This is a genomic window from Corynebacterium appendicis CIP 107643, from assembly GCF_030408415.1.
GTDB classification, from domain to species: domain Bacteria; phylum Actinomycetota; class Actinomycetes; order Mycobacteriales; family Mycobacteriaceae; genus Corynebacterium; species Corynebacterium appendicis.
The window spans coordinates 1,302,987-1,418,329 of record NZ_CP046976.1; the positions used below are offsets into that span (position 1 = coordinate 1,302,987).

At 63.7% G+C, this 115,343-nt stretch carries 103 protein-coding genes, 7 tRNA genes and 4 pseudogenes (2 of these 114 cut by a window edge); 45 read left to right on the forward strand and 69 right to left on the reverse strand.

What is annotated here, in order from left to right; all coding sequences use genetic code 11:
- From pyrF to pyrR, 6 genes are all read right to left on the reverse strand, one after another.
- Window positions 1–534, reverse strand: partial view of an orotidine-5'-phosphate decarboxylase gene (gene pyrF / locus CAPP_RS06390; protein ID WP_076599408.1) — the 5' portion only. Its footprint begins 339 nt before the window's first position; 534 of the gene's 873 nt are visible here — the first part of the coding sequence; its start codon is at window positions 532–534; its stop codon lies off the left edge, out of view.
- Window positions 535–3,891, reverse strand: coding sequence for a carbamoyl-phosphate synthase large subunit (carB, locus tag CAPP_RS06395; protein WP_076599407.1), 3,357 nt, complete (start codon window positions 3,889–3,891; stop codon window positions 535–537).
- A gap of 15 nt (window positions 3,892–3,906) precedes the next feature.
- A complete protein-coding gene (gene carA / locus CAPP_RS06400) occupies window positions 3,907–5,100 on the reverse strand; it encodes a glutamine-hydrolyzing carbamoyl-phosphate synthase small subunit (RefSeq protein WP_076599406.1) in 1,194 nt (397 codons plus the stop codon).
- Window positions 5,101–5,177: 77 nt separating this feature from the next.
- A complete protein-coding gene (locus CAPP_RS06405; protein ID WP_076599405.1) occupies window positions 5,178–6,470 on the reverse strand; it encodes a dihydroorotase in 1,293 nt (430 codons plus the stop codon).
- 4 nt (window positions 6,471–6,474) lie between these two features.
- The gene (locus CAPP_RS06410; RefSeq protein WP_076599404.1) at window positions 6,475–7,437 is read right to left on the reverse strand and encodes an aspartate carbamoyltransferase catalytic subunit; all 963 of its coding nucleotides are present in this window, start codon (window positions 7,435–7,437) and stop codon (window positions 6,475–6,477) included.
- Window positions 7,434–7,988 carry a bifunctional pyr operon transcriptional regulator/uracil phosphoribosyltransferase PyrR gene (pyrR, locus tag CAPP_RS06415; RefSeq protein WP_076599403.1) on the reverse strand — a complete coding sequence of 185 codons (555 nt, stop codon included), beginning with the start codon at window positions 7,986–7,988 and terminating at the stop codon, window positions 7,434–7,436. The genes CAPP_RS06410 and pyrR overlap by 4 nt, the downstream gene beginning before the upstream one ends.
- A gap of 130 nt (window positions 7,989–8,118) precedes the next feature.
- On the opposite strand from pyrR, the gene CAPP_RS06420 reads away from it, so the two are divergent.
- The 4 genes from CAPP_RS06420 (at window position 8,119) to CAPP_RS06435 (ending at window position 11,057) form a co-directional block, all read left to right on the forward strand.
- On the forward strand, window positions 8,119–9,501 hold the full coding sequence (locus tag CAPP_RS06420; protein WP_076599402.1) for a TIGR01777 family oxidoreductase: 1,383 nt from the start codon (window positions 8,119–8,121) through the stop codon (window positions 9,499–9,501).
- 80 nt (window positions 9,502–9,581) lie between these two features.
- On the forward strand, window positions 9,582–10,073 hold the full coding sequence (locus CAPP_RS06425; protein WP_084560601.1) for a YbjN domain-containing protein: 492 nt from the start codon (window positions 9,582–9,584) through the stop codon (window positions 10,071–10,073).
- A 1-nt stretch (window position 10,074) separates the two neighbouring features.
- Window positions 10,075–10,545 carry a hypothetical protein gene (locus CAPP_RS06430; protein ID WP_076599401.1) on the forward strand — a complete coding sequence of 157 codons (471 nt, stop codon included), beginning with the start codon at window positions 10,075–10,077 and terminating at the stop codon, window positions 10,543–10,545.
- Window positions 10,546–10,628: 83 nt separating this feature from the next.
- Window positions 10,629–11,057, forward strand: a complete 429-nt coding sequence (locus CAPP_RS06435; RefSeq protein WP_076599400.1) for a hypothetical protein — start codon at window positions 10,629–10,631, stop codon at window positions 11,055–11,057.
- Here the strand turns inward: CAPP_RS06435 and CAPP_RS06440 are convergent.
- The 19 genes and pseudogenes from CAPP_RS06440 to aspS form a co-directional block, all read right to left on the reverse strand.
- Window positions 11,054–11,812: an ATP-binding cassette domain-containing protein gene (locus CAPP_RS06440; protein WP_076599399.1), complete on the reverse strand. Its 759-nt coding sequence runs from the start codon at window positions 11,810–11,812 to the stop codon at window positions 11,054–11,056. The genes CAPP_RS06435 and CAPP_RS06440 overlap by 4 nt on opposite strands.
- Window positions 11,813–11,815: 3 nt before the next feature.
- Complete coding sequence (locus CAPP_RS06445; protein WP_076599398.1) at window positions 11,816–12,862, reverse strand: ABC transporter permease; 1,047 nt, start codon at window positions 12,860–12,862, stop codon at window positions 11,816–11,818.
- 29 nt (window positions 12,863–12,891) lie between these two features.
- Window positions 12,892–13,890 carry a substrate-binding domain-containing protein gene (locus tag CAPP_RS06450; protein ID WP_076599397.1) on the reverse strand — a complete coding sequence of 333 codons (999 nt, stop codon included), beginning with the start codon at window positions 13,888–13,890 and terminating at the stop codon, window positions 12,892–12,894.
- A gap of 142 nt (window positions 13,891–14,032) precedes the next feature.
- Window positions 14,033–14,881, reverse strand: coding sequence for a PPK2 family polyphosphate kinase (locus CAPP_RS06455; protein WP_076599396.1), 849 nt, complete (start codon window positions 14,879–14,881; stop codon window positions 14,033–14,035).
- A gap of 146 nt (window positions 14,882–15,027) precedes the next feature.
- Window positions 15,028–15,540, reverse strand: a pseudogene (gene nusB, locus CAPP_RS06460) (transcription antitermination factor NusB); the annotation flags it as partial.
- 117 nt (window positions 15,541–15,657) lie between these two features.
- Window positions 15,658–16,221: an elongation factor P gene (gene efp / locus CAPP_RS06465; protein ID WP_076599394.1), complete on the reverse strand. Its 564-nt coding sequence runs from the start codon at window positions 16,219–16,221 to the stop codon at window positions 15,658–15,660.
- 96 nt (window positions 16,222–16,317) lie between these two features.
- On the reverse strand, window positions 16,318–17,409 hold the full coding sequence (locus CAPP_RS06470) for a M24 family metallopeptidase (protein ID WP_076599393.1): 1,092 nt from the start codon (window positions 17,407–17,409) through the stop codon (window positions 16,318–16,320).
- 2 nt (window positions 17,410–17,411) lie between these two features.
- Window positions 17,412–17,849, reverse strand: coding sequence for a type II 3-dehydroquinate dehydratase (aroQ, locus tag CAPP_RS06475; protein ID WP_076599392.1), 438 nt, complete (start codon window positions 17,847–17,849; stop codon window positions 17,412–17,414).
- A gap of 34 nt (window positions 17,850–17,883) precedes the next feature.
- Complete coding sequence (gene aroB, locus CAPP_RS06480) at window positions 17,884–18,945, reverse strand: 3-dehydroquinate synthase (RefSeq protein WP_076599391.1); 1,062 nt, start codon at window positions 18,943–18,945, stop codon at window positions 17,884–17,886.
- 85 nt (window positions 18,946–19,030) lie between these two features.
- Entirely contained in the window at window positions 19,031–19,708 is a 678-nt protein-coding gene (locus CAPP_RS06485; RefSeq protein ID WP_084560600.1) for a shikimate kinase, read from the reverse strand.
- Window positions 19,701–20,921, reverse strand: coding sequence for a chorismate synthase (aroC, locus tag CAPP_RS06490; RefSeq protein WP_076599390.1), 1,221 nt, complete (start codon window positions 20,919–20,921; stop codon window positions 19,701–19,703). The genes CAPP_RS06485 and aroC overlap by 8 nt, the downstream gene beginning before the upstream one ends.
- Window positions 20,922–20,933: 12 nt before the next feature.
- Entirely contained in the window at window positions 20,934–21,398 is a 465-nt protein-coding gene (locus CAPP_RS06495) for a prepilin peptidase (RefSeq protein WP_234958873.1), read from the reverse strand.
- 115 nt (window positions 21,399–21,513) lie between these two features.
- Window positions 21,514–22,392: a shikimate dehydrogenase gene (locus tag CAPP_RS06500; RefSeq protein WP_084560599.1), complete on the reverse strand. Its 879-nt coding sequence runs from the start codon at window positions 22,390–22,392 to the stop codon at window positions 21,514–21,516.
- A gap of 31 nt (window positions 22,393–22,423) precedes the next feature.
- Entirely contained in the window at window positions 22,424–23,578 is a 1,155-nt protein-coding gene (gene mltG, locus CAPP_RS06505) for an endolytic transglycosylase MltG (RefSeq protein WP_076599389.1), read from the reverse strand.
- Between the two features lie 2 nt (window positions 23,579–23,580).
- Complete coding sequence (ruvX, locus tag CAPP_RS06510) at window positions 23,581–24,135, reverse strand: Holliday junction resolvase RuvX (protein ID WP_076599388.1); 555 nt, start codon at window positions 24,133–24,135, stop codon at window positions 23,581–23,583.
- Between the two features lie 126 nt (window positions 24,136–24,261).
- Entirely contained in the window at window positions 24,262–26,934 is a 2,673-nt protein-coding gene (gene alaS, locus CAPP_RS06515; RefSeq protein ID WP_076599387.1) for an alanine--tRNA ligase, read from the reverse strand.
- A gap of 115 nt (window positions 26,935–27,049) precedes the next feature.
- On the reverse strand, window positions 27,050–28,450 hold the full coding sequence (locus tag CAPP_RS06520) for a replication-associated recombination protein A (protein ID WP_076599386.1): 1,401 nt from the start codon (window positions 28,448–28,450) through the stop codon (window positions 27,050–27,052).
- A complete protein-coding gene (locus tag CAPP_RS06525; RefSeq protein WP_076599385.1) occupies window positions 28,447–29,580 on the reverse strand; it encodes a protein kinase family protein in 1,134 nt (377 codons plus the stop codon). The genes CAPP_RS06520 and CAPP_RS06525 overlap by 4 nt, the downstream gene beginning before the upstream one ends.
- Before the next feature lie 53 nt (window positions 29,581–29,633).
- Window positions 29,634–31,472 carry an aspartate--tRNA ligase gene (aspS, locus tag CAPP_RS06530; protein ID WP_076599440.1) on the reverse strand — a complete coding sequence of 613 codons (1,839 nt, stop codon included), beginning with the start codon at window positions 31,470–31,472 and terminating at the stop codon, window positions 29,634–29,636.
- 133 nt (window positions 31,473–31,605) lie between these two features.
- Between aspS and ypfJ the strand changes: the two genes are divergently transcribed.
- Both ypfJ and CAPP_RS06540 read left to right on the forward strand, forming a co-directional pair.
- Window positions 31,606–32,505 carry a KPN_02809 family neutral zinc metallopeptidase gene (gene ypfJ / locus CAPP_RS06535; protein ID WP_076599439.1) on the forward strand — a complete coding sequence of 300 codons (900 nt, stop codon included), beginning with the start codon at window positions 31,606–31,608 and terminating at the stop codon, window positions 32,503–32,505.
- A gap of 16 nt (window positions 32,506–32,521) precedes the next feature.
- Window positions 32,522–33,289: a CBS domain-containing protein gene (locus CAPP_RS06540; RefSeq protein ID WP_084560598.1), complete on the forward strand. Its 768-nt coding sequence runs from the start codon at window positions 32,522–32,524 to the stop codon at window positions 33,287–33,289.
- Between the two features lie 162 nt (window positions 33,290–33,451).
- On the opposite strand, the gene CAPP_RS06545 is transcribed toward CAPP_RS06540, so the two are convergent.
- Genes CAPP_RS06545 through CAPP_RS06570 form a run of 6 tightly spaced genes read right to left on the reverse strand, consistent with a single transcriptional unit; the run spans window position 33,452 to window position 39,798 of the window.
- Entirely contained in the window at window positions 33,452–34,123 is a 672-nt protein-coding gene (locus CAPP_RS06545; protein ID WP_076599383.1) for a MusI family membrane protein, read from the reverse strand.
- Window positions 34,124–34,151: 28 nt separating this feature from the next.
- Window positions 34,152–35,072 carry a carbohydrate ABC transporter permease gene (locus CAPP_RS06550; protein WP_076599382.1) on the reverse strand — a complete coding sequence of 307 codons (921 nt, stop codon included), beginning with the start codon at window positions 35,070–35,072 and terminating at the stop codon, window positions 34,152–34,154.
- A gap of 3 nt (window positions 35,073–35,075) precedes the next feature.
- Window positions 35,076–35,921 carry a carbohydrate ABC transporter permease gene (locus tag CAPP_RS06555; RefSeq protein ID WP_076599381.1) on the reverse strand — a complete coding sequence of 282 codons (846 nt, stop codon included), beginning with the start codon at window positions 35,919–35,921 and terminating at the stop codon, window positions 35,076–35,078.
- Window positions 35,922–35,952: 31 nt separating this feature from the next.
- Complete coding sequence (locus CAPP_RS06560) at window positions 35,953–37,296, reverse strand: ABC transporter substrate-binding protein (protein ID WP_076599380.1); 1,344 nt, start codon at window positions 37,294–37,296, stop codon at window positions 35,953–35,955.
- An 11-nt stretch (window positions 37,297–37,307) separates the two neighbouring features.
- Window positions 37,308–38,645 (reverse strand): DUF4032 domain-containing protein, encoded by a 1,338-nt coding sequence (locus tag CAPP_RS06565; RefSeq protein WP_076599379.1) that lies wholly within the window; start codon window positions 38,643–38,645, stop codon window positions 37,308–37,310.
- A 34-nt stretch (window positions 38,646–38,679) separates the two neighbouring features.
- Window positions 38,680–39,798 carry an ABC transporter ATP-binding protein gene (locus CAPP_RS06570; protein WP_076599438.1) on the reverse strand — a complete coding sequence of 373 codons (1,119 nt, stop codon included), beginning with the start codon at window positions 39,796–39,798 and terminating at the stop codon, window positions 38,680–38,682.
- Window positions 39,799–39,963: 165 nt separating this feature from the next.
- Between CAPP_RS06570 and CAPP_RS06575 the strand changes: the two genes are divergently transcribed.
- Window positions 39,964–41,391, forward strand: a complete 1,428-nt coding sequence (locus CAPP_RS06575; protein ID WP_076599378.1) for an L-serine ammonia-lyase — start codon at window positions 39,964–39,966, stop codon at window positions 41,389–41,391.
- 9 nt (window positions 41,392–41,400) lie between these two features.
- Here CAPP_RS06575 and hisS read toward each other — a convergent pair whose 3' ends face one another.
- The 3 genes from hisS to tpx are packed head-to-tail and all read right to left on the reverse strand — an operon-like array spanning window position 41,401 to window position 43,918.
- Window positions 41,401–42,711 (reverse strand): histidine--tRNA ligase, encoded by a 1,311-nt coding sequence (gene hisS / locus CAPP_RS06580; RefSeq protein ID WP_076599377.1) that lies wholly within the window; start codon window positions 42,709–42,711, stop codon window positions 41,401–41,403.
- 11 nt (window positions 42,712–42,722) lie between these two features.
- A complete protein-coding gene (locus CAPP_RS06585) occupies window positions 42,723–43,373 on the reverse strand; it encodes an MBL fold metallo-hydrolase (RefSeq protein ID WP_200803281.1) in 651 nt (216 codons plus the stop codon).
- 44 nt (window positions 43,374–43,417) lie between these two features.
- Window positions 43,418–43,918 (reverse strand): thiol peroxidase, encoded by a 501-nt coding sequence (tpx, locus tag CAPP_RS06590; protein ID WP_076599436.1) that lies wholly within the window; start codon window positions 43,916–43,918, stop codon window positions 43,418–43,420.
- A gap of 111 nt (window positions 43,919–44,029) precedes the next feature.
- On the opposite strand from tpx, the gene CAPP_RS06595 reads away from it, so the two are divergent.
- Window positions 44,030–44,920 (forward strand): peptidylprolyl isomerase, encoded by an 891-nt coding sequence (locus tag CAPP_RS06595; protein ID WP_076599376.1) that lies wholly within the window; start codon window positions 44,030–44,032, stop codon window positions 44,918–44,920.
- Window positions 44,921–45,294: 374 nt separating this feature from the next.
- On the forward strand, window positions 45,295–45,618 hold the full coding sequence (locus CAPP_RS06600) for a hypothetical protein (RefSeq protein ID WP_076599375.1): 324 nt from the start codon (window positions 45,295–45,297) through the stop codon (window positions 45,616–45,618).
- A 198-nt stretch (window positions 45,619–45,816) separates the two neighbouring features.
- On the opposite strand, the gene CAPP_RS06605 is transcribed toward CAPP_RS06600, so the two are convergent.
- The 18 genes from CAPP_RS06605 to CAPP_RS06690 form a co-directional block, all read right to left on the reverse strand.
- Window positions 45,817–48,090, reverse strand: a complete 2,274-nt coding sequence (locus CAPP_RS06605) for a RelA/SpoT family protein (RefSeq protein ID WP_076599374.1) — start codon at window positions 48,088–48,090, stop codon at window positions 45,817–45,819.
- A 28-nt stretch (window positions 48,091–48,118) separates the two neighbouring features.
- The gene (locus CAPP_RS06610; protein WP_076599373.1) at window positions 48,119–48,697 is read right to left on the reverse strand and encodes an adenine phosphoribosyltransferase; all 579 of its coding nucleotides are present in this window, start codon (window positions 48,695–48,697) and stop codon (window positions 48,119–48,121) included.
- Between the two features lie 3 nt (window positions 48,698–48,700).
- Window positions 48,701–50,497, reverse strand: a complete 1,797-nt coding sequence (locus CAPP_RS06615; RefSeq protein WP_234958870.1) for an ABC transporter substrate-binding protein — start codon at window positions 50,495–50,497, stop codon at window positions 48,701–48,703.
- Window positions 50,498–50,523: 26 nt separating this feature from the next.
- The gene (secF, locus tag CAPP_RS06620; RefSeq protein WP_076599371.1) at window positions 50,524–51,795 is read right to left on the reverse strand and encodes a protein translocase subunit SecF; all 1,272 of its coding nucleotides are present in this window, start codon (window positions 51,793–51,795) and stop codon (window positions 50,524–50,526) included.
- A 2-nt stretch (window positions 51,796–51,797) separates the two neighbouring features.
- Entirely contained in the window at window positions 51,798–53,864 is a 2,067-nt protein-coding gene (gene secD / locus CAPP_RS06625; protein WP_084560603.1) for a protein translocase subunit SecD, read from the reverse strand.
- 269 nt (window positions 53,865–54,133) lie between these two features.
- Window positions 54,134–54,499 carry a preprotein translocase subunit YajC gene (gene yajC, locus CAPP_RS06630; protein ID WP_076599369.1) on the reverse strand — a complete coding sequence of 122 codons (366 nt, stop codon included), beginning with the start codon at window positions 54,497–54,499 and terminating at the stop codon, window positions 54,134–54,136.
- A gap of 39 nt (window positions 54,500–54,538) precedes the next feature.
- On the reverse strand, window positions 54,539–55,615 hold the full coding sequence (ruvB, locus tag CAPP_RS06635; protein WP_076599368.1) for a Holliday junction branch migration DNA helicase RuvB: 1,077 nt from the start codon (window positions 55,613–55,615) through the stop codon (window positions 54,539–54,541).
- A gap of 71 nt (window positions 55,616–55,686) precedes the next feature.
- The gene (gene ruvA, locus CAPP_RS06640; RefSeq protein WP_076599367.1) at window positions 55,687–56,307 is read right to left on the reverse strand and encodes a Holliday junction branch migration protein RuvA; all 621 of its coding nucleotides are present in this window, start codon (window positions 56,305–56,307) and stop codon (window positions 55,687–55,689) included.
- On the reverse strand, window positions 56,307–56,837 hold the full coding sequence (gene ruvC, locus CAPP_RS06645; RefSeq protein WP_076599366.1) for a crossover junction endodeoxyribonuclease RuvC: 531 nt from the start codon (window positions 56,835–56,837) through the stop codon (window positions 56,307–56,309). The genes ruvA and ruvC overlap by 1 nt, the downstream gene beginning before the upstream one ends.
- A gap of 133 nt (window positions 56,838–56,970) precedes the next feature.
- On the reverse strand, window positions 56,971–57,726 hold the full coding sequence (locus CAPP_RS06650; protein WP_076599365.1) for a YebC/PmpR family DNA-binding transcriptional regulator: 756 nt from the start codon (window positions 57,724–57,726) through the stop codon (window positions 56,971–56,973).
- Between the two features lie 90 nt (window positions 57,727–57,816).
- Complete coding sequence (locus tag CAPP_RS06655) at window positions 57,817–58,665, reverse strand: acyl-CoA thioesterase (protein WP_076599364.1); 849 nt, start codon at window positions 58,663–58,665, stop codon at window positions 57,817–57,819.
- Window positions 58,666–58,668: 3 nt separating this feature from the next.
- Window positions 58,669–59,046 carry a hypothetical protein gene (locus tag CAPP_RS06660; protein ID WP_084560597.1) on the reverse strand — a complete coding sequence of 126 codons (378 nt, stop codon included), beginning with the start codon at window positions 59,044–59,046 and terminating at the stop codon, window positions 58,669–58,671.
- Window positions 59,043–60,179 carry a glycosyltransferase family 4 protein gene (locus CAPP_RS06665; protein WP_076599363.1) on the reverse strand — a complete coding sequence of 379 codons (1,137 nt, stop codon included), beginning with the start codon at window positions 60,177–60,179 and terminating at the stop codon, window positions 59,043–59,045. Before CAPP_RS06665 ends, CAPP_RS06660 begins: the two co-directional genes overlap by 4 nt.
- Window positions 60,180–60,185: 6 nt before the next feature.
- The gene (locus CAPP_RS06670; RefSeq protein WP_076599362.1) at window positions 60,186–61,097 is read right to left on the reverse strand and encodes a phosphatidylinositol mannoside acyltransferase; all 912 of its coding nucleotides are present in this window, start codon (window positions 61,095–61,097) and stop codon (window positions 60,186–60,188) included.
- Window positions 61,097–61,753 (reverse strand): phosphatidylinositol phosphate synthase, encoded by a 657-nt coding sequence (gene pgsA / locus CAPP_RS06675; protein ID WP_076599361.1) that lies wholly within the window; start codon window positions 61,751–61,753, stop codon window positions 61,097–61,099. The genes CAPP_RS06670 and pgsA overlap by 1 nt, the downstream gene beginning before the upstream one ends.
- A 1-nt stretch (window position 61,754) precedes the next feature.
- The gene (locus CAPP_RS06680) at window positions 61,755–62,339 is read right to left on the reverse strand and encodes an HIT family protein (RefSeq protein ID WP_076599360.1); all 585 of its coding nucleotides are present in this window, start codon (window positions 62,337–62,339) and stop codon (window positions 61,755–61,757) included.
- A gap of 28 nt (window positions 62,340–62,367) precedes the next feature.
- The gene (thrS, locus tag CAPP_RS06685) at window positions 62,368–64,434 is read right to left on the reverse strand and encodes a threonine--tRNA ligase (RefSeq protein ID WP_076599359.1); all 2,067 of its coding nucleotides are present in this window, start codon (window positions 64,432–64,434) and stop codon (window positions 62,368–62,370) included.
- Between the two features lie 170 nt (window positions 64,435–64,604).
- A complete protein-coding gene (locus tag CAPP_RS06690) occupies window positions 64,605–65,306 on the reverse strand; it encodes a copper resistance CopC family protein (RefSeq protein ID WP_076599358.1) in 702 nt (233 codons plus the stop codon).
- Between the two features lie 201 nt (window positions 65,307–65,507).
- Here CAPP_RS06690 and CAPP_RS06695 point away from each other — a divergent pair, with 201 nt between their 5' ends.
- Together CAPP_RS06695 and CAPP_RS06700 are read left to right on the forward strand one after the other, a co-directional pair.
- The gene (locus tag CAPP_RS06695; RefSeq protein ID WP_412459497.1) at window positions 65,508–66,992 is read left to right on the forward strand and encodes an MFS transporter; all 1,485 of its coding nucleotides are present in this window, start codon (window positions 65,508–65,510) and stop codon (window positions 66,990–66,992) included.
- A gap of 142 nt (window positions 66,993–67,134) precedes the next feature.
- On the forward strand, window positions 67,135–68,256 hold the full coding sequence (locus tag CAPP_RS06700; RefSeq protein ID WP_076599356.1) for a glutathione S-transferase C-terminal domain-containing protein: 1,122 nt from the start codon (window positions 67,135–67,137) through the stop codon (window positions 68,254–68,256).
- A 68-nt stretch (window positions 68,257–68,324) separates the two neighbouring features.
- Here the strand turns inward: CAPP_RS06700 and CAPP_RS06705 are convergent, their stop codons facing one another.
- Window positions 68,325–68,600, reverse strand: coding sequence for a hypothetical protein (locus CAPP_RS06705; protein ID WP_234958867.1), 276 nt, complete (start codon window positions 68,598–68,600; stop codon window positions 68,325–68,327).
- A 52-nt stretch (window positions 68,601–68,652) separates the two neighbouring features.
- Here CAPP_RS06705 and CAPP_RS06710 point away from each other — a divergent pair.
- Both CAPP_RS06710 and CAPP_RS06715 read left to right on the forward strand, forming a co-directional pair.
- Window positions 68,653–68,805 (forward strand): annotated as a pseudogene (locus tag CAPP_RS06710) (IS256 family transposase); the annotation flags it as partial.
- A gap of 70 nt (window positions 68,806–68,875) precedes the next feature.
- Window positions 68,876–70,125 (forward strand): IS3 family transposase gene (locus CAPP_RS06715; protein ID WP_143313948.1). Its coding sequence is split into 2 segments (ribosomal slippage): window positions 68,876–69,203 and window positions 69,203–70,125, totalling 1,251 coding nucleotides; the frame shifts between segments, so codons are not numbered across the junction.
- Window positions 70,126–70,150: 25 nt separating this feature from the next.
- Here CAPP_RS06715 and CAPP_RS06720 read toward each other — a convergent pair.
- A pseudogene (locus CAPP_RS06720) lies at window positions 70,151–71,175 on the reverse strand (IS3 family transposase); the annotation flags it as partial.
- A gap of 72 nt (window positions 71,176–71,247) precedes the next feature.
- On the opposite strand from CAPP_RS06720, the pseudogene CAPP_RS06725 reads away from it, so the two are divergent.
- A pseudogene (locus tag CAPP_RS06725) lies at window positions 71,248–71,475 on the forward strand (transposase); the annotation flags it as partial.
- A gap of 157 nt (window positions 71,476–71,632) precedes the next feature.
- Here CAPP_RS06725 and CAPP_RS06730 read toward each other — a convergent pair.
- Window positions 71,633–72,307, reverse strand: a complete 675-nt coding sequence (locus CAPP_RS06730; protein ID WP_143313946.1) for a hypothetical protein — start codon at window positions 72,305–72,307, stop codon at window positions 71,633–71,635.
- Here CAPP_RS06730 and CAPP_RS06735 point away from each other — a divergent pair.
- The 3 genes from CAPP_RS06735 (at window position 72,294) to CAPP_RS06745 (ending at window position 75,001) form a co-directional block, all read left to right on the forward strand.
- Window positions 72,294–73,091 (forward strand): hypothetical protein, encoded by a 798-nt coding sequence (locus CAPP_RS06735; protein ID WP_076600040.1) that lies wholly within the window; start codon window positions 72,294–72,296, stop codon window positions 73,089–73,091. The two genes, CAPP_RS06730 and CAPP_RS06735, sit on opposite strands and share 14 nt — an antisense overlap.
- Before the next feature lie 255 nt (window positions 73,092–73,346).
- A complete protein-coding gene (locus CAPP_RS06740; RefSeq protein ID WP_076600041.1) occupies window positions 73,347–73,952 on the forward strand; it encodes a hypothetical protein in 606 nt (201 codons plus the stop codon).
- Window positions 73,949–75,001, forward strand: coding sequence for a helix-turn-helix domain-containing protein (locus CAPP_RS06745; RefSeq protein WP_076600042.1), 1,053 nt, complete (start codon window positions 73,949–73,951; stop codon window positions 74,999–75,001). The genes CAPP_RS06740 and CAPP_RS06745 overlap by 4 nt, the downstream gene beginning before the upstream one ends.
- Before the next feature lie 122 nt (window positions 75,002–75,123).
- Here the strand turns inward: CAPP_RS06745 and CAPP_RS06750 are convergent, their stop codons facing one another.
- Both CAPP_RS06750 and CAPP_RS06755 read right to left on the reverse strand, forming a co-directional pair.
- A complete protein-coding gene (locus CAPP_RS06750; protein ID WP_290172749.1) occupies window positions 75,124–76,467 on the reverse strand; it encodes an IS3 family transposase in 1,344 nt (447 codons plus the stop codon).
- 88 nt (window positions 76,468–76,555) lie between these two features.
- Window positions 76,556–76,627 (reverse strand) — tRNA-Val (locus CAPP_RS06755).
- Between the two features lie 301 nt (window positions 76,628–76,928).
- Between CAPP_RS06755 and CAPP_RS06760 the strand changes: the two genes are divergently transcribed.
- The 9 genes from CAPP_RS06760 (at window position 76,929) to msrB (ending at window position 79,899) form a co-directional block, all read left to right on the forward strand.
- Window positions 76,929–77,004 (forward strand) — tRNA-Gly (locus CAPP_RS06760).
- A gap of 21 nt (window positions 77,005–77,025) precedes the next feature.
- Window positions 77,026–77,100, forward strand: a tRNA-Val gene (locus CAPP_RS06765).
- 16 nt (window positions 77,101–77,116) lie between these two features.
- Window positions 77,117–77,192 (forward strand) — tRNA-Gly (locus CAPP_RS06770).
- Window positions 77,193–77,232: 40 nt separating this feature from the next.
- Window positions 77,233–77,306 (forward strand) — tRNA-Cys (locus CAPP_RS06775).
- Between the two features lie 29 nt (window positions 77,307–77,335).
- Window positions 77,336–77,410: transfer RNA gene (locus CAPP_RS06780), tRNA-Val, on the forward strand.
- A 16-nt stretch (window positions 77,411–77,426) separates the two neighbouring features.
- Window positions 77,427–77,502, forward strand: a tRNA-Gly gene (locus CAPP_RS06785).
- A gap of 52 nt (window positions 77,503–77,554) precedes the next feature.
- Window positions 77,555–78,232, forward strand: coding sequence for a dihydrofolate reductase family protein (locus tag CAPP_RS06790; RefSeq protein ID WP_084560532.1), 678 nt, complete (start codon window positions 77,555–77,557; stop codon window positions 78,230–78,232).
- 25 nt (window positions 78,233–78,257) lie between these two features.
- Window positions 78,258–79,514 (forward strand): glycosyltransferase family 87 protein, encoded by a 1,257-nt coding sequence (locus CAPP_RS06795; protein ID WP_076598882.1) that lies wholly within the window; start codon window positions 78,258–78,260, stop codon window positions 79,512–79,514.
- Window positions 79,480–79,899 carry a peptide-methionine (R)-S-oxide reductase MsrB gene (msrB, locus tag CAPP_RS06800; RefSeq protein ID WP_076598881.1) on the forward strand — a complete coding sequence of 140 codons (420 nt, stop codon included), beginning with the start codon at window positions 79,480–79,482 and terminating at the stop codon, window positions 79,897–79,899. Before CAPP_RS06795 ends, msrB begins: the two co-directional genes overlap by 35 nt.
- Before the next feature lie 115 nt (window positions 79,900–80,014).
- Here msrB and hemQ read toward each other — a convergent pair whose 3' ends face one another.
- On the reverse strand, window positions 80,015–80,716 hold the full coding sequence (gene hemQ, locus CAPP_RS06805; protein WP_076598880.1) for a hydrogen peroxide-dependent heme synthase: 702 nt from the start codon (window positions 80,714–80,716) through the stop codon (window positions 80,015–80,017).
- A gap of 115 nt (window positions 80,717–80,831) precedes the next feature.
- On the opposite strand from hemQ, the gene CAPP_RS06810 reads away from it, so the two are divergent.
- Window positions 80,832–81,509 carry a DUF3000 domain-containing protein gene (locus tag CAPP_RS06810; protein WP_084560531.1) on the forward strand — a complete coding sequence of 226 codons (678 nt, stop codon included), beginning with the start codon at window positions 80,832–80,834 and terminating at the stop codon, window positions 81,507–81,509.
- 15 nt (window positions 81,510–81,524) lie between these two features.
- A complete protein-coding gene (locus tag CAPP_RS06815) occupies window positions 81,525–82,739 on the forward strand; it encodes an HRDC domain-containing protein (RefSeq protein WP_076598879.1) in 1,215 nt (404 codons plus the stop codon).
- A 25-nt stretch (window positions 82,740–82,764) separates the two neighbouring features.
- Here the strand turns inward: CAPP_RS06815 and dxs are convergent, their stop codons facing one another.
- The 4 genes from dxs to dut form a co-directional block, all read right to left on the reverse strand.
- A complete protein-coding gene (dxs, locus tag CAPP_RS06820) occupies window positions 82,765–84,687 on the reverse strand; it encodes a 1-deoxy-D-xylulose-5-phosphate synthase (protein WP_076598878.1) in 1,923 nt (640 codons plus the stop codon).
- Window positions 84,688–84,804: 117 nt separating this feature from the next.
- Window positions 84,805–86,109 (reverse strand): class I SAM-dependent RNA methyltransferase, encoded by a 1,305-nt coding sequence (locus CAPP_RS06825; RefSeq protein ID WP_076598877.1) that lies wholly within the window; start codon window positions 86,107–86,109, stop codon window positions 84,805–84,807.
- 78 nt (window positions 86,110–86,187) lie between these two features.
- Window positions 86,188–87,123 carry a DUF3710 domain-containing protein gene (locus CAPP_RS06830; RefSeq protein WP_234958773.1) on the reverse strand — a complete coding sequence of 312 codons (936 nt, stop codon included), beginning with the start codon at window positions 87,121–87,123 and terminating at the stop codon, window positions 86,188–86,190.
- A gap of 66 nt (window positions 87,124–87,189) precedes the next feature.
- Window positions 87,190–87,627, reverse strand: coding sequence for a dUTP diphosphatase (gene dut / locus CAPP_RS06835; RefSeq protein ID WP_200803267.1), 438 nt, complete (start codon window positions 87,625–87,627; stop codon window positions 87,190–87,192).
- A 138-nt stretch (window positions 87,628–87,765) separates the two neighbouring features.
- Here dut and CAPP_RS06840 point away from each other — a divergent pair, with 138 nt between their 5' ends.
- Entirely contained in the window at window positions 87,766–88,338 is a 573-nt protein-coding gene (locus CAPP_RS06840) for a DUF3093 domain-containing protein (protein WP_084560529.1), read from the forward strand.
- A gap of 3 nt (window positions 88,339–88,341) precedes the next feature.
- On the opposite strand, the gene CAPP_RS06845 is transcribed toward CAPP_RS06840, so the two are convergent.
- On the reverse strand, window positions 88,342–88,635 hold the full coding sequence (locus tag CAPP_RS06845; RefSeq protein WP_076598875.1) for a DUF4193 domain-containing protein: 294 nt from the start codon (window positions 88,633–88,635) through the stop codon (window positions 88,342–88,344).
- 223 nt (window positions 88,636–88,858) lie between these two features.
- On the opposite strand from CAPP_RS06845, the gene ppgK reads away from it, so the two are divergent.
- Window positions 88,859–89,668, forward strand: a complete 810-nt coding sequence (gene ppgK, locus CAPP_RS06850) for a polyphosphate--glucose phosphotransferase (protein WP_084560528.1) — start codon at window positions 88,859–88,861, stop codon at window positions 89,666–89,668.
- Between the two features lie 292 nt (window positions 89,669–89,960).
- A complete protein-coding gene (locus CAPP_RS06855; protein WP_076598874.1) occupies window positions 89,961–91,550 on the forward strand; it encodes an RNA polymerase sigma factor in 1,590 nt (529 codons plus the stop codon).
- 226 nt (window positions 91,551–91,776) lie between these two features.
- On the opposite strand, the gene CAPP_RS06860 is transcribed toward CAPP_RS06855, so the two are convergent.
- Genes CAPP_RS06860 through CAPP_RS06870 form a run of 3 tightly spaced genes read right to left on the reverse strand, consistent with a single transcriptional unit; the run spans window position 91,777 to window position 94,371 of the window.
- Complete coding sequence (locus CAPP_RS06860) at window positions 91,777–92,355, reverse strand: DUF4190 domain-containing protein (RefSeq protein ID WP_143313848.1); 579 nt, start codon at window positions 92,353–92,355, stop codon at window positions 91,777–91,779.
- A 13-nt stretch (window positions 92,356–92,368) separates the two neighbouring features.
- The gene (locus tag CAPP_RS06865; RefSeq protein ID WP_076598872.1) at window positions 92,369–94,123 is read right to left on the reverse strand and encodes a DEAD/DEAH box helicase; all 1,755 of its coding nucleotides are present in this window, start codon (window positions 94,121–94,123) and stop codon (window positions 92,369–92,371) included.
- Complete coding sequence (locus tag CAPP_RS06870) at window positions 94,120–94,371, reverse strand: DUF3039 domain-containing protein (protein WP_076598924.1); 252 nt, start codon at window positions 94,369–94,371, stop codon at window positions 94,120–94,122. The genes CAPP_RS06865 and CAPP_RS06870 overlap by 4 nt, the downstream gene beginning before the upstream one ends.
- Window positions 94,372–94,460: 89 nt before the next feature.
- Here CAPP_RS06870 and CAPP_RS06875 point away from each other — a divergent pair, with 89 nt between their 5' ends.
- The 6 genes from CAPP_RS06875 (at window position 94,461) to galE (ending at window position 99,927) form a co-directional block, all read left to right on the forward strand.
- Complete coding sequence (locus CAPP_RS06875; RefSeq protein ID WP_076598871.1) at window positions 94,461–94,901, forward strand: DUF3099 domain-containing protein; 441 nt, start codon at window positions 94,461–94,463, stop codon at window positions 94,899–94,901.
- Window positions 94,902–94,911: 10 nt separating this feature from the next.
- On the forward strand, window positions 94,912–96,435 hold the full coding sequence (locus CAPP_RS06880) for a N5-glutamine methyltransferase family protein (RefSeq protein WP_084560527.1): 1,524 nt from the start codon (window positions 94,912–94,914) through the stop codon (window positions 96,433–96,435).
- Between the two features lie 26 nt (window positions 96,436–96,461).
- Window positions 96,462–96,896: a D-aminoacyl-tRNA deacylase gene (dtd, locus tag CAPP_RS06885; RefSeq protein WP_076598869.1), complete on the forward strand. Its 435-nt coding sequence runs from the start codon at window positions 96,462–96,464 to the stop codon at window positions 96,894–96,896.
- Between the two features lie 171 nt (window positions 96,897–97,067).
- Complete coding sequence (locus tag CAPP_RS06890) at window positions 97,068–98,063, forward strand: sigma-70 family RNA polymerase sigma factor (protein ID WP_076598868.1); 996 nt, start codon at window positions 97,068–97,070, stop codon at window positions 98,061–98,063.
- 160 nt (window positions 98,064–98,223) lie between these two features.
- Window positions 98,224–98,916, forward strand: a complete 693-nt coding sequence (locus tag CAPP_RS06895) for an iron-dependent transcriptional repressor DtxR (protein ID WP_076598867.1) — start codon at window positions 98,224–98,226, stop codon at window positions 98,914–98,916.
- A 51-nt stretch (window positions 98,917–98,967) separates the two neighbouring features.
- Window positions 98,968–99,927: a UDP-glucose 4-epimerase GalE gene (gene galE, locus CAPP_RS06900; RefSeq protein ID WP_076598866.1), complete on the forward strand. Its 960-nt coding sequence runs from the start codon at window positions 98,968–98,970 to the stop codon at window positions 99,925–99,927.
- Between the two features lie 24 nt (window positions 99,928–99,951).
- Here the strand turns inward: galE and CAPP_RS06905 are convergent, their stop codons facing one another.
- Window positions 99,952–101,304: a DUF4192 domain-containing protein gene (locus CAPP_RS06905; RefSeq protein WP_076598865.1), complete on the reverse strand. Its 1,353-nt coding sequence runs from the start codon at window positions 101,302–101,304 to the stop codon at window positions 99,952–99,954.
- A 238-nt stretch (window positions 101,305–101,542) separates the two neighbouring features.
- Between CAPP_RS06905 and CAPP_RS06910 the strand changes: the two genes are divergently transcribed.
- From CAPP_RS06910 to hrpA, 4 genes are all read left to right on the forward strand, one after another.
- Entirely contained in the window at window positions 101,543–102,553 is a 1,011-nt protein-coding gene (locus tag CAPP_RS06910; protein WP_076598864.1) for a PAC2 family protein, read from the forward strand.
- Between the two features lie 27 nt (window positions 102,554–102,580).
- Window positions 102,581–105,157, forward strand: coding sequence for a DEAD/DEAH box helicase (locus CAPP_RS06915; protein ID WP_076598863.1), 2,577 nt, complete (start codon window positions 102,581–102,583; stop codon window positions 105,155–105,157).
- 52 nt (window positions 105,158–105,209) lie between these two features.
- On the forward strand, window positions 105,210–106,151 hold the full coding sequence (locus CAPP_RS06920; RefSeq protein WP_076598862.1) for a hydrogen peroxide-inducible genes activator: 942 nt from the start codon (window positions 105,210–105,212) through the stop codon (window positions 106,149–106,151).
- A gap of 64 nt (window positions 106,152–106,215) precedes the next feature.
- Window positions 106,216–110,130 carry an ATP-dependent RNA helicase HrpA gene (gene hrpA / locus CAPP_RS06925; RefSeq protein ID WP_076598861.1) on the forward strand — a complete coding sequence of 1,305 codons (3,915 nt, stop codon included), beginning with the start codon at window positions 106,216–106,218 and terminating at the stop codon, window positions 110,128–110,130.
- Between the two features lie 52 nt (window positions 110,131–110,182).
- On the opposite strand, the gene nrdR is transcribed toward hrpA, so the two are convergent.
- Together nrdR and CAPP_RS06935 are read right to left on the reverse strand one after the other, a co-directional pair.
- A complete protein-coding gene (gene nrdR, locus CAPP_RS06930; protein ID WP_076598860.1) occupies window positions 110,183–110,647 on the reverse strand; it encodes a transcriptional regulator NrdR in 465 nt (154 codons plus the stop codon).
- 35 nt (window positions 110,648–110,682) lie between these two features.
- Entirely contained in the window at window positions 110,683–111,054 is a 372-nt protein-coding gene (locus CAPP_RS06935; RefSeq protein ID WP_143313847.1) for a hypothetical protein, read from the reverse strand.
- Window positions 111,055–111,334: 280 nt separating this feature from the next.
- Here CAPP_RS06935 and lexA point away from each other — a divergent pair, with 280 nt between their 5' ends.
- The 4 genes from lexA to CAPP_RS06955 form a co-directional block, all read left to right on the forward strand.
- Window positions 111,335–112,009: a transcriptional repressor LexA gene (gene lexA / locus CAPP_RS06940; protein ID WP_234958772.1), complete on the forward strand. Its 675-nt coding sequence runs from the start codon at window positions 111,335–111,337 to the stop codon at window positions 112,007–112,009.
- A gap of 132 nt (window positions 112,010–112,141) precedes the next feature.
- Window positions 112,142–112,921 (forward strand): transcriptional regulator SugR, encoded by a 780-nt coding sequence (gene sugR, locus CAPP_RS06945; protein WP_076598858.1) that lies wholly within the window; start codon window positions 112,142–112,144, stop codon window positions 112,919–112,921.
- A 206-nt stretch (window positions 112,922–113,127) separates the two neighbouring features.
- Window positions 113,128–114,093, forward strand: coding sequence for a 1-phosphofructokinase family hexose kinase (locus tag CAPP_RS06950; RefSeq protein WP_076598857.1), 966 nt, complete (start codon window positions 113,128–113,130; stop codon window positions 114,091–114,093).
- Window positions 114,094–114,106: 13 nt separating this feature from the next.
- A protein-coding gene (locus tag CAPP_RS06955; protein WP_076598923.1) for a PTS fructose transporter subunit IIABC crosses the window boundary here: on the forward strand, window positions 114,107–115,343 show its 5' portion. It continues 881 nt past the right edge of the window; the window shows 1,237 of its 2,118 coding nt (coding positions 1–1,237); the start codon lies at window positions 114,107–114,109; its stop codon lies off the right edge, out of view.

Consider the following 115,343-nt stretch of genomic DNA (forward strand, 5'->3'; position numbering starts at 1 on the left):
ACCGCTTCCGCTGAGTGTCTGCGCCTGGAAGCCTTCGGCCTCCGGGTTGGAATTGGCGGACATGACGAACACGCCGCGCCCTTCCCTACCGGCCAGCTCGATGGCGGGAGCCAAGGATCCGACTCCGAGGTACGGCGTGAGCGTGACCGCATCGCAGCACAGCGGTGAATTCTGGTCCAGCCAAGCCAGGGCGTAGCCCTCCATCGTGGAGCCGATATCGCCGCGTTTCGCGTCGGCGACGACCAGAGAGTCGCTTTCCCGCAGCTGATCGAGTGTTTCTTCCAGCACGGCGAATCCAGCAGACCCGAAGCGCTCATAGAAAGCGACCTGCGGTTTGATCAGCGCTACATGCCCCGCAAATGCCTCGACGCAGCGGAGGGAGAATTCGCGCAGGCCGTCGACATTGGTGCTGAGACCCCAGGCCTCGAGAAGCGCCTCGTGAGGGTCGATGCCAACGCACAAACGGCCGTGAGTCTCCCCTACTTCGACGAGACGGTTGCCGAAGTTACGGCGTGTGTTCTCCTGCGCACTCATCTACTCGGCCGCCTGAACTACGTTGTGCTCGAGTTCCTGCAGGCTGGTCACCGTGATCTCGTTGACACGCAGTGATTCGATGCCTTGCACTGCGGCGGTGACACCCTGAACCGTGGTCATGATCGGCACGCTGGACACCACCGCCGCTGCACGAATGTCGTAGCCGTCGTGGCGTGAGCCAGCGGAACCAGCCGGGGTATTGAGCACCAAGTCGACTTCGCCTTCCAGGATACGGTCAACGATAGATGTGCCGTCGGCGCCCCCGCGGACCTCGGAAGCCTTGAGGGCAACTTCGCACTCGATGCCGTTACGACGCAGCATCTGAGCCGTGCCCGCCGTAGCCAGGACCTTGAAGCCCATGGTGGACAGTCGCTGGATCGGGAAGATCAGCGTGCGCTTGTCACGATTAGCCAAGGACACGAACACGGTTCCTTCGGTGGGCAGCTCGCCAAACGCGGCAGCCTCTGCCTTGGCGAAGGCGACGCCAAAGGACGGAGCGAGACCCATGACTTCGCCGGTGGACTTCATCTCTGGGCCGAGAATCGTGTCCAGCACGGCCCCGTCTGGGCGGCGGAAGCGGGTGAACGGCAGAACTGCTTCCTTTACTGCGATCGGGTGCTCGAGTGGCAGGGAGCCACCGTCGTAATTGGACGGAATCAGACCTTCACCGCGCAGCTCCTCGATGGTCGCACCGAGCATGATGCGTGCAGCAGCCTTGGCCAGGTGTACACCGGTGGCCTTGGACACGAACGGCACCGTACGGGAAGCACGCGGATTGGCCTCGATGACATAGAGGATGTCGTCCTTCAAAGCGAACTGGACATTCATCAGCCCCTTGACACCAATACCGTGCGCGAGTGCCTCAGAGGAACGGCGGACCTTCTCAATATCATCCGGCCCCAACGTCATCGGCGGAAGTGCACAAGCCGAGTCACCGGAGTGAATTCCGGCTTCCTCGATGTGCTCCATTACGCCGCCCAAGTAGACGTCCTTACCGTCGCAAAGCACGTCCACATCGATCTCGATGGCGCTGTCCAGGAACCGGTCCACCAGCACCGGATGGTCCGGGGACAACTCTGTTGCGCGGTCAATGTAATCGCGCAGGTTCTCCTCGTCGTAGACGATCTCCATGCCACGACCACCAAGCACGTATGACGGTCGGACCAGCACCGGGTAGCCGATACGGTCAGCCACTTCGCGTGCGCCGTCGAAGGAGGTCGCAGTGCCGTACGACGGTGCAGGCAGGTTGGCTGCATCGAGCACCTTGCCGAATTCGCCACGGTCTTCGGCCATGTCGATCGCCTCGGGCGTGGTGCCCACGACAGGAACGCCAGCATCAGCGAGCTTTTGAGCAAGCCCCAGCGGAGTCTGGCCACCAAGCTGGACGATCACGCCGGCAACGGTGCCGGTGGCTGCCTCAGAGCGGTAAATCTCCATGACATCTTCGAAAGTCAGCGGTTCGAAGTAAAGACGATCTGCGGTGTCGTAGTCGGTGGAGACGGTCTCTGGGTTGCAGTTGACCATCACGGTCTCATAGCCAACGCGGGACAGCTCGAGTGCCGCGTGGACACAGGAGTAGTCAAACTCGATGCCCTGGCCAATGCGGTTCGGGCCAGAGCCGAGGATGATTAACTTTTGTCGGTCACCGGAACCCGCGACAGAAGACACTTCCGATTCTGCATTCGGGTCGTACTCATACGCCGAGTAGTGGTACGGGGTCTGTGCCTCGAATTCGCCAGCGCAAGTATCCACGGTCTTGTACACCGGGTGAATATCCAGCGACCAGCGCAACGCCCGAACACCGTCTTCACCGGCGAGTTCCGGGCGAAGCGCAGCAATCTGGGCGTCGGAAAGCCCGAAGACCTTTGCCTCGCGGAGGAGGTCGGCGTCGAGCACCGGGGCGTCGATAAGCTGCTGCCTGAAATCAATCAATGCCTGAAGCTCGGCGAGGAACCACGGGTCGATACCACTTGCCTCGTATACCTGCTCGATGGTGGCGCCGAGGCGCAGAGCAAGCTCAACGTCGTAGAGGCGCTTGTCCGTAGGAACCTTGAGGTCCTCGAGCACAGCGGCGACATCCGTTGCGCGGTCACCAGCGAAGTACTCGTCCGGCTTGGTCCAGAATCCGTTCGGCTTATCCTCCATGGAGCGCATGACCTTGTTCAGGCCCTGGATGTAGTTGCGGCCAATGCCCATGGCCTCGCCCACTGCCTTCATGGAGGTACCCAGGGTCTCGTCGGAGCCCGGGAATTTCTCGAATGCGAAGCGCGGCATCTTCACAATGACGTAGTCGAGCGTCGGCTCGAAAGCAGCCGGGGTGACACCAGTGATGTCGTTCGTGATCTCGTCGAGGGTATAGCCAATAGCCAGCTTGGATGCGATCTTGGCGATCGGGAAGCCCGTTGCCTTCGACGCGAGCGCGGACGAGCGCGACACGCGCGGGTTCATCTCAATGGTGATGATGCGGCCGTCAACAGGATTCACTGCGAACTGGATATTGCAGCCACCGGTGTCCACGCCAACTTCGCGGATAATCGCGATGCCCTGGTCGCGCATCGTCTGGAATTCCCGGTCCGTCAAGGTCAGCGCCGGTGCAACGGTGACGGAATCGCCAGTGTGCACGCCGAGTGCGTCGACGTTTTCGATGGAGGCGATCACAACAACGTTATCGTCCCCGTCACGCATGAGCTCGAGCTCGAATTCCTTCCAGCCGAGAATGGACTCCTCGATCAGCACATTCGCTTCCGGGCTGGCCTCAAGACCGTCGCCGGCGATGCGCTCAAGGTCCTCCATAGTGAACGCAAGACCAGAGCCAAGGCCACCCATGGTGAACGACGGACGCACAACCACAGGTAGGCCAAGCTCGGCCACCGTTTGTTTGACCTCGTCCATGTTGAAGCACACGCGGGAGCGAGCCGACTCGCCGCCGATCTTGGCCACGATGTCCTTGAACTTCTGGCGGTCCTCACCACGCTCAATCGCGTCGATATTCGCGCCGATGAGTTCGACATCGTGCTTGGCCAGAATGCCCTGGCGGTCCAGCTGGATCGCGGCGTTGAGCGCAGTCTGTCCACCGAGCGTGGCCAGGATTGCGTCCACTTTGTGGCCCTGCTCCGCCTCGCGGGCAAGAATCCTGTCGATGTATTCCGGCTGGATCGGTTCCACGTAGGTATGGTCCGCGAACTCCGGGTCGGTCATGATCGTCGCCGGGTTGGAGTTGATCAGCGTGACACGCAGTCCTTCTTCTTTGAGGACGCGGCACGCCTGGGTGCCCGAGTAGTCGAACTCGCAGGCCTGCCCGATGACGATCGGGCCGGAGCCAATGACCAGGACGTGGTTGATGTCTTCGCGTTTCATTGTTTCCCTTCCTGGTTAGTTCTGCTCGGAGGAGTTCTTCGCTGTTTTGTGGTCGTCCATAAGCGCCACAAACTGGTCAAAGAGCGGGTTGGCATCGTGGGGCCCCGCCGCGGATTCTGGGTGGTACTGGACGGAGTAGGCCTTGCCGGATTTCAGCGCCACGCCCTCGACAACGCCGTCGTTGAGACACGTGTGTGTCACCAGAGCTGGGCCGAAGTCCGTGTCAAAGGTGGTGCCGTCCTTCACGTCCTGGGAGGTGAACCCATCTGGGAGTTTGACTGCGAACCCGTGGTTCTGCGAAGTGATGTCAATCTTGCTGGTCACGTGGTTCTTGACCGGGATATTCACACCGCGGTGACCGAATTTGAGCTTGTACGTCTCAAGACCGAGAGCGCGACCCAGGATCTGGTTACCGAAGCAGATGCCGAACAGCGGGGTGCCGCTGGCAATCACGTCGCGGGTGACAGCGACCATGTCATCAGCGGTTTCCGGGTCGCCCGGGCCGTTGGAGATGAACACGCCGTCCGGATTGTGTTTTTGAACCTCAGCAAAGGAGGTCCCAGCCGGGACAACGATTGTCTCAATGCCGCGCTGCGCGAAGTGACGCGGCGTTGCGGACTTGATGCCCATGTCGTACGCGATGACGGTGTACTTCTTTTCGTCCTCAGCCTCAATCACATACGGCTGGTCAGTGGAGACTTCCGCAGACAGATCTGCGCCCGACATCGCTGGCTGTTCCTTGACGCGGGCAACGAGCTTATCGACGTCCCCCTTTGCCTCCTCACCCACGAAGATCCCAGCTGCGATGGAGCCGTAATTGCGCAGGTGGCGGACCAAGGAGCGCGTGTCTACGCCATGGATGCCGACGATGCCTTGGGCGGTCATTTCGTCTTCGAGGCTGCGCTCTGCGCGCCAGTTCGACACTCGCTTGGACAGGTCACGGATGACCAGGCCGGCAACCCAAATGCGGCTGTCGCGGGACTCATTGTCTTCGTCGTTCCAGCCGGTGTTGCCGATCTGCGGTGCCGCAGCGACGACGATCTGGCGGTGGTACGACGGGTCAGTCATCGTTTCCTGATAACCGGTCATGGCGGTAGTGAAGACTGCTTCGCCGAAGATGGGTTCAGCGCTGGCTGCTCCGAAGGCGAAGCCGGGGAATGTCGTGCCGTCGGCGAGGACCAGCACGGCGGGAATGCGGTCAGTACTCATGTGCGTTTCCTTTTTCTCGTTGTATTCTCGCGTTTTTAGGCAGCGCCGGCGCTAATGCGGAACGGCGCTTGTGCTGGTCAGCTCTTTCGGCGTTCCGTCGCGTCGTAGGTCTGCTTCCCGCGCAGCCACGTGGCGGCGATACGGGTGTTGAATTCAGAGCCCTCATAAGGGGTGTTCTTCGATTTAGAGGCCATCTCTTCGCCGTGTGCGGTCCAGGGCGCCTGCGTATCAACGAGCGTGAGGTTGGCCGGCTCGCCGACGGCAATAGAACGGCCCTGGTCCGACAGTTGGAGAATCTCAGCTGGACGCTCACTCATGACCTTGGCCACGAAGCGCCAGTCAGCCAGCCCGGACTCAACGAAGACCTGGGCAACGATGGCCAGAGAGGTCTCCAGGCCGATCATGCCGGGCTTGGCGTTTTCAAATTCCACGCACTTGTCTTCGGACCCGTGCGGGGCATGGTCGGTGGCGACGACATCGATGGTGCCATCGAGCAGGGCATCGCGCAGCGCGATCGTGTCGCGGTCCTCGCGCAGCGGCGGGTTGACGCGGTAGACACCGTCGTAGGATTCCAATTTCGCGTCGGTGAGCAGCAAGTGGTGCGGGGTCACTTCGGCGGAAACGTCGATGCCCTGTTCTTTCGCCCAGCGCAACAAGGACACGGTGCCCTCGGTTGATGCGTGGCAGAGGTGGTATCGGCCGCCGTAATCGCGGGTCATGATGAGGTCGCGCGCCACGACGGACTCCTCGGCGACACGCGGCCAGCCGCGAAGGCCGAGCCGTGCGGCGTTCTCACCTTCGTGGGCGACAGCGCCTTCTGTCATGCGGTGGTCTTCCGCGTGCTGGGCCAGCACCACGTCGTAGGCTTTCGCGTACTCTATGGCGCGGCGCATCAGCTGCGGATCGTTCACGCACTTGCCGTCGTCGGAGAACATCTTGACGTGCCCGCGGGACATCAGGCCGATCTCGGTGAGCGATTCGCCCTTCAGCCCATTGGTGATGGAGCCGACCGGGTAAACGTCGCACTTTCCGTATGCCTGTCCTTTGTCCCACACTGCGTCGGCGAGGAAAGGCTGGTCGATGACCGGCTGGGTATTCGCCATGGTGAACACGGCGGTGAAGCCGCCGGCCGCCGCGGCGTCGGAACCGGTCGCGATCGTCTCAGTGTCTTCGCGGCCGGGCTCGCGCAGGTGGACGTGCATGTCCACCAGACCGGGAAGCAGGACCTTGCCGCCGCAGTCCATGACCTCGTCGGCATCGTCGAAGGGGTTCTCGCCGATGGAGTCGATCACGCCGTCGGCGACGTCGATGAGAATGCTGATTTCGTCCTCGCCGTAGGGGCGGACGTTATTCAATGCGAGTGTCGTCACTTCCCTACTCCTTTCCTTCCAGCGCGTCCGCGCCGCTCGCCAACAGTGTGAACAGGACCGCCATGCGGGTGTACACGCCGTTGGTGACCTGGTCGAGGACCACCGTGTTGTCGCGGTCGGCGACGTCGAAATTGATTTCCATGCCGCGCAGCATCGGGCCCGGGTGCATGATCAGGGTCTCGTCGCCGAGCATGTTCGCGCGCTCCTTGCTCAGCCCATACAGAGTCGCGTATTCGCGGTGCGACGGGAAGAACCCGCCGTTCATGCGCTCAGCCTGCACGCGCAGCATCATGACTGCGGCGATCGGGGCTTCATTTTCCCTGCGCGCGCTCCCGAGAGCCGCATCAAAGTCGCATTCGACCGAGCACGGCCAGTACTCCACGCCCGTGGGCAAAAGCGTCGGCGGCGCGACGAGCACGACGTCCGCACCCAGCGTGTGGAGCAGGTCCACATTGGACCGCGCAACGCGGGAGTGCAGGATATCGCCGACAATGAGGATCTTCTTTCCGGCGACGTCGCCGATGTGCTGGCGCATTGTCACAGCGTCGAGAAGCGCTTGCGTCGGGTGCTGGTGTGAACCGTCGCCGGCGTTGATGATGGCGGCGCCGGGCACCCACTCGCGGAGCAGGTTCGGCGCGCCCGACGACGGGTGGCGCATGATGATCGCGTCGGCGCCAACGGAGCGCAACGTATTCGCCGTGTCCTTGAGGGACTCGCCCTTCTTCACGCTGGAACTGGACGCGGAGACGTTGATGACGTCCGCGCTCATCCACTTGCCCGCGGTCTCGAACGAGGACCGTGTGCGGGTGGAGTTCTCGTAAAACAGCGTGAAAATCGTCCGTCCACGCAACGTGGGCAGCTTCTTCATTTCACGTCCGTCGAGCGCCTCGCGGAAACGGTCGGCCTCATCCATCAAGCCGATGATCTCGTCGCGGCTCAGATCCGCGATGCTGATCAGGTGTTTCATTCTTCGCCCCCTTCTTTGACCAGGAGGACGGCATCGGTCTCGTCGAGCGGGGTGAGCGTCACGCGGACGTCCTCCGTGATCGCCGTCGGAATATTCTTGCCCACATAGTCCGCGCGGATCGGAAGTGCGCGGTGCCCGCGGTCGACGAGGACCGCGAGCTGAATGGCTTCCGGGCGACCGATATCGCTCAGCGAGTCGAGCGCGGCGCGGATGGTTCGGCCGGAGAACAGCACGTCGTCGACGAGGACGATCGTCGCGCCGTTGATATTGCCCGGGATGTCGGTCGGGGCCAACGCCCGGTGCGGGCGGCCGCGGAGGTCATCGCGGTAAAGCGTCACATCGAGGCTGCCAACGGGAACGCTCACCCCCGAAAACTCTTCGATCGCGGCTGCGATGCGCTGGGCCAAGGGCACTCCGCCTGAGGGAATGCCCAGAATGATCAGTGGTGGAGCACCGTCGGAATCGAGCGCAGTTTTCTCGATGATCTGGTGCGCGATGCGTGCAATGGTGCGCGAGACGTCACTAGCGTCAAGCAACTCTGTGGCACTCATCGAACCTCCTTCCCCGCCTCTCTGTGCGGAATTTAAAGGATGCTTCTTTCAGAGCCTGCCTATGCTTGGTAGACGACTGCCACAGTAGCACTTCATCTCTGCTCAATTTCCATCGAACAGGTAACCAGCTTTGTCTCATTCCACGACCCACACCATCGACGCACCGCTTGCCGACGTTTGGCGCTGGCACACTCTTCCCGGTGCCGTGCACCGCCTGACCCCGCCGTTCTTACCGATGAAGGTCATCTCCGGCGCTGAATCTCTCAAAGACGGCACCACCGTCTTCTCCCTGCCCGCCGGCCAGAAATGGGTGGCCCGCCACCAGCCGAAAGATTTCATCGACCAGGAACAGTTCGTCGACGAAGCGGCCAACACTCCGGTCAAGCAGCTGACCAAGTGGCGGCATGAGCACCGCTTTGAGGACACCAACGGGAAGACTCGCATCACCGACACAGTGCACACGACGGCACCGGAGCGAGTTCTCGCTCCCGCCTTCGCCTACCGCCAGCACCAGCTCGCCGAGGACATTGCGTTCCTCAAACGCATGAACCACATGGGTACGACCGGCAATGACCACGACCCGACACGCACATTCACCGTCGCCATGACCGGTTCACGCGGGCTCGTCGGCACCGCGCTCACCGCCCAGCTGACCACCGCGGGCCACACAGTCATCCAACTTGTGCGCGGCACCCCGCAAGACAGCGGCACGCATCCCCAGCGCCACTGGGACATGGAGAACCCCGACGCGAAACTTTTCGACGGAATCGACGCAGTCGTGCACCTGGCCGGCGAGTCGATCATGGGGCGTTTCACAGACGCGCACAAGGCTGACATCTATTCCTCCCGCATCGGCCCGACTCGTCAGCTCGCACGTCTCGCCGCTGATTCCGGAATCCAGGCTTTCGTCAGCGCCTCAGCGGTCGGCTTCTATGGCACCAATGCCGGCGACCGCCTCCACACGGAAACAGACAGCCGCGGCGATGGCTTCTTGGCCGATGTCGTCGACGAGTGGGAACGCGCCACAAACCCGGCGAGGGACGCCGGAGTCCGCACCGTGAATATCCGCACAGGGCTCGCAATGTCCGGTGCAGGCGGCCTTCTCCCCTTGCTGAAGCTGTCTGCGCGGACGGCGATGAGCGCGCGTTTCGGCGACGGCGATTTCTGGATGTCGTGGGTGGCGCTCGACGACCTCACCGACATCTACTTCCGCGCGCTTATCGACGATTCACTGTCCGGTCCCGTCAACGCCACTTCCCCGAATCCGGTGACCAACGCGGAATTGTCGTCGACCCTCACGTCGCTGCTGCACCGCCCGGAACTTATCGGCATCCCCGAACTCGGACCGAAGCTGCTCCTCGGTGACGAAGGCGCGCGTGAGCTCGCACTCGCCGACCAGCGCGCCGAGCCGGCCGTGCTGAACAGCCTTAGCCACCACTTCCGGTACCCGAACCTCATCGACGCACTGCGCCACGAACTCGGGAAAGAGGACTACCTCGCCACCTTCCGCTGAGGGTGTTCTGGAAGAAACTCTGCGCCCTGAGAGCACCTCTGAAAAGTTCAGACACTAAGGAATATGTAGCCTGGGGTGCCATGACAACACCGAACGACAATCCCGTCACGGACGCAGATGCTGGCGGCGACACCTCCGCCGACAACGACGTTGTCCGCGGCGTCACTCTGGCCGATATCGCCACCGTCTTGGAAGGCGAACAACTTGAGTACCGCTTAGAAGAGCCTGTGGTGCGCACCGGCTTCGTCAACGCCGCCATGGTCTTCACCTTCGACGACGGCACGCTCGTGTTCGAGTCCGTCTGGCGCGGCGAGTTCGCGCCGGAGGATGTTCCTTCCCTGCTCCACGCCACGAACGAGTTCAACCAGACGCACTTCACGCCGACCCTGCGCTTCTTCCAGAGCGAGGAGAACACTCTCGCCATCACCGGCGTGCGCACCCTCGACGTGAGCAAGGGCCTGTCGCCGAATCAGCTCGGTGCCTTCGTTGTCACCTCGATCCATTCGACGATGCAGGCATTCAACTACCTCGCGGAATCTTTCCCGACCGCTGTGACGTGGGAGGAGAACTAATATGACCGACCAGAACACGACCCCCAGCCAGGTCACGATCGACCGCATCGTCGACGCCGCCTCCCAGTCCGGCATCGGCCTCACCGCCGACGCCAGCGGCCGCGCCGCCCACGGCACGCACGAGGAGCTCGAACTCATGACGGTTCTGCTCGACTCGGTGTTCATTATCCGCGCCGACTCTGAGACCGACACCGCCGCCGACTCGCCCGACGCGTCCTATTACCTGGCCGCCAACGAGGTGAACTCGTCGCTGATCGGCGCCCGCGCGATCGTGGGCAACCGCGCCGAAAACATCGTGGTGCGCACCGAGGCCGAGCAGTCCGTCGCCGCCGGTATGACCGACGCGCAGCTGCGCTCCGCTATCCAGACTGCCGTCAATAGTGTGGTCAGCGCGCACAACGCTATGAAAGCTCTCCACGAGCAGATCACGGAGGCGCAGGCAAATCTGGCAGCAGAAAACAGCCAGGATTAGCTCACCGTTCTCCCACCCACGGTGGTGGATAATAGGGGCGCAAAAGCACACCCCCGGAGACACTTCAGCAACGGAGCACCGCGATGTCGAACCCGTACGGCAGCCAGCACCCGCCCCACCAGCCGCAGCAGCCCGGTAGCGACCCCGGCCACGGCCAGGGCCCTCAGGGGTACCAGCACGGTCAGCAGCAGGGCCCGCACCCGGGGCAGCCGTTCGGTCAATCGTCGTATTACGCGATGCCGAAGAACGACAAGTCCAGCAGCGGCTGCATAGCGGGACTGGTCGTCGTCTTCACCGCACTTTTGCCGCTCATCATGCTGGTCATCGGTGCCCTGCTCATCGCTGGTTTCGCGTTCTTCGCCATGATGTACGCGGACAGCGAGACCGATTCGGGCACTGCCTCATCGACGTCGGTCTCCGTCACATCGACGCCCGCCACCTCAACCCCGACCTCTGCCTCAAGCTCAGAGGACTTTGAGATGTCTTTCGACGCTCCCGCCACGCTGAATTAGTTGCGCAATTCGTGGCTGAGTGCCTCGAGTTCCGCCCCGCCGGACATCTCGCGGGTGAGTTCGTCCAGCGTGACGTCGTCGCGTGAGGCGTTCAGTTCCTGGCGGCCGAGCTTCAGGATCGTGAAGTGGTCGCCCACCATGTATGCGTGGTGCGGATTGTGGGTGACGAAGACGACAGCGACGCCGCGGTCGCGGGCCGAGGCGATGAATTTCAGCACCACGCCGGACTGCTTCACGCCCAGCGCGGCAGTGGGCTCGTCGAGCACCACGACGCGGGCGCCGAAGTAGACGGCGCGTGCAATGGCCACCACCTGGCGCTGGCCGCCGGAGAGATTGCCGATCTCCACATCGACATCGGGAATGTCGATGCCCATTTCCAGCAGCTGCTCCGAGCAAATCCGCTTCATCTCCGCCTGCTTGAGAATCCCGAAGGCCCCGGAGAGCTCCTGACCCAAGAAGAAATTTCGCCACACGCTAAGCTCGTCGACCACTGCCAGGCTCTGGTAGACAGTGGCAATCCCTGCGTCGATCGCGTCGCGGGGTGAGGAGAAGGTGGCGGGTGAGCCGTCGATAAGCAGCTCTCCGCTCGTCTGCCCGTGCAAACCCGCGAGAATCTTAATGAGCGTGGATTTGCCGGCGCCGTTGTCGCCGAGCACGCATGTGACCTCGCCCTCCTCGATGGCCAGATTCACTCCGCGGAGTGCGTCGAAGCTGCCGTAGGACTTGGTGATGTCCCGCAATTCAATGATGGCCATGGGCTACCTCCGCTTCGTGATGTTGGCGAATGACGTGTTGGTGAACACTGCGAACAGCAACATCGCGCCGAGGAAGAACTTGAACCAGTCGGGGTTCCACCCGGCGTACACGATGCCTTGGTTGGTCATGCCGAAGATCAGCGCGCCGATCATCGTGCCGACGGCGGTGCCGCGGCCGCCCTTCATCGCGCAACCGCCGATCACGGCCGCGATGATGTACAGGAATTCGTTGCCCACGCCCTGACCGGCCTGGATCGAGTCGAAGGCGAACAGCGTGTGCATGCCCACGAACCAGGCGGCGAAACCGACCGTCATGAACAGTGCGACCTTCACGCGGCGCACGGGAACGCCCACGGCGCGTGCCGATTCTTCATCGCCGCCGACGGCCGTGATCCAGTTGCCGTATTTCGTGCGGAAGAGAATGAACGATGCCATGGCGACGAAAAGCAACCACCAGATGACCGTGACGCTGATGCGCACATTCCCGATGTGAAAGCTGCCGGCGAAGAAGGTCCGTGCCGACGGAAAGCCCTCCATGTCCGCGATCGTCGGCGTGGCCACCTGGCCGGTGACGAGCTTGGTCACCGCGAGGTTGAGGCCCTGCAGCATGAGGAAAGCCGCCAAGGTGATCAGGAAGCTGTCGATCCCTGTGCGGGAGACGAGAATGCCGTTCAGCGCGCCGATGCCGAGCGAGATGAGTAGTGCGAGTCCGGCTCCGACCCACGAGTTGAGGTGCAGGTTGTAGTTGAGCATCGTGGCCGCGAGTGCCGCTGTAGTGACGGCGACACCTGACGACAGGTCGAATTCACCGCCGATCATGAGCAGGCCGACGGCGAGAGCCACGATGCCGAGAGTGGAGCTCGCGTAGAGGATCGTCGCCATCGCCTCGAACGACCGGAAGGCCGGTGCGACCGCCATGAAGAGCGCGAGGATTGCGAGGAAGCCGAGCAAGCTGGCCAGCTCCGGGCGACGGATCAGCTTCGCCAGACCAGTGTGGGTGCGAAAACGATCATCGGGCGCGGTGTCCTGCGGTGAGACGTGTGCTGTCATGCCGTTATCTGGCGGTGGTGTTGCTGTGCTCATCGCAGCCCTGCCTTTGCCGCTTCGGCGACCTCGTCCACGTTGTTGCCGTCGACGAAGCTCGGACCAGTGAAGACTGGCTGGCCGCCGCCGAAGGTGCCGCCGTTGCGCTTGGCCACCCACAGTGAGTCGACTGCGAGATACCCCTGCAGGTACGGCTGCTGGTCGACCGCCCACGCGACTCGGCCGTCGGCGATCGCGTCGACGAGCTCAGAGTTTGTGTCGAAGGTGACCACCTGGGCGTCAGAACCCGACTGCTTCACCGCTTCGGTGGCGCGCATGGCCACCGGGGCCTGCAGCGCGAAGACGGTGTCGAAGCTGGCGTCCTGACTGAGCTTCGAGCTGATCGTCGCCTGCACGGACGTCAAGTCTTGGCCGTTGACGTAGAGATGTTCCACTTCCCCGGTATCGAGGCCCTTCTTCACACCGTCGCACCGCGCTTCCTGCGAGGAGTTGCCCTGCTCGTGAATGACGCAGAGAACTTTCTTCTTCCCTTCCTCTTTGAGCCGCTCGCCCGCCGTTGTGCCGGCAATGGTCTCGTCCTGGCCGAAGAAGCCGCTGAGTCCGTACTTCGCGTATTCGTCCATGCCGGCGTTGAGGCCCACCGTCGGAATTCCTGCGTCGACGGCATTCTGCGCGGCAGGCCCGATGGCTTCCGCATTCGGCATGGTGACCGCGATGCCGTCGACTTTAGAATCCATCGCCGAGCGCACGAGGTTGGCCTGGTTCGGCGCCTGCGGATCGGAGGAATACCGCAACTCGATATTGTCCTTCTTGGCAGCGTCCTCTGCACCCTTGCGCACAAGGTCCCAATAGGTGTCGCCCGGTGCGCCGTGAGTGACCATCGCGACGACGTACCGCGGCGTGTCTACTCCTCCGGCGGTGCCGTCAGAGCCGTCGTTGCGCGGCGCCCCGCCGGTGGCCGAACATCCCGCAGCTGTCAGACCGACGACTGCGGTGATAGCCGCTGCCTTGAAAAGCTTTCCGATTCTTAACACCCATACAGTGTGCCCCGTGTCGCGACGGAAACCCGCATTCCAGAGCAGCTTGACCGATTCAGAAGCCTGCTTGCCACATGCGCAGCCTAGATATCGGGAAAGCCCGGCCCGATGGGCGCGACGCAGCCTGTGCTGTTCAGGCTCAGGATTCTTCGAGGCGCTTGAGTTCGACGTCGGGGTCGAAGTCAGCTTCCGGCCACTCCAGATCAAGCTCGCGGAGCGCCTTAAGCAGCAGGGTCTTGACCACAGTGCGGCAGTAATCCTTGTCGTCGGACGGCACGCAGTACCACGGCGCGACGTCGGTGGACGTGCGCGTCATGGCGATCTCGTAGGCCTCCTGGAACTCATCCCACAACTTACGGTCGTCGATGTCGCCCGGGTTGTACTTCCAGTGCTTGTCCTCGCGCTCAATGCGCTTGCGCAGGTTCTCGCCCTGGAAATCCTTGGAGATGTGCGGCATGACCTTGATGATCTTGGTGCCGTTCGCCGCTGCTTCAGTTTCGAAGTCGACGATTGCCCCGTAGCGGCGTTCGATCTCCTCCGGTGGAGCCATCTCGCGGACGCGCTGCACTAAGACATCCTCATAGTGGGAGCGGTCGAAGACGCTCACCATGCCCGGCTCCGGCAGGTGGGGGGTGACGCGCCACAGGAAGTCGTGCTTCTTCTCTTCCTCGGTGGGTTTGCCGAAGGCCTTGATGTGCACGCCCTGCGGGTCGAGGAGGTCTCCCACAACGTGACGGATAATCCCGCCCTTGCCGGAGGTGTCCATCCCCTGCAGCACGAGCAGGATCGAGCCGGCGTTCTCGTTCCCGGCACGGCCGTTCGCGTACAGGCAGTCCTGCAGGTCTGCGATCTCGTCGTCGTACTTCTCGAAAGCGTCGTCGACGTCGTCTTCATCCACGCCCGGCGTGGACGCGGGGTCGGCATCGGCAAGAACGAAGTCCTCGTCGACGCGCAGCTTCTCCGCTTCCTTGATGGATACCTTCGCCATGGCTGGATGTGCTCCTACTTCTCGTCGGACGGCTCGGTTGCCTCGGGCGCTTCCGGCTCCGGGGGGAGCTCGACGACTGCGGTGCCGGAATTGAGCTCGGTCACCTCGGTGACCTCGGGCGCGACGATGTCGTCGGGCGCGCCGGCCTGCGTATCGGCCGGCTCCTCGTCGCCGTCGCTGTCGCCGCCGGTGTCTTCCCCGGTCACGATGTCGGGTGCATCAGCGGCGTCGGCCTGGATGATGTCGTCGAGAACTGCGTGGATGTACGGCGAGGCGTTGTCGCCGGCGTACTCGGTGGACATTTCCATGGCGTTGGCGATGGAGATCGGCGGTGCGACATCGTCGTTGTAGAGGATCTCCCACGTGGCTACGCGCAGGATCGCGCGATCCACTGCGGGAATGCGGTGCAGTTCCCAATTCTCCGACAGGAACCGCTCGATCGAATCGTCGATCTCGTCGAGGCTCTCCGCCGCGCCCGCAATGATCTCGCGGGTGTAGTCGGCGATCGGCGCAACAGCATTGGCCGGGTCTTTGGCCAGCGCGGCACGGTCCTCGACAATGCCGACGGGATCGAGGTCGCGGGTTTCCGCCTCGAAGAGAATATCTACTGCGCGGCGGCGCGCCCGGTAGCGCGCACCATGGCGTTTGTAATCAGGCATGTTCGCAAAAGAAGAATCGGGTAAACGGAAAATGAGGTGGACCCGGGGCCGAGTCCACCACAGTGGGAACGCTTGTCGACGTCCCCGACGGGGCGCGAGGCCCGAATGGTCGTGTTCTTAGTTGTTCACGCGGGAGAGGTACTCGCCGGTGCGGGTGTCCACCTTGAGAACGTTGCCGGTCTCGATGAACAACGGGACCTGGATCTCAGCGCCGGTCTCCAGCTCGGCCGGCTTGGTGCCACCGGAGGAACGGTCGCCCTGCAGGCCCGGGTCGGTGTGGGCGACCTTGAGGTCGACGGAGATCGGCAGCTCGGCGAAAAGAGCCTCGCCATCGTGGAAGGAGACCTGGACGCGCATGTTCTCCAGCAGGAACTGTGCGGCGTTGCCGAACTTGTCGGCGCTCAGCTCGTACTGATCGAAGGTCTTGTCGTCCATGACGATGTAGTTGGTTCCGTCGTTGTACAGGTAGGTCATGTCGCGGCGGTCCACCGTCGCAGTCTCGACCTTCACACCGGCGTTCCACGTCTTGTCAACAGTCTTGCCGGAGACGACGTCCTTGAGCTTCGTGCGGACGAACGCGGGGCCCTTGCCCGGCTTGACGTGCTGGAACTCAATGATCTGCTGCAGCTTGCCGTCAACCTTGAGCACAAGGCCGTTCTTGAAATCAGCGGTCGTTGCCACGATATTCTCCCTTAATTCGGCTCGGTGGGTGATTCAAACATGGCTATGCTACACCACCTGCCACCGTCGATTACGTCGGATTGGATGCAGCCCCGTTTACAGAACCGTCAGTTCCTTCGGCGCCGGGGTGATCACCTTCGGGGCGCCGGAGGTGATGATCAAGGTGTCCTCGATGCGGACCCCGCCTTTGCCGGGCACGTAAATGCCGGGCTCGATGGTGAGCGTCATGTTCTCCTCGAGCACACCCTTACCGCGGGTGGACGCCGCCGGCCCCTCGTGCACGTCCAGGCCGATGCCGTGGCCGGTGGAGTGCACGAAGTATTCGCCGTACCCGGCCTTGTCAATGATCTCGCGGCACGCCTTATCGACGTCGACGAGTGCGCGGCCCGGCGTCGCCGCCGCCACACCGGCTTTCTGCGCCTCCAGGACGATCTCGTAGATTTCGCGGTTGAACTCTGTCGGCTCGCCGATGCAAAACGTGCGCGTCATGTCCGAGTTGAAACCGAGGTAGTGTGCGCCGAAATCGATGGTGACCAGGTCGCCGTCAGTCAGCTCGCGGTCGCCGGCCGCGTAGTGCGGCAGCGCCGAATTCGGCCCCGACGCGACGATGGTGTCGAAGCTGACGCGCTCGGAACCGAGCAGACGCATCCGGTACTCCAGATCAGCGGCGACCTGTTTCTCGGTCCTGCCGGCGCGCAGCTGCCCGGCGTCGATAAGCTCGCGCAGCGCTGTCACCGCAATGTCCGCTGCTTCCTCGAGTCGACGAAGCTCAAAATTGTCTTTGGTGAGACGGATCTGCTCGATCACGCCCTTGACGGGAACGAGTGTGACAGAATCCGGGGTGGCTTTGTCGAGGCTTTCCAGCTCATCGACCGTGGTCCTCGTCGGGTCGAAGCCGACACGCCAGCCCTCGGGCACCTCGGCCAAGACTGCGGCGCCCGCGTCGCGCTGGATCATCGCCTCAATATCCGGGACTTCCTCGGCGATCTGCGTGGTGTACCGGCCGTCGGTGGCGATCGACGCGGAGAGGTCCTTGTTCATCAACAATGCGCTGTTGGATCCGGTGAAGCCGGAGAAATACCGGACATTTGTCGGGTCGGTGATGACGAACGAGTCGATCCGCTGCGCCGCCAGCTTCGCTGAAAGCTTGCGGCGGCGGGTCAGAAAACGGGAATCGGCGAAAACCATGGTTACACGTCCCTCCTCAGGAAGTAGTCGAGCGCCATCTCGTAGCCGTCCGTGCCCAGGCCGGCGATGACACCAGTGGCGATCGGCGACAGGTACGAGTGGTGGCGGAACGGTTCGCGCGCGTGCACGTTCGAGATGTGCACCTCGATGAACCCCGGCGTGCCCTGCAGCTCCACCAGTGCGTCGCGCAGCGCCACGGAGGTGTGCGTGAATCCGCCCGGGTTGATGATCACGGGCCAGGAGTTATCCGCGGCCTCGTGCACGGCGTCGATAAGCTCGCCCTCGTGGTTGGACTGCAGGAACGCGATGTCCGCCCCTGCTTCCTCGGCGCGCTCGCGCAGGCGTTGCTCGATGTCGGCCAGCGTCGTGGTGCCGTACACGTCCGGCTGCCGCTTGCCCAACCTATTCAAGTTGGGGCCGTTGAGTACCAGGATCTTCACGGTGGCCTCCTCGCCGGGGTGTGTCAGTTGTGCATCACGATGAAAGTTCAGTGTACGCCGTGCGCAGCTCCTCGATGTCCGCATCCTCGATCCGGGTGGTGCTGCCGATACCGTCGAGGACGACGAAACGAATCTGGCCGTTGCGGTTCTTCTTGTCGTGCGTCATACCCTCGTAGAGGTCGTCGAACGCCCCTGGCTCATACGTGGTCGGAAGGCCCACGGCCTCGAGGATTTCGCGGTGCAGCTCGACGACGTCGTCGCTGATGAGGCCGCGGTTGCGCGCGAGAATGGCGACGAACATCATGCCGACGGCGATGGCGTTACCGTGGCGCCAGCGGTAGTCCTCGCGCTTCTCGATCGCGTGGCCGAGCGTGTGCCCGTAGTTGAGAATCTCGCGCAGCGAGGATTCCTTCAGGTCCTGCGCCACGACCGAGCCCTTCACGGCGACGGAACGCTCGATGAGCTCGGCAATCTTATCGGTGGGCACGCTGCCGCCCTCGCGGTAGATGTCGAGGATGATCGGGTCGGCGATGAAACCGGTCTTGATGATTTCGGCGGACCCTGAAACGAACTCTGCGCCCGGCAGAGTCTCCAGGCGGTCGAGGTCGATGAACACGGAATCCGGCTCGTGGAACGAGCCGACGAGGTTCTTGCCCGCGGCTGTGTTGATGCCGGTCTTGCCACCGACTGCTGCATCGACCATGGCCAGCAGCGTCGTCGGCACCTGCACGACTTTGATGCCGCGCATCCACGTCGCGGCGATGAAGCCGGCGAGGTCGGTCGTGGCTCCCCCGCCGAGGCCGACGACGACGTCCTGGCGGGAGAAATTCTTCTCACCCAGGGTGTCCCACAGAGATCCAGCGACGGCGAGCGACTTGCCGTCCTCCGCGTCCGGGATCGGGGCTAGTGTGACGCTGATGCCGGAGTCCTCCAGCCGTGTCTGCAGCGCTTCGGCCGCTGCGGTGAGCGGTTCCTGGTGCACGATCAACGCCTGGCGGGCACCGCTGTCAGCGATGCGCTGCGCCACAAACTCGTCGAGGCCGTGGTCGATGTGGACGGTGTACGGGGACGGTCCTGCGACCTTGATCTCGGCCATGGTGGGCGTTCTCCTTGAAGTTGTGCGGGGTCTGCCTCCCCCGCTGATGTTCGGCGTGTCCGCGCTGGGGTTGTGCGTGTGTCTTCTAGCGCGAATCGATGAGCGCGAGGATTTCTGCGACGAGACGCTGCGGCGGACGCGAATCGGTGCGGACGCGGTGCATGGCGACCTCTCGGTAGTACGGCTCGCGGGATTCCAACAGGGCGCGGTAGTGCGCTTCCGGGTCGTCGGACATCAGCACCGGACGGGAGTTATTGCCCGAAGTGCGGCGCACGCCTTCTTCGACAGACACGTCGATCCAGACGACATTGTGGGCCTGGAGCAGCTTGCGGGTCGATTCAGTCAGCACTGCCCCGCCGCCGAGGCTGACCACGCCGCCAGATGCCAGCGAACGCGCGACGTACTCGGTCTCGACTTCACGGAAGCGCTCCTCGCCGAGCTCGATGAAGACCTCGCCGGTGGGCTTGCCTTCGCCCTTGGCGATCAGCTCGTCGGAGTCCACCAGTGGAAGGTTCATCGCACGGGCGAGGCGGCGACCGATGGTGGATTTTCCTGCACCCGGCGGGCCAACGAGCACAACGCGCGGCGAACCGTGCACCACGGGCTCGTCCGGCGCGCCGAATGCCGCCGCATCACCGTGGGCACCGACGGGTTCGCCGGCGCCGGGCAGGACCTGGCCGTGCTGGTGCTCGCCCGGGCCCGGGGTGCCGGACGTAGCCGGAAAACGCGCTGAGCGCTGCGGCTTGGCAACAGGGTTAGTCATTGTCATTTCCTCCGAATGCGAGACGCTCAGACACGTACTGCTTATACGCTTCGACATTTCGTTTCGTTTCCTCGACGCTGTCGCCGCCGAATTTCTCCAGCGTCGCGCGCGCCAGCACGAGCGCCACCATGGCCTCGGCAACCACGCCGGCGGCGGGCACTGCGCAGACGTCGGACCGTTGGTGGATGGCGGTGGCCTTCTCGCCGGTGGCCATGTCGAGGGTTTGCAGCGCACGCGGGACGGTGGAGATCGGCTTCATCGCCGCGCGCACGCGCAGTTGTTCGCCGTTAGTCATACCGCCCTCGAGGCCACCCGCGCGGTTGGTGGCGCGGTGGACACCGCTTTCGTCGCGGAGGATTTCGTCGTGGGCTTCGGAGCCGCGGCGGCGCGCTTCCTCGAAACCGTCGCCGACCTCGACGCCCTTGATCGCCTGGATGCTCATGAGGGCCGCGGCGAGCTGCGCGTCGAGGCGGGTCTCGCCTGACACATGGGAGCCAAGACCGATCGGCAACCCCTCGACAATGACCTCGACGATGCCGCCGAGAGTGTCACCTTGCTTCTTGGCGGCTTCGATCTCGGAGATCATCGACCCTTCGGCATCCTTGCCGTAGGCGCGCACCGGCGATTCGTCGATCGCGTCGATATCGCTGAACTGCGGCGAGGGGCCGTCGTAGGGATCGGACGCGCCGATGGAGATGACGTGCGAGTACACCTCCACGCCGAGGACCTCGCGAAGGAAGGAACGCGCGAGCGTCGCAGCCGCCACGCGGGAGGCGGTTTCGCGCGCCGACGACCGCTCCAGCACCGGACGAGCCGCGTCGAAGCCGTACTTGACCATGCCGGAGAAATCCGCGTGGCCCGGGCGCGGGCGCGTCAACGCCGCACCGCGACCTGAATTCATCGCTTTGGCGACCTCGGGATCGTCGTAGTCGAGAGCGTCCGGCGACATGATCGTCGTCCACTTCGGCCACTCGGTGTTGCCGATCATGATCGCGATCGGGCTGCCTATGGTCTTGCCGTGCACCACGCCGGAGAGCAGCGTCAGTTCGTCCTGCTCGAATTTCATGCGCGCGCCCCGGCCGTAGCCGAGACGGCGGCGTGCGAGCTGGTGGCCGATCTCTTCAACGGAGACAGTGACCCCAGCCGGCATATTCTCGACCAGGGCGACAAGCGCCTGACCGTGGGATTCACCTGCGGTAGTCCAACGAAGCATGGAGGCATTGTCTCATACCTGCCACAGGAAAGTGCTAGCAAACCCCACGATCCATGCAGCCGCGAGCATTGATGGCCCATGGGCAGCGGTATTCCGCCTTGTCCGCACCAGGAAGACCACCGTGAACAGGCTGGCCAGCAGTATTCCTGTCAGTACCGCACCGGCTCCGCCGAGCAGCGCGAGCGCTACCCCCAGGGGCACCGCCAGCTTCACGTCTCCCCCACCGATTCCCCGCCCGGCGACGAGGTAGGCCGCCGGCCAGATCATCCCGATCCAGCCCGCCGGCGCGATGAAGCACGCCGCCACAGCCATTGCCGCCGCCGGAAGGGTCAGCTCATTCGGCAGTCGCCGTTCTTCCCCGTCAATGGCCGCGAGCGCCATTGTCCACACCGCGGCGCACGCACACAGCATTGCAGCCAGCGCGATCGCCGTTCTATCCGCCCCCGGAGCTGCAATAGTTGTCTCTAGTTCCCCCATGCCGATCACGGTATGCCAGCCGCCCTACCCCGCGCACGATAAAAGTGCGCACTGTAGTGAGCAGCGCTCACTGCCCCCCTAGCGGGACGAAGAGGCACTCGGGCTGCAGAGGGAACTAACGTTGCTCGCTCGAGCGGTTCTTGCGCGTGACGCCGGTGGTCGCGACCCATCCAACGTGGCGGAAGAGAGCCTCGCGCATCTCTTCGCGCGGGGCAGCAACCCCGGTGAACTGCTCGAACTGGGAGTAGGACTGGCAGGCCAGCATCACCAGGCCGCCGACGGTCAGGTGCCCGTTCGAGGCAGCCCGCGTCGCCAGCGGAGTCGGCCAAGGGTTGTAGATGACGTCGAAAAGCGGAGCGTGCCCGAGTTCTTTATCGCGACCCTTCAGCGCGGCGGACGGCACAGTGGAGATGATGAGGTCCACGCTCATTGCCAGCGGTTCGAGGTCGCGCTCAAAGTCCACGAAGTCCGACTCCACTCCGCTGAGGAGCGGGAGCAGCTCCGCCGAACGGTCGGAACGGTTGAGTACCGTGATCTTCTCCGCGCCGCGTTCCGCCAGCGACCACAGTGCGGGACGCGCGGTACCGCCGCCGCCGATCACGAGTGCATGGCCGATCGCAGTTCGCTTGCCGACGAGCTCGTCCAGCGCTCCCGCGATCCCTTCGCAGTCGGTGTTGTCGGCGTGCCAGCCACTGTCCGTGCGGACCAGCGTGTTCGCGGAACCGATGGCTCGCGCCCGTTCCGAGACGTGGTCGGCGAGTTCAAGCGCGGCGAATTTGCCCGGCATGGTGACCGAGAACCCGCGGTACTCCTCCCCCGCACCGCCGACGATGCCGGGAAGCTGCTCCGCGTCGCACTCGATCCGCTCGTAGGTCCAGCCCTTCAATCCGGCCGCTTCGTAGCCGGCGCCGTGCAGCACCGGCGACAGGGAGTGGTCGACCGGGCTGCCGAGAACGGCCGCTTTACCGCTGCCTCCGGGGATCGCTGTGCTCATATGACCGTATTTCTACCGCTGTGCGCGAGCTTTAGCGCTGGGAGTCGAGGATGCCGGAGTCGTAGGCGCGCTGGACATTGGCCTGGTGCTCCTCGAAGGTGTTGCTGAACACGGTGGTGCCCTTGTCGTCGACGGTGACGAAGAACAGCCATTCACCCTCCGCCGGGTGCTCCATCGCCTGGATGGCTTCCTCGGACGGGGATGCGATCGGGGTCTTCGGCAGGCCGTCCATGGCGTAGGTGTTCCACGGCGTGACCTTCTCGCGGTCCGAGTCGCCGGTGGCCAGCTCGACGGACTCGAGGCCGTAGTTGACCGTGGAGTCGAACTCCAGGCGCATCGGCTCCTTGAGGCGGTTGAGGATCACGCGGGCGACCTTGTCGAACTCGCCTTCCGGTGCCTCGCGCTCAACCAGGGAGGCTGCGGTAAGCAAATCGTACGGGCTCAAGCCCACGGCCTGCGCGCGGCCGACGATATCGGTGCTGTTGTACTTATCCGCCGACCGGGTGATCAGATCGGTCAGGATCATCTGCGCGTCAGCGCTCGGGTCGACGATGTACTCGCCCGGGGCGATCAGGCCCTCCAGACGCTTCGGATCGCCCTTGTGCTCGTTGACCCGCTCGAGGGCCCATTCCGGCACGCCGAGGCTGGCGGGATCGGCATTCGCTGCCACATCGTGAAGCTCTTGCACCTTCACGCAGCCCTTGTTCTCGCCGTCGGAGCCGCACGAGACGCTCGAGATATTGCTGTAGATGCCGAAGCGGGTGTCACCGCCGACGACCTTGACGTCCATCAGCGTCAAGCCGCCCGGAATCTTGAGCATGTCGATCTTGTTCGCGGGGTCGAGCAAAGCGGCGACTGCTTCCTTGGCGCTCATCTTCTCTTGCAGACGGTAGAAGCCCGGTTGGATATTGTCCGCGTCCGGGTTCGTCATCGCGGCATTCTGGAACGCCTTGTCGGAACGGACAATGCCTTTTTCCGTCAGCGCCGGCCCCATCGCAGTGAGCGATGCTCCTTCGGGGATCTCGATGACCTGCTCCACACCGTTGCCGGCGCCATTGAAATCGCCGCCGGAAGAGTTCGAGCGGGCGAAAGCAATGTAGACGACAGCGCCGATGATCAACAGGATCGACGCGACCAACACCGCGACGCCGCGGGTGCGCCCTCGAGACATAGTTGCTGAGCTCACGTTCAGGTCTCCTTGGGTTCTGGCGACGTGCCCGCACCGTTCTCAGCAGACGTAGTGGTCTGCTCCGGCGCGCCCATGTCGCGGTAGTTGTTACGTCCGTCCAGCCAGGACTGGAGGATGGCCACTGCCGCGGCCTGGTCAATGACAGAGCGTCCAGCTTTCTCACTCACACCGGAAGCCCGCAACGCGTGTGTGGCTTCAACAGTAGTGAGACGCTCGTCGGCGTACCGGACCGGAACATCGCTGCGGCGGGAGATCCGGAACCCGATTTCCTTGGCGTGCTTCACGCTGGCCGAACCATTTCCTTGCAAATCGCGCGGAAACCCCACGACGACTTCAACGGCGTCGTATTCGTCGATGATGTCCAGCAGACGCTCGATATCCGCCCCGTCGCGGTCCTTGAAACCGGTGACGCGTTTGACCGTCTCCACCGGGGTGGCAAGACGCGCGTCACGGTCCGAAGAAGCGACACCGATCCGGACGGTGCCCACATCGAGACCGATGCGGCGGCCGCTTCCCGGGTCGTCGACCCCGGGCGTATCCGGATGGATTTTCATCGTGGTCTGAGTACCTTTTCTCATGCTGGACGCGCCGTCGTTTCCACGGTAGTGCCACTTGGCACGGACGTGAACCACGGACTGGGTGTGTCACGTAATCAATTCGTGACCTTCCTGAACCCTATCCTATATCTGCTCGATACGGTCCCGAAGGGCCGCGAAGCCCGCCTCGATGCCCGCGGCATCCGACCCGGAGCCCTGGGCCAGGTCCGGTTTGCCGCCGCCCCTGCCGCCGACGCACTGACCGAACAGCCCCACGAATTCACCGGCCTTGACGCCTTGATCGACCGCTGCCTTGGTCGCTGCGACCGCGAACGGCACCTTTCCGCCGTCACCCGCAGCCAGCACGATCACCGCGGCGGAGTCGCCGAAGCGTCCGCGCAGGTCCGTGGCGATGGTACGCATGTCGCCGCCGTTGGTACCGTCGGGCAGCTTGACTGCGAGGTAGCGGAATTTCCCGACTTCTTCGGCCTTGTTCACCAGCTCGCCGGTCTTGTTGGCCAGCTCGTTCTTACGTAGGTTCTCGATTTCCTTCTCCGCGGCACGGAGGCGCTCGGTGAGCTGGGCGATACGCTCGGGCAGATCCTCGGTCGGGGCTTTCATCTCGCCCGCCAGGGCATTGGCGATGGCGGCTTCCTTCGAGAAGTACGCGAACGAATCCAGGCCCGAGTAGGCCTCGATGCGGCGTGCGCCGGAGCCGACGGAGGACTCGCCCAGCACGGCCACCGGGCCAATCTGCGAGGAGTGGTCAACATGCGTGCCGCCGCACAGCTCGATGGAGAACGGTCCGCCGATCTCCACGACGCGCACTTCGTCGCCATAGTTCTCGCCGAAGAGAGCCATCGCGCCCATCGCCTTAGCCTCATCCAGGGAGGTCTCAAAGGTGTTCACTGAAAAGTCCGCGTCGACTGCCTGGTTGGTGATCGTGGCGATCTCCTCCAGCTGCGCCGCGGTCAACTGGTCGGTGTAGTTGAAGTCGAAGCGCAGGTAGCCCGGCTTATTCATCGAGCCGGCCTGGACGGCTGTCGGGCCGAGCACCTCGCGCAGCGCCGCGTGGATCAGGTGGGTCGCGGTGTGGGCTTGGCGGGCGCCGTGGCGCCACGTCGGGTCGACCTCCGCGCGCACGGTTTGGCCGACGTCGAGGCCGCCGTTGGCCACAGTCGCCTTGTGCACCCAGAGTTTCTTGTTGCCCACCTTCTGCACGTCGTGAACGTCCAAGATGGTGTCGCCGACGACAATGCGACCGCGGTCGGCGAGCTGTCCGCCGCCCTCGGCGTACATCGGTGTCACGTCGAGAATGACCTCGACCTCGTCGCCCTGGGCGGCCTCGCCGACCTTCTCGCCGCCGCGGACCAGGCCGAGCACCTTGCCTTCGTGCTCGAGTTCGGTGAAGCCGACGAATTCGGTCGGGTGTCCGTCGATCCACTCGCGGTACAACGACTCATCGACATTGCCGTGCTTTTTGGCCTTGTTGTCGGCCTTGGCGCGCTGGCGCTGTTCGTCCATCGCGGCGTGGAACGCGTCCATGTCGACATCGAGGCCGGCCTCTGCCGCCATTTCGAGGGTCAGGTCGATCGGGAAGCCGTAAGTGTCGTGCAGCTCGAACGCCTTGTCGCCCGGGACAGTCTTCTGGCCGGAGGACTTGAGCGCAGCGGCCGTCTCGTCGAAACGAGTGGTGCCGGATTCGAGGGTCTTCAGGAACGCCTTCTCCTCGGCGAGCGAGACGCGCAGGATGCGCTCACGGTTGTCGGCGATCTCCGGGAAGGACGGGGTCATCGTGTCCATGATGGTGTTCATGAACGTCTCCAGCGTGTTGCCGGTGGCGCCCAGCAGGCGGGCGGAGCGCACGATGCGGCGCATGAGGCGGCGCAGGATGTAGCCGCGGCCTTCATTCGACGGGGTCACACCGTCGAGAATGATCATCATGGCGGTGCGGGAGTGGTCGGCGATGACGCGGAAACGCACGTCGTCTTCCTGGTTGCCGGCGGCGTACTTCGTGCCGGTCAGCTCTTCCGCCGCCTGGATGACCGGCGCGAGCAGGTCGGTCTCGTAGACGTTGTCCACGCCCTGCAGCAGGCAGGCGAGACGCTCGATGCCCAGGCCGGTATCGATGTTCTTCTTGGGTAGTTCGCCGACGATGTCGAAATTGCCTTTCTTGTCGCCCTCGCCGCGGATGGACTCCATGAACACGAGGTTCCAGATCTCCATGTAGCGGTTGTCGTCGGCGATCGGTCCACCGTCGGCACCATACTCCGGGCCGCGGTCGTAATAGATCTCAGAGCACGGGCCGCACGGGCCGGGGATGCCCATGGACCAGAAGTTGTCCTCCATGCCCATGCGCTGGATGCGGTCGTCCGCGACGCCGACCTTCTCGCGCCAGATCTCGGCAGCCTCGTCGTCGTCGGTGTACACGGTCACCCAGAGCCGCTCCGGGTCGAGCCCGAATCCACCGTCCGCCTGGGACTTGGTCAACAGCTCCCAGGCGAGGGTGATGGCGCCTTCCTTGAAGTACTGGCCGAAGGAGAAGTTGCCGGCCATCTGGAAGAACGTGTTGTGTCGGGTGGTAATGCCCACTTCCTCGATGTCCAGCGTGCGCACGCATTTCTGGATCGAGGTGGCTTTGCCGCTTTCGAACGGCGGGTTCTGCTGCCCCAAGAAATACGGCTTGAAGGGAACCATGCCCGCGTTGACGAACAGCAGGGTTGGGTCGTCGAGAATCAGCGAAGCGCTGGGCACGGGCTGGTGGCCAGCGTCGACGAAGTGCGAGGTGAACCGGTCGCGGATCTCATGGGTCTGCACAGAAGAATCCTTAAAGCGTTAGTGAAGCATTGACAGTGCGTTTCTCGTCGTTACACCTTACCCGCGCTACGCGTTCTCACGGCCACCAGCTCAGGGGCAGAACGCTTATCGACGCCTAATCTCCCCGCACCATTTCCCTCAGCCGCTCCGCATACGACTGGATGCGCTTTTCCGCCCCGTGGTCGGTGGGCTGGTAGTAACGGGCCTCGTCGAGCCCTTCCGGTATATAGCGCTGCTCCACCACGCCGCGCGGATCGTCGTGCGGGTAGATGTAGCCCACGGCGTGGCCGATCTTTTTCGCCCCCTCGTAGTGCCCGTCGCGCAGGTGCGGCGGGACGGCGCCGGTGCGGCCTGCGCGGACGTCGGCAAGCGCTGCGTCGATCGCTTTGATCACCGACGGCGACTTGGGCGCGGTGGCGAGGTGGATCGCCGCCTGCGCGAGCGGCAGGCGCCCCTCCGGCATACCGATGAACTGGACCGCATTCGCCGCGGCGCTGGTGACCTGCAATGCTGTCGGGTCCGCCATCCCAATGTCCTCGGAGGCGAGGATGACTAGGCGGCGCGCGATGAACCGCGGGTCCTCCCCCGCCTCGATCATCAGCGCGAGGTAATGCAGCGCGGCGTCCACATCGGAGCCGCGGATCGACTTGATGAACGCGCTAGTGATGTCGTAGTGCTGGTCGCCGTCGCGGTCATAGCGCACCACCGCCCGGTCGACGCTGTTTCGCACGACCTCGAGGGTGATCGTGTCTTCGCCCTCTTGCTCGTCAGCCGACTCATGCGACGCACCTTCTGCGGCCGCCTCGAGGTAGGTCAACGCGCGGCGCGCATCGCCGCCTGCCAGCAGGACGAGCTGCTCGCGCGCGTCGTCGTCAAGCGTCACCGCGCCGTTGAGTCCGCGTTCATCGGCAACTGCGCGGTCGATGACGGTGCGGATGCCGTCGTCGTCGAGCGATTCGAGCTTCAGCAAAAGCGAGCGCGACAGCAACGGCGCGACCACGCTGAACGACGGATTCTCCGTGGTGGCCGCGACGAGCAGGACCGTGCGGTTCTCCACGGCCGCGAGCAGCGCATCCTGCTGTGTTTTGGAGAAGCGGTGCACCTCGTCGATGAACAGCACCGTGCGCTGCCCGCGAACGAGGTCCTGCTTCGCGCCCTCGAGGACGTCGCGGACCTGTTTCACGCCCGACGACAGCGCGGAGAGCCCGACGAAATTCTGGCCCATCGCCCCCGCGATGAGCGACGCGATCGTCGTCTTGCCTGTGCCCGGCGGGCCGTAGAGAATCACCGACGCTTCGCCGGAGCCCTCCACGAGCCGGCGCAGTGGGCGGCCGGGACCAAGTAAATGCTCTTGGCCCACGAGCTCGTCGAGCGTGCGCGGCCGCATCCGCGCCGCGAGGGGTGCGGCTGAACCTGCATCGAAGAACGCGGTGCCGCGGCTCGCCCCGCTGGCGCTCGACCCCGACTGGGATGAGCGTCCCCCACCGGGATCCGAGAACAGGCCGCCCTGCGTCATGCCAGCCGCTCCGAGACCTCGCGCGCGAACGTCGCCATCACGGCGTACGTCGGTTCTGTGCCGCTCTGGGCGTAGCGGGCCAAAGCGTCGAAGGTGCCGGCCACATCACGGCGGATCGACCGCGCCTCCGCCTCTTCTTCCGCGGACTCGGTCACCCCGTCGTCGGCAACGCGGGTGTATTCGAGCAGCGACGCACTGAAGAACGCCCAGCCGACCAAAGCCGCAGTGATCCTCGCCTGCAAAGTGTCGTGGTTGAGCACCGACGGCCACACGCCGCCGACCTCTGCCACCCACGCGTCGACGAAGACCTTCGTCTCGTCTTCGCTGATCGGGCGCGCCGAAATATACTGCGGGAATCCGGCGATCACCCCTGCGATATCGGCGATGACATCGCGGAAGCCCGCCCACTCGTAGTCGAGGAACTGGGCGCGTTCAGCGAAAATGATGTTGTCCGGCGACAGGTCGAAGGGCGTGAACGCGCGCGACCCACCGTGCAGCATTCGCGCCTGGACTGTCTCCGCGACAGCCGCGACATCCGCGGGAACGGCGACCCCCATCTCGCGCACGATGTCCAGGCCTTCCTGGATGCGGTTCTCCAGCATCGCTTCGCGTTGAATCTGGATCTCCCGCGCGCCTTCGATCGAGCGCACCATGCGCGCGAGCAGGATATTGAAGCTCGTCTCCGCGCCCGCCGTGCCGGCGTGCATTTTTCCCAGCGACGTGCCCAGATTCCGCAGCAGCCGCACGCGTGCCTCGTCGTCAGACTGCTCCAATAAGTCGGCGAACGTCTCGGCGTTGCCCGCATCCGACAAGATCAGGACGCGCCGCTCGATGTCGTAGCCTAGCAGCACGGGACCAGGACGCACATCTTCGCTTAACGACGTTGTGAATTGGTACGCCACCACTTCCCTCAAGAAAGCTGCGTCGTCCACCTCATCGTTCGACTCCGGCGAGTATTTCACTACGACCGACCGGTGCGGGAACACCGGGTTATTCGCCACACGCAAACGCAGCACCGTCGTGGCACCGGTGCCGCTCAGCTCCTCGGGGTCGGTGAGCTGCTGCTGCCCGCCGTAGCGGTGGTTCAACACCGCTACGGCCGTGGCGATGATTTCTTGGCTATCCAGCATGGTGAGTCCGCCGGTGCGGAAACGTCAGGTTCCCGCACTCCAACCTCGTCCTTTTACTTGTCGGCTCCGGTTTCGGCGCCGGCCTTCTCGCCGGCTTCAGCCGTGCCGTCTGCGTCCTTCTTCTCCGGCTTGAAGTCCACGCCGGTCTCCTTGCGCTGGGCGGCCGGAATGGTGCCCGGGGCGTCGGTGAGCGGATCGACGCCGCCGCCCGACTTCGGGAACGCGATGACGTCGCGGATGGAATCGAAACCGCCCAGCAGGGACACAATGCGGTCCCAACCGAAAGCGATGCCGCCGTGCGGCGGGGCGCCGTAAGAGAATGCGTCGAGCAGGAAGCCGAACTTCTCCTGGGCCTCTTCGTCGTTGATGCCCATGACATCGAAGACGCGCTTCTGCACATCCTGGTTGTGGATACGGATCGAGCCGCCGCCAATCTCGTTGCCGTTGCAGACGATGTCGTAGGCGTAGGCGAGCGCCTCGCCCGGCTCCTTGTCGAAGGTGTCCAGGTACTCCGGCTTCGGCGACGTGAAAGCGTGGTGGACGGCCGTCCACTGGGAGTGGCCGAGAGCGACATCGCCGGACGCGGTGGCGTCGGCAGCCGGCTCGAACAGCGGCGCGTCGACGACCCACGTGAACGCCCAATCGCCGTCCTTGATCAGGCCGAGCTTGTCCGCGATTTCGCCGCGGGCCGCGCCCAGCAGCGCTCGCGAGGACTTCGTGTCGCCCGCGGCGAAGAAGATGCAGTCGCCCGGCTTCGCGCCAACGTGGTCAGCGATGCCCGCCTTCTCCTCGTCGGTGATGTTCTTGGCCACCGGACCGGTGAGCTCGCCGTCCTCCTGGACGAGAATGTATGCCAGGCCCTTGGCGCCGCGCTGCTTCGCCCAGTCCTGCCATGCGTCGAGCTGGCGGCGCGGCTGGGAGGCGCCGCCCTCCATGACGACGGCGCCGACATATTCGTTCTGGAAAACGCGGAACGGAGTGTCCTTGAAGAACTCCGTGCACTCCACCAGCTGGATGTCGAAGCGCAGGTCGGGCTTATCCGAGCCGTACTTCTCCATCGCATCCTTGTAGGTCATGCGCGGAATCGGCGTGGTGATGTCGTAGCCGATCAGCTTCCACAGCTCCACCAGGATCTCCTCGGCGAGCTCAATGATGTCGTCCTGGTCGACGAAGCTGGCCTCGATATCCAACTGGGTGAACTCCGGCTGGCGGTCGGCGCGGAAGTCCTCGTCGCGGTAGCAGCGGGCGATCTGGTAGTAACGCTCCATGCCGGAGACCATGAGCAGCTGCTTGAACAGCTGCGGGGACTGCGGCAGCGCATACCAGGTGCCCGGGCGCAGGCGCGCCGGCACTAGGAAATCACGGGCGCCCTCCGGGGTGGAACGCGTCAGCGTCGGCGTCTCGATCTCAACGAACTCGTGCTTGTTCAGCACGTCGCGGGCAGCCTTGTTGGCCTTCGAGCGCAGACGCAGCGCTTCGGCCTGGCGCTCACGGCGCAGGTCGAGGTAGCGGTAGCGCAGGCGAGTCTCCTCTCCCACCTCGCTGGAAGAGAAATCCTCCACCTGGAACGGCAGCGGCGCAGACGTGGACAGCACCTCGAGCTCGGTCGCGTTGACCTCGATCTCGCCGGACGCCAAGTTCGGGTTGGCCGAGCCCTCCGGGCGCGGCTCCACGACACCGGTGACCTTCACGCAGTACTCGCTGCGCAGGTCGTGGGCGGCTTCCGCCACATCGGATTCACGGAAGACGACCTGGGCGTAACCGGAGCGGTCGCGCAGGTCGATGAAGATGACACCGCCGTGGTCGCGGCGGCGGCCGACCCAACCGGTCAGCGTGACAGTCTGGCCGTCCATTTCTTTACGGAGATCCCCTGCAAGGTGAGTGCGCAGCACGGTGTCCTCCACGTCCTTCCACGTGTCGTGTAACTATTGCTCAACTCACGTGAGTCTACCGAATGGCCCCGGATCATCTCCGATGAAGGTTCCCACCGCCGAAAGCTCCCGTAGTTATGGCATGATTTGGCCCATGACCTTTAAGAGCGGTGTGACGCCCTCGGGGCGCGGAGTCAGTACAAGTCGAGGCCCCAGCGGCGGCAGAGGCGGCGGCATGCCGATCATGCTCGGCGGTGGCGGACTGGGCACAGTCGTCCTGCTCGTCCTCTACCTACTGCTCAGCAGGGGCGGCGGAATGGGCGGCGGCCCGGCCGAGCCCGGCCAGCAGGCCCAGCGGCAGGGCGAAAACAACCTCGAGCACTGCAGCACCGAAGGCGCCGTGAACGAGTACGCGGACTGCCGCGCCGCAGCCATGGCGGACTCGCTGAACGCCGTGTGGCCCTCCGTCCTCCCGGAGCAGGCCGGCATCGAATACGGCGAGCCGGGCCTGCGCCTGTTCCAGAACAGCGTCCAGACCGGATGCGGCAACGCCTCCTCCAGCACGGGCCCGTTCTACTGCCCGCGCGACCAGCACATCTACCTGGACACCAGCTTCTTCGACCAGCTCGAGCAGCTCGGCGGAAGCTCCGGTTCCCTGTCTCAGATGTACGTGGTCGCCCACGAGTGGGGCCACCACATCCAGAATCTCGAGGACACCCTCGGTTTGAGCGACTACAACGATCCGGGCGAGGATTCCGCCGCCGTCGCCATCGAGCTGCAGGCCGACTGCTACGCCGGCATCTGGGCCTCCCGCGCCGACAAGGGCGATGACGCGCTTCTCGAGCCCATCACCGAAGACCAGCTCAAGGAAGCCATCGAAACCTCCCGCGCCATCGGCGACGATCACATCCAGGAACAGTCCGGCCGCGACATCAACCCGGATGCCTGGACCCACGGTTCCTCCGAGCAGCGCCAGCAGGCATTCCTCACCGGTTATAACGAGGGCTCCATGGCCAAGTGCGACACCCTCAACCGCGGCGTCTACAAGGGTTAAACCCTCGATTCGAGTGATGGCAAACAGCGCTAACCAGGATGGCCCCGGCACGGAACGCGGTCAGGAAACCAGGCCGCGGAACCGCGCCGTGCCGTTCCTCGCCGCCTTCAACGAGATCGAGGGCTTCCTGCGCTCCGCCTTGGACGCAAAGAAGACCGACAGCTTCAACTGGATGGTCTCCAAAGCGGAGAAACAGCACATCATCACTACCGCCCAAGCGAACGACCTCAAGGAATTCGCCAGCCTGCGCAACGCCATCAGCCACGGCGAATACCAGGATTACCGCCCGATCGCCGAGCCCTTGCCGGAGACCGTCGCGGACATCGAAGCTATCCGCGACCAGCTCCTCAACCCCGCGCTGGCAATCGATGTCATCGGCCACCAGGACGTGATCACGTTCGCGCCCGACGAGGACGTCCACGAAGCTCTCGACGCGATCCGCGACACCGGCATCTCCCAGTTCCCCATCTACGACGGCAAGCAATGCATCGGCGTCCTCACGACCAACACCATCGCCCGCTGGCTCGCCGATGAACTCAGCGACGACGACTCCATCACCAACTCAAGCATCGAGCACGTGCTCGGCTTCAACGAGCGCAAAGATAAGGCAGTATTCCTGCCCCGGACCGCCACGGCCACCGAGGTCATCGCCGCGCTCACCGCACCCCAGCGGAAGCAGGTCCTGCCCCGCCTCGCGATCATCACCGAGCACGGCCACGACAACCAGCATCCCTTGCGCGTGATCACCCCCTCGAATCTGCCCGCGCTCTTCGACGCGGTGTAGCTCGCCGATACTCGCCGGCCTAAGCTCTGGTGAATCTGTTTACATTTCGGCCGCGCGCCGCCAAACACCGAAACGCGCGGTCCAGTACTTATAAACTTCCCAACATATGGGCAATGTAAACAGATTCACCGGCTGAGCCGACCCCCACCAGAAACCTGGACCTCAGTCCCCTAGCTCCTGCCCCAGCGGCGCCGCCAGCACGAGCCGCACGAGGTACAGCGCCACCGCGGGCACGAAGAAGAACACCAGCGGCACAGAGAAAGCGACCGGCAGTGTGACGACGACCCACACCGCCCCGGCCACCACCGCGACCGCGATCAGCGTGCGGCCGAGGAACCGGAATGTGTGCTGGATCGACAACGCCGCGAGGTGTTTGAAGCTGAGTGCCGCTGAATTCCTATTGCCCGCAGAACCGGGGGCACCCGATTCAACAGATCCGACCGACGCCAGCGCGAAGAACCACACGCTGATCCCGGCGATAATGAACGCCCCGGCCAAGGCGAGCGCTTGAATGAGGGTGAGTGCGAAGCCATCCACCCCTGCCTGGAAGACGACGAACTGCTGGTAGGTTAGCAGCGCGACCGCAGCCAACAACAACGCCCAATAGATGGAAGCAGCTCTCCACCGCACCGTGAGTTGGCGGATGAACATCAAGGCGTAGCGGGAGCCGCGACCCTGCGCCATCTCCCCCACCACGACATTGGCGGCGCGCCAGGCGGCGCCGCCGGTGACCACCGGCAGGGAGGTCACCACCAGCAGCATGTTCAGGATCACGATGTCTGCGAGCAGCGTGAACGCCGCCATGAACTTCGAGTCGGGGTGGAAAAACTGCATATCTGTTCTGAGGTCTAACCCCTAACCGTTAGCCCTTCACCGCACCGGCGGCGACGCCCTCGATAATGTGCTTCTGCGCCGAGATGTAGAAGATGATGATCGGGGTGATCGCCAGCACGAGCATGGCCATCATTGCGCCCAGGTCGCGGTCGCCTTGCGAGCCGATGAACTGCTGGATCACGACCGGAATCGTGCGGTACGGGGTGGACAGGCCAATCACGAGGTATGGCAGGAGGTAGTCGTTCCAGATCCACATCGCATTCAGGATCGCCACGGTGATCGCGGTCGGCTTGAGCATGGGCAGGACGACGCGGAAGAAAGTCGTCAGCGGGGAGCAGCCGTCAATATGCGCCGCTTCCTCGATCTCAAGCGGAATGGACTTGATGAAGCCAGAGAACATGAACACGGACAGCCCGGATCCGAACCCGAGATAGAGCACGACCATGCCCAGCGGGTTCGCCAGACCAAGGCGGTCGGCGATGACCACAGTCGGGAACATGACCATCTGGAACGGGATGACCATGGAGAACACGAACGCGTAGTAGAGGGCGCTCGTCCACCAGGTCTTCACACGCGTGATGTAGTACGCGGTCATCGCAGAGAAGAACACGACCGCGACAACGGAGCTGATCGTGATCACGAAGGACCAGACGATCGCCCACCCGAAACCTTCGCCTTGCACCCCAGTCACATAGTTGGTCAGCCCGGCCCACAGCTCACCCGTGGGCAGGGCGAACGGGTTCGTGGAGATAGCGAAGCGGTCCTTGAACGAGTTCAGCAGGATGAACGCGATCGGACCGAGGAAAACGACGGTGAGGAAGACCAGCACCGCGTAGATGAGGCCCTTGGAGCCGCCCGACACGGTCGATTCGTCCCCGGCCTTTTGCTTTTTGCTTGTCGACGGCACGTTCCGGGCCGCCGTGTCAGCCGCTTTAATACTGGTAGTCATGGTTTATGCCTCCACTTCCCTGCTGCGCGTGGCGCGCAGCTGGAACATTGCGATGACGACGACAACGACGACGAAGATGACTGCCTTCGCCTGGCCGACGCCCTCGGCGCCCACTCGGTTGAACATGGTCTTGACGATGTTGAGGGCGACCATTTCGGTCTGGCCGCCGGGAGCGCCGTCGGTGAGCGCCAAGTTCTGGTCGTAGACCTTGAACGTGTTCGACAGCGTCAAAAACAGGCAGATGGTGATCGACGGCATCATCAGCGGGATGGTCACATGCCGAAGCTGCTGCCACTTGGACACGCCGTCGATCTGTGCGGCCTCGATGAGTTCCGGCGGAACATTCTGCAGGCCGGCGATGTAGATGATCATCATGTAGCCGATCAGCTGCCAGTTCATCAGCATGATCAAGCCGGCGTAGCCGAAGCGCCAGTCGGCGGAGATCGTGGTCTCGTAGTTGGCCAGCACCGCGTTGATCATCGACTGCCAGGTGTAGCCCAGCACGATGCCGCCGATCAGGTTCGGCATGAAGAAGACCGTGCGGAAGAAGTTGGTGCCGCGCAGCTTGCGGGTCAAGATCCACGCGATCGCGAAAGCGATGACGTTGACGGTGATGATGGACACCACTGCCACGAGGATGGTGAACAGCAGCGCGGAGACGAACCCCTCGCGCTCGCTGAACACGCGGGCGTAGTTGTCCAGGCCGACCCAGGTGGCGTCGGTGATGGTGGTGAATTCCGTGAATGATAACGCGGTGCCGACGATGAACGGCACGAAGAACGCGATGCCGAATGCGAGGAGCGTCGGCAGCACGAAGATCGGGAAATATTTCTTCAGTGTCTGTTGCATGATGTGATCCCTCGGTTACTCCCTGCTCCGCCTAGTCCAGCAAGGCGATCTGGTTGGCCATCTCGTAGTTCCAGTCTTCTTTGAGCCTGTTCACCAGGTCCTTCCACTCCATGTTGCCGTTGGCGTACTGGGCGAGGTTCTGGCCGTAGAGGTCGCGGAACTGCTGGTTGGGGCTGTACTGGAAATCCCACGGAAGTGCTTCCTGTTGCGGGTTTGTGAGAGCTTCGTGCACCTGCCGCGCCAGCGGGTCGTTCGGAACATCTTCGGCGCCGTAGTTTTGGAACGGGGCGATGAAGCCGAGTTCGTTGACGACGAGTTCCTTGCCGCGCTCGGACAGGAACAGCCAGTCCAAAAAGTCGCGGGTGGCCGCCTGGTCTTCCTCGCTGGCTTTGTTGTTGACGGCCAGGAAGTTCTCGGTTCCGACGTTGAGCCCCACGTTTTCCTCGTTGGGCAGGCCCATGTACATGGGCATGAACTTGATCTTGTCTTCCTTGACTACGTTGCCGCCTTCGCCGGAGATCTGGCCCCAGGCCCAGTTGCCGTTCTGGACCATCGCGGCCTTTCCGGTGGCGAATTCGGCCATGGAGTCGGACACGGCGCGTGCCGAGGCCAGGCTGGGCTTCACCGTCGAATTCTGCAGGTACAGGTCGAACAGGTTCCGGTACTGCTCGCCGTAGGTGAACTCCAGATCCGCCATGTCGGAGAAGTCCTGGATGTCGCGGTCGACGATCTCGTAGTGGAGCGGGCCATTCATCAGGTGATTGGTCCAGCGCCACTCTTCTCCGGCGCCGAGCGATGTCGCGGCGAACACGCCCTGGATTCCGAGCTCGTCCTTGCGGGCCTGCATGTCCTCAGCGACTGCTTTCAGCGTGTCGAAGGAATTGATCTCGTCGGTGGAGGCAGCCTTCGCGCCCGGCAGCGCGAAGTATTTCTCCAAGATCTCTTCGTTGTAGAGAATGCCGAAGCCTTCCATAGCGAACGGAACGCCCACGACCCTGTCCTGGTCATTGGTGATCGGTTGGGCGTCTTCCTGCAGAGCCTTGGTGACGTCGTAGTCCGTCATGTCGGCCAGGTAGTCCTTCCAGATGCCGTAGCCTTCCTGGCCGTTGATCTGGAACAGCGTGGGAGCATTCGACTTGGCCATCTCGGCCTTCAGCGTCTGCATGTAGGAGCCGGATGCGGCGGTGACCACTTTGACCGGAACGCCGGTCTCAGCGGTGTATTCCTCGCCGATCTTCTCGAAGGCTTCAGCCTGCTCCGGCTTGAAGTTCAGGTAGTACACGCTCGGGCCGCTGTTCTGCCCGCACGCGGTGAGCAAAGTGGCGCTCAACCCGACCGCGGCGACGGCCGCTAGTGCACGGGTGGTGGATTGCATTGGGGTGTACCTCAATCGTTGTTGTGTGGGTGAGTGGGGTCTAGGGGTTTTTCAGAGCCGTTGGCGGTTTCGGAAATATCGTGGCTGTCAGCGGTGTAGATCCGCGCCTCGTCGGGCCGGTCGGGCAAGATGGTGCGGAAATACGATTCGGCGGCTTCGTCGAGACGCACGTAGCGGGCTTCGTTCTCGGAGATGAACCAGCGGTGGTCGAGAATCTCGTGAAAGACCTGCGCGGGCTCGAGCTTCGCGCGCAACGCCGGCGGGGTGAGCGCCACGACCGGCTCGTAGCGGTTCACCAGCCAGTCGAGGGCGACATCTTCCGACGACATCTCGCCGTCGTAGTGGAGAGCGCGGTAGACCTCCATCTCGCCCAGCAGACGCTGCGCCTGCCGGTCCTGGACGTCCAAACCTGTGAGCTGCTTGAGCTTGCGGCGGTGGAAGCCGGTGGAGAAGACAGCCGGTTCGATGCTCACGCGGTAGATGTCGACGTTGTTCCCAGTCGGGTTGCCCTCGTCGTCGCGTGCCTGCCTGGTTTCGTGGCTGATCTCCGTTTCACCGATATCGAAGCCCAGAGCCTGGATCTTCTCGATGTGCTCCGCGATCTGTCCGAACGCATCGCCCTCGACGACCAGCTCTTCGGTCATGAGGCCCCACAATTCGTGGTAGATCTCATCCACGGCGTTGCCGAGGGAGATGACGTCCACGTCGGTGTCGATAAGCCCGCCAGCTTGAAGGTCCATGAGCTCGCCGATGATGTTGACGCGGGCGACCTCGACGTCGTAAAGCCTGCGTCCTTTCGACAGCGGCTCGTGAAACTCGCCCGTTTCGGCGTCGACGAGGTACGCCGAAAACTCGTCGGCGTCGCGGCGGAAGAGAGTGTTGGACAGCGACACGTCGCCCCAGTAGAAGTTCAGCAGGTGGAGCCTCACGAGCAGCACGGCTAGCGCACGGATCAGCTTGTTGACTGTCTCGGGGCCGAGGGCGCGGCTGAACACGTCGCGGTACGGCAGGGAGAACTCGAGGTGCTCCGTGACCAGGCACGGGGCGAGCTCCTCATCGCGCGCGTCATCGGTGCGGTGCGCGATCACCGCGACGGGCTTGACGCACGGCACGTCGAGGTCGCGCAGCTTTTTGAGTGTGCGGTACTCGTGGTACGCGACAGATTCACCGATCTCCTTGATCGCCAGCGCCATTCCGCCCGCGGAGATGAGCCGCACCGTGTGGCGCGAAATGCCCCGCGGGTAGGCCGCGAGCAGCTCGTCCGGCCAGTCCTCGAGGGGAAGCGCCCACGGCAGGCTCAGCAGCACTTCGGCGTAAGCCGGCGACTGGACACTCATCTTCTCGGACATGGTCTGCTCACCTCGCAGCGCTCGACGGCGGCGCTTAGATCCTCTCGCCGGTGGCCTTGGAGAACACGTGGAGCCCGCCCTCGTTGACGGTGGCGTGAATGATGTCGCCGCCCTTGATGCCGGACATCGGGGCCACGCGCACGACGATCTTGCCCGCGACGGAATCGTCGGTGCCCTCTTCGCGCCACTCGCCGCCCACGAGGTGGCCGTAGATGTAGGAATCGGAGCCGAGCTCCTCCGTGAAGTCGACCTCGATGGGAACGGTGTGCTCGGTGCTGTCCGGCACCACGTTGAGCGCCTCCGGGCGGAAGCCGAGGATGACCTGGTTGTTGTCTTCCGGGGTGAGGGCCTGCACGTGCTCGTCGGCAAGCGGAATCGACGCGCCGCCGAGCTTCGCCACATTGCCTTCGACGTTGAAGGTGGACAGGTTCATCGCTGGGGAGCCGATGAAGCCAGCCACAAACACGTTGTTCGGGTGCTCGTAGAGCTCGCGCGGGGTGCCCACCTGCTGCAGGACGCCGAAGTTGAGCACGGCGATGCGGTCGCCCATGGTCAGCGCCTCGGTCTGGTCGTGCGTGACGTAGATCGTGGTCACGCCCATGCGGCGCTGCAGGCTGGCGATCTGGGTGCGGGTTTGCACACGCAGCTTCGCGTCCAGGTTGGACAGCGGCTCGTCCATGAGGAAGACCTGCGGCTCGCGCACGATCGCGCGGCCCATGGCTACACGCTGGCGCTGGCCGCCGGAGAGAGCCTTCGGCTTGCGGTCCAGGTACTCGGTAAGGTCGAGTGTCTTCGCTGCCTCTTCGACGCGGCGGTCGATGTCGCCCTTCTCCATGCCCGCGATCTTCAGGGCGAAGCCCATGTTCTCGCGCACAGTCATGTGCGGGTATAGCGCGTAGTTCTGGAAGACCATCGCGATGTCGCGGTCTTTCGGGGACTCGTGCGTGACGTCGCGGTCGCCGATCAGGATGCGGCCCTCGTTCGTCTCTTCCAAGCCCGCGAGCATGCGCAGCGCGGTCGATTTGCCGGAGCCAGAGGGCCCGACGAGGACGAGAAACTCGCCGTCCGCGATTTCAAGATCAAGCTTATCGACGCTCGGTTTAACCGCTTTCGGATAAATCCTCGTCGCCTTGTCATAGGTCACTGTGGCCATGTGCATCTCCTCTTCTGGCAGGCGCGAACCGTCCGGCATTCTGTTTTCGAACCTTAGACTTTTGGTTCAAACCTAAGAATGACCCTAACACCGGAAGCGCCCGGCAAAAAGATTGCCCGGTTAGGGGGTTTGTGCCCCCTTACCCCCGCGTTTACCCTCGGGTGCATGAGTTCGCACCGCGTCAGCGTCATTGACCTGTTCAGCATCGGCATCGGCCCGTCGTCATCACATACCGTGGGGCCGATGAGAGCCAGCGCCACCTTCGTCGAGAAGCTCGGCCAGCTTCCCGCGGAAGTTCACGTTGAGCTGCGCGGATCCCTCGCCGCGACCGGCGTCGGCCACGGCACGGACCGCGCTTTACTCCTCGGACTGGTCGGCTATACTCCCTTGACCACAGACCAGACCGTCGAGCCCGTCCCCGGCACCCCTATTCCCGCCCACGGCACGATCTCCGGCCCCGACGGAACCGTCGCCTACGAGCTCACCTTCAACCCGAAACCCGTCGCCGAGCACCCGAACTGCCTCATCTTCGATGCCTGGGACGCCGACGGCACCCGCCTGGCCAGCCGCACCGAGTACTACTCTGTCGGCGGCGGATTCATCATGGACCGCGCCGAGATGAGCGAGGCCGACGAAGAGGGCGCTAGCACCGGCATCGCCGCCGCGGCCGCTGCCGCCGAGCCTGATGAAAATGCTCCGGGCGACGGCACTTACTCCTACGATTCCTCCGCCGACCTGTTGGCCGTCTGTGAACGCACCGGACTGAGCATCGCCCAGGTCATGGCCCACAACGAGGAAATTCTGCGCGGTAAAACCGAGTACACCACCCACCTCGACGAAGTCTGGTCCGTCATGCAGGAATGCGTGAAAAACGGCATCACCACCGACGGGTCGCTGCCCGGCGGCCTCAATGTCCGCCGCCGCGCTCCCCGCATGCACGCCATGCTCACCAGTGAGCAGCAGCGCCACAACTCCGAGGGCCTCGACGCGATGGAGTGGGTGAACCTCTACGCCCTCGCCGTCAACGAGGAGAACGCCGCCCACGGCCGGGTCGTCACCGCCCCGACCAACGGCGCCGCCGGAATCATCCCGGCGGTCATGCACTACTGCCGCGACTTCACCGCCGATTTCACCCCGGAACGCGCACGCGAATTCCTGCTCACCGCCGGCGCGGTTGGCGCGATCATCAAGACCAACGCCTCCATCTCGGGTGCCGAGGTTGGCTGCCAGGGCGAAGTCGGCTCCGCCTCCGCCATGGCCGCCGCCGGCATGTGCGCCATCCTCGGCGGAACACCTGCCCAGGTGGAAAACGCCGCCGAGATCGCCCTCGAGCACAATCTCGGTCTCACCTGCGACCCCGTCGGCGGCCTGGTCCAGGTCCCCTGCATCGAGCGCAACGCCATCGGCGCCGTCAAAGCCATCAACGCCGCACGACTGGCCAAATGGGGCGACGGCACGAATATCGTCTCCCTCGACGACGCCGTCGAGACCATGGCCGCCACCGGCCGCGACATGATGACTAAGTACAAGGAGACCTCCGTCGGAGGGCTCGCCGTCCAGCTCGGCTTCCCGGTGAATATCACCGAGTGCTAGCCGGGCTCGCTACTCGGCCGGTTCATCCTCCGGGATGAAGATCGCGTCGATGATCGCGCCGGCGTCGAGGGCGGCGGTCTTCTGGGACTGGTTCTCCAGGTTCTTTATGGTGATCTCACCGGATTCGAGCTCGCGGTCGCCGAGGACGAGGGCGGTGTGGGCGCCCGAGCGGTCGGCGCCCTTCATGGCGCCCTTGAGGCCGCGGCCGCCGTAGGCCATGTCGGCGGAGATACCGTTGCGGCGGAGTTCGTCGATAAGCTTTGCCATCTTCTTGGTCGCTTCGGGGCCGATTCCGACGCCGTAGACCTGGACGCGCTGGTCGACGCCGTCGAGCGTGACACCTTCAGCTTCGAGGGCGAGGACCGCGCGGTCGACGCCGAGGCCGAAGCCGATGCCGGAGAGGTCTTGGCCGCCGATCTGGGCCATGAGGCCGTCGTAGCGTCCGCCGCCGCCGATGCCGGACTGGGCGCCGAGGCCGTCGTGGACGAATTCGAAGCACGTCTTGGTGTAATAGTCCAGGCCGCGGACCATGCGGGGGTTGATGACGTAGTCGATGCCGAGGTCGTCGAGAGCGCCGGTGACGGTCTCGAAGTGCTCGTGGCACTCGGCATCGAGGTGGTCGAGCATGAGCGGCGCGTCGGCGGTCATCTCCTGGACCTCCGGGCGCTTGTCGTCGAGCACGCGCAGCGGGTTGATCTGGGCGCGGTGGCGGGTCTCCTCGTCCAGCGGCAGGTCTAGGAGGAAGTCCTGCAGCTTCTGGCGGTACGCCGGGCGACAGTTGCGGTCGCCGAGGCTGGTCAGCTCGAGACGGAACCCGGTCAGGCCGATGGAGCGGTAGCAACGGTCGGCTAGGGCGATGACCTCGACGTCGAGAAGCGGATCGTCGACACCGATCGCTTCGACACCGACCTGCTGCAGCTGGCGGTAACGGCCGGCCTGCGGGCGTTCGTAGCGAAAGAACGGGCCGTAGTAATTGAGCTTGACCGGCAGCTGGCCGCGGTCGAGATTGTGCTCGATCACCGAACGCATGACACCCGCTGTGCCCTCCGGGCGCAGGGTGACAGAGCGGTCGCCGCGGTCGGCGAAGGTGTACATCTCCTTCGAGACCACATCGGTGGACTCGCCGACACCGCGCGCGAAGAGCGTGGTGTCTTCGAAGATCGGCAGCTCAATGTGCTGGTACCCGGCCAGATGCGCCTGGTTCACGAACTCCGAACGCACCGCGTGGAAGGTCGCGGACGCCGGGGGCACATAGTCCGGCACCCCCTTCGGCGCGGACAGGGGCTGGAACTTCTCGGATTTCTGCTGGGTATCGCTCACGCCGGTCGATCTTAGCGCGAACGGCCAGCGGCGCTGAGATACGGGTTTGCCGCGCGCTCTTGGGCCACCGTGGTGGCGGGGCCGTGGCCGGGCAGGACGGTAAGCGCGTCGTCGAGCTCCCAGACGGGGCCGGCGAGGGTGCGGTCCATGGCAGCCGGATCACCCAACGGCAGGTCGGTGCGGCCGATAGAACCAGCGAAGAGCACGTCCCCGGCGAAAACGACATCTTCATCAGCAGCGATGAGCAGGGACGAGCCCGGCGAATGTCCAGGCGCATGGACGACGCGGAAATCCATGCCAGCAAAGGTCATGGTCTCCCTCGCTTTCAGGTGGCGCAGCTCGTCCGGCTGCTTCATCGAGTCGACCTCGAAAATGCGGCCGAAGTCACCGGGCGCACCCCACTTCGGATCGAGCATCACCTCGTCGTCGGGGTGGATGTAGACCGGCACGCCGAACTCGGCGCAATCGCGGGTGTGGTCGATGTGGCCGTGGGTCAGAACGACGGCGGCGAGGCGGGCACCGGCATCGTCGATAAGCTTCTGCACCTGGTCGCGGGAATCCTTGCCCGGATCGACGACGAAAGCCTCGGGGTTCTCCCCCGAGGCGGTGACGACGTACGTGTTGGTGCCGAACGGTCCTGCGGTGAATCCTGCGATCTGCATGGCCGCCAGTCTAGACGCAGCAGGCGGATCCGCCGCCGGATCTCTTATTTCGACAGCGAGTCCACGGCGGCGTCGTAGTCGGGCTCGTTCGCGATATCGTCGACAAGCTGTGTGTGGATGATGTTGTGGCCCGCGTCGGCGACCACGACAGAGCGGGCTAGCAGTCCCTTGATTGGCGAGCCTTCCATAATGACGCCATAATCCTCGCCGAAGGTGGAGCGGAATGCGGAGGCGCTGACGACGTTCTCGATGCCCTCGGCGCCGCAGAAGCGCTGCTGGGCGAAAGGCAGGTCCTTGGACACGCACAGGACGACAGTGTTGTCAAGGCCGGCGGCGAGCTCATTGAAGCGGCGCACGGACTGAGCGCACACGCCGGTGTCCACGGACGGAAAGATATTCAGCACGATGCGCTTGCCGTCGAAATCAGCGTCGGTGACGGAGTCCATGTCGCCGCCGACGAGCTCGAAGGACGGAAGCTTCTCGCCCACTGCGGGCAGTTCGCCGGAGGTGGTGGTGGGTTCATTGCGGAAAGAGATATCAGCCATGGCGCCCAGCATAAATAAAGGCCAAGCCGCACGCACTGGCGCAAGCGTTAGTACTGATACTGTATTTACCCATCTGACATCACCGACACCTACCGATGGAGGCCGAAGTCCGTGAGCAATAACGCGCAGCGCGGCAAAGATGCGCTGAAGGAACTCGACCGCGAGCTCAAGGCCCGCGACCGCAAAGAGAAGAACAAGCCCTGGTCGATCGCGGCCCTGGCTCTGCTGGTCATCGCGCTCGTCGGCGGCGGCATCTACTTGGCAGCCACATGGGGCTCGGACGAGGACGTCGTCGCCGAGGACCAGGCCGACGAGCAGCAGGACCAGGATCAGCAGGAAGAGATGGAGCCGGTCGCGCTGAAGAAGGAGCGCTCCGAACCGCTCGACCCGACTGTCACCTGCACCTACACCGAAGACGGCCAGAGCGAGTTTTACAAGGGCCTGCCCGAAGCAGAGGGCGTATCGACGGAGGGCACCGTCGACGTCAACCTGGACACCTCCGCCGGCCCCATCGGCCTGACTCTGGACCGCTCCGTCTCGCCGTGCACGGTGAACGCGATCGAGTACCTGGTCGAGCAGGAGTACTACAACGACACCGTGTGCCACCGCCTGACCACTGAGGGCCTCCACGTTCTGCAGTGCGGCGATCCGAGCGGCACCGGCAGCGGAGGCCCGGGCTTCCAGTTCGCGGACGAGTACCCGGCTGACGACCCGGCAGAGAGCGAGAACCAGAACGTCCTCTACGAGCGCGGCACCATCGCGATGGCGAACTCGGGCGAGAACACCAACGGCTCACAGTTCTTCCTGAACTACGGCGATTCTCCGCTGCCCCCGGCGTACACCTACTTCGGCACGATCAACGAGGAAGGCCTGGCCACCCTCGACAAGATCGCCGAGGCAGGCATTGCCGAGCCGGAGACCGAGGAAGAGGCCATGATGGCCCGCCCCGGCGACGGCGCCCCCAAGGAGGAAGTGAAGATCAACAGCGCTTCGGTCGCGTAGCTTCCCCCACTCCCTAACCCCCGCCCAGCGTGAGCTCTATCACACTGGGCGGTTTCTCATTGTCCGAGCTTAATGTTTCCGCAGTCACGGCCAGCGCGCATACAGCTTATCGACGCTCGCGCCTTCCTCCCCTTCCATATTTCCCACTTCAACTGTGCATCTGCACAAAGCTTTGACCTCCCGCGTGTGGGAGTGTGCCCTCCGACACCGTCCCACTAGACCCGCAGTTCACATCCTTTGACCACAAACACTTAAGATAGCCTGAGCGCCAGTCCCCCTACCTGGATAATTGCTCGTCATTGCCCTTGCAGGGCCTAAAGCCCGGCTGTAAAGTGTTCCACGTCATTGAGAGCTTCTTTCTGAAAGGGACATTCATGAAGATCCGCAAGAGCATCCTCGCTGCCGCCACCGCAGCTACCGTTTCCATCTCCGGTGTCGTCGCTGCTCCGGCTTTCGCTGCTGAGAACACCGGTGCAGATGACGGCACCGTCACCGCCAAGGAGAACAACGACGGCGACAAGCCGAAGGACGAGGAGAAGACCTTCGGCGAGAAGCTCGTGGAGAACTCCTCCGACGACAAAGGCAACCTGGATCCGAAGCAGATCACCGCTTGGATCGCTGTCTTCACCGCTGTTCTCAGCCTCATTGGCAATGTTCTCACCTTCGCTCAGAAGAACTTCAACTTCCCGAAGTTCTAAGTCTGACTTCGAGCTCTTAGCTCAGCTCCAACCGCCGCGACACTGCGTCGCGGCGGTTTTCGCGCTTCTCAGGAGATAGCCGTACTTTCGAGGTCTGGATCTAGATTGAATTTCCGAATGCGCGACCTGAGAAAACAGAAGAAAGTCGGCCGGAAAATGCAATCTAGATCCACCGTGCGTTGCGGGCGAGGGTGAAGCTTAGGCGGTGACGCGGTAAACGTCGAAGACGCCCTCTATATTGCGCACCTGGTTCATCAGCGTGCCCAACTGCTTGGTGTCGGAGACCTGGAAGGTGAACCGGACGGTGGCGATGTGGTCGTCGTCGCAGTGGTGGTTGAAGGCGATGACGGGCAGCTTCTGATCGTTGAGGACCCGGGTGAGCTCGGCGAGCAGGCCCTGCTTGTCCAGCGCCTCGAGCTGCATGGTCGCCAGGGACGCGCCCTGTCGGGAGCCACTGTCCCACTCGACGTGAATGAGGCGGGCGGATTCCTTTTTGAGTTTCTCGGCGTTGGTGCAATCCACACGGTGCACGGAGACTCCCCCACCGCGGGTGACAAAGCCGAAGATCTCGTCGCCGGGCACAGGCTGGCAGCAGCGGGCCAACTTGGCCATGACGTCGGGGGATCCTTCGACGAGGACACCGGGGCCGTCGATACGCGTTGGTGTCTTGAGTTCCGCGATGGGTGCGCGGGCGGCGAGCGCGTCGACGGCGTCGTCTTCGTCGCCGAACATCTCCACGAGCAGACTCACGACATGCTTCGCGGAAGTCTGGCCTGAGCCGATCGCGGTGTAGAGCGCGTCGACGCCGTCGTAGTGGAGCTGAGTGGCCACCTTGTTCATGGAGTCGGCGGTGAAGAGACGGTGCAACGGCAGGCCGCCGCGCTGAACTTCGGCGGCGAGCGCGTCGCGGCCGGCCTCCAAGTGCTCCTCGCGGCGCTCCTTGGCGAACCACTGGCGGATCTTGGTCCGGGCGCGCGGAGAGACGACGAATTCCTGCCAGTCGCGGGACGGGCCCGCGTTAGCGTCCTTAGACGTGAACACCTCCACGCGGTCGCCCGACTTCAGGGTGGACTCGAGCGCGACGAGCTTGCCGTTGACCTTCGCGCCGATGCAGCGGTGGCCGACCTCGGTGTGCACGGCATAGGCGAAATCGACCGGGGTGGAATCCGTCGGCAGGTTGATCACATCGCCCTTCGGGGTGAAGCAGAAAATCTGCGCCGAGGTGAGGTCGTAGCGCAGGGAGTCGAGGAACTCGTTCGGGTCCGCGGCTTCCTTCTGCCAGTCCAGCAACTGACGCATCCACGTCATCTGGTCCAGCTCCGCCTGGTCGCCCTTGTGGTTGCCCTTCGTCTCCTTGTAGCGCCAGTGCGCGGCAACGCCGAACTCGGCGTTGTAGTGCATTTCGTGCGTGCGCACCTGGATTTCCAGCGGGCGGCCGGAATCCGTCATCACAGTGGTGTGAAGGGACTGGTAGACGCCGAAGCGCGGGTTGGAGATGTAGTCCTTGAAACGGCCCGGCATCGCGGAATAGAGCGAGTGGGCCACGCCGATGGCGGCGTAGCAGTCGCTGACGTTGTCCACCAAGACGCGGATGCCCACGAGGTCGAAGATCTCGTTGAAATCGCGGCCGCGCACCACCATCTTCTGGTAAATCGACCAGTAGTGCTTCGGCCGGCCCATCACCTCGGCCTTGATGCCGTTCTGCTTCAGCTCAGCCTGAATCTCGCCGGTGACTTCCTTCAGCGCGCGGTCGCGCGACGGGGCCCGCTCGGCGACAAGGCGGACGATCTCCTCGTATTTCTTCGGGTACAGGATCGCGAACGCGAGGTCTTCGAGCTCCCACTTCACCGAGGCCATGCCGAGACGGTGCGCGAGCGGAGCGATGACCTCAAGGGTCTCGCGGGCCTTCTTCTGCTGCTTTTCCGGCGGCAGGAAGCGCATCGTGCGCATGTTGTGCAGGCGGTCGGCGACCTTGATCACCAGCACGCGCGGGTCCTGCGACATGGCGACGATCATCTTGCGGATCGTCTCCGCTTCGGCTGCGGCGCCGAGTGCGACCTTGTCGAGCTTGGTCACACCGTCGACAAGCCGGGCGACTTCAGGGCCGAAATCGTTCGTGAGGTCGTCGAGCGAGTAGTCCGTGTCCTCGACGGTGTCGTGCAGCAGCGCCGCCATGATCGTCGTAGTGTCCATGCCGATCTCGGCGCAGATCGTCGACACCGCCAACGGATGGGTGATGTACGGGTCGCCGGACTTGCGCTGCACGCCTTCATGAAGGCGCTCCGCGGTTTCGTAGGCGCGAGAAATGTCTTCGACCTTCGCCTTCGGATGGTATTTGCGGTGGATCGAGTACAGCGGCTCGATCACGGGGTTCGTCTTCGGCCGCCCACCGGTGAGCGACCGTGCGAGCCTCGCCGACACACTGCGCATCGACGAACCCGTTCGCCGCTGCGGTCTGTCTTGGGACGTCATGCGCCCACCTTATTCCACGAGGTCGGTTCTATGCTGCGTCGCCTTCGCTTTGATTAAGAACAACCAGCGGTAGGCCGTCCAGGCGCTCCCGGCCGCCGAGGCCGGAAACCTCCAGAACAACGACGCAACCGGCGACGGTACCGCCGGCACGCTCGATCAGCTCGCGGGCGGCGGCGAGGGTGCCGCCGGTAGCGAGGACATCGTCGACAAGCACAATGCTCTTGCCTTCAATGTTCATTCCCTCCGCGGGAACTTCGAGCGCGGCGGTGCCGTACTCGAGGGAGTATTCCTGGCTGATCACCGGCGGGGGCAGCTTCCCTTTCTTGCGGATGGCCAGAATGCCCAGGCCCATCTCGTAGGCGACGGCGGAGCCGAGCAGGAAGCCGCGGGCGTCGAGGCCGCCGATCATGTCGGCGCCCAGGTTCTTCGAGGCCGCCGCCATCTCGGCGATGACGACCTTCAGCGCCGCACCGTCGGCGAGCACCGGGGTGAGGTCCTCGAAGAGAACGCCTTCTTCCGGGAAGTCCTGGACGTAGCGCATCTTCTCGGCCAGCGCCTCGCGGGCCGTGCGGTAGGTGGGTTGAACAGAGGTCTCAGGGGAGGTCATGGTCTACTTGTCGTCTTTCTGTTCCGGTGTGGGTTCCAAACCGGGAACGTGCCAGCGGTCCATGTTCCAGCCGATCCCGACAGGGCCAGTGTAGACCACCACATTCTTGATGCTGTTGTCCACGATGAAGGTGCGCGGCTGCGCGGACAGCGGGATGGACGGAACCTCGTCCCACAGGCGCTTTTCCTCGGCGCGGAGGCTCTGGAGCTCCTCCGAGCGCGAGGTGGCAGATTCGTATTCCATCAACGGGTCGACTGCGCCGAGGAAGGCATCGATCTTCCCGCCGCGGTCGAGCGCGCCTTCAGCATTCCACCCGGGTTCCTCCGTCAGCAGATCGCCGCGGGTCTTGCCGTTCGCCGTCACGTCGGTGACGGTGATGCCAGCGGGTTCGCAGGACTTCTTCATCGCTTCGACCATGGCGGCCATGCGCTTATTCGGCGAGTTGTAGCCCACATGCAGTTCAAGGCCGGAGGCCACACGGGCACCTTCGATATCGACGTCGAGGTGCGGGTTGGCGATGTCGCCGAGACGGCTCGACATCGGGTCATTCTGAGTGAGGACGTGCACGGGAGACGGCGGGAGCTCAATGCCAGCTTCGCGTGACGACGCCTCCGCCACCGCCCGAATATCGATGCACTTGGAAAGAGCCTGGCGGTTATCGTGGTACGCCCACGGACCTGCCCCGGCGAAAATGAGCGTGTCAGTCATCTCGCCAATGACTGTCTGGAGCTCCTGGTGGCTCTCGCGGGAATCGGGGTCGGCGCTATCAGAGGCCGGGCTCTCCCCTGCGTCGCTCGCTTCAGATGCTTCAGCGTCCTGGCCGTCCTTGCCGGTGCGGACATCGTCGGCGTTCGCACCCTGGTCGGGCTCCGGCGGAGCCTGATACCACTCCGGGTTAGGGGCGGCCAGATCACCGACCATGAGTGCGCCGGCTTCCTGGAGCTCGGCGGAGTCCTTGGTCGAGGGCCACACGACGACCTTGGGCACCTCGGGGGCGTCGCCGTAGTACTTCTCGTTGGCGGCGAGAACGACTTCGCCTTCCTCGCCGACGGACTCGATCTTGTACGGGCCGAACGACACCTGCAGTTCAGGGTCGAATTTGTTCAGGGCGAAACCGAACCGCCACACCTCCGACGTGCGCCCGAGAAGCTCCGGGTCGCCGGACTGGAGTCGGTTCGTGAAATCGGCGGTCTCCATACCGAGGCGTTTGGCGATCGCATGCGCTGGAAGCACCGTTCCGGCGCTGAAGAGCTCGCGCCAGCGTCCGCCCTTGCCCGGCTGGAACACGACGGTGAACTTCTTGGACCCTGGAGTGCAGTCGACGCGTTCCACCTGCTCCATTTGCGGCATGTGGGAAGAGAAGACATCGGGGTTGGAGCCTGCGGCGAAGGCCAAGGCGTAGTCGTCGCATGTGACGGGGACACCATCGGAGAACTCCGCCTGGTCCGACAGCGTGTAGACGACCTGGCGCTGCGGGCCCGGCAGCACCTGGGTGGACACCAAATCCGTGTTGGGGATGCGCTGGCCGGACGGGCCAGGAATGAACGCGCCCGGGAAGATGCGGCCGGACAGGCGCTGCATCTTGAGGGAATCGCCGATCTTCGTCGCTGCGTTCGTGGTGATCAGCGGGACGGGCAACTGGTAGCCGAAGTAGTCCAGAGCAGACTGGTCTTTCGGCTCGGGCGCTGAGTCGGAGCACCCCGCCATGAAAGTGGCGGCAGCGGTCAGCACCGCGGCGAGGCGCGCGGCATGCTTCCCGCGCGGCCGGTTGCTCGCCATTATGTTCCGGGAGGTCGTCACGGTGCTCTCCTTTCAGCGGCTGTCTACTAGTTCTGGTTCGGGCGCCAGGTCGCGGCGGACTGGCGCGCAGGCTCCGTCGCGTGGGCCTCCGCGTCGAGACGGGACGAAGTCCGCGGGGAAGCCACGGTGCGCTTCGAAGAAGCGGACTCACCTGCTTCCGGATCGTCGAGGGAGGCATCGGCGGAGGCAGGGGCGCCGTCGATAAGCGCGCCCTTATCCTTGCCCGCGCGGAATTCGGCGACCTTCTTGTTGTGCTCCTTGTATTTGCTCTGCGCATTGGTCAGCGTGACCAGCAACGTACTGGCGAGGAGCAGCGACGAGATGACGCCTTCGACAACGCCGATGAGCTGGATGAGCGCGAGGTCCTGGAGGGTGCCGACGCCGAGCAGCCACACGGCGACGATCATCAGCGCGATGATCGGCAGCGCGGAAATCACCGACGTCGAGATCGAGCGCATGAGCGTCTCGTTGACTGCCAGGTTGGTCTCCTCGGCGAAGGTCGAGCGGCGCGAGTCAAGAACGCCTTCGGTGTTCTCTTTCACCTTGTCGAAGACGATGACGGTGTCGTAGAGCGAGAACGTGAGCACGGTCAGCAGACCGATGATCATCGCAGGGGTGACCTCGAGGCCGAACAGGGAGTAAATGCCCATGATGACGATGCCGTCGAAAAGCAGAGCGACCATGGCGGCGATCGCCATGTTGCGCTGCAGGCGGATGGCAACATACACCGCGGCTGCGACGAGGAAGAGCACCATGGAGAGCAGCATGCGGTTCGTGATCGTCGATCCCCAGGACTCGGAAACCGTCGAGTCGCCGATCGCGTCCGGCGACGGCTCGCCCGATGCGTCGACCGGCTCGTACTCGTTGTAGATCGCTTCGCGCGCGCTGTCGATCTGTTCCTGCGACAGATGCTCGGAGTTGATCTCCAGCGTGCGGGAATCTCCCGCGCCCACGATCTGCGTCAGCTCCGGGGTGACGCCCGTAGCGTCGACGAAGGTCTCCTCGACCTGCTCTGCGACGAGGTCGCCGGCGGGCATGGACATCTTCGTCCCGCCCTCGAAATCGATGCCGAGGTTGAAGCCGCGCAGCAGCATCGCCGCGGCGGAGATCACCACCAGGGCCACGGCGAGGATGTACCAGAGCTTGGAGCGGCCGATGAAGTCGATCGCGCCCTTGCCCTCGTAGAGGCGCTCAATGCCCGTGGTCTGAGACGCGGTCTCACGATCCGCGGCGGCGCTGCCGTTGCCGGAACCTTTGCTTGCCGACGAGTCAGTGGCGGCGTTCAGTGAGGTCGTCATGTCTATTTCTCCTCTTTGCTGCGTGCCGTGGACGTGGCGGTGTCGGTGTCGGTGTCGGAATCGGAAGCATTGTCAGTGTCAGTGGTCACGACAGTGGATCCTGCGGTAGTCGCCGACGTGGTGCTGACGGCTGCCGCTGATTCCCTGTCCTTCTTTGCGTCATCAGCGTCGGCACCCGTGACGTCAGCTGCGGTGGTCGCGCCACGCTTGGAACGGCGTGCGGTGACGGTCTTGCCGCGGCCCGCCTCGAAGGCCTTCGCCATGCCATTGACGGACGGCTTGGCCCAGAACTTGCTGCGCGAAGCCAGGATCATCAGCGGCGCGGTGACAAGGAAGGTGACTAGGATGTCGAAGATCGTCGTCAGACCCATGGTGAAGGCGAAGCCCTTGACCTCGCCGACAGCGAGGAAGTAGATGATCACTGCGCCGATAAGGGTGACCATGTTGCCTGTAATGATCGTTTCCTTGGCGCGGTCCCAGCCGTTGAGCGCCGCCGAGCGGAATGTTCTGCCGCGGCGCACTTCGTCCTTGATGCGTTCATAGAGGACGACGAAGGAGTCGGCGGTGGTACCGATACCGATGATCAGACCGGCCACACCCGACAGGTCGAGGGTGTAGCCGATCCAGCGGCCCAGCAGCACCAGAGCGCCGTAGACGAGGAGGCCGGCGGTGGCCAGGGTGAACAGCGAGATCAGGCCGTATAGGCGGTAGTAGACGAACACGAAGATTGCCACGAGCGCCAAGCCGACCAGGCCCGCGATGAGGCCGGCCTTGAGCGAGGCGATACCGAGTGACGGCGGGACCGTCAGCGCGGTGCCGCCCGGTTCGCCGTTCTCGCCGGCGAACGACAGCGGGAGTGCGCCGTAGCGCAGGTTATTCGCGAGGTTCTCCGCTTCTTCCTGGCTGAACTGGCCTGTGATCGAGGTGGCCGAGCCAACCGGGGTCGGCGACTGGATCTGCGGAGCCGAGATCACCTGGGAGTCCAGGGTGATCGCGATCTGCTGCTGCATCATCTCCGCGGTCAGGGCCGCCCAGGTGGAGGAACCGTTGTGCTCGCCGTCCTGCTTGAAGGCGAAGTTGATCTCCATCTGGCCGGTCTCGGGGTTGAATCCGCCGGTGATCGGACGCTCGGTGTCGATCTGGGAACCGGTCAGGCGCGGCCCGTCCTCGTCTTCCACTCCCTGGAGCAGCGGAACCGGATCAAGCAGCAGCGGCTGGCCCTGGTTCGCGTCGCAGGCCACGAGCGGACGCTTGGGGTCGTCGGTGCCCGCCAGCGGGTCGACCGGCGCCGGCTTCTCCGGGTCGGCCGGGGTGCACTTCATCAGCCAGGACGCCGCCTGCAGCTTCGTCCAGTCGTCGGACTGGCGGTCCTCGCGCAGCATCGCCGTCGCTTCCTGGCGGAGGTCCGCTGCTTCAAGCGAGTTCTCCGGCTCCGGCTTCGGGTCGGCCGTGATCTGCGGCGCCTCGATGGGCTCGAGGTTCAAGTTGGTCTGGCCCTGGTCCCCCTGCTCCTCCTGAGCCTGGTTCATTGCCTCGACCTGCTGGTTGAAGGTGTCGGCGAACTGCTGCATCGTCGACTGCGCTTCTTCCTTGCTGATCACGCGGTATTCGACCCAGCGGTTGGCCATGTCTTCCATGATCTTCGGGAAGTTGACCACATCGGCCTGCTGGTCAGGCTGTGCGACCGGGCGGAACATCAGCTGGGAGGTCTGGCCGATATTGCGCACGTCGGCAGAATCCTCGCCGGAGACCGTGATAACGAGCGTGTTGCCGTCGACGACGACGGAGGCATCGGACACGCCCATGCCATTGACGCGGTTCTCAAGAATCGTGCGCGCCTGGTCCAGCTGCTCCTTCGTGGGCTCCTCCCCTTGCGGGACGAGCGTGACGCGGGTGCCGCCGCGGAGATCGATGCCCAGTTTCGGCGACGCCTCACGGTCGCCCGTCAAGAAGATGAGGGCGTAGGTGGCCACCAAAATGAGTGCGAATAGCGCAATGGCCCGCTTGGGCCATGCTCGCTTCGATCCTCCCTCGCGGGCTGACCGCCTGCCTGACGCTTTCGAAGTCACGTACGTGCTCTCCTCGTTAACCTGCTTTTCCACCTCAGGCGGCTACTTTCCCCGCAGCTGTGCGGCGACGGCTGCGGCTACCCGTGCAAGGTGGTTGTGCTTCTGTCGTCTCTTTCCCGGCCCCGGCGCACCCGCATTTCTGGGGCACTAATTCCCGGGCCGGGAAAAGGTCCAGACAGTGATCGTACGTCATGGACGCGGAAATGATTAAGCCCGGCGTGCCTTTTCTCGTCGCACGCCGAGCCAACGCGTTCAGCTTCGCGGTACCTCTACCGCTCGCCGTCCACCGGATCAGCGCCTGTGTCGCGCACCGTGCTGCCTGCCGGACCCGTTGCCCCAGACTCATCGACGACGCCAGTAGCGCCTGCGTCAACCTCGTCGTTCTCGATGACCTTGTAGACACCTTCGCGCTCCATGGTCACCACGGTGCCAGGTGCGAGCTCGAGCTCGACAGTGGTCTCGCCTGCGGAGACAATCGTGCCGTGGAAACCGGAGACCGTGATGATCCGGTCGCCGGCTTTCGCTGCGGACTGGACGGCGCGGGCTTTCTCCACCCGCTTCCGGTTCGAGCGCGACAGCAGAATGCCGGGCAGCGCGAACAGTACGAAGATGAGGAGAATAAGTAGGTATTCCATGGTGAACCATTGTGGCACACCAATCCCGGCGACTGTCAGCTAGTACAGGTGCAGCTGCCCCGGGGCCTCCGGCGGCGGGGTCATGCCGAGGTGGTGCCACGCGGCGGCGGTGGCCACGCGGCCGCGGCCGGTGCGGGCCATCAGCCCTGCGCGCACCAGGTACGGTTCACAGACTTCCTCCACCGTGGAGGGTTCCTCCCCCACTGCGATGGCCAAGGTGGACACACCGACGGGGCCGCCGCCGTGGCTGCGGATCAAGGTGTCCAGCACGGCGCGGTCGAGGCGGTCGAGGCCGAGCTCGTCGACATCGAACACGTCGAGGGCCTGCTGAGCAGCTTCCACCGTCACAGTGCCGTCGCCGTTGACTTCCGCCCAGTCTCGCACCCGGCGCAGAAGACGGTTGGCAATACGCGGTGTGCCCCGCGAGCGGGAGCCGATCTCAACGGCGGCATTGTGCTCGATCTCCACGCCGAGAATCGACGCGGCGCGGGTGATCACGTCGGTGAGGTCCTCGACGTCGTAGAACTCCATCTGCGCGGTGAAACCGAAACGGTCGCGCAACGGGCCCGTCAGCATGCCCGCGCGCGTGGTGGCGCCGACGAGCGTGAACGGCGGGATCTCCAGGGGGATCGAGGTCGCGCCCGGCCCCTTGCCCACGATCACGTCGATGCGGAAATCCTCCATCGCCATGTACAGCATTTCCTCGGCCGGGCGCGCAATGCGGTGGATCTCGTCGATGAAGAGCACATCGCCCTCCATCAGGTTCGATAGCATCGCCGCCAGATCGCCGGCACGCTCGAGCGCGGGACCCGAGGTCATGCGTAACGACGACCCGAGCTCCTGCGCCACAATCATCGCCATCGTGGTCTTGCCCAGTCCGGGAGGGCCGGACAGAAGAATATGGTCCGGCGTGACATTGCGTTTCTTCGCGCCGGTGAGTACCAGGCCGAGCTGCTCGCGCACCTTCGGCTGCCCGATGAATTCGTCGATCGATTTCGGGCGCAGCGATTTCTCGAAGTCCTGCTCCCCGGTGTGCTCGTTCGCGTCCACCGGCGAGTCCATCTGCCGGGCAAGGTCGGCCGGTAGCTCGAACTCTGTCTTCTCCACATCAGACATGTGCTGCGCCCTTCCTTTTCTTCACCCTCGGTCCCGCCTGTCCTGTGTGCATTCCTACAGAAATCGGCTGCCTATTTCTTACCCAACCGGTTGAGCGCATTGCGCAGCAACGCCGAGGACTCCATCGGCTCAGCCGACTCGTCGATGACAGCGTCCACCGCGGTGCGGGCGCCCTTCTCCGGAAAGCCCAGCCCGACGAGCGCTTCGACGACCTGCTCGGTAGCCAGCGACGCGCCCTGCGACTGGGAGGGAGCAGATTTCGCCGCCGACGCTCCAGGCTGGGTGCCGTAGACACCGGCGAGCTTGTCTTTGAGCTCGAGCACTAAACGGTCGGCCATCTTCTTTCCCACTCCGGGAATCGACTGAATCGTCTTCGAGTTCCCCGCCGTGATGTGGCCGGCCAGCTCGGCGGGCTCGAACACGGACAGCGCCGCCAGCGCCAGCTTCGGGCCAAGACCGGTCACGGTAGTGAGTCGGTGGAACATCTCGCGGGCATCGTCGTCACTGAAACCGTAGAGGGTCATGGCGTCTTCCTTGACCACCATCGTGGTCAGGACGCGGGCGTTCTCCCCGCGGGTCAGGCGACCTAGAGTCGGCGGAGTGGCTAGGAAGCGGTAACCGACACCGCCGCACTCAATCACCCCGTGGTCCAACCCGATGGAGATGACCTCACCGTTGAGCGAATCAATCACTACTTCCAACTCCCTTTCCCAGTCGTGTTCCCTGTCAACACCTCAGCCGCCTTCGTGCGGGCCAGCAACGGCGCACGCCAGCAGTGGCACACCGCGATCGCCAGAGCATCCGCCGCGTCAGCCGGCTTCGGCGGCGCGCCGAGGCCCAGAATGCGGGTGATCATGACCGTCATTTGTTTCTTGTCGGCCCGGCCGTTGCCCGAGATCGCTTTCTTCACCTCGGACGGCGTGTACATGTACACGGGGATGCCGCGCTCAGCGGCGGCAAGCACCATCACCCCGACGGCATGGGCGGTATGCATGACGGTGGAAACGTTGCTGCGTTCGAAAATACGCTCCATCGCCACAACGTCGGGTTTGTAATCGTCCAGCCATTCGTTGACTGCGTTGGACAGACGCAGCAGGCGCTCCGCCAACTCCGCGTCGGACGGCGTGCGCACCACGCCGACAGCGATGGGAATCACCTGCCTGCCCTTGCCCGTCTGCAACACCGACAAACCGCACCGGGTCAACCCCGGGTCGATCCCCATCACGCGCAGGCCTTCCGTCGTAGTCACACATTTGTTCTACCACACGGCCACGACACCGCCCGCCACCAACGCAGCAACACGAAAACGGACCCGGCCGCAGCCAGGTCCGTTCAGAAGAAGCGCCAGTTCCCGCCTACTCGTTGGCGAGTGCCTCAGCGACCTCGTCAGAAAGCGTCATGTTGGTGTAGACGTTCTGCACGTCGTCAGCGTCCTCGAGTGCGTCGATAAGCTTCTCGAGCTTCTTCGCGCCGTCGAGATCGAGGTCGACCTCGACGGAGGAGCGGAAGTCCTGCTCGGTGTCTTCGACCTCGATGTCGGCTTCGCGCAGCGCGTCGCGCACGGCGTACAGGTCGGTGGCCTCGGAGACGACCTCGAAGTGCTCGCCCAGGTCGTTGACTTCCTCGGCGCCCGCCTCGAGCACGGCCATCAAAACATCGTCTTCGGTCAGGTCTCCCTTGACCACGGTGTTCACGCCCTTGCGGCTGAACATGTACGCGACGGAACCGGACTCGCCGAGGTTGCCGCCGTTCTTGGTCATCGCGGTGCGCACGTCGGTGGCGGCGCGGTTGCGGTTATCGGTCAGGCACTGAATGAGCATGGCCACACCATTCGGGCCGTACCCCTCGTAGGTGATGTCTTCCCAGTCGGAGCCGCCGGCTTCCTCGCCGGAGCCGCGCTTGCGTGCGCGCTCGATGTTGTCCTTCGGGACGGAGGCCTTCATGGCCTTCTTCATCATGTCGTCGAGGGTGGGGTTGCCCGCTGGGTCACCGCCGCCGGTGCGTGCCGCGACCTCGATGTCCTTGATCATCTTCGCCCACAGTTTGGAGCGCTTCGCGTCGTTAGCGGCTTTCTTGTGCTTAGTTGTAGCCCATTTCGAGTGGCCTGCCATGCGCCATCTCCCCTTTCTCCGGCTGAAGTGTCGGCTGTCCACTATACGCCCACCCCCGGAAGCGGTTATCAGGGGCGGGCGCTGCATTCCTTAGGAAAAGGCGACGCCACCTTCATTAAGTGTGCGAGTGAGACCTTCCTGCACGGTCATGGCGACGAGATTGCCCTGGCGGTCGAAAATGCGGCCCTGGGTCAGGGCGCGTGCGCCGTGCGCGGACGGTGAGACCTGGTCGTAGAGCATCCACTCGTCGGCGCGGAACGGGCGCATGAACCACATGGCGTGGTCAAGCGAAGCCATCTGCACCTTATGGTCGCGGTGCGGAACGAGGGCTGAGTGCAGCAGCGTCAGGTCCGACATGTACGCGAGGGTGCAGATGTGGAAGGTCTGGTCGTCGGGAAGCTGGCGCTTGGACTTGAACCACACGACCTGCTGGCTGGGCGTGTACGGGTTGTGCTCGAATTCGTCGTCGGGCACGACGCGCACATCCCAGTCCTTCGCCCACATGGAGAAGAATTTCAGCGGCCCGTCGGTCTCCTCGAGCGGGACGACGCTTTCTGGCTCAGGCACGGGACGCATCTCGTCGGAGTGCTCGATGCCCTTGTCGTCGGTGATGTGGAAGCTGGCTTCGAGCGAGAAGATCGTCTCCCCGCCCTGGACGGCGTCGACAATGCGGGTGGCGAAGCTGCGGCCGTCGCGCACGCGGTTGACCACGAACACGATGTCGCGGTCCGCCTGTCCCGGGCGGATGAAGTAGCTGTGCAGGGAGTGGACGAGCTTGCCGTCCTCCACGGTCTTCGTCGCCGCGGACAGCGCCTGCGCGGCGACCTGGCCGCCGTAGGTGCGCTGCAAACCGGAGTAGACGCTGGTGCCGCGGAAGATATGGTCGTCCAGCTGCTCCAGGTTCAAAATATCGTCAATGCTGGGAATGTCGAATGGCATGTGTCACAGCTTAAACGGTGCGCCCGCCTCACGGCCGTGAAATTCCGGCATGGGCGCAGTACCGGCGAGACGCAGTGCGCGCACGCCCGGTTTCAGGCGCACAGCGCGAGTCGCGGCCACCGCACCGTTGTAGAGACGCAGCGAGAGTTCGACGCGGTCCTCCGCAACAGCGAGCGCTTTTCGCGCAGCGCCATCGTCGCGGGTGTGCGCGGCGATCTGCGCGACGGAATCGCGGTGCTCGACCGCCGCCTCGAGCGACGCACGCGCGCGGTCGAGCCGGATATGCAACCGGTCCAGTCGCCGCGCAGTGAGAATCGCCCACACGGCGACAGAGAGAACGACAAGGAGCAGCACCGTTAACAGTGCAGAGAATCCGCTCACCGCGCCACCGCTTCCCCGCCGGCGGCCGCGTCGTAGACTGCTTCCACACGGTCGGCGACGACCTCCCAGTCGTACATTTTCGCGCGCCGCGCACCAGCAGCCGCGAGCTCGACCCGGGCCACCGGGTCGCGAATCAGCCTCTGCAGCGTCAGCGCCAGTGCATTCGCGTCCCCCACCGGGAACAGGGCGCCCGCAGGCACCTCGTCGTCGGCTCCGCACACGTCGGCGAACGCCTCGATATCGCTGGCCACGACAGCGCAGCCTGCGGCCATAGCCTCAACTAGAACGATGCCGAAAGACTCCCCGCCCGTATTCGGCGCGACGTAGATATCGGCCGACGCGAGCAGCCGCGCTTTTTCTTCTTCGCTGACCCGCCCGACAAAGTCGACGTTTTCTGGCGCACGAGCCGGCAGCCCTGCGCCGCCGCCGATCACGGTCAGGCGCGGCGATTCATCCATGACCGTGAGCGCCTCGAACAGAATCGGAAGGCCTTTGCGCGGCTCGTCGTAGCGCCCCAGAAACACGATGTGCACACGCGGGTCACGGCCACCGCTTATCGGTGACTGTCTTCCCGTCCCCCACGCCTCACGCGCCGCACGGTATATGCCGGTCTCGACGCCGTTCGGGATGAGCAGCGGGTCCCCGCCGAGCTGCTCCACCTGCCAGCGGCGAGACATCTCGCTGACGGAGATGCCGGCGTGGATCTTCTCCAGAGCCGGACGCAATACCGGCTTGACCAGCTGTAACGCACGCGACGACGTCGCGGATGCGTGGTAGGTGGCCACCACCGGCGCGTCGGCGAGCAGAAGTGCCGCAAGGGAGTAGCTCGGTGCGTTCGGCTCATGAATGTGGACGACATCTAATGAGCCGTCGCGAAGAAAACTCCGTGTGTTCAGGAAGGTTGCGGGCCCGAAGGAGATGCGTGCAACGGAACCGTTGTAACGCAATGGAATCGTCCGCCCGCCGAGTTCGACATAGTCCGGCAGATCATAGGCCGCGCCAGCCGGCGTCCCCGGCCCGAGCACGCGCACCGCATGCCCGCGTTCAGTGAGAATCCGGGCGAGGTCGAGGATGTGCGCTTGCACACCGCCAGGGTGGTCGAAGGAATACGGGCACACCATGCCGACGCGCACGACGCATCACCGCTTCCGTTTCTCGCGGTCAACGGGCCACATCGGCTGCAGTGCGTGCCAGTCTTCCGGGTGCGCGGCGATATTCGCGGCGAAGCCGTCGGCGATGCGCTGCGTGGTCCCGGCGACATCGGTGACAGGGATCTCCGGGGACACGGCGTGGCCCCAATCAGGTTCAGCGGCAGAACCCTCGAACCAGGAGTGGGCCACGTGCAGTCCGGCGCCCGTGTCCAATGCCAGCTTCGCCGGCCCGGCGGGCAGGGTGGTCTCCTCACCGAAGAACGTCACCGGCACCCCGCGCGGGGTCATGTCCCGCTCCCCCATCAGGCAAACGATCCCGCCGCAGGAGAGCACCGACTTCAAGCGTTCGTAAGGAGGAACTGCCGAACCGGTGGCGGCGAGAACCTCGAAGCCGAGGGAGTCGCGGTAATCCACGAAGGCATCGAAAAGCGCCTCGGGCCGCAGCCTTTCTGCGACCGTGGCGAAACCGCCGTAGCGGTTGACCAGCCACATGCCCGCCATGTCCCAGTTTCCCGAATGCGGGAGGGTGAGAATGAGCCCCTTGCCGCGGGACAGAGTCACCTCAAGGTGCTCGCGGCCGCGCACCCCGGCGTCGAGTCGCGCAAGCACGCCAGGGTCACCCGCGATCGCCGGTAGACGAAATGCTTCGTTCCAGTAGCGCGCGTACGAGCGCATTGAATCGCGCACCAGCGCACGGGTGACATTTTCCGCACCGACGACGCGGGTGAGGTTGCGGCGGAGCATGTCCGCCCCGCGTCCCTTGTCCGACGCGATATCGGCGCCGGCGTTGAACAGCGCCGAAGCTGCACGCGGCGGCAGGTGCCGGACGGCCTTCCACCCGGCGATATACCCGGCAGCCGCCAGACGCTCGGACAACGTCGTTTCCGCCGCGGCCGCCACTAGTGCGTATCCTCCGGTTCGGGAACGCCTGCAGGCGCGGCGATGCGCTGGTTCGCTTTCGGGTCGCGGGAGGCCTTGTACAGACGTTGCACGACCGTGATGACAGAGCCCACGGCGAGCGTCCACAGCGCGACTTCCAGCGCCAGATTCACACCGAGCCCATCGAGAAAGAGCCCGCCGACAGCGAGAATGAGGCGTTCGGGCCGTTCGATCAACCCGCCGTTGACCTTCAAACCGCCCGCTTCGGCACGGGCTTTGATGTAGCTGATGGTCTGCGACAGTGCGAGCACCACCAGAGCCACAACCACCGTCGATTTATCCGCCTGGTCGACGTAAATGAGCCAGTACGCGATAGCGCCGAACAGCGCGCCATCGGAAAGCCTGTCGCACGAGGCATCGAGGGTCGCGCCGTAGGCCGTTCCACCGCCGCGCAGCCGCGCCATCGTGCCGTCGATCATGTCGAATGCGGCAAAGAACAACGTCAGCACCGCCGCCCACACCAGGTGGCCGGTTGGGATCAGAGTGACAGCGGCGCCGATCGTGGCCAAGGTGCCCAGAACCGTCACGGCATTCGCGGAGAGACCGGCGCGCAACAACAGCTTTGCGACGGGCTCTGCCACCACCACTGCCGGTTTCCTTCCATGAAGACTGAGCATGTCAGGCGCCGTCCTCCCTCACGATCTCTCCCCAGCCCTCGGCCAACAGCGCGCGCGTTTCCCGCAGCAGCTGCGGCAGAACCTTGGTTCCGTCGATGACCGTCATGAAATTGGAGTCGCCCGCCCACCGCGGCACCACGTGCAGGTGCAGGTGATCGCCGACAGAGCCGCCGGACGCTTTGCCCAAGTTGAGCCCCACGTTGATGGCCTCCGGCCGGGAGACCCGCTTGAGCGTGCGGACAGCGAGCTTGGCAAACGACATCAGCTCCGCAGTCTCTTCGTCGGTCAGCTCTTCAAGCTCTGCGACCTTGCGGTACGGCACGACCATGAGGTGGCCGGCGTTGTAGGGGTACAGATTGAGCAGCGCGTAGACAGTCTCGCCGCGCGCGATGATGAGCGCGTCCTCGTCCGACTCTTCCGGAGCAGCAAGGAACGGGTCCGCCTTGCGCTTGTTCCCGCCCGGAATGGACGAGATATACGCCGAGCGGAACGGCGCCCACAGCCGCACGAGGCGGTCCTGGTCGCCCACGCCGGAATCGACGTACTCCTTCGGTGAATGCGTCTGCCCCGCAGCTGCGGAGTTCACGCCTCCCTCCGGAGAACTGCCTGCGTGATTATCCGCGGCGGGCCTCAAAGGACACCTCACTCGGCTGCTCGTTGAGCTGGTCGCCTACCCAGGAACTGATGAGCTCGACGGCTTCATCAACCGGCACGCCGTTGACCTGGCTGCCGTCGAGGAAGCGGAAGCTCACCGCATTCGCCTCGACATCGCGAGCGCCGGCCAGCAGCATGAACGGAACCTTGCCCTGGGTGTGCGTGCGGATCTTTTTCTGCATGCGATCATCCGAGTGATCGACCTCCGCGCGGATTCCGCGGGCGCGCAGCTGCTCGGTCAGCGCGTCGAGGTGCGGAGCGAAATCGTCGGCGACTGGGATGCCCACCACCTGGTGCGGTGCGAGCCATGCCGGGAAGGCGCCGGCGTAGTGCTCGAGCAGCACGCCGAAGAAGCGCTCGATGGAGCCGAAGAGAGCGCGGTGAATCATCACCGGGCGCTTCTTCGTGCCGTCGGAGGCGGTGTACTCGAGGTTGAAGCGCTCCGGCAGGTTGAAGTCCAGCTGCACGGTGGACATCTGCCAGGTGCGGCCGATCGCGTCGCGCGCCTGGACGGAGATCTTCGGGCCGTAGAACGCGGCACCCGCCGGGTCCGGAACCAGCTCCAAGCCAGACTTCTCTGCGACGGACTGGAGGATGTTCGTGGAACGCTCCCAAATCTCGTCGTCGCCGATGTACTTCTCCGGGTCCTTGGTGGACAGCTCGAGGTAGAAGTCGTCGAGGCCGTAGTCCTTCAACAGGGAGATGATGAATTCGAGCACATCGGTGAGCTCCTGCTCCAGCTGGTCCTCGGTGCAGTAGATGTGCGCATCATCCTGCGTGAAGCCTCGGGCGCGGGTCAAACCGTGGACCACGCCGGACTTCTCGTAGCGGTAGACGGTGCCGAACTCGAACAGCCGCAGCGGCAGCTCGCGGTAGGAGCGCCCGCGGGAGTCGAAGATGAGGTTGTGCATCGGGCAGTTCATCGGCTTGACGTAGTAGTCCTGCGCCTGCTTGGTCACCTCGCCGGCGTCGTTGGTCTCTCCGTCGAGCTGCATCGGCGGGAACATGCCCTCGGCGTACCAGTCCAGGTGGCCGGACTGTTTGAACAGGTCGCCTTTGGTCACGTGCGGGGTGTTCACGAACGAGTAGCCGGCCTGGATGTGGCGGTTGCGGGAGTGGTTCTCCATCTCCATGCGCACGATGCCACCGTCCGGGTGGAAGACCGGCAGGCCGGATCCAACCTGGTCCGGGAAGGAGAACAGGTCCATCTCGGAGCCGAGGCGGCGGTGGTCGCGCTTCTCAGCCTCCTCGATCATGTGCTGGTATTCCTCCAGCTTTTCCTTGGACTCCCAGGCGGTGCCGTAGATGCGCTGCAGGCCGGCATTCGCCTGGTCGCCGCGCCAGTAGGCGGCGGACGAGCGGGTGAGCGCGAATGCCGGAATGTACTTGGTGGTGGGGACGTGCGGGCCGCGGCACAGGTCGTGCCAAACCACCTCGTTGGTGCGCGGGTTGACGTTGTCGTAGTGCGTCAGGTCGCCGGCGCCGACCTCGGTGGCCTCGTCAGAGTTCGGGTCGACGGAGCCCTTGTCTTGGATGAGCTCGAGTTTGTACGGCTCGTTCTCCAGGTCTGCGGCGGCTTCTTCCTGGGAGGCATAGACGCCGCGGACGAATTTCTGGCCCTGCTTGATGATCTTCTTCATCCGCTTCTCCAGCGTCTTCAGATCCTCAGGGGTGAACGGCTCGGCGACGTCGAAGTCGTAGTAGAAGCCGTCGTTGATGGCTGGGCCGATGCCCAGCTTCGCGTCCGGAAATTCCTCCTGCACCGCCTGCGCTAGGACGTGCGCGCAGGAGTGTCGGATAACGCTGCGCCCCAGCTCGGTGTTCGCGGCGACCGGCATGAACGTTCCGGTCTCCTCCGGCACGTGGGAGAGATCCTTGAGGTTTCCTTCAGCGTCCTGCACGCAGACGATGGCATCCTCGCCCTTGTTGGCCAGTTCGAGTTCACGCATCGTCGCGCCGACGGCCGTGCCGGCGGGGACCTCGAAAGGCTCGTGATTCAGTGCAGTTGGGGCAATCCCGCTGGACATATGTTGCTCAGCGCTCCTTTGCGCTCGTGCGGGACGGCATACCTGGCCGCGCCCGCGGTGTGTTCATGTCAAACCCGCGCGAGCTGCCGGATACACGACCGCCGCGTGGGCACTGGGGGCGATCTTACCCCTGCCCGCCGCGGTGGTAATGGTGGGACTGGGACGCGGCCCTACTCGCGCCCGGCGCCTTCCTCACCCTCGTCGAGCTCGTCCATGTCACGCACGCGTTGTGCCGCATCCTCGTTCTGACGGCGGCGGCTCAGCGCCGCGATGACGACACCGCCGAGGAACAGCGCGCCGAGCAGCAGCCACAGCCAGGTGTAGCCCGACGCTGCGTCATTCTCCGCCTCATCGCTTGTCGACGCCGCATCCGCCTCTCCGTCGCTATCCCCGCCCTGCGCGGACTCGCTGCCCTGCGCGGACTCGCTGCCCTGCGCGGACTCGCTGCCCTGCGCGGCGGATTCCCCGGCAGCCTGCGCTGGGGTGAAGGTGAAGGTTGTCTGCCCCTTTGTGGCGTGTCCGTCGGAGGACGTGATCTGGTAGCCGATGCGGTACTCCCCCGGCTGGGCGTCCACATCATCCGGCACGGCGATGCTGACTTCGCGGTCGTTGACCTCCGGCTCGCCGCTGAAAAGAACCTCGTCGTCGGATACCCGCGAGAGCGCGACAGTGTTGAAGTCTTCCTTCGGCTGTGCAGAGAATTCCAGCGCGAGCTCCGCCGGGAATTCCTTCACGGTCTCGTCGATTCCCGGGCGGGCGTCGATCACCGAGTCGTGCGCGAAAGCCATCGGCGCTGTGCCGACAGCGAGGATCGCTGCGGCGGTGCCAGCGAGCAGAGTGCGGCCGGCGTTGGAAGTCATCGTGCGTGCCATTTTCAGGGCTTCTCCTCTTTCCAGGTCGTTTTCAACAGTTGCACCTGAGTGCGCGATAGTTCCACCTGCGCGAGACGGAACGAACTGTTTAGCGGTCTGCCGTAGTAGTACCCACGCTAGCCCCGAAAGTTCCCGTCATTGTCATGCGGATCCGACTAGCCGTGACAAGTCACTGGTTAAAGCGGTAGGTTGACCGGGGTGATTTCCCGAGACCGCCGCATGGGCAAAGAGCCGGCCAACCCGAATCGGTGGCCTTTTTTCGTTGTCGTGTCGCTTGGCTTGCTGATGGTCGCGCTGGATAACTCGATTCTCTACACAGCGCTTCCCGCTCTGGATGAGCAGCTCGGCGCAACGGCTTCCCAGTCGTTGTGGATCATCAACGCCTACCCGCTGGTGATCACAGGCCTGCTCCTGGGGTCTGGGTCGTTGGGCGACCGCATCGGCCACCGCCGCATGTTCATGGTGGGTCTAGTCATCTTCGGTATCGCATCTCTTGCCGCGGCATTCTCCCCCACCGTGCTGTCGCTCGTTATCGCGCGCGGTGTTCTCGGTGCCGGTGCGGCGACGATGCTTCCTGCCACGCTCGCCTTGATCAACCAGATCTTCCCGCATGAACGCGAACGCAATCTCGCAATGAGCATCTGGGTTTCGGCCGCTGTCTTAGGCGCCGCACTCGGCCCTGTGGTGGGTGGCGCATTGCTGCACTTCTTCTGGTGGGGCTCGGTCTTCCTGATCAATGTTCCGGTCGTGGTTCTGGCCATCGTGTGCACGCTACTGATCGGTCCGCGCAATAGGCCGAACCCGGACAAGCACTGGGACCTCATCTCATCGATCTTCGCTCTGTTCACTCTGTCGGGCCTGACGCTGACGATCGAAGAAGCCGCCCGCCTCGACACCCACATGCCCGTCTTGATTGGCGCCGCTGTGGTCATGGTCTTCGGCGCCGTCATGTTCGGCCGCCGCCAGAAGAAGCTCGACGAGCCGCTGTTGACTTTCGACATCTTCAAAAACCCGGTCTTTACCGGTGGCGCAGTCTCGGCTGCCGGCGCCATGTTCGTATTGGTGGGCTTAGAGATGACGTCAACGCAGCGCCTCCAGCTTGTCGACGGCTTCTCGCCATTCCACGCCGGTCTGACCATCGGGGTGATCGGGTTCGTCGCGTTGCCCTTTACGATTGCCGGCGGTGCGCTGCTGCACCGCATCGGTTTCCAGACCATCGTGTCCGGCGGTTTCGCGGCGTGCATTGCCGGTGCCCTAATTTGTTGGTGGGGCTCGGCAATCGATAACTTCCCCGCGTTCCTCGCCGGCGGCATTCTCCTTGGCGCCGGCGCCAACTTTGCCATGTCTGTCTCCTCTACCGCGATCATCGGCGCTGCTCCCCCGGAGCGCGCCGGCATGGCCGGTGGCGTGGAGGAAGTCTCCTACGAGTTCGGCACCCTCGTCACCGTCGCCATCTCCGGTTCGATGCTGACCTCGCTTCTACTTGCATTCCTCCCACCGGGCATTGCCCACATGGGCATGAACGCCATCTACGACCCCGCCACCCACGACGCTGCCGCCACCGCATACGCCCACGCCCACGAACTGACCACCGCCTTCCTCGCAGCAACGGCCGTCGTCTTCTGCGCGATCACGGCCTGGTGCTTCCGCGGGAACCCGAAATCCCCAAACGCCACAGTGAACTAGTCGCTTTCGGCTGGCGAGGTTCCACCTCGCCCGAGGCCACCTTCTGCCTTAGCTCCAAGCACAGAAGCTGACCCCAACCGTCAATCAGAAACCGCCTATAGTTGTCGTGTCACAAACTTTTCAGGCGGATAAGGAGGACGAGTTGGCTGCAGCTGCACAGAAAGAGCCGTTGAAGGACTGGGCTGGGGATGCTCAGAATGCCGCGACGAATGGCGAATTCGAGCGTGATACTACCTACATTGGCGACCGCATCGTCGCATCCGTAACGGGCGACGAACCTCAGCCTGCAGAGGATGGCACTGGCGAAGTCCTGCACTGGCCGGTACAACCCAACCGCTATCGCCTCATCGCGGCACGCGCGTGCCCGTGGGCTCACCGCTCAGTCATCGTGCGGCGCCTGATGGGATTGGAAAATGTCATCTCCCTGGGGCTGCCCGGCCCCACCCATGACAAGCGCTCTTGGAGATTCGATTTGGATCCAGACGAGGTCGATCCAGTTCTAAAGATCCCTCGCCTGCAAGATGCATACTTCAAACGCTTCCCGGATTACCCACGGGGAATCACCGTGCCCTCATTGGTTGAGGTATCCAGCGGCAAGATCGTGACCAATGATTTCACAACCCTTGTCCGAGACTTCCAGACTCAGTGGACCAAGTACCACCGCTCCGGTGCGCCCGACCTTCTGCCGTCGGCAGAGCAGTGGGAAGAGATGGAAGAGATCAACAACGTAATCTTCAAGAAATTCAACAACGGCGTGTACCGGGCAGGATTTTCTGCATCGCAAGATGCTTATGAAGAGGCCTATGCGGATGTATTCGAATTCCTCGACTGGCTCGAAGAGCGACTATCCCACAGCCGGTTCATCCTGGGTGAGCATATTACCGAGACTGATATTCGCACCTATGTCACCTTGGTTCGCTTTGATGCTGTCTACCACGGCCACTTCAAAACGAATCGGAACAAGATCAGCGAAATGCCGAATGTCTACGGCTACCTGCGCGAGCTGTTCCAGACTCCCGGGTTCGGCGATACCACCGACTTCACCGAAATCAAGCAGCACTACTACATCGTCCACCGCGAAATTAATCCCACACAGGTCGTACCTACTGGCCCAGATCTTTCTGGATTAGCCAAGCCCCACGGCCGCGACCACTTGCCAGGTGCGCCGTTCGCGAACGGCGCTACCCTGCCGGGCGCATTGCCCCACTCCGAGCGACTGAAGAATCCGACGCAGTTCCAGCGAGAGCTTTTCGGGTTGAGCTAACTCGCTACCCGGATGAGGTGTAGTCAATGCTTCCTCAAGGAGTTAGGCGTAGCGCAACGCAACTTCGATCACTGGAACTCAATCTCTAATTCTGCTTCGGGGTCGATGGCATGGATGATCCCCGCGTAGAAGGTCTTGGTTTGATCCTTCAGTAGGTCGAGGTTCAGCTGGATATGTTCCTTGCGTTTCTCTTCATTCAGTACCTCGTTGATGCCCTCCGCGGTATCAATATCCGCCGTAGCAAAACTCAACACCTGACCGTGCTGATGCACGGTTTGGTTGCGTCCCTTAGTGTGGTGTAACGCTTGCTGATGGTGGGCCCTGGCAGATATAGGGGCGGCCATCGTCAGTAACCTTTCGACTCAACTACCACATCTCACCGAAAGGCACATGACGATGACCGCTGCTCCGCATTCTATCGACCCTGCAACCTATCTGGACGATCTGCTGGCACAGGCCTCCCCGGATCTGATGCGGCAGATGCTGCAAGGGTTTATCAACCAGATCCTCTCCGCCCAAGCTGACACCGTTTGCGGGGCTGAGTATGGTGGACCTGACCCCTTGGTGGTGGACACGCTGAAACCAGCATCTCGCTGGGAAAGTGAGGTACCTTTCCACCATGCCACGCAAGACCTACACCGAGCAGTTCAAGCGTGACGCAGTGTCGTTGTACGAGTCGACCCCCGGAGCCACGATCAACGCGATCGCCTCCGATCTCGGGGTCAACCGCAACTCCCTGCGCACCTGGCTCGACGCCTTCGGCACCGGCACCAAAACCAACGCCAACGGTGAAAAAGTCGCCAGCCCGATCGCCGCAGCCAACAGCGAACGCTCCCCGGCTGAAGGACTCTCCGATGCCGAGCGGATCCGCGTGTTGGAACGCGAGAACGTCAAGCTCCGGGAGGAACGAGAGATCCTGCGCAAGGCGGCCAAATATTTCGCGGAAGAGACGAACTGGTGAACCGCTTTCAGTTCGTTGATGACCACCGAGACTTCTACGAGGTCAAGCGGTTATGTGAGGTCCTGAAGGTCAACCGGTCCTCGTATTACAAATGGAAATCTGCTGCTCCTGCCCGCCGGCGACGCCTCGTCGCTGACGCGGCGCTGGGAGCGAGGATCAAGGCCGTGTTCACGGCCGAGAACGGCTGTTACGGGGCGAAACGTGTGACTGCGGCCATCAACGCCGATCCCGCCAACGACCGGGGCAATAGTGACCGTCTCAATCACAAGCACACTGCCAGGTTGATGCGGCAGATGGGCCTTTTCGGCTACACCAGGAAACGCCGGGTGAAGACCACCGTGTCCGCGAAACGTGCGCCTAAATTCCCTGACCTTCTGAAACGCCGGTTCACCGCGGAGAAACCGAACAAGGTCTACGTCGGCGATATCACGTACCTGCCGATCGCGGACGGGTCGAATATGTACCTGGCCACGGTCATCGACTGCTATTCGCGGCAGTTGACCGGTTTCGCGATCGCCGACCACATGCGCACCGAGTTGGTCGAAGCAGCCCTCACGATGGCTCACGGGGTCCGAGGTAGCCTTGACGGGGCGATTTTTCACTCGGATCACGGCAGTGTCTATACCTCTGAGCAGTACCGGAGGTTATGTGAGCGGTTCGGTGTCACCCAGTCGATGGGTACGATCGGGACGAGCGCGGACAACTCGTTGGCGGAGTCGTTCAACGCCTCGTTGAAGCGGGAAGTCCTGAAGGACGAGCCTGTTTTCGCCAGTCAGCTGGTGTGTCGCCGGGACGTGTTCCAGTGGTGCATCCGGTACAACACCCAACGGTTGCACTCGTGGTGTGGCTACCGCTCGCCGAACGCCTTTGAAGCCGCCGAATCAGCTACACTTACTATCGCATCTTGATTAAATCCCCGTGTCCACTTTCCGGGGTTCGGGCCCGTGAATTATCAGCGCTGCTGCCAACTGCTCCCATCGACTGGGTGACGTTGAGTCTTCGGCAGACAGCCTGAAACTGCGATGAGGTATACACGCTGCCATGATCTGAGTGGAAGATCGCCCCGGAGAGACTGCCACGGGTACGGCGAGCATGCTCGAGCGCTTCTTCGACGAGGTCGGTGCGCATGTGGTCTGCGATCGCGAAGCCGACGAGCATCCGCGAGTAGCAGTCAATCACAGAAGCCAGATACATATTCGACCCGTCTGCGATCGGCAGATAGGTAATATCGCCGACGAGGATCCTATTGGCAGCTGGCGCAGTGAAGTTACGCTTGACCAGGTCAGCGAATATAAAGCGATGACTCCCGCGCTGCGTTGTCGTGACCTTACGTTTTTTCGTGTAGCCGCGCAGCTGAAGCTTCCTCATAATCCGGGCGATGCGCTTATGGTTGACCGGTCCGGTGCTACTGTACGCATCGTTGAAAGTCAGCTCGGCGGCAATGCGTTTTGCGCCGTAGAGCTGCTTCTTGTCGTCGAAGATGGCCTTCACCTTGGCTCCGAGTATGGCATCATCAACCAGTCTGCGGTGCCGCTGGGTGCTGCTAGCTTTCCATTTGTAGTAGGAGCTGCGGTTTAACCCGAGTACGGTGCACATCCGCTTGACCGAGTAATCGGTGCGGTGGTCATCAACGAACCGGAAGCGGATCACCAGTTCGTCTCTTCCATGAAATATTTGGCTGCCTTACGCAAAATATCGCGTTCTTCTTTCAGGCGGGCGTTTTCCTGTTGCAGCTGACGTAGCTTCTCAGCATCGGTCAGTTGCCTCGCACGATCAGCACGTAAGCCCGCTGAAAACTGGGGTTTCGTGCCAGTTCCGTACTTATCAACCCATACGCGAAGCGTGGAGCGGTTGATCCCTAAATCAGCGGCCGCCGCGTTCAACGACACCTGTGGATCGTTCTCGTACATCGCGACCGCGTCGCGCTTGAACTGATCCGAATAAACCTTCCTAGGCATGGAGGTAGATTACCTTTCCCCGACTCAACACAGCCGGAATCAGAGGTGTCTACCAAACAGGGGTCAGGTCCCAACCCCACCGAAAGGTTAAACCGAAAGATCCGCCGGCGCACCGACGTCGTCGGCATCTTCCCGAACCGCGAATCCATCATCCGGCTCGTCGGCGCTGTCCTAGCCGAGCAGAACGACGACTGGATCCAGCAAAAACGCTACATGTCACTGTCCGCACTCGAACACACCAAACAACTCATGCACCACCCAGGAGATGATCATGGCGACCACCACCAGCTAACCGCCTAACCACAACCGCGAACTACATACCGAGCCGAAAGCTAGACGGCTACACCACTACACGGGACTTGACCCAACGACATCCCGGAAGGGGTTTTCGTAAACATTTTCCAGCATTCGTAGAACATAACCCCGTAACCAGCAGTATCGCTGATTGCGGGGTTTTCTACTCTGCAATCCTTGTGGAGCTCGGGAGAAGAGTCACCACTTCCATCATCCACGTCTCGTCCATCTTCACATCTGAAGGATCGGGGGTTTCCCCCTTTTCTTTAGCTTCTCGGATACGACCACGGGCAGAAAGAAGGTCATTCGGATCACAGGCCATCGAGAATGCCTCATAACGTGCCTCATGGTTCTTCACCATGTTTCGCGGGGCGTGACGGTAAACAATCTCGATGCGTTCACCAGGACTCAGCCCGAAGCCCTGACCCCCGGAAGTGCTAAAGACTTGATTACTCAGCCCCTCCATGAAGAAACCATGCGGCTCCGCCCTGGGGCTCCGTTCGAAGAGCGCAGGACCGTGGTGGTGGGCATAACTACCACCGATAACGATGGGTTTAGTCCCGTTGTAGAACAGGTGCGCGGTCCCATCCCGAAGACCGGAGCCAAAATACTCGAACAAGGGCTTAGATCGCCGGGTCGCCCGTTTAACAGCCCACGCCACGATCAACCCAGAGACGATACCGCCGATCGTGGCCGAACCCAGATTGACCAGCACATCAACCCAGAAGGGTGGGCCACTCGGCTCAGTTGGGATGATGAAGATCGATGGCAACATGCGAACTAGGGCATCTTTTCTATCTGACACTATGAAATAGCATTGATTGATGACATCGTACAAGTGGTTCGTGCTTGATGAAGACGGTTTCCCCACGGGGAAGTTCAAGCGAGATCGGCTCAAAAGCGCTCGCCACGGGCAACTGCCGGATCAGCGTGACCTAGACGCCGCACTCACGTTATTAGACGCCATTGGCGAGTGGGTCGAAGCGTGGGAGGACGGCGACTCTGACGAAGATAGCTACATCACCGAGGATGCGCTTCGAACGCTGCAGGTCATCTGTGCCCGGCTAGGTATTAAAGTGGATATGATGTCAGCGCTTGACGTGAGCGGGAGTCGCCGACGCGAATATGAGGTGTTGGACATGCTCGGCCCTGCCCACGATGAGCTTCTCGCTTATGAACGCGACCTGCTCGCAAGAGAGATTGAAGCATCAGGGTGGCCCGCCGTGAATTCGGAAATTAAAGCTCTGCGAACAGCATGGAGAAACGCAAGCTCCGCGCAGACTTACAGTAGCGTGGGCAACCACGCGGTGCGCGTCTTGGAAACGTTGAGCGATGCGGTCGGCAACGACGATATTCCACGAAACCGCACGAAAAATCGCCTTTTGAATTATCTGGATCAGCGTTCGGGCGGTAAAACTAACGAAGATCTCAAGAAGGTCGTGACCCACGCGTTCGACCTTGCTCACGGAGTCAAACACGACCGTAGCCCTGATCGACTAAAGACCGGTGCCGCTGTTTCGGCCGCGATCATGATCGTCAGCATAATTCGGGCGGCTTCCGAGCCAATCGGGGCCGGACCTGAGAAGTTGAACGATCAGCCAGCCAGTGTGCTGAAATCCTGATCAAAGTGAAACCGGTCTACTGATATTCCAAGCACGTGGCTGTCAAGATGACTGTTCCACTTAAAGCGGTGGGGAGGTCGTCTGACTTTGCCAGCGCCTTTCGTTCATTTGCACTAGTAGTGCACCCTCTATACCTCGAGTCGAAATGTTTCAATCGGGATGATATTATCACTCTTCTGTGAAGTTATCACCGCGTTTGAAACATGCAGTGATATTCTTAGCCCCAAAGAAACATCGAGTTCCCATGGAGGGCACATGATCGAAAAGATCCGTTCAGAGCTTTTGCCTCTCGCAGAAGAGTTCCAGACAGCAGGTGCTGACGGACTCCGTCGGGTGGTAGAGGACCCATCTTACGACGGAGCACAGTGGAAAATTAGGCGTCTTCAGCGAGATCCCTTCCTTCATGGACTGCGCCACACCCTGCCAGAAAACCTGGGTACCTTCGCTCTCGATGCTGACCTCTACCAGCAGAATAGACTTGTCTATCGATCGCAGATTCACGAAGCTGAATTGATTTTCCGTCGTCGCGGCTCTCTCGACGCATACAAGAGTAAGCGTGAGGACACAGCGTCGGCCTTGTTCCCGACCCCTGAACGAGTCTTCCCTCCGCGCCCTGACACACAGTTCCGGCAGATCGCCTGCATCTGGGACCTCCCGGCCCTGGATGAAGACCATAAGGCAATTGGGCCGTTCCCTTTCAGGATCCAAGTTGCGAAGCAGAACACTCTCTTAGACCAAGGTCAGTGGGAAGGCGGGTTCGCATTACTTCCCGAGCCCGGCATCATGCCTACTTCGGCGGAGTTCGATATGGACTCTCCTGACTGGGATGTTGATGGCGAAGAGGAGGCAGAAGGACAGTGAACAACGCCCATCACCGCCTGCAGACCCTGCGGGCCCTTAATGGGCTGACTCAGAAAGAATTCGCCGCGATTCTTGGTGTAGGCCAAGCGCAATATTCGCAGATCGAAAAGGGTCTTCGCGCCCTGACTCCAGCCCATAAAGTGTCTGCCCAGCTTCACTTCAATCTCGACTCTGACTATTTCGACGCACCAGCGCTGACCTACACGGCGACATCGCTGAACTACCGCCGCCAGAAGCTCAGTGTGCGACATCTGAACATGGCTACCGCCACGTTCGGACTCACCGAGCAGGCTGTTCGCTCCCCAGGTCAGAGCAATCCCCTGGATGTATTGGCAACTACGCCTGTCGCTTCTCGACGATCGCTTGCGACCGTTGAAAAATTTGCCGCGGAGTCACGTGAGCTCATCGGAATTAAACCTGATGCAGTTATCAACAATGTCACCCGCTGCCTCGATAGAATCGGCATCATCGTCACCGGCCTGACCAATCCGCTCCTGCCCATGGAGCGGATCGATGGTATCTCCACGCCCATCCGTTCACAGGCCCCGTTCGTCACTGCCCTCAACTACGACGTCCCCGGCGACCGCTTGCGCTTCTCCGCCGCCCATGAACTTGGCCACATCATGATGCATACCATCGGACACGACGGGAGTCTTGCGGATCGGGAAGCCGAGGCAGATATGTTCGCGTCAGCCTTCCTCCTCCCCCGGGAACCCATGATGGACCTTATCGCTCCCGACTTCACCCTCGAGTCTTATGCCCGACTTAAGGCCAAATGGGGGGTGTCCATCCAGGCGCTCGTGCGCCGTGCCCGAGACCTCGGAATCATTGGTTACAACCGCTACCGCAGTCTCATGATCCAGATCAGCTCCCGCGGCTGGCGAAAGAATGAACCCGTCCACATTCCAGTCGAAATGCCCCTTACCCGCGCACCTTCACTTCCTACCCTGGGGCACGCGGAGACAGCAGAAGCAGAGCCAGCCACAGCAGCGCCGAAGCACGCGTCATCGCAGATGGCGAGCGTGACTAACCTCTTCGAGAAGAGCTAATCTCTTTACTCTAATGTCTGGCGATCTCCTGCCCCCGCTCGAAGAGAAGACGCCGGAAGAAGGCATGAAGAATCCCCTCCACGCAAATTGAACTAGCCCCCGAAAGTTGGACTGGTTTAATTCTAGGCGGTGAGTGGTTCACGGGTCTGATTCCGATATTGCATCGGGGTCAGGCCCTTGAGTCGTTGTTGGATGCGTTCGGTGTTGTACCACTGGATGTACTCGTCGATCGCTTGGTTGAACTCTGCGACGGTGTCGAAGACTTCACCGTGGTACATCTCGGTTTTCACGTGCCCGAAGAAGTTCTCCATGACCGCGTTGTCGTAGCAGTTGGCTTTTCGCGACATCGACTGAACACCACCGTTATCGCCGATCAGGTTGCGCCACGAGGAATGCTGGTACTGGAAGCCTTGATCGGTGTGCATCATCCACCCGGGTTCAGGTGCACACGCCGCGATCGCCTTGGATAAAGAATCGGCGGTAAAGGCTATCGACGGCGATGTGGCAACGGTGTGAGCGACGATGGAGCGGTCGAACAAGTCCATCACCGGTGACAGGTATATCTTGCGGCCTTGGACCCTGAACTCGGTGACGTCGCTGACAAAGACGGTATTCGGCTTATCCGGGGTGAACTTGCGGTCAAGTGTGTTGTCAGCGATGTGGCTGATCGTCCCAGCGTAGGAAACATAAGGCCTGCGTTGGCGGATCTTGGCTCGAAGACCCATCTCGCACATGAGTTTGTAGACGAGTTTGTGGTTGACCACCCAGCCCTGGTTACGCAGGTCCAGCAGCACCCGCCGGTAGCCATAGCGATGCTTGTTGCGTTCGAAGCTCTCCCGAATCGCGTCTTTGAGCACAGCATGTTTATCTGGCTCGCTGAGTCGTTTCTGGTGGTAGAAGAATGCCGACCGTGGGATGCCAGCGGCGTCTAGCAGGTACTCCAAGTGGTGGTGCGACTTGAGGATGACGATCGCTTGAACTTTCAGGCGCGTCCCTGGTTCCTCAAGTCCCGCAATTTTTTTTAGATAAGCGTTTTCCGCTTCCAACCGTGCGATCTGACGGCGCAGCTTGTCTTCTTCTGTAAGCCGCTTCGGTGCGGCCGAGCCTTTGGGTCTGCCCTTCGGCTTCGGCTTCAACGCGTCATCGCCGCCTTTGCGCCATTTCCAGGACCAATCTTTGACGAGCTGGTCTGACGACAGGCCAAACTCGCGTGCAAGATTCATCTTTGTCTCGCCGGCAAGGTGGTGTTGGACAACTTCCTTCTTGATGTCGAACGAGTACTGCTGCTTTGTCGGTTTCTCCACAAGACATAGCCTGCCATGCAGCTGAAACCGACGATAGAGCGTACGGACGGCGTCTTTGGAGACACCAAGAGTCTTGGCAGCGGTTCCGTAGCTCATGCCTTGCTCGAAACACACCACCAGCTGCTCACGCTGATGTTCGCTCGGCGAACTTCGTGCTCTCAATGGAAACTGCTCCTCACTAGTTGGTAACTGATTTCTCAGTCCAACTAATGGGGAGCAGTTCACGCTCACCTGGGGTTTTGTCTATCCGTGGTCCCAGCTGGGATCGAACCAGCGACCTTTCCGGTGTGAACGGAACGCTCTTCCACTGAGCCATGGGACCGTTGCGTTTTTGGCGCGAGGGATACATTAACACCGCTGTAGCGAAAGCCCCTAATCGCGTGCCCAGACACGGTGCATGAAGGCGCGACCTCTCCTCACCTACTGCACCCGGGTCGCATGGCACAGCTTGTCTCGCCACTCCCCGACTTGGCACTGCGGGGCAAGGCGTGCGGGGTGGGTGCGGCGTCGATAAGCGTGCGTCTAAGCACACTGAAAACAAGTCACAACGACGGGATTTGGTCGAACGAGGGGCGACACATTAGAGTTTCAAGTCGCACAAGTTCACACCGGAACGAATGCATGCGGATGTAGCGCAGTTGGTAGCGCATCACCTTGCCAAGGTGAGGGTCGCGAGTTCGAGTCTCGTCATCCGCTCCAAGTCCCCTTATGGGGGCTTAAGCGCGATTAGCTCAGCGGTAGAGCACTACCTCGACACGGTAGGGGTCACTGGTTCAATCCCAGTATCGCGCACCAGGGCGAAAGCCCCGATGCGGATGTAGCGCAGTTGGTAGCGCATCACCTTGCCAAGGTGAGGGTCGCGAGTTCGAGTCTCGTCATCCGCTCCACGTACCTCTTGGTACTGTGAAAGAGGCGGAAATCGCCCACGGTGGAATGGCCGAGTGGTGAGGCAAAGGTCTGCAAAACCTTGTACACGGGTTCGATTCCCGTTTCCACCTCCATATTCATTTGAATATCATCTGAATAGCAAGCGCGATTAGCTCAGCGGTAGAGCACTACCTCGACACGGTAGGGGTCACTGGTTCAATCCCAGTATCGCGCACCAGGGCGAAAGCCCCGATGCGGATGTAGCGCAGTTGGTAGCGCATCACCTTGCCAAGGTGAGGGTCGCGAGTTCGAGTCTCGTCATCCGCTCCACTTCCCCACTGGCTGAAATCACTTATCCGGCCGGTGGGGTTATCCTTTTGCCATGGCCGCTCCCAATCCTTCTGAGGCATCACCGAAAACCCGCACTGAGATCATCGGTGGTAGCTCAGCCGCAGAAGAGGTCCGCGCCGTGGCGATCACGACGGCTTTCGGGTCGTTCACCACTTCCGGCACCTCGGGCGCTTTAGGCAACGACGCCGACAAAGAAGTCATGCTCGCGTTGCGCGAGTGGGCAGATGTCGTCCTCGTCGGATCCGGAACCGTCAAAGCCGAGGACTACGGCCCGGCGGACATTCCCATCGCCGTGGTGTCGCGTTCGCTCGACTTCGACACATCCGCGAAGCTTTTCGACGGCGCAGGCCCGCTCATCCTCGCCCCCGACAAGTCCCTGACGGAGGCCCAGCTCGCCCCGCGACGAGAAGCTCTGGCGGACGCGGGCGCCGAGCTGGTGGGCACAGGCTCGGGGTCGGCGGCGGAGATCGTCGATAAGCTGCGCGCACGCGGGCTCCGCCGCATCGTGTGCGAGGGAGGCCCGTCGCTGTACGCGACGATGTTCGAAGCTTCGCTTATCGACGTCCTCCACCTCACCTCCTCCCCTTTCGTCAACGGCGAACCGTCAGGCCTGGAGGGCGACATCGACGTGGAGCTGGAATTGGAGGACGTCTACTCCGCCGGCTCGCATATCTTCGCCCGCTACCGGCGGGTGAACACGGGAAACTAGTGCCCGTTTAGTAGTTTTGGGGGCTGTGACTACCCGCATCGACGCTTTGCACTCCGCCTGGTCCTCGCCCGCACCCGACGGTGCCCCACGCCTCCAGGCGGTGGCGAATGCGCTCCTGTGGCCGCTGGCCCTCCTGCTGGTCGTGCACCGCGTGTTCGCGGTCGCGCTTCCGGGAACGGTGACCGATGACTTCACCACCGTATGGTCCGCCGCGCGACGCTTCGTGCTGCGCGAGCCGGTGTACAACGAGATCTACCACCACGTCGACCCGCACTACCTGTACAACCCGGGCGCGACACTGCTGTTGTCGCCCCTGGGGCTCGTGGACAATATGGGCGCGGTGCGGGCACTGTTCATCCTCGTCAACACCGCGTGCATCATCGGCGCGCTGGCATGGCTGACGCGGCTGGGCGGGTTCTCTCTCCGCGGCCCTGTTTTCCCGGGCGCGGTGGCGCTGGGCTTCATGACGGAGGCGGTGACCAACACCCTCGGGTTCACCAATATCAACGGGATTCTCTTCCTCGGGCTCGTGGCGTTCCTCGCCTGGTTTCTCGCTGCGGGTAACGGTTCCTCCTGGGCGGCCGGCGTCGTGCTGGGTCTGTGCATCCTGATCAAGCCGATGTTCGCACCATTGCTTCTTCTGCCGCTGCTGCGCCTCGATTGGCGCGCGATCGCCGGCGGGATCGCCGTGCCGGTGCTGTTCAATCTCGTCGCATGGCCGCTCACCCCGGGCGCACGTGACTACATCGACATCGTCGCCCCGTACCTGGGCCAGACGCGGGATTACGCGAACTCGTCCCTGCCCGGCGCCGCGGTCTACTTCGGCATGCCGGGCTGGCTCCACGCCGCGTTGTTCGTCCTCTTCGCCGCAACTGTCCTCGTCGCCGTGGTGTTCCTGGCCCGCTATCGCTTCACCGCCGAATGGGTGTGGGCGGCCACCACCGCCGCCGTTCTGCTCGCCGGTGTGTGCCTGCTGTCCTCCCTCGGTCAGGCGTACTACTCGATGCTGCTCTTCCCCGCCGTGTTCACCCTCGGCCACCGGCTCAGCGCTTTCCGCTCGCCTGCTGTGTGGGCGGGAATAATCCTGTGCCTGTCACCGCTGACCTGGGTAGTGGACGGCCACTACGTCACCGGCCGCTGGCTGGACACGTTCCTGCCCACTTTTGGCTGGGCGGTGTTCATTGTCGCGGTGGCGGCGTGGGCCGTGGCTGTTAGCACTTCCGACCGAGATGAAAGGACGCACCGCCATGGCGGAAAACACGAATTACAGCGACTGGACTGAAACTCAGTGGCGTGAGCGCCTGAGCCCGGAGGAGTACCACGTGCTCCGCGAAGCCGGCACGGAGCCGCCGGGAATCGGCGAGTACACCGACACCACCACCGAAGGCGTGTACCGCTGTCGCGCCTGCGGGGAGGAGCTCTTCCGCTCCACCGAGAAATTCGACTCCCACTGCGGCTGGCCGTCGTTCTTCTCTCCGCTGGCCGGCGACAAGGTCATTGAGCGCGAAGACCGCTCGCTCGGCATGGTGCGCACCGAGGTGCTGTGCGCCAACTGCAATTCCCACTTGGGCCATGTCTTTGCCGGCGAGGGGTACGACACCCCGACCGATCTGCGCTACTGCATCAACTCCATCTCCATGACGCTGGAGGAAAAGCCGGTGCAGTGACACAGACAGTGTCGCCGAGGACACCGACTGCCTGAACACAGCGAAAAGCGCCTGTCTCCGCGGGGTTGCGGGGGCAGGCGCTTCGTCGCTAAGCGAATGCTTTACGCGACCGTTTTTACGGCAGGACCTCGACGATCTCTGCGATGTCCTTCACGCGGCGGCCGGAGAAGAACGGCAGCTCCTCGCGCACGTGGAGGCGGGCCTCGGTGTAGCGCATCTTGTGCATCAGGTCGGAAATGCGGTCGAGCGTGGGCGCCTCGAAAGCGAGCATCCACTCGTAGTCGCCGAGGGAGAACGCCGACACCGTGTTGGCCCGCACATCCTTGTAGTCTGCGGCGGCCTGGCCGTGCTCAATGAGCAGGCGGCGGCGCTCATCGGCGTCCATGATGTACCAGTCGTACGAACGCGTGAACGGGTAGACCGTGATCCAGTCCTCCGGCTCCTCGCCCATGATGAAGGCGGGCAAGTGGCCGCGGTTGAATTCGGCCGGGCGGTGCAGGCCCACGCCGATCCAGAAAACCTCGAGCGCCTGGCCCAGCGCAGTCGAACGGCGGAAATCGTTGTACGCCTTCTGGATATCGGCGAATTCCTCCGCGTGCCACCAGATCATCACGTCAGCCTCAGCGCGAATGCCGGAAATGTCGTAGATGCCGCGGACGACGACCTTGCCTTCCTCCTCGAGGCGGGCGAAGAACGTCTTCGCCTCGGCAATAATCTCCTCCCGGTCCTCGCCAAGTGCTCCGGGGATCGCACGGAAGGTCGCCCACTGGGCGTAGCGCTGAGTACTGTTGAGCTGTTCAATGTCCGTCTGAGTCATGCCGCGCATCCTTTCTTCCCCTCTCGCGGGGAGGTCCAACAAAAGTTCTATACGCCGATCCTACAGTGCGGCCTGACACGGGCAACGGCGCGCCTCCACAGAATGGAGGCAGGCAATGTCTAGCTTGGAACGCGTGACACATTCGGACCACCCGCAGCTCTCCGCCGCCCCCTCCCCGACCTCGACGTCTGCCGCGTCCGGCACGCAGAACGGCGAGTCCGCAACCATCCCCGCCGAGTTCAACAATGCAGTGGAGTCCATGCACCGCGCGCAATTGCGTCCGGAGATCAGCCTGGGCACCATCCGCCCGCCACAGCGTCCCGCGCCCTTCAGCCACGCCGTGGGCCTCGAGGTTCAGCAGCTTGACGACGACGCGCCCATCCCCACCGACTCCCAAGGCGACGCGTTCGGCCGCCTGATCCTCCTCTACTCCCCCTCCTCCGAGGAGGCGTGGGAAGGATCAATGCGGCTGGTGGCTTACATCCAGGCCGACATGGACGATACAGTGGCCTCCGATCCGCTGCTTCCGGATGTCGCGTGGCAGTGGCTCGGCGAATCCCTCGCCGAATCCGGCGCCGGCTACACCAACCTCGGCGGCACCGTGACGTCGACGTCCTCGGTCCGATTCGGTGAGATCGGCGGCCCGCCGCGCGCCTACCAGATCGAGATGCGCGCGTCCTGGACCGCCGCCGGCACCGACCTCGCCCACCACGTCGAGGCGTTCTCTAAGGTGCTCGCCCACGTCGCCGGCCTGCCGCCAGAAGGCGTGGCCGGCATTGACAGCCGCCGCTAACCAGTCGCCCGAATAATGCCTGCTTCATCCCGGCACGCCTCCGGCTCCGGCGCCTACACGTTGGCGACCACACCGGCGGGCTACCGGCGTGCCGCCGAAGCCCTCGCTGCCGGGCGCGGCCCATTCGCCATCGACACTGAGCGCGCCTCGGCGTACCGCTACGACGACCGCGCCTTTGTAGTGCAAATCTACCGCCGCGACGCAGGCACCTTTCTCCTCGCGCCCGAAGGCCACCGCGAGGAATTCGAGTCGATTCTCGCACCGGTGGTCGGCGGCGGCGACTGGATTGTCCACGCTGCACCGGAGGATCTGCCGAGCCTGTCCGAGCTCGGCCTCTACCCCGGAACTCTTTTCGACACCGCGCTCGCGGGGCGCATCGCGGGCTTTGACAAGCCCAACCTGGCTGCCATGGTGGAGGAATTCTGCGGCGTCACGCTGGAAAAAGGCCACGGCCGCGAAGACTGGTCCGAAGTTCCCCTTCCCGACGAGTGGCTCGACTACGCCGCCGAGGACGTCATCTACCTCAACGAACTGGCCGAAGCGCAGGCGGAACTGCTCGCCGACACGGACAAGCTCGCCATCGCCGACGAGGAATTCGCCTTCATCGTCGCCGAGTACGCCGAGTGGGAGCCCGTCCGCAAGACCTGGCGCGACCTGAAAGGCATTTCGCAGTTGAAGTCCCGCAAGTCGCTCGCCGTCGCGCGCACCCTCTGGAACGAGCGTGACCGTGAAGCCCGGTCCCGCGACCGGTCACCGTCGCAGATCCTGAGCAATAAAGTCGTTTTGGCCATTGCGAAGGAACTGCCGCGCTCGCCGCGTGAGTTGGGAGCGGTGCACGGCTTCCCGCAGCGCCGCCGCGGCGCGGTGCAGGCATGGTTCCGGGTGCTGCAGTCGGTCTACGACTCGGACCCGGCAACGTGGCCCGAACGGGCAAATCGCGGCGACGAGACCGGCCCGCCCGGCAAATCAGCGTGGCAGCGCCACCACCCCGATTCCTGGGGGGCGCTGCAAGCGATGCGCTCGGCCGTGGCCTATTCCGCGGCGCAGATGGAAGTTCAGCCGGAGGTTCTACTCACGCCGGCGACCCTGCGCGAGGCAGTGTGGACAGTGACGAATGAGCCCGGCCCGTGGGGCACCCACCGTGCTGCGGTTCTGCTGCGCTCACTCGGCGCGCGCGAATGGCAGATCGCCGAAGTCGCCCCGCTCTTCGGGTTGCTCGAGCCCAACTAGCGCGGGGCTCTCCCCGCGTTTGGGCCTAGAGGTTCCCGATCCACTCCTCAATGGAGGTGCGCGCGGACTCGGCATCCAGCCCCACATCGGCGATGAGCTGTGAGCGCGACGCGTGCTTCGGGAAGACATCCGGGAATGCTAGGCGGCGCAGCGGGGTGTCCACCTCGGCGGCGCTGAGCACCTCCGAGATCGCCGAACCGATGCCGCCGCGGACAATGCCGTCCTCGTAGACGACGACCATGTCGGCGGTTGCCGCCATCTCGACCAGCTCCGGGTTCACCGGGGCGATCCAGCGCGGGTCTACAACCGTGATGCGGTGGCCCTCACCGTTGAGCTGGTTGGCCGCCGCAACGGCATTCTCGGCGAATTCGCCGATGGCGACAACGAGCACCTCGGGGGTGTCGTCGTTATCTTCGCTGTTGCCGCCGCCGACCGGCTCGACGAGAATGTCGCAGCCGCCCGGCGTGCGGTGCACTGCATCGATCGCGGGGCCGGCATCGCCCTTCGGGAAGCGGACAACGGTCGGCCCGTCCTCAACGGCAATGGCCTCGCGGAATTCTTCGCGCAGGCGGTCCGCGTCGCGCGGTGCCGCCACGCGGATGCCGGGGACGATCGAAGTGATCGCCATATCCCACACACCGTTGTGGCTGGCGCCGTCGCTGCCGGTGACACCGGCACGGTCGAGCACGAGCGTGACCGGCTGTTTGATCAAGGCGACATCCATGAGCAGCTGGTCGAAAGCGCGGTTGAGGAAGGTCGAGTACACAGCCACGACCGGGTGCAGGCCGCCCAGCGCCATGCCAGATGCAGACGTCACCGCGTGCTGCTCCGCAATGCCGACATCGAAGAAACGGGACGGGAATTTCTCCGCGAACGGGGTCAGTCCCGTCGGACCCGCCATCGCGGCGGTCAGCGCTACGATGTCCTCGCGCTCGTGGGCGGCGCGCAGCAGTTCCTCGGAGAAGACCGAAGTCCAGCCCGGTCTGGACTGGCCGAGCGCCTCACCCGTCACCGGGTCGATGACACCGGTGGAGTGCATCTGGTCGGCCTCGTCGTTGACCGCCGGGGCAAAGCCGTGGCCTTTCTCGGTGGCCACATGAATGATCAGCGGGCCGTCGTACTGCTTCGCGTACGCCAGCGCAGCCATCAGCGAACCGATGTCGTGGCCCTCGATCGGGCCGACGTATTTCATGCCCAGGTCCTGGAACATCTGCGTGGGCACCACCTGGTGCTTGATGCCCTCCTTCATCGCATGGAGGGCATCAAAGGCACGCTCACCGACCCAACCCATGGCCTTCAGGGTGCGCTTACCCTGCTCCATAACTTCGTCGTAGCCCGGCTGAATCCGGATCTGCGCGATCTGGGAGCGCAGCTCGTCCAGGTTGCGGGCGAAACCGCCGATCGTCGGCGAGTAGGACCGGCCGTTGTCGTTGACCACGATGACGACGTTGCGGTCGCTTTCGGCGATATTGTTCAGCGCCTCCCAGCACATGCCGCCGGTGAGCGCCCCGTCGCCGACCACTGCGACGACATTCTTGCCGCCCTTTCCATGCAGGACCTTCGCTTTCGACAGACCGTCTGCGTAGGACAGCGCCGCCGAGGCGTGCGAGGATTCGGTCCAGTCGTGCTCCGACTCGATGCGGCTGGTGTAGCCCGACAGGCCCTCCTTCTTGCGGAGGGTGTCGAACTGGTCTGCGCGGCCGGTGAGGATCTTGTGCACGTACGACTGGTGAGATGTGTCGAAGATGATCGGCTCGTCTGGTGAATCGAAGACCGCGTGAAGAGCGATCGTCAGCTCGACCACGCCCAGGTTCGGGCCAAGGTGCCCGCCTGTTGCGGACACCTTCTCGATCAGGAATTCGCGGATCTCCCCCGCGAGCTGGTCGAGCTCGGCCCCCGACATGCTTTTCAGGTCGGCGGGAAGGTTGAGCTGGTCAAGGCTACTCACTGGTCGTCTTGGCTCCTTCTCGGCGAATTCTCCCCGCGGCGGTCTCTGCCGCATTCCGGCAGCCGTCAGCGGACTCTAGCGTTCTGGTCGAGTTTACACCCCACGCGGGCAAATCCATCATTTTTCGTTTCCGGTTTCAGCGGGGACAAGGCTTGTGAGGACCTCGAAGTGGTGGGTGTTCGGGAAGGCGTCGATAAGCGCCATGCGCTCGACGACGTACCCGGACTCGCCCCACGCGGCGAGGTCGCGTGAGAACGTCGCGGGATCGCAGCCGATGTGGATCACGCGCTGCGGTGCGCGCGCGGCCACCGCCTCGACCACGTCCGTGCCGGCGCCCGTGCGCGGCGGATCGAGCACCACCAGCCCCGGATCGGGCAGCCCGTCGATGCTCGCCTCGACTTTCTGGTTGCGCACCTCGACGTCGAAGTTGTTCAGCGCGGGTTGCGGATCACGCGTCGCCGCCGCGGAATAATCGACGCTGACCACGTGCGCACCTGAGCCGAGCGCATCGCTTATCGACGGCACGAACAGCCCCACACCCCCGTACAAATCCCAGCCGACGGGACGCGCGTAGGTGTCGGCGGCCCAATCGGCGATGTAACGGCAGTACGTGGCCGGCGCTGTGGTGTGGGCCTGCCAGAATGCCGTCGGCGGGAAACGGAAGACAGCTTCTTCCGTGCCACTGCCCGCGGGAGCTGGAACGACCTCGGTGACGGACGGGTCGCCCTCGATGCGGGTTTCGACGCGCTCGATGCGTTTCCCGCGCTGCGCGCGCTGTGTCTCCACGACGTGGCGGGTGCCGCGGGAATCGATCACGACAACGAGCTCGGCCCCTGCCGTGAACCTGCGGGCATCGTCGCCGACAATGCCGTCCAAGGCTTCCGGGGCGACCTGCGTGCACCGCACCCCCGCGACTACGTCGTTGCTGCGCGCCCGGCGCATCCCGGCGCGGCCGTTAGGCCCCACACCGAGGCGGACACGTGTGCGCCAGCCGGTCAGCGGGGCGAGAGTGTCCTGTTCCAGATCGATAGCGAGATCGAATCCGGTGAGTACCCCGCTGGGGCGGGCGAATTTATCGAGCTGGCCGACGAGGATTTCACGCTTGAGCCGCTCCTGCGCGCTCGGCGCGATATGCGAGTAGTCGCAACACCCGGCACCCGCCTCCGCCGCGGGACATACCGGGTCGACGCGGTCGCGCGACGCTGTCTCGATGGACTGCGCCTCGCCGCGCGCCCAGTTCTTCTTCACCTTGGTCAGCGTCACCGTGGCTGTGTCCCCGGGGATGGCACCGGCAACGAAGACGACCCGGCCGTCCGGCGCGTGCGCGATCGCCTCCCCGCCGTGCGCCATCGTGGTAGGGGTGAGCGTGAGCGTGTCGCCCACGCTCATCGTCGGGGTCTGCGTAGTGGGTCCGTCGTCCATTTCTGTCGGTGCTTCTCGTGCTCGCTTCGCGTTCAGGACTGTGCTCGCCCTGTTGTCTCGTTGGTTCTAACCCTGGTGCTAGTTGGTGTTCGGGGTCTGGCCCTGGTTCTGCTGCTGTTGCTGCGCCATGGCCTGCTGCAGCTGGGCGGCGAGCTGCGCGGGCAGCTCGACTGGAAGCGAGTTGCCGGCCAGTACTGGGGAGGTTCCGCGGTAGATGAACGAGCGTGCGATGATCTCGTGCGCCAGCTCAGCCAGCTGGTCCTCCTTGCCGTGCGGAGCGGCCAGCGTGACGCGGTAGAGCCAGCGCGGGCCTTCCACGCCGACGATGCGGATGATGCCGTTCTCGCCGCGGCCGACGACCTCGCGGCCCCAGGGGCCTTCCTCGAAGGACGCGGGCATTCCCTCGCCCTGCATTCCCTCGATGATCTCGTCGCTGGACTCTTCCCACATGCCGCCGGAATTCGGCGCGGCGAAAGCTACCGGGGTGATCCGGCCGAATTCGGTGACGACGTGCAGCATGCGCGGGCCCTGCTCGCCCATCTCCACCTGCACCTGGGAGCCCTTCGGCAACGGCAGCTGAATGGAGCCGAGGTTCAGGATGCCCTCGGCGAAGTCGCTGAAATCGAAGTCCTTGATGTCCACGCTGTCGCCGTCGAACGGGCCCGTGCCCCCGCCGACTGCGTCGTGCTCAACGGTGACCGGGCCGGTGTAGGAATGCGAGAGCGCTTCGTTCTTCACCGGCGTCTCGGCGAAAGTCGACGCCTCTGCCGCGGATTCAGTGTCGGTTTTAACCTCGGTTTCAGTGGCGGGCTCGTTGTCCGCCGCCGGGGCTAGTTCAGGCTCCTCCTCGGCAGGTTCAGCTGCGGACTTCCTGGTCTCCTTGGAGTCCTTGGAATTCACGCCCTCCTGCAGGTCTGTGATGGTGTACTCGGAGCTCGGGTTCTTCGGCGTTTTCGCCTCGGTGGCTTCCGGGGCGTTCTTCTTGTTCTTCTTGCCAAATGGCCACAGTCCCATGGTGGTGCGATCTCCTTGTGGTTGTTCTGGCTCTGCGCCAGGTCTTCAGGTCCGAAAAAATTTCTGTTAATTCACGCCGGTTGAACCGTACCCGCCGGCGCCGCGAACCGTCTCGTCGAGCTCGTCGACCTCCACGAAATCGGGCAGCTCCACGCGCTGCACGACGAGCTGGGCGATGCGCATTCCGCGGGTGAGCTCGAACGGTGTGTCCTTGTCGGTGTTGAGCAGGCACACCATCAACTCCCCACGGTAGTCCGCATCCACCGTGCCCGGAGCATTCACGATCGTGATGCCGTGCTTCGCCGCCAGCCCAGAACGCGGGTGAATCAGCCCGACGGTGCCCAGCGGGAGCGCCAGCGCGACGCCTGTCTTCACCAGGGCGCGCTCCCCCGGCGCGATCGTGAGCTCCTCCGCGGAATGGAGGTCCACGCCTGCATCGCCGCGGTGCGCACGCTTCGGCACCGGCAGTTCCGGGTCCAGACGCTTCAACGGGATCGGGCTGATCCCCTCCCCGCCAGCATGTGTCGTTTGATTCGTCGCCTCGTTAGTCACGGCCCCACACTACGTCACTGCGGCATTGACCCGCCGTCCGCGGATATGCGTCACCGCGGTGATTCAAGGATTTCCGACACCCTGCTTAACATGGGGGGTGTGACTGACAACGCGAATGAGACTGTGACTGGCAACGCCGCATCCGCCCCCACTGCCGGATCCGCCGGCCCGGAGGTGCTCTACTCGGAACGTCAATGGGTGCCTGTGTGGTGGTGGATCGCCGGCACCGCATTCGCAGCGCTGCTCGGCGCCCAAATGGGCAACAACCGCGGTTTCTGGTGGTTCGCCATCACCTTCGTTCTCGCTTCCGCCGTGATCGCATGGTTCTTGCTCCACCTGTCCTCCACAGTGGTGAAGGTGGAGCGCGACGCCGACGGCACCCGCTGGCTGGTGGTGGGAGACGCGAATCTGCCGCACACCGTCGTCACGCGTTCTCTCGCTGTGCCCAAGTCCGCGAAGCAGAATGCGCTCGGGCGCCAGCTCGACCCGGCAGCGTACCTCATCCATCACGCGTGGGTCGATGAACTCGCCTTGTTGGTCCTCGACGACCCGGAAGACCCCACGCCGTACTGGCTCGTCTCGTCGAGGAACCCGGCGAAACTGCTCCGCGCGTTCGTACCCGAGCAGGCCGACCGCGCCGTCGAGCCCCTGCAGAACGGCTAGACGCTACTCGCAGTCGAGGCAGATCTTCGAACCGTCGGGCTCGGTGTGGCCCAGACGGTTGTTCTTCTGCACCAGGAAGCAGGACGCGCAGGTGAATTCGTTCTGCTGCTTCGGAACCACGGAGACGTTGAGCTCCTCACCCGTAAGGTCCACCTGCGGCGGGTCGAAAGCGTCGACGACTTCGCCGTCGTCGTCCATGCTGCTGCCGGCAACCTCCTCGGCTTTGAGCCCTTCGAGCGAATCGGTCTCGATCTCGTCGTCGAGGCGGCGGCGGGGCGCGTCGTAATCGGTAGCCACGTGTGGGTCTCCTTTGCCATCTGTCTTCGCAGTAATAACCGCGTTTCACGGGGTGGAATTCCACCCGCTGACGGCCTTTACTGCCTACTTTCGACGCGATACTAAATGAACCTCGCGCGTCTGTCATGTTTCCCCGCACATTGCGTCTATGGCGTGCCGCACACGGTGAATTTCGCTGCCGCCACCGCGCACCTTGGGCGGAGGATGACTAGAATCGTCGACCATGAATACTGGGGCCACGGGCACGAACGAAAACCAGGCGCACGCTGCGCAAGAGTCCACCGAAACCCGCTGCTGCGGGATCGATATCGGCGGCTCGGGTGTCAAGGGCGCGATCGTGGACATGAACACCGGCGAGTTCGTTGGCGACCGGATCAAAATTCAAACCCCGCAGCCCGCCACGCCGGATGCTGTTGCCGAAACAGCCGCGGAAATCGTCCGCCAGCTCGGCTGGGACGGCGCGGTGGGCATCTGCCTGCCGTCTGTGGTCACCGATCAAATAGCGCTCACTGCCGCGAATATCGACGATTCGTGGATCGGCACCAACGTCCACGAACTTTTTACCCGCCACCTGCCGGCCCGCGAGATCGCAGTGCTTAACGACGCCGATGCCGCCGGCCTGGCCGAAGTCGCCTTCGGGGACGACGTCGTCCGGACGGGCGCTGTCATGTTCCTCACCTTCGGCACCGGCATCGGCTCCGCATTGCTCATGAACGGTGAGCTATTCCCCAATACCGAGCTGGGACACATGATCGTCGGCGACGAAGAGGCCGAGCACCAGGCATCCTCCGCTGTGCGCGACCGCGAAGAGCTGAGCTACAAGAAGTGGGCGAAGCGCGTCGACCGCGTGCTTAGCGAATACGCACGCCTATTCAACCCCGTCGCTTTCGTCGTCGGCGGCGGCATCTCCCGCAAGGCGGACAAGTGGGTCCCACTGCTCACCATCGACACCCCAGTCATTCCCGCGACGCTGCGCAATCGCGCCGGCATCATCGGCGCAGCAATGGCTGTGCACAAGCACGTCGCACCCTAAGACTCACCACCCGTACACAAGCAGTCCGGGACCCTTTCGCGGGACGCCAGGTGAAATTAATGAGTTTGGCAAGGTGACGCTCACCGTGTGCGCGTGCGTATGTTGTAGGGTTGTTCAATACCCAGCGGTACTGGCGCAGGCAGAAAGTGTTTCCACCGGCGCTGGTGCCGCGCCGTAATTCATGGACGTAGGAATAGACTCCGCTTCCCCGCGTTGATACCAGCGCCGCTGCAGTCCCGTATTGTGGTGGCACACCAACAAAGAGAAGCGACGAGCTCATGAAAGGTCGTACGTGGCAGCGAGCACCCCATCAGACAACAAGAGCCCTGAGAACAGCGCTGATGCTTCCGGGACCACCGGCGCCACTTCGCCTGCCCGCAAGACCGCCGCAAAGAAGACGACGGCGAAGAAAACTGCCAAGAAGGCAACGAAAAAGGCAGTGAAGACGACTGCTAAGAAAACGGCGAAGAAGACCGCCAAGAAGACTGTCAAGAAGACGGCGAAAAAGACCGCCAGGAAGACGGTGCGCAAGTCCGCCGCCAAGAAGACGGTGCGCAAGTCTGCTGCGGCCGAGGCGGAGTCTCCGGTGGAAGCCGACGAGCTGGACGATAACGACGACCTCGAAGACGACATTCTCGACGCCGGCATCGACGGCGATGATCTCGACGACGACATGGGCGACGGTCTCAACGACAACGAGATCGGCAATGATGAATTCGAGGACGATCTCGACGATGAAGAGGTCGTCGACGCTGTCGTCGAGGATGAGGCCGAGGAAGACGACGCCGAGGACGTCGTTCCGGAACTCGGCGAGGAGGACGGTTCCGAAAAGGCCCCGGCGAGCGGCGGTGACGACGAGGACGACAATTCCGGCGCGCCGTCCGTCTGGGATATCGAGGAGTCCGCTGCCTTGCGCCAAGCCCGCAAGGATGCGCAGCTGACCGCGTCGGCTGACTCGGTCCGCGCCTACCTGAAGCAGATCGGCAAGGTCGCCCTGCTCGACGCTGAGCAGGAGGTCTCCCTGGCCAAGCGCATCGAGGCCGGCCTGTACGCCCAGTACCGGCTCGACGAGATGAAGCGCGCCTCTGATGAGGGTGACAAGGATGCCAAACTCAGCCCCGCTATGAAGCGCGACCTGCGCGCCGTGGCACGCGACGGCCGCAAGGCGAAGAACCACCTGCTCGAGGCGAACCTCCGCCTCGTGGTCTCCCTTGCGAAGCGCTACACCGGCCGCGGCATGGCCTTCCTGGACCTGATCCAGGAAGGCAACCTTGGCCTGATCCGCGCGGTCGAAAAGTTCGATTACTCGAAGGGCTACAAGTTCTCCACCTACGCCACCTGGTGGATCCGCCAGGCGATCACCCGCGCGATGGCCGACCAGGCCCGCACCATCCGTATTCCGGTGCACATGGTCGAGGTCATCAACAAGCTCGGCCGCATCCAGCGCGAATTGCTGCAAGATCTCGGCCGCGAGCCGACGCCGCAGGAGCTGGCGAAGGAAATGGACATCACCGAGGAGAAGGTCCTCGAGATCCAGCAGTACGCGCGCGAGCCGATCTCCCTGGACCAGACCATCGGTGACGAGGGCGACAGCCAGCTCGGCGATTTCATCGAGGACTCTGAAGCCGTCGTCGCTGTGGATGCCGTGTCCTTCACCCTCCTTCAAGACCAGCTGCAGGACGTGCTCCATACCCTCTCCGAGCGCGAGGCGGGCGTTGTGCGTCTGCGCTTCGGGCTTACCGACGGTATGCCCCGCACCCTCGACGAGATCGGCCAGGTCTACGGCGTGACCCGCGAGCGCATCCGTCAGATCGAGTCCAAAACGATGTCCAAGCTGCGCCACCCCTCGCGTTCCCAGGTGCTGCGCGATTACCTCGACTAATCAACGAACTATCGACGCTAAAGCCCGTAGGTCTCCGGCTCTCACATGCTGGGGTTGCCTACGGGCTTCTCTATTATTGTCTAGCTGGTTCCTTCCTCCTCGCCGAGGTTAAATTTCCAAACAGGGGTGAGATCTTTTGTTGCCCACCCATAACCGACCAAAAGCACCTGGAAGCGATGGGAATCTCCCGCCAGAATTCAGCAAGAGACGACACCTCGAAAACGGGCTAGGTGTTCTCCGTGAACCGGTCGTTCGGGCGCTCGAAGATCTGCTCGTTGACCTCGCCCGGGCCAGCGGGGGCGGGATCGTCGAAATCGGTGTAGCTGCTCGGGTCGTCGTACAGCATGGAGACGAGGAGGACGCTAACGAGGACAGCGACCACCAGAGCGCAGACATTCAGAACAATGCCGATGATGGCCGGGGCGAGTCCGCCGCGGCGCAAGCCCCGGCGGTTCTGGCTGATGCCGATGGCGCCGAACACAATGCCGGCGATCGCGGTCATTGAGCCGAGGATGATGAACCACCACGAGGTGAGCGCCGTGGCGATGCCCATCACCAGTGAAGCGATAGCGAAACCGTTGGTGCGGGGCTGCCCGTTGCCGTGGTTGGCGTAACCGGACGGTAAATAGGAATTCGGCCCGTGGGGGTTGTAGCGCCCGTACGCGTCGACGGGGCCGTCCGTGAAGGGTTGACCGTAGCCGTCGAACTGCCCGGCGCGCTCATGTGAGTAGCCGCCGTGGGGCTCGTTCAACGGATCCCGCGGGCTGCGCGGGTAACCAGCGCCGTAAGGATTCGGATGAACCATGGTGACCCCGACCCTACCATTGCTGCAGGTACTTGATTCGTTCCCTGAGCTGGTCCGCAGAGCACAGAGCGGTGGGCGGACCGCCGCATGCCTTGCGCACCTCGGTGTGGATTGCGCCGTGCGGCCGGCCGGTGCGCGCCGCCATGATGGACACGCGCGTGTTCAGCTCCTGGCGCAGCGCCGGGATGTCCTCCGACGCGACACCGCTGCCGTTGGTGGTGGTGCTGGCGGGCGCGGCCGGCGGGCGCGCTTCCCGCTCCTTCGCGGCGGCAGCCTCTTCGGCCCGGCGCGCTTTCTCTTCTGCTTCGCGGGCGTCGAGCTGCTCGGACTGGCGCTTGCGCAGGAGTGTCTTGACTTGCTCGGCATCGAGCAGGCCGGGAAGACCGAGGAAGTCCTGTTCTTCGTCGGTGCCGGCCATCGTGGGGGTGCCGTATGTGGAGCCGTCGAAGATGAGGGAGTCGAGCTCCGCAGACGCACCGATGGACTCGTAGGTCGCGGCTTCGTCGGGCTCGCTGCGTTTCTGGTTGGCTTGCTCGATCAGCTCATCGGACCAACCGGATTCGCGGTGGGGTTTGCCCAGCACGTGGTCGCGGGAGACCTCCATCTCCTCCGCCAGGCGCAGCAGCACGGGCACGGACGGCAGGAAGATCGAAGCTGACTCGCCCGGCATGCGGGAACGCACGAAACGGCCGATCGCCTGCGCGAAAAACAGCGGCGTCGACGCGGAAGTCGCGTACACGCCCACAGCCAGGCGGGGCACGTCCACGCCCTCGGACACCATGCGCACGGCAACGAGCCACTCGTCCTGGGAGTCGGAGAATTCCGCGATGCGTTTCGACGACCCCGGCTCGTCCGACAGCACCACCGTCACCGGGGTGTTGCTGATCGTCTGCAAGATCTTCGCGTAGGCGCGCGCCGTCGTCGTGTCGGTGGCGATGACGAGGCCGCCGGCGTCTGGCATGTGGCCGCGGATCTTCGTCAGGCGAGTCTGCGCGGCTTGGAGCACCGAGGCGATCCAGTCGCCCTTCGGGTCCAGCGCGGTCTTCCAGGCACGCGCCGTCTGCGCCGCGTCGAGCGGCTCGCCTAGGCGCGCGGAGTACTCCTCGCCCGCAGAATCCTTCCACTGCGCCTCGCCGCTGTAGGCGAGGAAGACGACGGGGCGCACCACTCCGTCGGCAAGCGCTTCCGCGTAGCCGTACGTGTAGTCCGCCTTAGAAACAAGGTGGCCTTCCCCGTCTTCTTCGTACGTGACAAAAGGGATGGCGGAATCGTCGGATCGAAACGGCGTGCCGGTCAGCGCCAAGCGGTGCTCGACGTCGTTGTACGCCTCGCGCACACCGTCACCCCAGCTCTTCGCGTCGCCAGCGTGGTGGATCTCGTCCAGGATCACCAGCGTGCGGCGCGAGGAGGCCACCGCGTGGTGCTTGAACGGGTGCATTCCCACTTGGGCGTAAGTGACCACGATGCCGTCGTAAGCGGGGTTCACGGCAGACGAGTTGGTGAACTCAGGGTCGAGCGAGAGCCCGAAACGTGCCGCGGCTTGGGACCACTGGACCTTCAGGTGTTCCGTGGGCACCACGACGATGATGCGCTCCACGGTCTTCTGCGCGTGCAGCGTGCTCGCCAACGTCAGCGCGAAGGTCGTCTTACCCGCACCGGGTGTAGCGACGGCGAGGAAGTCCTTCGGCTGCGTAGCAGTGAAAAGGTCAAGGGCCTCCTGCTGCCATTGGCGCAGAGACGGCCCCTTGCCCGGTGCTGCGGATGTCACTTGCGGCGCAGCCCCTTGTAGATGCGCTCGCAGTCGGGGCACACCGGGGAGCCGGGCTTGGCTTGCTTTCGCACGGGGAAGGTCTCCCCGCACAACGCGACGACCATGTCTCCGCTGATGGCGGAGTGCACGATCTTGTCCTTCTTCACGTAGTGGAAGAAGTCCGGGGTGTCATTGCCCTGCGATGTGTCTTCGCGGACATCGGGCCGTTCAATCGTCTTCGTCGTTGTCTGCGTCACGAACACCATCATGCCTCATTGCCCAAACCATGTTTAAAAGCCGTGTTGGCCGCCGATTGCTCGCGGAAGCACGCCCGCCACGTCTACCCTAGGGTCCCATGAGCACAGCAGGCGGTTTCAGCGACCAACCCGTCGTGGATGCAGATTCCGTGAGCTCGCCCGGCAAGCGCTTTTCGCGACGCAAGGCCGAGTTGATCACGTCCGCGAAGCGTTCCCCGATGGAGAATCTCCGTTCCCGCGAGCGCGCTTATCTCATTATGCAAGGAATGCGCATACCGTTCGTGTTCCTTTCGATCGCGGCGGTGATGTGGTGGCACAACTGGGTTCTCGCGATCATTTTCTTCGCCATTTCGATCCCGCTGCCGTGGATTTCGGTCGTGGTGGCCAACGACGGCAACGAGGTCCGCGACAAGCGTTCGCGCAACGTGTACAAGCCCGCCGCAGCACGCCAAAAGCAGCTCGCAGCCGCGCGTCAGCAGCAGCTCACCGAGCGCGCCCACACAGAGCACACCCCCGAGACCATCGACCACGAGGATTAAGGAGCACACAGTGCAGCCCACCGATATCGCGCGCGACTTGGTCCGCGAATTCACGTCCGCCGGGTTCACCTCGGACTCCATCGCCGCGCACCTCGGTCCCGACGCAATGGAGGCACTGTTCCGCGGCGAGCCCGGCGCGGTCCTCGAGGCGTGCGGCGACTCACGCTTGTCGGGCCTCATCCGCTTCTTCCTCGTGCGCGAGAAAATGACGGCGGAGGAGCTCTCCGAGCACCTACCGGCGCGTCTCGTGCTTTCGCTTATCGACGCCGCAGTGGTCTCCCCCACCCCCTCCGGCGACCTGCAGATCGCGCTGGATATCCGGCCCCACATCATCGCCGGGCGCGACCGCTTCATCTTTTCCGATTTGGACGCCTCGATGACCGACCATGTGCCGGGCCCAGACCACGTGCTCGGCGTCGGCGCGGCCAGCCTGTCGCTGTTGTCCGCGACTCCCCTGACCCCGGTCGAGTCGGTGCTGGATCTCGGCACCGGTTCAGGCGTTCAGGCGCTGGCGCAGGCGCAAACGGCCGAGCGCGTGGTGGCCACCGACGTCCACGAGCGCGCGCTCACCCTTGCCGACGCCACCATGGCCGGCGCCGGGGTGGACAATGTGGAGCTGCGCCACGGGTCCTGGTTCGAGCCCGTCGACGGCGAACGCTTCGACCGCATTGTGGCTAACCCGCCGTTCGTCGTCGGCCTGCCGGAGGTCGGCCACGTCTACCGCGACTCAGGTTTGGACCTCGATGGCGCCTCGGAGCTCGTCGTCTCCTCTGTCCCCGACTACTTGGCCCAGAACGGCTCGGCATTCATTCTCGGCTCCTGGGTGCACACCAGCGAGCAGTCGTGGGAGCAGCGCGTTGCCAGCTGGTTTCCCTCCAGCGGCGTGTCCGCATGGGTCCTGCAGCGCGATGTCGTCGACCCGGCACTCTACGTGTCCACGTGGCTGAAAGACGAGTCCGTCGATCCGCGCTCCGCTGACGGCATTGCCCGCACCCGGCACTGGCTCTCCCACTTCCGCGACGAAGATGTCCGCGCTGTCGGATTCGGCTGGATCTTCATCCGCGATATCGGGGACGCCCCCACAGAGGTCACCACCGAAACGCTGTCCCAGCCGTTCACGGACCCGCTCGGCCCCGAGGTCGATGAGTACTTCGTGAGGATGGAGTGGCTGCGGGAGACGTCGATAAGCGATGTGCTGGGTGCGAGCTATGCTCTGCGGCCCGGCGTCGCGATGGAAGACGTGAGCCTCGCCGACGCCGAGACCGGAATGGGTTTTGCCCCCGAGGTCAAACGCATCACGCGCACCGACGGCCCGCGTTTTTCCCACGAGGTCGACGACGCCGTCGCCGCGATCATCGCCGGGCTCAACCCCGACGGGCTGCCGCTGCGCGACATTGTCTCTCTCTGGGCCGCCTCCCACGGGCTCGACGACGACGCCGAAGAAGCACTCGGCCACGATGCCGCCGGTGTCGTCGTGGACTTGATCCGCCACGGTTTCGTCTTGCCCGCCGACCTCATCAGCATCAACAGCTAATTCGTCCCGACCCCGAAAGGAACCCCATGAAAGCCGTACTCACGCGCGTCACTGAAGCATCCGTCGCCGTCGACGGCGAGACCGTCGGCGCCATCGATTGCCACGAGACCGGTGGTATCCTCGCCCTCGTCGGTGTCGGGAACGACGACGCCGACGACGCATGGGAGACCATGGTGCGCAAGATCGCCGAACTGCGCATCTTGGACGGCGAAGTCTCCGCCGAAGAAGCAGGCGCCCCCGTCCTGCTCGTCAGTCAATTCACGCTCATGGGACGCACGAAGAAGGGCCGCCGACCGTCCTGGTCCGACGCCGCGCCGGGAGATGTCGCCGAGCCCATCATCGCCAAGATCGCCGCCGGGTTGCGCGAGCGCGGAATCCACGTCGAAGAGGGCCGTTTCGGCGCGATGATGGAGGTCTCCTCAGTCAACTCCGGGCCGTTTACAGTAACTGTTGAAAGCTAAAACCGACCTGCTAAAGTCCCAATCACGGCAATCGCGCATCCGCTCCCCACAGCAGACCCCAGATGAGCTGCATGAATGAATGCGAAGACGGCAGGGTCTCACCGCGGGAACAAACTGCTCTTGTCCGGCGTTAGAACGATAGATTCGCGAGACTTGAAGGAGCTTTCATCCATGACTCAGCCCAATGTAGATCATGTCGATGACAATGAGGAAAAAGTCGACCGCGGGAACCGTCGAAATCAGACGAATGACAACCCGTCAGCCGACCTCGTCCGCGTCTACCTGAACGGTATCGGCAAGACTGCTCTTCTGAACGCTGAGGAAGAGGTCGAGCTCGCGCAGCGCATCGAGGTGGGTCTCTACGCGCAGAAACTTCTTGACGATCCGGACGTCGAGCTCACCCGCGCCAAGCGCCGCGACTTGAAAATCCTGGCGAAGGACGGCCGCAAGGCCCGCTCCCACCTCCTAGAGGCGAACCTGCGCCTCGTGGTCTCGCTGGCCAAGCGCTACACCGGCCGCGGCATGCCGCTGCTGGACCTCATCCAGGAAGGCAACCTCGGCCTGATCCGCGCGATGGAGAAGTTCGACTACACCAAGGGCTTCAAGTTCTCCACGTACGCTACCTGGTGGATCCGCCAAGCGATCACCCGCGGCATGGCCGACCAGTCGCGCACGATCCGCCTCCCAGTCCACCTCGTCGAGCAGGTGAACAAGCTCTCCCGCATCCGCCGTGAGATGTACCAGTCCCTCGGCCGCGAACCCACGAACGAAGAGCTGTCCGAGGAGTCCGGCATCGAGGAATCCAAGATCGAGATGCTGCTGCGCCAGTCCCGCGACCCGGTGAGCCTGGACATGCCCGTCGGCGCCGACGAGGAAGCCCCGCTGGGCGATTTCATCGAGGACGCGGAGGCAGCCGACGCCGAGGACGCAGTGGTCTCCGCCCTGCGCCACGACGACATCAACGACATCATCGGCGGCCTCGAGCAGCGCGAGCAAGACGTCATCCGTCTGCGCTACGGGCTCGATGACGGCGTGCCGCGCACCCTCGACCAGATCGGCCGCAAGTTCGGGCTGTCGCGTGAGCGCGTCCGCCAGATCGAGCGCGAAGTGATGAGCAAGCTGCGCGTCGGCGACCGCGCCGACCGCCTGCGCGACTACGCGTTGTAGGCCGGTAACCCAGACGCACCGTCCGAATGGCGGTGTGTTCTGGGTTACTATGTGCTCTAGTCTTTAGTCGTATTCGTAAACGCCGTCAGCCATGGTGGCGTTGTGGTGGTAGCGCAGCTTTGACTGCGGCCGCCGTGTGAAAGATTGAGGGAAGTCCGTAGTGAGAGATCTCGTAGATACCACCGAAATGTACTTGCGCACGGTCTACGAGCTCGAAGAAGAAGGCATTGTTCCGCTGCGAGCCCGCATCGCCGAGCGCCTCGACCAGTCCGGCCCTACCGTCTCTCAGACCGTTGCGCGCATGGAACGCGACGGCCTCATCGTCGTCGAATCCGACCGTTCCCTGTCCCTGACGGAGCGCGGACGAGAGCTCGCCACCTCCGTGATGCGCAAGCACCGCCTCGCCGAGTGCCTGCTTACCGACGTGCTGAACTTGGATTTGAGCCAGGTGCACGCCGAGGCTTGCCGCTGGGAGCACGTCATGAGTGAAGACGTGGAACGCCAGATGCTGCGGGTGCTCGACGACCCCACGCGCTCGCCGTTCGGCAACCCCATCCCCGCTCTCGATGAACTGGGATACACCGCGTCGCCGGAAGAGGACCTCGGGATGCGAGTGAGCGAGCTCGAGATCACCGAACCGGTCCATGTGGAGATCGTGCAGATCAACGAGATCCTGCAGCTCGATTCGGAGCACTACTCCTCCATCTGCCGCTTCGGCATCGCCCGCGGCGCGCACGTGACCTTGGAGCGCAACGACAACGGATCGCTCGCGCTGGTCACCGAGTCCGGCGCGCGCGTGAATCTCGCCCCGGATCTCACGCACGCGCTTCGCGTCATACCTGTCCACGGGTAGCAACTAGGCTGGTTGACCGTACTCACCACCTACCCTGAAAGAGGGAAATTCATGTCCCGTCTCGTCGTCACCGGCGGCGCCGGCTACGTCGGCAGCGTCTGCTCCAAAGTCCTGTTGGAGGCCGGCCACTCGGTCACCATCGTGGACAATTTCTCCACCGGCAATCGCGATGCCGTGCCGGACGGCGCCGCTCTCGTCGAGGGCGACATCGACGACGTGATCGACGATGTGCTTGCCGACGGCCCCGTCGACGGTGTCCTCCACTTCGCCGCCCGCTCCCTGGTCGGCGAATCCGTGGAAAAGCCCGACGAGTACTGGCGTGACAACGTGGGCACCACGTTGAAGCTGCTGAACTCCATGCGCGACCACGACGTGACCAACCTGGTGTTCTCGTCCACTGCCGCGACCTACGGTGAGCCGGAGCGCGTCCCGATCACTGAGGACATGCCCACCGCCCCGAGGAATGCCTACGGCGCGACCAAGCTGACCATCGACTACGCCATCACCTCGTACGCCACAGCCTTCGGCCTGGGCGCGACGAGCCTGCGCTATTTCAATGTGGCCGGCGCCTACGGCGGTCTCGGCGAGAACCACGCGACGGAGACCCACCTCATCCCGCTGGTGCTCCAGGTCGCGCAGGGAAAGCGCGAGAAGATCTTCATGTACGGCGATGACTGGCCCACCGCCGACGGTACCTGCGTGCGCGACTACATCCACATCCGGGATCTCGCCGATGCGCACCTTCTGGCGCTCGGCTCGAATACCCCGGGCAAGCACCACATCTTCAATCTGGGTTCCGGCGACGGCTACTCCGTCAAAGAGGTCATCGAAGCATGCCGCCGCGTGACCGGTCACGAGATCCCCGCCGAGGTCGCACCCCGCCGCGCCGGCGACCCGGCCACCCTCATCGCGTCGTCGCAGCGCGCGAAGGACGAGCTGGGGTGGACCCCCACCCGCACCGATCTCGACCAGATCGTCGCCGATGCGTGGGAGTACACCCAGTCCCGTTAACGCCGTAGCGTTCGTGCCCGGCGGTTACGCGCTGGCCGCCTGATCGCTGTATTCCTCGTCCGGCTCATCCGCGTCGTCGAAATCGTCTTCGCCTTCGTCACCACTGCCGCGGCCGAAGTCGTTGAATTCGTCCCCGTCGCCGTCCGCGGCATCGCCGATGATGTGCGCGCACGCGAGCTCGCAGCCCTGGAGAATCGTGGTGACCAGGTGCTGCTGTTGTCCCGCGGCGAGGATCTCCTGGCAGATCGCCGACATGGAGTGGGCCGGCACATCTTCCTGGGCTGTGGCCAGAGCGGCGGACGCCCACGAGGACAGGCCCTTGCTGATCGCGACGATCGACCACAGGCTCAGTGCATTCGCCCGGATCACGCCGTCGAACGCGCGGGCCACAGCTAGCAGAGCCGTCGCGGCCGGCTCCGGGTGGCGGACAGCCGTGCCGATCACGCAATCGCGCAGCATCGACCGTGACAGCACAGTTACGAGAGCGAAGAGATCGTCGGTGTCCGCGAAAACGCGGTCCAGGCTCAGGCGCTCGTCCGAGGCGATGAGAGGCAATGCCGGTGCGTTGCGCAGCGCCGCCATGGCCTCCCGGACGAACTCGCCGGGAGTGGACGCGCCGCGGTCGATCTGGCGGCGCAGCGCGTCGGCGCACAGCCGCGCCTCACGGGCGAGCTCCGCAATGGCGACCTCTTCCCCGCCGATGGTCACCACGCCCGAGTGGGGCTCCTGCTCGAAGTACTCGAATGTGTCGGCGCGGTCGAGCGCCGGTAACACCCCGTTGTCGCGCCACGCGCGCATCGCCGGCGAGCTCACCACGGAGCCCACGGTGCCGCGGCTCCACTTCAGTTCAGGCCAGTTGCGGTCCATTTCGTCCGGGTCGGGGCCGAAGACCATCTCGTACGGGGTGCCCTGCGCGATCTCGGAGACGTGCCACAACACGTCCACCAGCGGCTCGCCGCACGGACGGGTCAGATCCTCCAGCGCGTGTGCCGCGGCCGTGGCCAGCTTCCCCAGGGGCGTCCGGGTCACCAGCACGCCGAGGAAGGCGACGCAGCGTCCCACCGGTGCCGTGTCCAGAAATTCGCCCAACTGGCCGGCGTGGGCTAAGTCGGCGCGCATCACCGGCCCCAGCACGAGTTCGCCGCCCCGGGTCTCATCCGGCACGAGCCCGATCACGACGACGGATTCCTGCGGGTAGTAGCCGATGGTGCCGGGAATGGTGGCGATGATGCTCGACGGGTCGTCGACGGAACCGATCTCGTCGGTCCACGGATCGTAGTTCGGGGTTGTCGGGTCGTTCGGGCGGTCTGGGTTGTTCGGATTTTGCGGCTTGTCCGGGTTCTGTGGTTTCTGAGGTCCTGTGAATGAATGTGTCATGCCCTATTGGACTTTCCCCACCCCCTGATCGGTTCCCCGGACAAGCAGAATCGGTGCGAAACGGGGTGGAGGGAAACTGGCGCAAAGTGGGCTCGTCGATAAGCGAAGCTGTGCTTTCCCGGATAATTCGCGAGGTGGTCAACGCGTACGGGGCACGATCCGTAAGGTGGGAATGAATCTTAGCGCCCGTGGTGTTGCACTGGGTGTTGATTGGTTCAGATAAAGGAGGATGTCACACATGACGTCAGACGATCAGCGGCACATGTACGAGCTAGAGTATCCGGCTCCCGCCGTGGAAGACGGCGCGTCCTCTGGCCCCACCCTCATCGTGGCCATGCAGGGCTACGCCGATGCCGGGCACGCCGTCGAAGGCGCCGCCGGGCATTTGAAAGACGCGCTGGATTCGCGCACGCTCGCCACGTTCAACAACGACGAGCTCATCGACTACCGTTCGCGGCGCCCGATGGTGACGCTGAGCCAGCACGAGATCAGCAACGTCGACGACATCGACCTGGACATCCGCGTACTGCGCGATTCGAAGGGCGAGTCTTTCCTGCTGCTCTCCGGCCCGGAGCCGGACCTGCGCTGGGAGGCGTTCTCGAAGTCCGTCGCGGACCTCGCGGACCGCTTCAACGTGGACAAGACCATCTGCCTCTACGCCGCGCCGATGGGCGCGCCCCACACGCGCCCTCTCGTGGTCTCCGCGCACGGCAACGACCGCGATCTCGTCGGAAAGATGTTCACGTTCGACGGCATGGTGTCTATTCCGGGCTCCGCCGCGGTGATGATCGAGCGGGAGCTGCACTCGCGCGGCCGCCGCGTCGCAGGCTACACGGCGCACGTGCCGCACTACGTCGCGTCGTCGCCGTACCCGCACGCGGTCTACCAGCTGCTGCAGTCTGTCTCCGACACCTCGAATCTGCAGTTCCCGCTGCGCTCCATCGAGCGCGACATGGAGCGCGTGGCACAGCAGCTCGCCGAGCAGACGAACAATTCTGACGAGATCACGCAGGTCGTCGCCCAGCTCGAGCAGCACTACGATTCGGAGATGGCGTCCTACCGCGAGAAGAACCCGCAGAAGATGATGCCGGGCGAGGCCCAGGTGCCCAGCGGCGAAGAGATCGGCGAGGCGTTCGAGAATTTCCTCGCGGCCATCGACGACCGCGACCGCGGCAAAACGCTTGGCCCCGGCAACACGTGGGAAGACGACCAGATCGATCTTCCGGAGGACCCGGACGACGACGAGTAGTCGCGCGCGTTTAGTACCGTGGGCTAAGTGACCACCAACGACGAACAGGCCCCAGCACCGACGCTCACAGATTCCATTGCGGATCTCGAGGACGTACCGAGCTCGCTTATCGACGACGCGGTCTGGGACTCCTTCACCTCCTGGACCACCTCGCGCGGCATCTCGCTGTATCCGGCGCAGGAGGAGGCGTCGTTGGCGCTGCTCGCCGGCGACAATGTCATTCTGGCCACCCCGACCGGCTCCGGTAAGTCGATGGTGGCCAATGCCGCGCACTTCATCGCGATGTCACGCGGCCAGCGCTCGTTCTACACCGCGCCGATCAAGGCGTTGGTGAGCGAGAAATTCTTCGCCCTGTGCGATATCTTCGGCCCGGAGAATGTGGGCATGATGACAGGTGACGCCACCGTCAACGGCGATGCCCCGATCATCGCGGCGACCGCCGAAATCGTGGCCAATATCGCGCTGCGCGAGGGCTCGAAATCCGATATCCGCCAGGTGGTGATGGACGAGTTCCACTACTACTCCGAGCCCGACCGCGGCTGGGCGTGGCAGGTGCCGCTGCTCGAGTTGCCCAAGGCGCAGTTCTTGCTCATGTCCGCCACCCTCGGCGACACGAAGTGGCTCGAGGACGACCTGACGCGCCGCACGGGCCGTAAGACCACCTTTGTCGGCGGTTCCGATCGTCCCGTTCCGCTGGACTTCCACTACGTGTTCACGCCCGTCCACGAAACGATCGAGGAGCTGCTCTCCGACGGCAAAGCACCCATTTACGTGGTGCACTTCTCCCAGCGTGAGGCCACGGAGCGTGCTCAGGCGCTCACATCGATCTCCATGATCACGCCTGAGGAAAAAGAAGCGATCCGCGAGGCCATCAGCGATTTCCGCTTCACCACCACCTTCGGCAAGACCTTGTCGAAGCTGCTGCGGCGTGGCATCGGCATCCACCACGCAGGCATGCTGCCGAAATATCGCCGCCTCGTTGAGCGCCTCGCGCAGGCCGGCCACTTGAAAGTCATCTGCGGCACGGACACGCTCGGCGTGGGCATCAACGTGCCGATCCGCACCGTGCTCATGACCGGTCTGGCCAAATTCGACGGCACGAAGCAGCGCATCGTGAAGTCGCGCGAATTCCACCAGATCGCCGGACGCGCGGGTCGCGCCGGCTACGACACCGAAGGCACGGTCGTTGTCGAAGCACCCGAGCACGAGATCGAGAACGTCAAGCTGCGCCGCAAGGCCGGCGACGACCCGAAGAAGCTGAAGAAGATCCGCAAGAAAGCCCCGCGAGACGGCGAGATCTCCTGGTCGGAGAACACCTTCAACCGCCTCACCGAGGCCGAGTCGGAGGAGCTGACCAGCCAATTCACCGTGTCCAACTCGATGCTGCTCAACGTCGTGGCTCGCCCGGGCGACGGCTACGAGCACATGAAGCACCTCCTGCGCGACAACCACGACACCCGCGCGAAACAGAACCGCGACATTCTCACCGCCGTCGACCTCTTCCGCGGACTCATCGCCGCCGAAGTCGTCGAGCGCACCCCGGACTCCCCCGCTTTCCGCCCGTACACGCTCACCGCGGAGCTCGACCGCGACTTCGCGCTCAACCAGCCGCTGTCGCCGTTCGCGCTCGCATTCCTCACGCTGTTGGACCCCGAGAGCGAGACCTACGATCTCGACGTCATCTCCGCCTTCGAGGCGATCCTCGACGACCCGCGCCAGCTCCTCCAGGCCCAGCAATCCGCCGCCCGCGGCGAGGAGATCGCCGCGCTCAAGGCCGACGGCGTCGACTACACCGAACGCATGGCGCTCATCGAGGACGTCACATACCCGCAGCCGCTGCGCGACGAGCTCGAGGAGGCGTACGAGACATTCGTGCAAGGCAACCCGTGGGCGAAGGAATTCGACCTCTCACCGAAGTCCGTTGTGCGCGACATGATCGAGCACGCGATGACATTCTCCGACGTGATTGCCACCTACGGCCTCGCGCGCAGTGAAGGCGTTGTTCTGCGCTACCTCACCGACGCGTGGCGCACGCTGTCGCACTCCATCCCCGATGCATACATGACGCAGCGTCTCGACGACATCATCGTCTGGCTCGGCGAGCTCATCCGCCAGGTAGATTCTTCGATTATCGACGAATGGGCCCACATGGCCGACGAGAACACCCCGATTAGCCGCGACGACCTGGAACGCGAGCTGGCCTTCGGCGTGGAGGACCCCACTGCCCTCACCGCCAACCGCCGCGCCTTCACGATCATGGTGCGCAACTACTTCTTCCGCATGGTGGAACTCTTTGCCTACGAGAAAGAAAAAGAGCTCGCCGACATGCTCGACTACATGGAGCTGGCCGACCAGCCCGACTGGCCGGCTCTCATGGACGACTACTTCGACGAATACGACGACGTCGACCTGGACGCTGACGCGCGCGGTCCCGATTACTTCGTCCTCGCCGACGCCGATCCCGGCTCACGAACCTGGACTGTCACCCAAATCGTGAAGGACCCCGAGGGAGATAATTCGTACCAGCTGCACGGCACCGTCGACCTCGACGCGTCCGACGATGCCGGCGAAGTTCGGTTGAGTGCGCTGGAAATGCGGCATTAAATACTTCCGCTATTTTCGCGCAGCAACCTATCAATCCTTGTAGTTTTAAAACATGAGCAACAAGGAGTACCGCCCGACGCTGGCTCAAATCCGCACGTTCGTGACCATTGCCGAGCGCCGGCATTTCGGCACCGCGGCCAACCAGCTGCAGATCTCCCAGCCCTCCCTCTCCCAAGCGCTCGTCGCCTTGGAATCAGGCCTGGGAATTCAGCTCATCGAGCGATCGACGCGCAAAGTCATCGTCACGCCCGTCGGTGAGCGCCTCCTCCCCTACGCACAGGCCACGCTCGAAGCCGCCGATTCCTTCGTGCAGCATTCCCGCGGCGCGCAAGGCGTTCTCACCGGGCAGCTCACCTTGGGCATCATCCCGACCATTGCGCCGTACCTCCTGCCCGAACTTCTGCGCGCCGCGCAAGAACGCTACCCGGATCTCGAACCCAAGATCGTTGAGGAAACCACGCCGGCGCTCATGGACCAGCTGCGCAACGGCCAGCTCGACGCCGCGCTCATCGCCTTCCCCACCGGCACGACCGGACTGGACGAGATCCCCCTCTACACCGAGGATTTCGCCATCGCAGTCGCCGAGGGCCATCCGATGGCCGGCCGCGACGATGTCACCCTCAGTGAGCTGGACGCCCTCGATATGCTGCTCATGGACGACGGGCACTGCCTGCGCGACCAGATCATGGACCTGTGCCGCAACGCCAACCTCGACGTCGCCGGCATGACCGAGTCCGTCACCCGCGCGTCCTCGCTGACCACCATCATCCAGCTGGTCGCCGCCGGCTACGGCGGAACGCTGCTGCCTATTTCCGCCGTGTCGGTCGAATGCGCCCGCCCCAACGTCGCCGTGGCACACTTCGCCGACAGCGTCACCGCATCGCGCCACGTCGGACTCGTGCACCGCTCGTCGTCGACGCGCGCCGACGAATTCGCCGCCCTCGGGGAACTGATCACGGAGGCCTTCCACGCGACCGTCGACAAGCGTGCTTAGGAGCGTGCGCGCGACAGCTGCCTGCTAGCGGCGACCAGCGTGCGGGTAGACTCGCGCGTTGACTATGACGACACCGAAGATCACCCGCGACGACCTCTACCGCCGACTCGACGAGCTGCCCATCGCCAGCGTCCGCCGGTTCCAGCGGCGCCTGAAGAAGGCGCGGTCGCCGCACGCGCTCAGCCAGATCAGCGCGGACATGGACACCGAGGCGGGGAAGGTCGCGGACGTCGATAAGCACGTGCCCGCGATCGAGTACCCCGAAGCCCTCCCTGTCTCCGCGCGGCGCGACGACATCAAGGATCTCATCCGCGACAACCAAGTCGTCGTCATCGCCGGTGAGACCGGCTCCGGCAAGACCACGCAGATCCCGAAAATGCTCCTCGAACTCGGGCGCGGGCGCCGCGGACTCATCGGGCACACCCAGCCGCGCCGTATCGCCGCGCGCACCGTCGCCGAACGCATCGCCCACGAACTCGGCCAATCCATCGGCGAGACCGTCGGCTACGCCATCCGCTTCGACGACCGTGTCTCCGACACCACCGCCGTCAAGCTCATGACCGACGGCATCCTGCTCGCCGAAATGCAGCGCGACCGGTTCCTCAACGCCTACGACACGATCATCATCGACGAGGCCCACGAACGGTCGCTCAACATCGACTTCCTCCTCGGCTACTTGAAGCGCCTGCTGCCCGCGCGGCCGGACCTGAAGGTGATCATCACCTCCGCGACCATCGACCCCGAGCGCTTCGCCGAGCACTTCGCCGATGCTTCCGGTAAGCCCGCGCCCATCATCGAGGTCTCCGGGCGCACTTACCCGGTCGAAATCCGCTACCGTCCGCTGGAAACGGAAGTGGCGACCAAGGACGGCGGCACCAAGGTCGTCGACATCGACATGCTCGACGGTCTCGTCGCCGCGCTCAAGGAGCTCATGGCCGAAGGCGACGGCGACATACTGTGCTTCTTCGCCTCAGAGCGCGATATCCGCGACGCCATGGAGGTCATTGAGAAACAGCACTGGCGCGGCGTCGAAGTCACGCCTTTGTTCGGCCGACTGTCGAATGCCGAACAACACCGCGTGTTCTCCCCGCACTCCGGGCGCCGCATCGTGCTGGCCACCAATATCGCCGAGACATCGCTGACCGTGCCCGGCATCCACTACGTCGTCGACACCGGCCTTGCCCGCATTTCGCGGTACTCCACCCGCACCAAGGTGCAGCGGCTGCCCATCGAGGAGATCTCCCAGGCCAGCGCCAACCAGCGTTCCGGCCGCTCGGGACGCACCGCCGACGGCATCGCGATCCGCCTCTACTCCGAGGACAATTTCCTATCGCGCCCCGAATTCACCGACCCGGAAATTCTGCGGACCAACCTAGCCAGCGTCATCCTCCAGATGATCAACCTGCGGCTCGGCGACATCGCCGAATTCCCCTTCGTGCAGCCGCCCGAGCGCAAGGCTGTCCGCGACGGCCTGCTGCTCCTCCGCGAACTCGGCGCCATCACCGACTCGAGCGACAACGCCGAGCCCGCGCTCACCGACGTCGGCCGCGACATCGCCCGTATCCCTGTCGATCCGCGCATGGCGCGCATGCTCGTCGAAGCTAGCCGCTTGGGCGTGCTCCCCGACGTCACCGTCATCGTCGCCGCCATGACAATCCAGGACGTCCGCGAACGCCCCCTGGAACACCAGGCGCAGGCCGACCAGGCGCACGCGCGATTCAAAGACACGACCTCCGACTTCCTTGCCTCGCTCAACCTGTGGGACTACATCAAGGACTCCCGCGACGAACTGTCCGGCAACGCCTTCCGCAAGCGCATGAAGAAGGAATTCCTCCACTACATGCGCATCCGCGAGTGGTTCGACCTCGTGCGCCAGCTCCGCGACGCCGAAGGGCAGCTCGGCTGGACCAACCTGCGCCACGCCGATGTCGGCGAACGCGACCCGAACGCGATCCACCAGTCGCTGCTGACGGGTCTGCTATCCAATATCGGCGCACGCGACGGCAATTCCAAGGAATTCAAGGGCGCCCGTGGCACCCGATTCATGATCTTCCCCGGCTCCTCCCTGGCTAAGAAGCCGCCGGAATTCGTCATGGCCGCAGAGCTCGTGGAAACGTCCCGCCTCTGGGCGCGCGACGTCGCGGCGATCGACCCGTCCTGGGCGGAGAAGATCGCCCGCGACCTCCTCAAACACACCTACTCCGAACCTGTCTGGTCACAGAAGCGCGCTGCGCCGATGGTGCACCAGAAGTCGATGCTCTACGGCGTCACGGTCGTCGCGGACCGGCTCGTGCCGTACCACCGCGTCGACATGGAGGCAGCGCGCGACATGTTCATCCGCCACGCGCTCATCGGCGGCGAGTGGAATTCCCACCACGCCTTTTTGAAGAACAACGCGGCTCTGCTCGAGGCAGCGGCGGCGGTCGAGGAGAAGGTCCGCCGCCGCGGCATCGTCGTCGACGAGGACACGCTTTTCGACTTCTACGACCAGCGCATCCCCGACGACATCGGCACCGGCCGCCACTTCGACGCATGGTGGAAGAAGAAGCGCCAGAAGGACGCGTCCTTCCTCGACTTCGACCCCGAAGCTTTGCTTAACGATGCCTCCGCCGACTCCTCCGAAGCCTCCTTTCCCGACAAGTGGCGCCAAGGCTCCATCGACTACGACCTGCAGTACAAATTCGAGCCCGGCGACCCCTTCGACGGTGTCACCGTGCTCGTCCCCGCGCCCCTGCTAGCGGGGTTCGAGGACACCAGTTTCGACTGGCTCGTCCCCGGCTTACGCGAGGAACTCGTCACCGAGTTGATCCGCTCGCTGCCAAAGGCACTACGCAAGACTGTCGTTCCAGCACCCGAATTCGCCGACCGCGCCATGGGCAAGCTCGTCCCTTTCGAGGCCCCCATTGCAGAGCAGCTCGCCGAGGTGCTCCGCTCCCTCGGCGGCCACGGCATCAACGGGGGCGACTTCCGCTCCGAGGCACTACCCGCGCACTTGAAGATGACGTACGCCGCCGTCGACCGTCGCGGAAAAATCATTGACCATGACAAGAACCTCGCCGCGCTGAAGGAACGCCAGGCGGGCCACATCACTTCCTCGGTAGCGAAGGCGACGAAGACGGCCGAATCCGACTCCGCTAAAGATTGGACTGCCGACACTCTCGGCGACGTGCCCGAGACCGTCACCACCTCCATCGAGGGCAACGACGTCGATGCCTACCCCGCCCTCGAGGCCACCGCCGATGGCGTGCGGGTGAAGGTCTTCCCCACCAAGGCCGCCGCCGATGCCTCCATGATGACAGCAACGCTGACTATGCTGATGCGCCAGATCCCCGTCAACGCGTCGCAGATGACGAAGGGGCTGCCGCTGCGGCAGCGGGTGGCCGTCGAAAAGTATCCGCACGGCGGCGCCGCTGGTCTCGTGGAAGACGCCCGCGTGGCCGCGATTCGCGACCTCATGATGCAAAGTGGCGGGCCCGTGCGCACCCCCGAGGAATTCACGAAACTGCTCGCGGCGGTGAAACCTCGGGTGGCGGGGGCTGTGCGCCGGTCTATCGTCGCCATCGCCCCCGGCGTTGTCGAATACGTCAATATTGCAGCCGAACTGGACAATTGGGACGGTCCTGCGATCGACGACATCCGCCAGCAGATGCAGTTCCTTCTCCCCAAGAACGCGATCACCATTCACGGGATCGAGAACCTGCAGCACCTGCCGCGCTACATGACCGCCATCCAGATGCGCCTCGACGACATTAACCACGACCCCGACCGCGATGCCGACCGCCAGGCCGTGATCGACGAGGTGAAGACCTACCGAGACGCCAAGCTTCAGCGCCTGCCCGCCAACCAGGCGAAGTCCCGCGCGATCAAGGACATCAACTGGCGCATCCAAGAACTGCGTGTGAGCCTATTCGCTCAGCGCCTGGGCACCGCGAAACCGGTGAGCCCGCGGCGCATCGAGAAGATGATCGACAAACTCTAGCGCGGTTCCGGGATTTGGTCGGCGCTACAGCTGGTCCGGGTGGCCGGCCGCGCTACAGCTCTTCCATGCCGCGGTCCTTGCGGCGCATGAGGCGGATCTCGGATTCGAAATCGTCGGCGCTCTCGAAAGACTTGTAGACCGACGCGAAGCGGAGGTACGCCACCTCGTCGAGCGCGCGGAGCGGCTCCAGGATTGCGAGACCGATCTCGTTCGACGGGATCTGGGAGCTGCCGTGACTGCGCACGATCTCTTCGACTTCCTGAGCCAGACGCTTCAACGCGTCGTCGGACACGTCGCGTCCTTGGCATGCGCGGCGCACACCGACGATGAGTTTGTCGCGGTCGAATGGTTCGCTAACGCCGTTCCGCTTCACCACCGTAAGGACCGCTTTTTCCATTGTGGTGAACCGTCCGCCGCACACGGTGCATTCACGGCGGCGCCTAATCGCCGCACCTGAGTCGACCAGGCGCGAATCGGAAACTCGGGACGTATCGTTCTGACAAAAAGGGCAGTGCACGAGACTGCATCCTACCCGCTTGTGCCCGCCCTCTTTTAGTGGTGGGAAACTGCGGCGATCTGGGTGCTGGCGTCCTGCGGAGCAAAACCAGCATCCCCACCGGAGAACGCGCCTCCGAACGCGGACCCAACGATGAGCGCCAGGCCGAATAGCGCCCCCATGATCGCGGCGCCGGTCTTCTCGCGGCGAGTTTCGAAACCATTGTCCTTCACTTCGAACGCCTCCGAATGACGACTTCCGATAGGAGTATATTTTCGACTCGTCGGTTCCAGCGTTCGAACATTGACCCCACCACCGACAGTCGTGCGGCGGCGGTCAAGGTCCCACACGTCGGCCGGCTGGATGCGGGAACCCGTCGCGGCAGCGTGAGAATCAGTGCTGTTAGAGCGTGCGATAGAGATAGTCATGAGTTGTTCCCTTCCGTTGTTTGTCTGCGATTCTACGATCCCGGCGAACCATCGAACATTAGCTGTTCGAGTAAATGTTCGATAGCTTCTATGTTCGAGTTATAGCAACCCGCAAAAATTTTGTCTACGCATGCGCCAAATTTTTCGAACAAATTTGCTCATCCGTGGTAGACAAGAGGCACGGGAACCGAACGCCGGGCAGAGTCGTCCAAGTTTGTGAGGGATTTTCACCCGACGCCGCAGACGACGAATATCGAGAAGAAATGAGGACGCACCCACCATGCCGAAGCGAGAAGACAAGAAGCCGGACCTGAAGTCGCTGACTGAACGTCAACGCCGGATCCTGGAAGTCATTCAGGACGCAGTAGTGTTGCGCGGGTACCCGCCAAGCATCCGCGAAATCGGCGACGCCGCAGGTCTTCAATCAACCTCCTCGGTCGCCTACCAGTTGAAAGAACTGGAGAAAAAGGGCTTTCTGCGGCGCGACCCGAACAAACCGCGCGCCGTCGACCTACGCCACTTGCCCGAGACCGCTGGCAGGAAGACACGCAAGGCTGAGCCGACTCCGGAAGATGCGGCCGCGCCGCGCTACATCCCAGTCCTCGGCCAGATAGCGGCCGGCAATCCGATCCTCGCCGAGGAGCACGTCTCCGAATACTTCCCTCTGCCCGAAGAACTCGTCGGCGACGGCGACCTCTACCTCCTCCAGGTCGTGGGCGAATCCATGCGCGACGCCGGAATTCTCGACGGGGACTGGGTCGCCGTCCGCACGCAGCCCGTCGCGGAAGAGGGACAGTTCGTCGCCGCACTTATCGACGGAGAGGCGACCGTCAAGGAGTTCCACAAGGACTCCACCGGTGTGTGGCTCCTCCCGCACAATGATGCGTTTGCCCCCATTAAGGGCGACAATGCGGACATCATGGGCCTGGTCGTTTCCGTTTTTCGTCGCCTCTAACCTCCCCGCCCGGGGGTGAAACGGGCACACCCGGGCACTCTCGGGCTTCATTTCGACGTACGCACATGAATAATAGGGCTCGAACCTAAGCGCCTCGCACGGTCATGCCCGAGGCCCCGGAAGGAAGTGCCCATGTACGCCGAAGAACGGCGCCGCCAGATCGCGTCCCTGACAGCAGTCGAGGGGCGCGTCAACGTCACCGAACTGTCCGAGAAATTCGACGTCACTGCGGAGACGATCCGTCGCGACCTCGCTGTCCTCGACCGCGAAGGCATCGTCCAGCGAGTGCATGGCGGCGCCGTGTCGAGCCAGTCGTATTTGACCACCGAGCTGCCGCTCGACACCAGGTTCCGTTCCGCAACCTCAGCGAAGACAGCGATCGCTAAAGCAGCCTTGAGGTATCTCCCTGAGACCGACGGTTCCGTTTTCCTCGATTCAGGCACGACCATCAACGTCCTTGCCGGCATGATCAAAGACGCGCCCCGCTCCCCGTCGCTGTCGTTCGTGACTAATTCACTGCCCATCGCAGTCGATCTGTCGAGCAACATCGACCTCAATGTTCAGCTCCTCGGCGGGACTGTCCGCGCAATCACCCAGGCCGTCGTGGGCGACACTGCGCTGCGCACACTCGCGCTTTTGCGAGCCGACGTAGCATTCATCGGTACCAATGCCCTCACCGTCGACCACGGCTTATCGACGGCCGACGCCCAGGAAGCTGCCGTGAAATCCGCGATGGTGACCAATGCGCGCAAAGTCGTGGTCCTGTGCGACTCCTCGAAACTGGGAAGCGACTACTTGGTCAGTTTCGCGGCTCTCGACAGCCTGGACGTGGTGATCACGGATGCCGACGCGCCCGACGCGTTCGTCGAGGAGCTGACCGAGCTGGGCGTGGACGTCGTCATCGCAGAGTAGATCGCTACCGTCCCGGACCCCCGCCGCGCTGTGGCCGCACCCCGCCGATCGCCTCCAACTCTCCGCCCATTTTCTTGAGTAATCCAATACAAACGGGCATAATCGGACACTAAGGGGTAGCAATCCCACGTTTTGAGGGATTATTTGCCCCCGGTACCTGATCACCCGCGCTTGCCTGCGCACAAGGTCCAGGAAGGGAATGTCCCGTGATTGTCACTTTCACGGCCAATCCGAGCATCGACGCGACACTGTCCGTCGTCGCGCTCGACCCGGGCGACGTTCTCCGCGTGTCGGAAAGCACCCGCGAGCCGGGAGGCAAAGGCATCAATGTCTCCAACGCTGTGCTGAAGGCCGGCCGCGAGACTATCGCCGTCATCCCCGCGAGCGAGCACGACCCCTTCGTCGCTCTAGCAGGATCGGCCGGTATTCCGCTGCGCACCGTCCGTGTCGACGGCACGGTGCGCACAAATACGACCGTCACCGAGAAAAACGGCCGCACCACGAAGCTCAACGAGCCGGGGGCCGAGCTGACCGACGCCACGCTCAAGGCGCTCGAGACAGAGCTCACCGCCGCCGCATCCGAACCGGGAGCCGAAGCCGCTGTTCTGGCCGGATCTCTCCCCCCGGGCGCCCCGGCGGACTGGTACGCCACACTCGTGCGCGCGCTCCGCGGCGCCAACAGCAACCTGCTCATCGCAGTGGACACCTCCGACGAACCGCTCAAGCAGCTGGGCAAGCGGCTCGAAGGGGCGGCGCCGGACGTTGTCAAGCCGAACGCTTTCGAACTCGGTCAACTCGCGGGCCTCGACGGCGACGAGCTGGAACGCCGTGCGGAAAGCGGCGATCTCGCGGCAGTGATCAACGCGGCGAAGGAGCTCGTCGACAAAGGCATCGGTGAGGTGCTCGTCACCCTCGGCGGCGCCGGCGCATGCCTCGTCACCGCACGCGGCGCATGGCACGCCTCCCCGCCGCCCGCGCAGGTGCGCTCCACCGTCGGCGCAGGCGACAGCTCGCTTGCCGGCTACCTCCTCGCGCGGCTCGGCGGCTCAGACTTCCCGGAAGCCCTGCGCAACGCCGTCGCCTACGGCACCGCGGCCGCCTCCAACCCGGGAACCGAAATCCCCTCCCCCGACGACATCGACCTCGAACGCACCGCCGTGCGTGAACTCTAAGAAAGGCCACATCGTGTCTTCATCCACCATCACTCCGGAGCTCGTCCGGCTCGACACCGATTTCGGTGAAACGCCGGGCGACGTCATCGGGAACCTCGCAAAACTCGTCGCAGGCGCCGGACGCACCAGCGAGCCGAGCACGCTTGCCGACGCCGCCACTGCCCGCGAAGAAAAAGCCGGCACCGGTGTGAACGGCCGCGTCGCCATCCCCCACTGCCGCACGTCCGCAGTGAGTGAGCCGACGCTCGCGTTCGCCCGCCTATCCCACGCAGTCGACTTTGCCGGCCCGGACGGCGACGCCGAACTCGTCTTCCTCATCGCGGCGCCTGAAGGCGGCGGCAAGGAGCACCTGAAGATTTTGTCGAAGCTCGCGCGCGCTCTCGTGCGCAGCGACTTCCTGGACACTCTCCGCAACGCCGCCACACCCGAGGAAGTCGTCGCAGCTGTCAACGTGGTCCTCAACGCCGCGCCGAAGGAGAAAAAGGCCGCGGCCGCCGATACGGCGAAGAAGTCCGCTACTGCGGGTGCCGCAGCCGGCTCCACCGCTGTTGCCGGCGCCCCCAAAACGGAGACGCCGAAGCCGAAGAAGCGCATCGTCGCGGTCACATCCTGCGCGACGGGCATCGCACACACCTACATGGCCGCCGATGCGCTCGAGCAAGCGGCCAACAAGCGCAACGATGTCGAATTGCGCATCGAGCCCCAAGGCTCCTCCGGCGGCGAGCCCGTCGACCCGGATTTCATCGCCTCGGCCGATGCTGTGATCTTCGCCCACGACGTGGCAGTGCGCGACCGCGAGCGTTTCGCCGGCAAGCCCGTCGTTGACAGCCCGGTCAAGCGCGGCATCAACGAGCCGAACATAATGATCGACGAGGCCATCGCCGCCGCCGACAACCCGAACGCACGCCGCGTTCCGGGCGGCGCCGCCGTAGAATCCTCCGGCGAGGCGCAGGGCGACGTCGGCTGGCCGAAACGCATCCAGCAGTCCATCATGACCGGCGTGTCCTACATGGTGCCGTTCGTCGCCGCAGGCGGTCTGCTTCTCGCGCTCGGCTTCCTCATCGGCGGCTACGATGTCGCCGACGGCTGGCAGGTCATTCCACTCGAGTACTCGCCGACGAATTTGCCGGGCAACGACGTGCTTATCGACGGAGAAACCGTCACCTTCGACCGCTCCGGCTGGGCCTTGTACATGGGCGCGGTGCTCTTCGCCATCGGCCAGCTGGCCATGGACTTCGTGGTGGCCGCGC

Excerpts from the sequence above, each read along its gene's own strand:
- carB (WP_076599407.1), bottom strand. The coding sequence starts at position 3,891 with ATGAAACGCGAAGACATCAACCACGTCCTGGTCATTGGCTCCGGCCCG.
- carA (WP_076599406.1), bottom strand. The coding sequence starts at position 5,100 with ATGAGTACTGACCGCATTCCCGCCGTGCTGGTCCTCGCCGACGGCACG.
- CAPP_RS06410 (WP_076599404.1), bottom strand. The coding sequence starts at position 7,437 with ATGAAACACCTGATCAGCATCGCGGATCTGAGCCGCGACGAGATCATC.
- pyrR (WP_076599403.1), bottom strand. The coding sequence starts at position 7,988 with ATGAGTGCCACAGAGTTGCTTGACGCTAGTGACGTCTCGCGCACCATT.
- CAPP_RS06425 (WP_084560601.1), top strand. The coding sequence starts at position 9,582 with ATGACAACACCGAACGACAATCCCGTCACGGACGCAGATGCTGGCGGC.
- CAPP_RS06430 (WP_076599401.1), top strand. The coding sequence starts at position 10,075 with ATGACCGACCAGAACACGACCCCCAGCCAGGTCACGATCGACCGCATC.
- CAPP_RS06435 (WP_076599400.1), top strand. The coding sequence starts at position 10,629 with ATGTCGAACCCGTACGGCAGCCAGCACCCGCCCCACCAGCCGCAGCAG.
- CAPP_RS06440 (WP_076599399.1), bottom strand. The coding sequence starts at position 11,812 with ATGGCCATCATTGAATTGCGGGACATCACCAAGTCCTACGGCAGCTTC.
- CAPP_RS06445 (WP_076599398.1), bottom strand. The coding sequence starts at position 12,862 with ATGACAGCACACGTCTCACCGCAGGACACCGCGCCCGATGATCGTTTT.
- CAPP_RS06455 (WP_076599396.1), bottom strand. The coding sequence starts at position 14,881 with ATGGCGAAGGTATCCATCAAGGAAGCGGAGAAGCTGCGCGTCGACGAG.
- CAPP_RS06470 (WP_076599393.1), bottom strand. The coding sequence starts at position 17,409 with ATGGTTTTCGCCGATTCCCGTTTTCTGACCCGCCGCCGCAAGCTTTCA.
- aroB (WP_076599391.1), bottom strand. The coding sequence starts at position 18,945 with ATGGCCGAGATCAAGGTCGCAGGACCGTCCCCGTACACCGTCCACATC.
- CAPP_RS06485 (WP_084560600.1), bottom strand. The coding sequence starts at position 19,708 with ATGACTAACCCTGTTGCCAAGCCGCAGCGCTCAGCGCGTTTTCCGGCT.
- aroC (WP_076599390.1), bottom strand. The coding sequence starts at position 20,921 with ATGCTTCGTTGGACTACCGCAGGTGAATCCCACGGTCAGGCGCTTGTC.
- CAPP_RS06495 (WP_234958873.1), bottom strand. The coding sequence starts at position 21,398 with ATGGGGGAACTAGAGACAACTATTGCAGCTCCGGGGGCGGATAGAACG.
- CAPP_RS06500 (WP_084560599.1), bottom strand. The coding sequence starts at position 22,392 with ATGAGCACAGCGATCCCCGGAGGCAGCGGTAAAGCGGCCGTTCTCGGC.
- ruvX (WP_076599388.1), bottom strand. The coding sequence starts at position 24,135 with ATGAAAATCCATCCGGATACGCCCGGGGTCGACGACCCGGGAAGCGGC.
- CAPP_RS06520 (WP_076599386.1), bottom strand. The coding sequence starts at position 28,450 with ATGACGCAGGGCGGCCTGTTCTCGGATCCCGGTGGGGGACGCTCATCC.
- CAPP_RS06525 (WP_076599385.1), bottom strand. The coding sequence starts at position 29,580 with ATGCTGGATAGCCAAGAAATCATCGCCACGGCCGTAGCGGTGTTGAAC.
- ypfJ (WP_076599439.1), top strand. The coding sequence starts at position 31,606 with ATGACCTTTAAGAGCGGTGTGACGCCCTCGGGGCGCGGAGTCAGTACA.
- CAPP_RS06540 (WP_084560598.1), top strand. The coding sequence starts at position 32,522 with ATGGCAAACAGCGCTAACCAGGATGGCCCCGGCACGGAACGCGGTCAG.
- CAPP_RS06545 (WP_076599383.1), bottom strand. The coding sequence starts at position 34,123 with ATGCAGTTTTTCCACCCCGACTCGAAGTTCATGGCGGCGTTCACGCTG.
- CAPP_RS06550 (WP_076599382.1), bottom strand. The coding sequence starts at position 35,072 with ATGACTACCAGTATTAAAGCGGCTGACACGGCGGCCCGGAACGTGCCG.
- CAPP_RS06555 (WP_076599381.1), bottom strand. The coding sequence starts at position 35,921 with ATGCAACAGACACTGAAGAAATATTTCCCGATCTTCGTGCTGCCGACG.
- CAPP_RS06560 (WP_076599380.1), bottom strand. The coding sequence starts at position 37,296 with ATGCAATCCACCACCCGTGCACTAGCGGCCGTCGCCGCGGTCGGGTTG.
- CAPP_RS06565 (WP_076599379.1), bottom strand. The coding sequence starts at position 38,645 with ATGTCCGAGAAGATGAGTGTCCAGTCGCCGGCTTACGCCGAAGTGCTG.
- CAPP_RS06570 (WP_076599438.1), bottom strand. The coding sequence starts at position 39,798 with ATGGCCACAGTGACCTATGACAAGGCGACGAGGATTTATCCGAAAGCG.
- CAPP_RS06575 (WP_076599378.1), top strand. The coding sequence starts at position 39,964 with ATGAGTTCGCACCGCGTCAGCGTCATTGACCTGTTCAGCATCGGCATC.
- CAPP_RS06585 (WP_200803281.1), bottom strand. The coding sequence starts at position 43,373 with ATGCAGATCGCAGGATTCACCGCAGGACCGTTCGGCACCAACACGTAC.
- tpx (WP_076599436.1), bottom strand. The coding sequence starts at position 43,918 with ATGGCTGATATCTCTTTCCGCAATGAACCCACCACCACCTCCGGCGAA.
- CAPP_RS06600 (WP_076599375.1), top strand. The coding sequence starts at position 45,295 with ATGAAGATCCGCAAGAGCATCCTCGCTGCCGCCACCGCAGCTACCGTT.
- CAPP_RS06605 (WP_076599374.1), bottom strand. The coding sequence starts at position 48,090 with ATGACGTCCCAAGACAGACCGCAGCGGCGAACGGGTTCGTCGATGCGC.
- CAPP_RS06610 (WP_076599373.1), bottom strand. The coding sequence starts at position 48,697 with ATGACCTCCCCTGAGACCTCTGTTCAACCCACCTACCGCACGGCCCGC.
- secF (WP_076599371.1), bottom strand. The coding sequence starts at position 51,795 with ATGACGACCTCACTGAACGCCGCCACTGACTCGTCGGCAAGCAAAGGT.
- yajC (WP_076599369.1), bottom strand. The coding sequence starts at position 54,499 with ATGGAATACCTACTTATTCTCCTCATCTTCGTACTGTTCGCGCTGCCC.
- ruvB (WP_076599368.1), bottom strand. The coding sequence starts at position 55,615 with ATGTCTGATGTGGAGAAGACAGAGTTCGAGCTACCGGCCGACCTTGCC.
- ruvC (WP_076599366.1), bottom strand. The coding sequence starts at position 56,837 with ATGGGGATCGACCCGGGGTTGACCCGGTGCGGTTTGTCGGTGTTGCAG.
- CAPP_RS06650 (WP_076599365.1), bottom strand. The coding sequence starts at position 57,726 with ATGGCAGGCCACTCGAAATGGGCTACAACTAAGCACAAGAAAGCCGCT.
- CAPP_RS06655 (WP_076599364.1), bottom strand. The coding sequence starts at position 58,665 with ATGCCATTCGACATTCCCAGCATTGACGATATTTTGAACCTGGAGCAG.
- pgsA (WP_076599361.1), bottom strand. The coding sequence starts at position 61,753 with ATGCTCAGTCTTCATGGAAGGAAACCGGCAGTGGTGGTGGCAGAGCCC.
- thrS (WP_076599359.1), bottom strand. The coding sequence starts at position 64,434 with ATGTCCAGCGGGATTGCCCCAACTGCACTGAATCACGAGCCTTTCGAG.
- CAPP_RS06690 (WP_076599358.1), bottom strand. The coding sequence starts at position 65,306 with ATGGCACGCACGATGACTTCCAACGCCGGCCGCACTCTGCTCGCTGGC.
- CAPP_RS06705 (WP_234958867.1), bottom strand. The coding sequence starts at position 68,600 with ATGGCCGCCCCTATATCTGCCAGGGCCCACCATCAGCAAGCGTTACAC.
- CAPP_RS06735 (WP_076600040.1), top strand. The coding sequence starts at position 72,294 with ATGACATCGTACAAGTGGTTCGTGCTTGATGAAGACGGTTTCCCCACG.
- CAPP_RS06740 (WP_076600041.1), top strand. The coding sequence starts at position 73,347 with ATGATCGAAAAGATCCGTTCAGAGCTTTTGCCTCTCGCAGAAGAGTTC.
- CAPP_RS06790 (WP_084560532.1), top strand. The coding sequence starts at position 77,555 with ATGGCCGCTCCCAATCCTTCTGAGGCATCACCGAAAACCCGCACTGAG.
- msrB (WP_076598881.1), top strand. The coding sequence starts at position 79,480 with ATGGCGGAAAACACGAATTACAGCGACTGGACTGAAACTCAGTGGCGT.
- hemQ (WP_076598880.1), bottom strand. The coding sequence starts at position 80,716 with ATGACTCAGACGGACATTGAACAGCTCAACAGTACTCAGCGCTACGCC.
- CAPP_RS06810 (WP_084560531.1), top strand. The coding sequence starts at position 80,832 with ATGTCTAGCTTGGAACGCGTGACACATTCGGACCACCCGCAGCTCTCC.
- CAPP_RS06815 (WP_076598879.1), top strand. The coding sequence starts at position 81,525 with ATGCCTGCTTCATCCCGGCACGCCTCCGGCTCCGGCGCCTACACGTTG.
- CAPP_RS06825 (WP_076598877.1), bottom strand. The coding sequence starts at position 86,109 with ATGGACGACGGACCCACTACGCAGACCCCGACGATGAGCGTGGGCGAC.
- CAPP_RS06830 (WP_234958773.1), bottom strand. The coding sequence starts at position 87,123 with ATGGGACTGTGGCCATTTGGCAAGAAGAACAAGAAGAACGCCCCGGAA.
- CAPP_RS06840 (WP_084560529.1), top strand. The coding sequence starts at position 87,766 with ATGGGGGGTGTGACTGACAACGCGAATGAGACTGTGACTGGCAACGCC.
- ppgK (WP_084560528.1), top strand. The coding sequence starts at position 88,859 with ATGAATACTGGGGCCACGGGCACGAACGAAAACCAGGCGCACGCTGCG.
- CAPP_RS06860 (WP_143313848.1), bottom strand. The coding sequence starts at position 92,355 with ATGGTTCATCCGAATCCTTACGGCGCTGGTTACCCGCGCAGCCCGCGG.
- CAPP_RS06870 (WP_076598924.1), bottom strand. The coding sequence starts at position 94,371 with ATGGTGTTCGTGACGCAGACAACGACGAAGACGATTGAACGGCCCGAT.
- CAPP_RS06875 (WP_076598871.1), top strand. The coding sequence starts at position 94,461 with ATGAGCACAGCAGGCGGTTTCAGCGACCAACCCGTCGTGGATGCAGAT.
- dtd (WP_076598869.1), top strand. The coding sequence starts at position 96,462 with ATGAAAGCCGTACTCACGCGCGTCACTGAAGCATCCGTCGCCGTCGAC.
- CAPP_RS06890 (WP_076598868.1), top strand. The coding sequence starts at position 97,068 with ATGACTCAGCCCAATGTAGATCATGTCGATGACAATGAGGAAAAAGTC.
- galE (WP_076598866.1), top strand. The coding sequence starts at position 98,968 with ATGTCCCGTCTCGTCGTCACCGGCGGCGCCGGCTACGTCGGCAGCGTC.
- CAPP_RS06905 (WP_076598865.1), bottom strand. The coding sequence starts at position 101,304 with ATGACACATTCATTCACAGGACCTCAGAAACCACAGAACCCGGACAAG.
- CAPP_RS06910 (WP_076598864.1), top strand. The coding sequence starts at position 101,543 with ATGACGTCAGACGATCAGCGGCACATGTACGAGCTAGAGTATCCGGCT.
- CAPP_RS06920 (WP_076598862.1), top strand. The coding sequence starts at position 105,210 with ATGAGCAACAAGGAGTACCGCCCGACGCTGGCTCAAATCCGCACGTTC.
- hrpA (WP_076598861.1), top strand. The coding sequence starts at position 106,216 with ATGACGACACCGAAGATCACCCGCGACGACCTCTACCGCCGACTCGAC.
- CAPP_RS06935 (WP_143313847.1), bottom strand. The coding sequence starts at position 111,054 with ATGACTATCTCTATCGCACGCTCTAACAGCACTGATTCTCACGCTGCC.
- lexA (WP_234958772.1), top strand. The coding sequence starts at position 111,335 with ATGCCGAAGCGAGAAGACAAGAAGCCGGACCTGAAGTCGCTGACTGAA.
- sugR (WP_076598858.1), top strand. The coding sequence starts at position 112,142 with ATGTACGCCGAAGAACGGCGCCGCCAGATCGCGTCCCTGACAGCAGTC.